Raw genomic sequence first — 111079 nt, forward strand, 5'->3', positions numbered from 1 at the left:
ACGCAGGCATTTAAGGCTCATGACACTTTGGCGCGCGCGATGCCGGCGCGCCCTTTTCTATCGCGAGGTCACACCTGGACCCGCGCGCTCCAGCTGTTCGAGCGTTATCACCCGCCATGCGCACAGGCAGCCCACCACCGCCAGCAAGGCCGCCAGCGCGAACATGGTGCGGTAGCCGAGCTCCTGCGCCACCGCGCCGCCGAGCAGCACGCCCAGCACGCCGCCAAAGCCGTAGCCGATCACCGTGAACAGCGCCTGCCCCCGCCCGCGCAGCCGTCCGGGGAAGCGGCGCGACACCACGGCAATGCAGGTGGTGTGGTGCGCCGCAAAGCTCAGCGCGTGCAGCCACTGTGCAATGACGAGCGCAGCAATCGAGCCGCCCAGCCCGGCAGTAAGGCCCAGCCGCGCCACGGCGGCGATGCCGCACACCAGCATCCAGCGCGGCATGGGCAAGAGGCCGATGAGCCGCCCCTGCAGAAAGAACCAGACGATCTCGGCCACCACCGACAGCGCCCACAGCAGCCCGATGACGCTCTTGCCGTAACCCAGCGAATCGAGGTACAGCGAGAAAAATGCATACACCGAGAAATGCGACATCACCTGGAAGAACAGCGCCGCAAAGAACCACCGCACCGCCGGAATGCGCAGCACCGGGCCGATAGGCTCCTTCACTGCGTCGTGCGCCGCGACGGGTTCGCGAATGTCCGGCAGCTTCATCGTCGCAATCAGTACGACGGCCAGCGTGCCCGCCGCCCAGGCCGGAAAGTGCTTCATGCCGAAGCGCTCGAACCACTCGCCCGCAAAGAACACCGTCACCAAAAAGCCGGCCGAACCGCACAGGCGAATGCGCCCGTAGCGCCCCCAGTCGCCGGCCACGAGCTGTGCCATGGCGGCCTCGGTGAGCGACATCATCGAACTGGTGTGGGTGAACATCACCAGCAGCACCAGCGCCAGCCACCAGGCGCCGCCATGCCACCAGAGCCCGAACGAACTGACCAGCGCCACCGCGGCACTGAAGCGCAGCAGCATCACGCGGTGGCCGGTGTGATCGCTGAGCGCGCCCCATGCGTAGGGGGCGAAAACCCGGGTAATCGACTGCACCGAGGCCAGCAGGCTGATCGTGAAAATCGGAAGCCCCAGGTCCTGGAGCCACAGCGGCAGGTAGGGGTTGAAGAAACCGATGTGCGCGAAATAGCTGGCCGACAGACCAGCAAACGCCAACAGGTGGCCGCGCCCAGCGGCCACTGGTGGCGGGGCGGACACTAGAGGAAAGACGCCTGCGGCGAGGCAGCTTCGGTCTTGTCGGCTTCGGCCTTTTGCTGCTGCACGTCGCCGCACTGCGCACGGTTGCGCAGCACATGCTCCATGACCACCAGCGCGAGCATGGCTTCGGCGATGGGCGTGGCGCGAATGCCGACGCACGGGTCGTGGCGGCCCTTGGTGACCACCTCGACCGGGTTGTTGTGGATGTCGATGGACTGGCGAGGGCTGATGATCGAGCTGGTGGGCTTGATCGCGATGCTCACTTCGAGGTCTTGCCCCGAGCTGATGCCGCCGAGGATGCCGCCCGCGTTGTTGGTGACGAAGCCCGTGGGCGTGATCGAGTCGCCATGCGTGGTGCCGCGCTGGGTGATGCTCTCGAAGCCGGCGCCGATCTCGACGGCCTTCACCGCGTTGATGCCCATCATTGCGTAGGCAATCTCGGCGTCGAGCTTGTCGAACAGCGGCTCGCCAAGGCCGACGGGCACGTTGGTCGCCGTCACGCGGATGCGCGCGCCGCATGAATCGCCGGCCTTGCGCAGGCGGTCCATGTACGACTCGAGCTCGCTCACGTCGGCAATGGGCGCGAAGAAGGGGTTGTTGGGCACGTGGTCCCAGCTCTCGAACGGAATGGCTATTTCGCCGATCTGCGTCATGCAGCCGCGAAACACCATGCCGTATTTTTCGGCCAGCCACTTCTTGGCGACTGCGCCGGCCGCCACCATGGGCGCCGTGAGCCGCGCCGAAGAACGTCCGCCGCCGCGCGGATCGCGGATGCCGTATTTCTTCCAGTAGGTGAAGTCGGCGTGGCCGGGGCGGAACTGCTGGGCGATCTGGCCGTAGTCCTTGCTGCGCTGGTCGGTGTTCTGGATCAGCAGCGCAATGGGGGTGCCGGTGGTCTTGCCTTCGTACACGCCGGAAAGAATCTGCACCGCGTCGGGCTCGTTGCGCTGGGTAACGTGGCGGCTGGTGCCGGGGCGCCGGCGGTCGAGGTCGCCCTGGATATCGGCTTCGCTCAGCGCCATGCCGGGCGGGCAGCCGTCGATCACGCAGCCGATGGCCGGGCCGTGCGACTCGCCGAAATTGGTGACCGCGAAGAGAGTTCCGAATGTGTTGCCGCTCATGGCTGGGATTATCCCTACAAAGCGGCGGCCACTCAGTCAGTCGTGTTTTCCATGCGCTTGGTGAGCGTGCCCAGCTGCAGCTCGATGGAGAAAAGCCGCTCGTTCAGCACGGCGGTCTGCAGCCGTATGGCCTCGATGATGGCCTTGGTCTGCGGGTCCGAGGTGTTTTCGGACAGTTCCGCCAGGTCATGCAGCTTCTTGCGAAGTTCGTTGCTCATGGGAGGCTCCGTTCATCGTCTCGTCGTGGAGCCTGCAGTATGGGTCTTCGTCAGCGCTCCGGCAATGCATCTGGCGGTGCCTTGGGCTGCGCGGCCTCTCCGGCGCTGCGCAGCCGCACGGCCACCAGCGCGCCCACCAGCAGCAGCACCGCCGCGCAAACTCCGGCCGTGAGCCGCATGCCATGCAGCAAGGCGGCCCGGCCTGTGTCGAGCAGTTCGGCGCCAGCGGCGCCTCCGAGTTGGCCGGCCAAGGCCACCGCCCCGCCGAGCGTGCTGCGCGCCGCCTCCACTTCAGCAGCACCCGCCAAACCGGCCGGAACGGCATCGGCCATCGTGCTGCGGTAGATGGCGGCGCCAATGCTGCCCAGAATCGCAATGCCGAGCGCACCGCCGAACTCCGAACTCGTTTCCGAGATGGCCGAGGCCACGCCTGCGCGCTCGGGCGGCGCACTGCCCACCACCAGGTCGGTGGCCAGCGTGAACACCGGCGCCAGGCCCAGGGAGGAAATGACCGCGCTGGCCACCATCCACGCTAGGCCACCTTGCGCGGGGAGCACCACGAGCATCGCGAACCCCAGGGCCGCAACGCCCAAGCCGCCGCCCATCACAAACGCAGGCCGCATGCGGCGCACCAGCGCGGACACCACCATGGAGCCGGCAATGAAGGCGGCCGCGCTCGGCACGCTCCAAAGGCCCGCATGCAGCGGCGAGAGCCCGAGCACCAGTTGCAGGTATTGCGCGTTGTAGAGAAACATGCCGAACATCACGAAGCAGGCCAGCATGTAGGCCGCCAGCGAGATGCTGAACGCCGGCAAGCGGAACAGGCGCAGGTCGATCATCGGGTCGGCCAGCCGCCGCTGCCTGCGCGCAAACGCCCACCCGAGCGCCACGCCGGCCACGATGGCCAGTGCCGACATGGCATCGGGCCCATGCTCCGCCACCTGCTTGATGCCGTAGATGGCCGCCAGCACCGCGCCGAGCGAAAGCGCCACGCTGGCCAGGTCGAGCCGCCCCGCGTTCGGGTCGCGGTATTCGGGCAGCAGGATGGGGCCGAGCACCAGCAGCAGCACCATCACCGGCACGCCGATCAGGAACACCGAGCCCCACGGAAAGAACTGCAGCAGCACGCCGCCCAGCACCGGGCCGATGACCGCTCCGGCCGAGTAGCTGGATATCCAGACGCCGATAGCCACCGTGCGCTGCCCCGGATCGAGAAACATGTTGCGGATGAGCGAGAGCGTCGACGGCGCAAGCGTTGCGCCCGCGACGCCGAGCAGCGCCCGCGTGGCGATGAGCATGTTGGCGCTGGTAGAGAACGCGGCCAGCACGGAAGCGATGCCGAACGCCGCCGCGCCGATCAAAAGCAGCCGCCGCCGGCCGATGCGGTCGCCCAGCGTGCCCATGGTGACCAGCAGCCCGGCGACGAAGAAGCCGTAGATATCGACAATCCACAGCAACTGCGAGGCGGTGGGCTTGAGGTCTTCGCTGATCGACGGAATCGCAAGGTTCAGCACCGTGAGATCCATCGAATACAGCATGCACGGCAGCGCGATGACGGCAAGCCCCGTCCACTCGCGCGCCGTTGCACGGGCCGGCGGCGGCCTGCCGGCAGACGCGTCGCGCCCGCCGGTCATTCAGCCGCTTTCGCCAACCATTGCTCGAGCTTGACCATGGCGCCCGTCCAGCCGTGCTCGTGCCCGTCGCGTGCCACCTCGTCGAAGAACTGCTCGTGCATCAGCACCAGCTCGCAGCCGTTGCCGTCGGGCTCGATCCGCACCGTGACGCGCGACTCGCGCTCCGGCGTGCTGCGCCAGGCCCAGCTGAAAACCAGCTTCCGGTTGGGCACCAGCTCTTGGTAGACACCGCTCACGTCGTGCGTTTCTCCGTCGGCGGCAAGCATGGTCACGCGAAAGCAGCCGCCTACGCGCAGGTCGACTTCGGCCAGCGGAACGGAAACGATTTCTTCCGGGCCGAACCAGGCTTTCAGCGCTTGCGGGTCGGTCCACGCGCGCCAGACTTTTTCGGCGGCGACGGGGTAGTGCCTGCGGAGGGTGAGCGAGGGTCGCTCCGTGGCGGGGGCGGCAGGTTTTGCCATTCGGTCTCCTCTTGGTGGTAGAGATAGCGGGCCAGTGCATCGAGGCGCCCGGTCCAGAATTTCTCGTAACGGGATAGCCACACGGCAGCCTCCTGCATGGGCCGCGGCGAGAGTTCGCATTGCACGACCCGGCCCTCTTTCGTGCGCGAAATCAGGCCGGCGTCTTCGAGCACCCGCAGGTGCTTCATGAAGCCGGTCAGCGACATGCCGTGCGGTTCGGCAAGCTCGGTCACGCTGAGGCTGCGCTCGCCCAGGGTTTCGAGCACGGCGCGGCGCGTCGGGTCTGAAAGGGCGGCAAAGACGGCGTCCAGCGAAACGGGATCTGAGTGAACCATATGGTTTAGTATCCTGTCGCACTCCGGGCACGTCAAGCCATCGCCGGAATCAGCCTTTTGCCGCAGATGTCTTTGGGAACGCTTTATGCGTGCTGCACCCGCGGCACAACCACCACCTGCATCACCTGCAAAGGAGCGCCCCATGCTGGACCGAACCGCTACCCAGTTCTCCCACGTCAAGCCCGGCGATACGGAGTTTGTCTCGGGCGGCCTGCGCGATTTCTTTCTCTACCGAGACCTCGGCATTGCGGAAGCCACCAACGGCAAAGTCATCGCGCACCTCGTCAAAGCCAACATGGCACCGGAAGCGGGCACCGGCTGGCACCGCCACGAGGCGGACTTCCAGATCGTGATCATGGTCAAGGGCTGGGCCCGCTTCATGTACGAAGACAAGGAAACCCTGGTCGAAGCCGGCGACGTGGTGCACCAGCGGCCCGGCATCCGGCACTTTTTGTTCGACTACTCGCCGGACATGGAATACCTGGAGATCGTCTCGCCGGCGGACTTCAAGAGCGTGGACGTCGAGCCGGTTTGCGAGATTCCGCCGCCTACGCCTTGGCCCTGACAGGCAGCCGCGGCTTTTGGTAGCGGCCGTTCAAGGAGCGACCAGCATCCCGCTGACCAGCAGCGCGGCAAACAGTCCGGCTACCGAGCGCCACGACGCCGGACGCACCTCCACCCAGCGGTACAGCACCAGCGCGGCCGCCACCGAAAGACAGAAGGTGACGGCCATGCCGAGCGCGTCGATCCACGCGGCATGCGGCCCCAGTTGCGCAACCATTGCGTTGGTGGCCAGCAGCACCGGAAAGTGAATCAGGAACAGCGAGTACGAGATGCGGCCCAGGCGCTGCAGCGGCATGGCCGCATTCGGCCGGCCTGCGAGCGCGAGCCAGTCTTGCCGCTGCGCAACCGCAATCAACAGCGCGCTTACCAAAGCGATGGCGATGCGGCTGCGCCAATCGATGGCCAGCGCGCCCGCGCCGGTCAGCGCCAGCAGCGCGATGGCGCTCTGCCAGGTGCTGTCGCGCGTGGCGCGTCCGATCCAGAACACCAGCATGCCAAGCCCATAGGCACCGAAGAAATAGAACGCGGTGTCGTCGAGATCGGCATTGCGGTTGAAAACTACCAGCGAGGCGATGGCGACCGCAAGCACGAGCGCCACGGGAATCCAGTGTTCACGCGAGGCTGCCGCCAACGACGTCGCCCTGCCCCGCCGCAACATGGCCGGCATTCCCATGAGCGTCAGCGCCAGGACAAAGAGCTGAAAGTCGATGGCCACATACCAGACGCCGGTGGAGAGCGCGTCGTAGTCCAGCAGGTCCTGCATCAGCAACCCGTGGGCGAGCAGCTGGCCGATGCTGGGCGAAGCCGGCACATCGTCGCCGCTCATCCAGGGGCGCACGAGCGCGGCCACAAGCACGCACACGGTGAGCGCGGCCAGGTAGGGCATCACCAGCCGGCCATAGCGCTGCAGGATGCGCGCCATGGGCCGGTCGACGCGCAGCACGCCGTCGGGCGCCAGGCTGGCGGCCGCCAGAAAGCCTGCGATCACCAGGAACACCTGCACGGCAAGCCGGCCGTCGTCGGCCAGCCAGCCCAGGAAATCGGGTGCCAGGGGAAACGCGCCCGCCGGCATCGCGCCATAACGCGTCAGGTGGTGCCCGACGATCACCGCGCAAGCAATGCCCTTGGCAATGTCGAGCAGCGGCATTCGCCCGCGCTGCGGGGGCTCTGCGGCGGGCGCCGGTTTATCTGCCCCGTTCAAAGCGCGAGCCGCTGCCTTGCTTCCTGGTATTCGCGCTTGAGTTTTTCGATGAACGCGGCGGCGCTGGCCACTTCGGTCACGGCGCCGATGCCCTGGCCCGAGCCCCAGATGTCTTTCCAGGCCTTGGCCTTGCTGCCTTCTCCGGCGGCGAAGTTCATGGTCTTCACGTCGCCTTCGGGCAGGTTGGCCGGGTCCATGCCGGCCTTGACGATGCTGGGTGCCAGGTAGTTGCCGTGCACGCCGGTAAAGAGGTTCGAGTACACGATGTCGTCGGAGGTGCCGTCGACAATGGCCTGCTTGTATTCATCGCTGGCACGCGCTTCTTCGGTGGCGATGAAGGCAGTGCCGATGTACGCGAAGTCGGCGCCCATGGCTTGCGCCGCGAGCACCGCACCGCCGGTCGCAATGGAGCCCGACAGCGCGATGGGGCCGTCGAACCACTGGCGGATTTCCTGTACCAGCGCAAACGGGCTCTTCACGCCCGCATGGCCGCCGGCACCGGCCGCCACGGCAATGATGCCGTCGGCGCCCTTCTCGATGGCCTTTTGCGCGAACTTGTTGTTGATGATGTCGTGCAGCGTGACGCCGCCGTAGCTGTGCACCGCATCGTTCACGTCGGTGCGCGCGCCCAGCGAGGTGATGACGATCGGCACCTTGTACTTCACGACCATTTCCATGTCGTGCTCGAGCCGGTCATTGCTCTTGTGCACGATCTGGTTGATGGCGAACGGCGCGGCGGGCTTGTCCGGGTTGGCCTTGTTGTAGGCCGCGAGCTCTTCGGTGATCTCGGCCAGCCAGTCTTCGAGCTGCGCCGCGGGGCGGGCGTTGAGCGCCGGCATCGAGCCGACCACGCCGGCCTTGCACTGCGCGATCACGAGCTTGGGGTTGCTGATGATGAACAGCGGCGAGCCGATGATGGGCAGCGGCAGGTTCGCGAGCACGGGGGGCAGCTTGGACATGTCTTCTCCGGGATGAGTTTCGGTTTTATATAAGAGGAAGGCCGTGCCGCCCGTCAGGTGGGCGACACATGGCCTTGGGTCAGAAGGCGTCGAGTGCCAGTGCGGTAACGCTTTCCGCGCCGTCGACGATGCTGTCGCGGATGCCCGGTACCTTGTTGAGGATGTGCTCGGCGTAGAAGCGCGCCGTGGCCACCTTGGCTTGCATGAAGCCGACGTCGACGCTGTGCGAGGCAAGGTCCTCGGCAATGATCAGCGAGCGTGCCAGCTGCCAGCCGGCCACCAGGTTGCCCGCCAGCATCAGGTAAGGCACGCTGCCCGCGAACACCGCATTGGGCGATGCCTTGGTCTGGCCCGCGACGAAGTCGACCACCTCGACAAACGCTTGGCGCGCGGCCTTCAGGCGCTTGAGAACCGCCGCGGCCGCCGCGCTCTCGCTCTTGGCGAGCTCGGCCTCGGTCTTCTCGATTTGCGCTGCAATGGCCTTGGCCGTCTGCCCGCCGTCGCGCGCCGTCTTGCGCCCGACGAGGTCGTTCGCCTGGATGGCCGTGGTGCCCTCGTAGATCGTGAGGATCTTGGCATCGCGGTAGTACTGCGCCGCCCCTGTCTCCTCGATGAAACCCATGCCGCCGTGCACCTGCACGCCGAGCGAGGTCACTTCCAGGCTCATCTCGGTGCTGTAGCCCTTGACCAGCGGCACCATGAATTCGTAGAACGCCTGGTTCTGCTTGCGGGCTTCCGCATCGGGGTGGTGGTGCGCCGCGTCGTAGGCGGCGGCGGCCACGCTGGCCATGGCGCGGCAGCCTTCGGTGTAGGCACGCATCGTCATCAGCATGCGCTTGACGTCGGGGTGGTGAATGATCGGCGCGCTGGCGTTCATCGAGCCGTCGACCGGGCGGCTCTGTACGCGGTCCTTCGCGTAGGCCACGGCGTGCTGGTAGGCGCGCTCGGCAATGGCAATGCCCTGCATGCCCACGGCATAGCGGGCCGAGTTCATCATGATGAACATGTACTCGAGGCCGCGGTTCTCCTGGCCGACGATGTAGCCCACGGCACCGCCGTTGTCGCCGTACTGCAGCACGGCGGTAGGACTGGCCTTGATGCCCATCTTGTGCTCGATGCTCACGCAGTGCACGTCGTTGCGCTCGCCCAGCGAACCATCCTTGCCGACGATGAACTTGGGCACCACGAACAGGCTGATGCCCTTCACGCCCTCGGGCGCGCCGGTGACGCGTGCAAGCACGAGGTGCACGATGTTCTCGGCCATGTCGTGCTCGCCATAGGTAATGAAGATCTTGGTGCCGAAGATCTTGTAGGTGCCGTCAGGCTGCGGTTCGGCGCGGCTGCGCACCAGCGCAAGGTCGCTGCCGGCCTGCGGCTCGGTGAGGTTCATGGTGCCGGTCCATTGGCCGCTCACCAGCTTTTCCAGGTACACCGCCTTGAGCTCGTCGGAGCCGGCCGTGAGCAGCGCCTCGATGGCGCCGTCGCTCAGCAGCGGGCACAGAGCAAAGCTCATGTTGGCCGAGTTGAGCATTTCGCCGCAGGCTGCGCCAATGGTCTTGGGCAGGCCCTGGCCGCCGAAGTCCGCCGGATGCTGCAGGCCCTGCCAGCCGCCCGACACGTACTGCGCAAAGGCTTCCTTGAAGCCCGGGGTGGTGGCTACCTCTCCGCCCTTGAATGACGAAGGATTGCGGTCGCCCTCCACATTCAGCGGCGCGACCACGTCCTGGTTGAAGCGCGCGCATTCCTCGAGCACCGCTTGCGCGGTTTCGAGGCCCGCGTCTTCAAAGCCGGGCAGCTTGGCGATCTCGCCGATGTTGGCCAGGTGCTCGATGTCGAACAGCATGTCCTTGAGGGGGGCGGTGTAGCTCATCTCTTGTCTCCAGATACAGCGGATACGAAAAGGGCATCGCGAACGATGCCCTCCGGCTCAGTGCGGCAATCGCGTCAGAGCGCCTTGACCAGTTCCGGCACAGCCGTGAACAGGTCGGCCACAAGCCCGTAGTCGGCCACCGAGAAGATCGGTGCTTCTTCGTCCTTGTTGATCGCGACGATCACCTTGGAGTCCTTCATGCCGGCCAAGTGCTGGATGGCGCCCGAAATGCCGGCCGCGATGTACAGCTGCGGCGCGACGATCTTGCCGGTCTGGCCCACTTGCCAGTCGTTCGGTGCGTAGCCTGCGTCCACTGCGGCGCGGCTGGCGCCGAGGCCGGCGTTGAGCTTGTCCGCCAGGGGCGTCATCACTTCGGTGAACTTCTCGGCGCTGCCGAGGGCCCGGCCGCCCGAGACGATGATCTTGGCGGCGGTGAGTTCGGGGCGGTCGCTCTTGGTGACTTCGCGGCCCACAAAGCTCGACTTGCCGCTGTCGGCCACGCCTTCAGCGGTTTCGACGGCTGCGCTGCCACCCGTGGCGGCTGCGGCGTCGAAGCCGGTGGTACGAACCGTGATCACCTTGGTGGCGTCGCTGCTCTGCACGGTGGCAATGGCGTTGCCGGCGTAGATCGGGCGCTCGAAGGTGTCGGGGCTCACGACCAAAGTGATGTCGGAGATCTGCGCCACGTCGAGCTTGGCAGCCACGCGCGGGGCGACGTTCTTGCCGTTGGCGGTCGAGGGGAACAGGATGTGGCTGTAGTTGCCGGCAATGGCCAGCACCTGGGCAGCGACGTTCTCGGCCAGGTTCTCGGCCAGCGAGGGGCTGTCGGCCACGATGACCTTGGCCACGCCGGCGATCTGCGCGGCGGCCTTGCCGGCTTCGGCGGCATTGGCTCCGGCCACGAGCACGTGCACGTCGCCGCCGCAGGCAAGCGCCGCGGTCACGGTGTTGAGGGTCGCGGGCTTGACGGTCGCGTGGTCGTGTTCGGCAATAACAAGTGCGGTCATGTTCAGATCACCTTCGCTTCGTTCTTCAGTTTGTCCACCAGCGTTGCAACATCAGGCACCTTGATGCCGGCGCCGCGCTTGGGCGGCTCGCTGACCTTGAGGGTCTTCAGGCGCGGCTTCACGTCCACGCCCAGGTCTTCGGGCTTGAAGGTGTCGAGCTGCTTCTTCTTGGCCTTCATGATGTTGGGCAAGGTGACGTAGCGCGGCTCGTTCAGGCGCAGGTCGGTCGTGATGACGGCCGGCAGGCTGAGCTGGATGGTTTCCAGGCCGCCGTCGACTTCGCGCGTCACGGTGGCCTTGCCGTCGGCGACTTCGACCTTGGAGGCGAAGGTGGCTTGCGGCAGGTCGGTCAGGGCGGCGAGCATCTGGCCGGTTTGATTGGCGTCGTCGTCGATGGCCTGCTTGCCCAGGATGATGAGCTGGGGCTGTTCCTTCTCGACCAGCGCCTTGAGCAGCTTGGCAACGGCCAGGGGTTGGAGTTCTTCGGTGGTCTCGACCAGGATGCCGCGGTCGGCGCCGATGGCCATGGCGGTGCGCAGGGTTTCCTGGCACTTGGCATCGCCGCACGAGACGGCGATGACTTCGGTCACAACGCCCTTCTCTTTCAGGCGAACGGCTTCTTCAACGGCGATTTCGTCGAAGGGGTTCATGCTCATCTTGACGTTGGCAATGTCCACCCCGGTGCCGTCGCTCTTCACGCGCACCTTGACGTTGTAATCGACGACCCGTTTGACAGGCACTAGAACCTTCATTGACTTGACTCCATTGGATTGCAAAAAGGGGGCTTCGAGGGCAACCGGTCATTCTAGAGTCCGACCTTTGCCGCCTCTGCTTTCATGGCGATTGCACTGCGGGGTAACAAAAAAGAACGATCGTGCTTTTTCGTGATTATACGGCAGCGTCGGGGGTGCCCGAAACGCCCGGCGGCAGCGACTCGACGCGCACCACGCGCTGGGGGTACGGAATGTCGATGCCCGCGCCGCGCAGGCCTTCCAGAATGGCAATGTTGATGGCCGAGCGAACGTTGTCCTTGCCCTTGTCCGGGTCCGCCACCCAGAAGTTCAGGATGAACTCGAGCCCGTCGGGCGCAAAGCTGGAGAGATAGGTCACCGGCTCGGGATCGGTCATGACGCGCTCTTGCGATTTGGCGGCCCCGCAAAGAATCGACTGGACCTGCGCCACGTCGCTGTCGTAGCCCACCACGATGCTCGTCGTGATGTTGAACTTGCGGTCCGCCATCGAAAGGTTCTCGACCCGGCTGGTGATGAGCGACTCGTTCGGCACGATGGCTTCGCGCCCGTTGCCGGCACGGATGAGCGTGTAGCGGGTCTTGATGTCGGTGATACGGCCTTCGAAGGTGTCGACCTTGACGTTGTCGCCGATGCGGATGGAGCGCTCCAGCAGGATGACGAAGCCGCTCACGTAGTTGGCAGCCAGCTTCTGCAGGCCGAAACCCAGGCCCACGCCCAGCGCGCCCCCAAGAACCGAGAGCGCAGTAAGGTCGACCCCCACCGCGGAAAGCGCAAACAGCAGGCCCACCAGCAGCAGAATGGCGCGGATCGCATTCGACGCCACCTTGCGCATCGAGAGGTCGGTCACCGCCTCCAGCAGGATGCGCTTCTCGATGGTGGCGGCAATCCACAGCGCAATCACCAGCACCAACCCGGCCGAGAGCGCGCCCTGCACGATGGTCTGCAGGCTGACGCGGGTCTTGCCGAACGCCAGCGTGATGTTGTCGAGCTCGGCCAGCACGGGCGGCAAGAGCCCGACGATCCAGAGAATGGCGGCAATCCAGGCTAGCCAGGAGATCGTGCGCTCCAGCAGCCGCACCAGGTTGGAGGCGGGAAAAACCGCCCTCATCACCCGGGCGAACAGGCGAATGACCAGGAGCGACAGGAATACCGAAACCGCGATGCGCAGCACCAGCACCGGCTGGAAGCCGGTCACCAGGCGGCGGGCGAGTTCGGTGAAAACCAGCGCAAGCAGAGGGAACAGCACGCCGTCGAAGGTGCGCTCGCCAAACCAGATCGAATCCTTGGGCTGGTCGCGCCCGAACCAGCGGCTTGCCATCCAGGCCAGGGCCACGCAAGCCACCAGTGCTGCCAGTTCAATGCCCAGGCCGCGCGCGTCGACCTGCGCCAATCGTTGTGTGAAATCGTTGAAATTCATCTCTTCGGAAAACATGGCGCCGTCTTCGCGCCCGCGGCGTTACAGATCGGCCAGGACGCGGATGTGCGCTTCCACGCTGCGCGCCAGCGCATCGAGGTTGTAGCCGCCCTCGAGCATCGAGACGATGCGCCCGCGCGAATGGCGCTTGGCCACGTCCCGAATGCGGCTCGTGATCCAGGCAAAGTCGTTTTCGGTGAGCCCCAGCTGGCCCAGGTCGTCCTCGCGGTGGGCGTCGAAGCCCGCGCTGACAAAGATCATTTCGGGCCCGAACTCTTCGAGCCGGGGCATCCAGGCGGCCTCGATCAGCTCGCGCACGTCCATGCCCTTGGTATAGGCCGGAATCGGCAGGTTCAGCATGTTCGAGGCTGGATCGTCGGTGCCGCTGTACGGATAAAACGGATGCTGGAAGAAGCCCACCATCAGCACGCGCGGATCGTTCGAAAGGATGTTCTCGGTGCCGTTGCCGTGATGCACGTCGAAATCGACCACCGCCACGCGCTCCAGGCCATGCACCTCGAGCGCATGCCGCGCCGCAATGGCCACGTTGTTCAGAAAGCAGAAGCCCATGGCCTGCTCGCGGCAGGCATGGTGCCCGGGCGGACGCACCGAGCAGAAGGCGTTGTCGACCTCGCCGGCCATCACCGCGTCGGTGGCGGCAATGGCGGCTCCTGCGGCCCGGCGCGCGGCCAGCAGCGTGTAGCGGTTCAGGATGGTGTCCGGGTCGAGCATCGCATGGGCGGGCCCGCCGGCCGGCTCGTCGGCCACCAGGCGCTGATGAAGCTCTTCAAGGTATTCGAGGTGCGCCTCGCTGTGCGCCCGGGTGATCTGGGCAAGGGTGGCCAGGGGCACGTCCCGGTGTTCGAGGGCGTCGCCCACGCCGGTCAGCAGCAGCCTGTCTTCGATGGCATCCAGCCGCTCGGGACATTCGGGGTGGCCCCGTCCCATGTCGTGCTTCCAGCAATCGCGATGTGTGAAGTAGCCGGTCTTGCCCATCTCTTTGCCGTGTCTCTGTCGTATCTAGACCTCACACAGCATGGGGCTGCGCGGTCTTACGGTATCGTTTGCATATGGATACAAATATGGACGTTGCTGCGAAGCTTGCCACTTTGCTGAATCAGCTTAACACGGTGATCGTCGGCAAAGAGGCGCAAGTGCGCGACTGCGTGGCCTGCCTGCTGGCGGGCGGGCACCTGCTCATCGAGGATGTGCCGGGGGTCGGCAAGACCACCCTCGCCCATGCGCTCTCGCACACCTTCGGCCTGCAGTTCTCGCGCGTGCAGTTCACGGCCGACCTCATGCCGGGCGACCTGTCGGGCGTGGCCATCTACGACCGCGGGCAGCAGGCCTTCGTGTTCCACCCCGGCCCGATCTTCGCGCAGGTGCTGCTGGCGGACGAAATCAACCGCGCCAGCCCCAAGACTCAGAGCGCCCTGCTCGAGGCCATGGAAGAAAAGCAGGTCACCATCGAAGGCGAGACGCGGCCACTGCCCACGCCGTTTTTCGTGATTGCCACGCAGAACCCGCAGGACCAGCTCGGCACCTTCGCGTTGCCTGAATCGCAGCTCGACCGCTTCCTGATGCGCATTTCGCTGGGCTACCCGGACCGCGCGGCCGAACGCGAACTGCTCGCGGGGGCGGACCGCCGCGAAATGCTGGCCACCCTGCCCGCACTGCTGACCGCCGGCGAACTCACGGCGCTGCAGCAGCGCGTTCAGCAGGTGCATGCCGCCGAGCCGCTGCTGAACTACGTGCAAGACCTGATTGCCGCCACGCGCTCCGGCCGGTGGTTTTTGCAGGGCCTCTCGCCGCGTGCCGGCATTGCCGTGCTGCGTGCCGCCAAGGCGCAGGCGCTGCTGGCCAACCGAAGCTACGTTGCGCCGGACGATGTGCAATCGATACTGCCGCAGACGATTGCGCACCGCCTCACGCCCGTGGGCGACGCCGGCCGCGGGGCCGTGGAACAGGTGCGCGCGATGATCGCGGACGTGCCGCTCCCGTAAAAATGAACCGTTTCGTCTGCCACCGATGATGGCATCGCTACGCTCGCGCATCGACGGCTGGTTCCTGTCGCGCCGGCCGCCGTCGGACACGCTGGAACTCACGCAGCGCAACGTCTACATCGTGCCCACGCGTGCGGGCTGGACACTGGCCGCCACGCTGCTGGTGCTGCTGATTGCGTCAATCAACTACCAGCTCAACCTGGGCTACCTGTTGACCTTCCTGCTCGCGGGCAGCGTGGCCGTGGGAATGCACGTTTGCCATGCCACGCTGCGCGGGCTGGCCATGCACCTGACGCCTCCCGATGCGCACTATGCGGGCGCCGCCGCCGTCTTCCGGGTGGTGCTGCACAACACGCGGCGCAGCGTGCGCTACGGCATCGGCATGGCCGTGCGCGGCAGCGGCCAGTGGGCCTGGACGGACGTGCCGGCCGAAGGCACCTCCACCGTCGAGATCGCGTTCAAGCCCGAAAGGCGCGGGCTCCACCCCGTGCCACCGCTCACCGCCGAAACCCGTTTTCCGCTCGGAACATTCCGCGTCTGGACGGTATGGCGGCCGGCCGCGCAGATGCTGGTCTACCCGACACCCGAAGCGCATCCGCCGCCGTTGCCGCCGGGCGAACCCCTCTCCGGACCGGCCGCGACATCCGCCGCCCTGCGCTCCCACTCGGCCGGTGAATATGACGGCCTGCGGTCGTACCGGCGCGGCGACCCGCTCAAGCTGGTGGTCTGGAAAAAAGCGGCCCGGGCGCAAGCCACGGGTTCTGAAGAACTCGTGAGCCGGGACACGCAGCAAACCCAGCGCGAGGAGCTGTGGCTCGATGCGCAAGCCACCAATCTCGCCGACACCGAGGCCCGCGCATCGCGGCTTTGCGCATGGGTGTTGATGGCGGACCGGCTGGGCGTGGACTATGGCATCCGCATCGCCGGTCGGGTGGTGCAGCCCTCGCAGGGCGAAGCCCACCGCAGAGCCTGCCTGGAGGCCTTGGCACTATGTTGAACGCCGCCCTTTCCTCCCGCAAGGAGCACCGCGCATGAACAAGTTCAGGCGCGAGATCGCGGCGCTGCCGAGGGACGCCCGGGACACGCTGTTCCTGCTCTCGGTCATTGCGCTGATCGTGTTGCCGCAGGCCGAGAACCTGCCGTGGTGGTGCACCGCCATCACCGCGATGGTCCTGGTGTGGCGCGGCACGCTGGCAGTCGACGCCCGCCCGCTTCCAAGCAAATGGTGGCGCGCCGGCCTGCTGGTGCTGGCGGTAGCCGCCACCTTCGCCACCCACCGCACCCTGCTCGGCCGCGACCCGGGCGTGACGCTCGTCGTTATCTTGCTGGCGCTCAAGACGCTGGAACTGCGCGCACGAAGAGACGCCTTCGTGCTGTTCTTCCTCGGCTTCTTCGCGATGCTGACGAACTTCTTCTACTCGCAGTCGCTGATGACGGCGTTCACCATGCTGCTCGCGCTGCTGGGCCTGCTGACCGCACTGGTCAACGCGCACATGCCGGTGGGCAAGCCGCCGCTGATGCAGGCCGCCCGCACCGCCAGCTGGATGGCCCTGCTGGGCGCGCCGATCATGCTTGCGCTGTTCCTCCTGTTCCCGCGCTTCGCGCCGCTGTGGGGTACGCCCAGCGACGCCATGGCAGGCCGCACGGGGCTGTCGAACACCATGCGCGTGGGCACCATCGCCGAACTGGCGCTCGACGACAGTATTGCGGCGCGCATCAAGTTCGACAACGACCGTGCACCGCCCCAAAGCCAGATGTACTTTCGCGGCCCGGTGCTGACGCAGTTCGACGGGCGCGAGTGGACCGCACTGCCCCCGTGGGCGCGTGGCGCGCAATCGTCGGCCAACCTGCGCACCAGCGGTGCTCCGGTGCGCTACGAGATCACGCTTGAGCCCAACCATAGGCCCTGGCTGCTCACGCTCGATGCCGCGCAAAGCGCCCCCGAGGCGCCGGGTTTCGAAGTGACGGGCACGCCCGACCTGCAATGGATCGCGAACCGGCCGGTTTCCGACCTCGTGCGCTATCGCGCCGAAAGCTACACCCAGTTCCTGAGCGGCCCGACTCGGCAAACCGGCGCGCTGCGGCCTTACCTGGCCCTGCCGCCCGGCCTGAACCCGCGCACCGCAGCGCTCGCTGCGGAAATGCGCGCCCAGCCCGAGCTCGCCAATGCCGATACCGCCGCCTTCGTGCGCGCCGCGATGCAACGGCTGCGCACCGGCGGCTACACCTACACACTGGAACCCGGCGTGTATGGCGCCAACACGGCCGACGAGTTCTGGTTCGATCGCAAGGAAGGTTTCTGCGAACACATCGCCTCGGCCTTCGTGGTGCTGATGCGCGGGCTGGGAATTCCGGCGCGCATCGTGACCGGCTACCAGGGCGGCGAACTCAACAGCGTCGACGATTATTGGGTGCTGCGCCAGAGCGATGCGCACGCATGGACCGAGGTCTGGCAGGAAGGCATGGGTTGGGTGCGCGTGGACCCGACCGCGGCCGTATCGCCTGGCCGGGTTGGCCAGTTCCAGCGGCTTGCACCGCAGCCGGGCCTCTTTGCCGGCGCCATCGGCGCGATGAGCCCCACGCTCGCACAGAACGTGCGCGCCGCCTGGGAAGCGGTGAACAACAGCTGGAACCAGTGGGTGCTCAACTACACCCAGAGCCGCCAGCTCAACCTGCTGAAAAGCATCGGCTTCGAAGCCCCAAGCCTCGAAGACCTGGCCTATGTGCTGCTCTATCTGCTGGTGGGCGCGAGCCTTGCCGGCGCGGCCTGGACGCTGTGGGAACGCAGCCAGCACGACCCGTGGCTGCGCCTGCTGGGCCAGGCACGCACGCGGCTCGCGAAAGCCGGGCTCAAGGTGCCCGAAACGGCGCCACCACGCCAGATCGCTGCACAGGCCGAGGCGCGCTTCGGCCCGGCAGCCGGCGCGGTGCGCGACTGGCTGCTGAAGCTGGAAGCCCAGCGCTATGCCAAGGCCTCCCCTGCTTCGCTGGCGGCCCTGCGCGGCGAGTTCCGCCGGCTGAACTGGTCGGCGTTGACTCCCCCGCGCTGAACACCGGCGCCGGAGTCCACTGAGTCCACCTTGGGCGGGCGGCACAATCGCCCCATGCGATCTTTTTTTCCTGCGCCCTTCCGCGCCGCCTCCATTGTCCTCCTGGCCGCCTGCTGCGCCTGGTCCACGGGGGCACAAGCCCAGAAAGCGTCCGGCGCCCGCAGCGCGAAGACGGTGACCGGCAGCACGCCCTATGCCACGCGCGAGGACGCCATGCGCTTTGCCGACGAGGTGGCCGAGCGCCGCGGCCTGGACCGCGAATGGGTGCGCGCCACCATCGGCAGCGCACGCTTCCTGCCGAACGTGCCGCGCCTGATGCTGCCCGGCCCCGTGGGCTCGGTAAAGAACTGGCAGGTCTATCGCAGCCGCTTCATCGATGCCACCCGCATCGCGGCGGGCGTGCGCTTCTGGCGCAACAACGCCGACACGCTCGCGCGGGCCGAGCAGGTGTACGGCGTGCCGCCCGAAATCATCGTGGGCATTGTGGGCGTCGAGACCATCTACGGCCGCAACATGGGCAACTTCCGTGTGATCGATGCGCTGGCGACGCTATCGTTCGATTTTCCGCAGGCGCACCCGCGCGCGGCTGAACGCGAAGCCTTCTTCCGCGGTGAACTCGAGAGCTTCTTGAGCACCGAAAGCCGCACCTCCGAAAACCCGCTGGTGCCCGTGGGCAGCTATGCCGGTGCCATGGGCATGCCGCAGTTCATGCCGAGCAGCATCGCCAAGTACGCGGTCGACTTCGACGGCGACAACCGCATCGACCTGGTGGATAACACCGCCGACGTGATCGGCTCTGTCGCCAGCTACTTCAAGGCCTTCGGCTGGACGCCGGGCATGCCAGCCATCTACCCGGTGCATTTTGAAGAAGAGCGCCTCAAGAAGCCGCTGCTCCTCGCGCCGGACATCCTGCCCACCTTCAGCATCGACAGCTTCGTGGCCGCCGGCGCGGTGCCCGAAGGCGATGGCCTGCGGCACAAGGGGCTGCTGGCGCTGATCGAGCTGCAGAACGGCGCCGACGCATCGCCGACCTATGTGGCCGGCACTCGCAACTTCTACGTGATCACGCGCTACAACTGGAGCAGCTACTACGCAATGTCGGTGCTCGACCTTGGCCAGGAGGTCAAGGCCGCCATGGAGCAATGACCCCGTGACGCCCGAGGCGCTGCTGGACAACTGGAGCGCCGCGTGGCGGGCACTTGGCATGGCCAACGCCGACGAAGCGCTGTGCATCGAACTGCAGCGCCGCTACAGCGAGCCGCAGCGCCACTATCACACCATGCAGCACCTGTGCGAATGCCTCGCGTGGTTCGAGCAAGAGAAAGAACTGGCCGAGCGCCCCGGCGAAGTGGCGCTCGCGCTGTGGTTCCACGACGCCATCTACGACGTGCATGCGCACGACAACGAGGCTCGCAGCGCCGATTGGGCGCGCAGTGCGATGCTCGAGCGTGGAGCGGCTAAAGAAGCGGCTGAGCGCGTGCATGCACTGGTCATGGCCACCCGGCACGACGCAGTACCCGAAGGCCGCGACGCCGAACTGCTGATCGATATCGACCTGTCGATTCTCGGTGCCGAGCGCGCGCGGTTCGACGAGTACGAACGGCAGGTACATGCCGAATACGCCTTTGTGCCCGACGAAATTCGCCGGCCGCGCCGCCGCGCGATCCTGCAGCGCTTCCTCGAGCGAGAGGCGATCTACACCACGCCGCGGATGCATGGGCTGCTCGAGGCACGGGCGCGTGCCAACCTCGTCCGGTCGATCGCAGCAGTGGATTGACCTGCCCGGCTGCGGCCAGACCGCGGTGCTTCAGGCCGGCACCAGCCGCCACCATTCGGAGCGCGGCTTTTCGCTGTTGCGCTCTTCTTCCACGATGCCGACCAGCAAGCCGGCACTTCCCGCGCCTGCTCGCGAAAGCCGCAGCAGCTGCTCCGGATCGCGGCACAGTGCAAAGCTCGCGTCGCCTTGCCATTCAAGGCAACGGCCCACCTCCGCCAGCATCAGCGCGGACTGGCTCTGCATGAAGGTGAACGGCATCAGCATGCCCGCATCGAGCTGGGCCAGCGCCGCATGCGTCGCTCCCCAGGCGCCGCGCATGCTCGACACGCGCAGCCGCGCACCGGCGGGCAGGGCCGCCTCGCCCGCCTCGTCGAGGCAGCGGCGTGCACCGTACATTGCAAGCTCGGTCCACAGGCCCACACGCCGCGGCCGGCGGCCGAGCCGGTGCGCCAGCTGGTCACGCCAATCCGCCGGCAGCGGATCGGCGGTGAAGTGCGCGGCGATGCGCCATGCCTGTTCGAGATGGGTGCTCATGCCGCGCAGTCCTGCAGCACCAGCGACGTATGCCCGCCGCCGAATCCGACCACGTTGAGCAGCAAGTTGCGCAGCCTGGCCGGAGCCTGTGTGCTCAATGCAATGCCGAGTTCGCTGTCGATGGCATAGCCGACAGAAGGCCAGGCGCCGGCTTCGATGCAGCCAAGCAGCAAGGCGAGTTCGGCCGCGCCGGAGGCGCCCAATGTGTGCCCGATCAGCGACTTGAGCGACACCAGCGGCGGCAGCGCGTCGAAGACCTGCTTCAGCGCCTCGGCCTCGATCGCGTCGTTGACCGGGCTTCCCGCAGCCTGCACTTTTATCAAGTCGATGTCCTGCGCTCCAAGGCCGCTGCGCGCCAGGGCTTCCTGGCACATGGCGATCACCGCGCTGGTTTCGGTGCCCGAAGGGTTGCGCCCGTCGACCACGTTGGAACCCCCCGCAATCCGCCAGCGCCCAGGGCGCGAGCTAAGGCGCAGCGCGGCCACCGCCTCACCGAGCACCAGCCCGTTGCGCTCGGCACCGAAAGGCTGCGCCCTATCGGGTGAGAGCAGTTGCATCGCGCCGAAGCCAGCCACGGTGAAGCGGTTGCCAAGCTCGGCGCCGATCACCAGTGCCTCTTCGGCTTCGCCGCTTCGAATAAGGTCGCAGCCTGCGAGCACGGCATTGATCGCGGAGGTGCAAGCTGTCGAGACGGTGAACACCGGCCCCTGCCAATCGAGCGCACCGGCCACGAGCCCGGCAAAGTCCTGGAGATCGCCGCCCAGGCGCAGGTCTTGCACCTCGTGCTCCATGAGGCCGATGTCCAGGGATGACGATGCAACCAAGAGCGGACATGAACGCCCTGCTCCCTCGTCCACTTGCGCCGCCTGCGCCGCCTGCGCCGCCACGCTTCGCACGATGCGCTGCAGCCGCTCGATCCAGCTGCCATCCTGCGGCGGCAGCGTGTAGACGGGCCACTGCACGCTTTCCGAGACCGCCACCATCGTGGGCGGCACGCCCCCGCGCGCAACTGCGGCCACGGAGGACGAGAGATCGCTGCCGAGCGCGCAGGCCAAGCCCATGCCGGCGAGATACACGCTCTCAGCGGTCATCAGACAGCCTTCGCGCTTCGCACTGCGGCGCGAGCTTGCTTGGGGCGACCCGGCGCGGCGCTCATAGGTGCACCCTTGGCGCTGCGCGCCTTCCCGCCAAGCGGGAGCCAGCTTGCTTGGGGCGGCCCTGCGCAGCGCTCATGCCTTGCCCGCTTGCACCAGGTGGTTCGCCAGATGCGCGATGGAAGTGAGTGCGCGGCGCGTTTCCTTGCTGTCGGGCATGCGCACGCCAAAACGCTGCTGGATCGTCATCGACACCTGCAGCGCGTCGAGCGAGTCGAGGTCGAGCCGGGCTTCGGGGCCGAACAGCGGTTCGTCATCGCCAAGGCCGCCCGGAGGCGCCTCTTTTTCAACGGCCTCGAGCACCATGGTCTTCAGGCTGGCAATGAATTCGGCGGAAACGGAATCGGTCACGATGCGGGCCTGCGAAACAAGAAGACGGCGAGCAAGAACATGGCGGCCGCAAACAGCACGAGCCGGCCGACCTGCGGCAGGGTGTCGGCCACGCCGCCACCGCGCAACAGTACGGTAAGCAGCGCCTCCAGCCCCCAGTTCATCGGGGAAATTTCGACCAGCCGCTGCATGAAGCCCGGCATGACGAACTTCGGCACCATGATGCCGCCGGCCGCCGCCATGAGCACGTTGACCATGGGCCCAATGGTCGCAGCCTGCGCATGGCTGCGAACCGCGCAGGCCAGTGCGAGCGACAGGCTCACCGCGGCCAGGCTCACGGCCGCGAGCGCAACCACCAGGGCGCCCCAATCGATACCGGCAAGCGAAAGCGCATCGCCGCCGATCAAGGGCATCAGCCAGATGCCGGCAGCAAGCATCAACACGGCCTGCAGCGCATTGACTCCAAGATAGGGCAAAGCTTTGGACATCAGCAGCATGAAGCGCGACACACCCAGGCTGCGCAGCCGGCCCAGCGCGCCCGAACTGCGCTCCTGCACGAACAGGCTGGAGAGCGATGCCACCACGAAGAACATGCCGAACACCAGCCATGCCGGCACGTTCTGCTGCACCGATGTGGGCCGCGGCCCGGCGGTGGAATAGCGCTCGGCATTCACCAGCGCCTGGATCGAGGCGCCCGGCGGCGGACCCGAGGTGCCCGGCACTGCAAGCGCCAACCGAGCCTTCAGTTCGCCGGACGCGCCGACGAGTTCGGCGCGCAAGGCATTGAACAGGTTGGCGTCGATGCCCGGCTCGGTCAGCAAACGGACGTGCGCCTTGGTCGAGAGCGCGGCCGATTCGAGCTCCGCCGAAAGGCCCGGCTCCAGCACGATGACGTACTTGAGCGCGCCGCTGCGCAATCGCGCCTCCCAGTCGGCACCGAGCGCCTGCGGCGCACCGTGGCTGCGCTGCCATATCTGCTGCAGCCATTGCGCCGGCGTTTCGGTGTCGCGCATGTCCACGGCGTAGCTGAGCTCGGCCAGAGGCGGGCGGTAGATGTCCTTGAGCGTGAGCGACATCAGCACGATGAAGACCATCGGCATCAGAAACAGCGCGGCCAGCCCGTGCATGTCGCGCACGAGTGCCAGCAGTTCCTTCTTGATGAGCGCGAGGAGCATGGTGTGTTCAGTCGCGCAAGGAACGGTGGGTGAGCGCCATGAAGAGCTGCTCCAGATCGTGGCGCCCGAACTCCGCGTGGCGCACCTCGATGCCTTCGGCCTCGAGCGTCGCCAGCACCGGACCGGGCCCGGTGCCTTCGTGCAGGTGCACGCGCCAATGCACGCCCCCAGGCTCCACCGTTCCAAAGCGCGAGAGCATGGCCTCGTCGAGCCCGTCGGCCGCGAGCGTCAGAAGCATTGCGCTCTTCGACAGCAGCTCTTCGAGCGAGCCTTCGCGCAGCACTCGGCCATGGTCAAGAATGGCAACCCGGTCGGCGATGGCCTCGATCTCTTCCATGTAGTGCGAGGCATAGATCACTGCGGCGCCCTGCTGCGCCAGGCTCTTGATGGCATCGAGAATGAAAGCGCGCGATTGCGGATCGACGCCCACGGTGGGCTCGTCGAACAGCATCAACTCAGGCTCCGGCAACAGCGCAATCGCAAGGTTCAATCGGCGTTTCAGGCCACCCGAGAGCCGCTCGGCCCGCACACCCGCGAACTGCTCAAGCTGCGAAAAGCGCGTGCAGGCTTCGATGCGCGTCTTCTTGCGCTCGCCAGAAAGTCCACCTGCCGCGGCAAAGCATGCGAGGTTCTCGGCCACGGTGAGCATGGGGTAGAAGGCCTGGTCCTGCGGGGCGACGGCGATGCGGGTTGGCGTCTTTGCCCTGACCTGTTGAAGCGGCTGGCCGTCGATGTGGATTTCGCCCGACTGCACTGCCAGCGCACCCGACAAGTGCGAGATCAACGTGGTCTTGCCTGCGCCGTTGGGGCCGAGCAAGCCCATCACCGAACCCCTGGGAACCGCGAGCGAGACTTCGGCCAACGCGGATGCGTCTGCATGCGGGTAGCGGTAGCTGAGGTTCTTCAGTTCGAGCATGTGGTTGTTGCTCGTTGGGGGCGCTGTTGTTTGGGGCGCTGCTGTTCCAGGGCTTGTGCAAAGGCCACCGGGTACTCCCCTCCGCGAATGTCCCCCGGGCTTCGCCCTCCTCCTTTATTTCGGTGCGTGGAGCACCCGATGCCCTGTGCACTTGGGCACGCCCGTGGTGCAACGCTGATCGACGACTGCTCTGCCCAACGCACCCGCTGGCGGGGTGCCTTGCGCAGCGAAATAAAGGAGGAGGCCGCAGGCCGGGGGACATTCGCGGAGAAAGGTACCCCGTCGGCGGGTGCGCGCCCTGAACGCCCCAGATCAAACTCAACACGGCAAGCAGAAAGCCAGTGCGTCATCTCAAGCAACAGCAGTCTTCAAATCTCGAAAGAAGGCCTCTTCCTGCTGCGCCTGCTCCCGCAGCTTGCCAGCCAGCGCGGCAGGATCGACCGGCTCGCGCCCCTTCACCATGCGCGCCGCCTTGAGTGCGAAAGCGCGCCAGCCGTCGCCGATGGCGATGAGCCGTTCGGACATCTGCTGCAGCTGCGGCTTGTCGAGCAGTACCGCGGCCTCTTGCAGAAAGCCGGCGTAGATAAAGCGGAAGCCTGCCCCGCCGGTACCGATTTCTTCCTGCATGCGCACCACGTGGCCGATGAAGTCGACGCTGCGCGGATCGGCCGGGGAAAGCTTCTGCATGCGGTTGGCCAGCGTGCGCATGCCGCGCACGCCGACGATGGGAATGGGCGCCAGCATGTTGCGCACGGTCTTGCGGATGGCCTTTGTGACCGAGGCCGCATCGACCGTCTTGCGCTCGATGGCCTGCGGGTAGTACATGAGGCCCTTGGGCGCGAGCACGCCCTTGGCGAAGCGCGCGCGCGAAAGGTCGGCGCTGGCGCAACGTACCGGCTCTTCGAACACTGGGTCGCTGATCAGGTAGTCGTCGCCTTCCTTGCCGTACACCAGCAGGTTGTGCGCGTTGAAGTGAAAGCGCATGTTGGGCGGAAAGTACGGCAGCCAGTAGACCGAGGTCTGCAAGCCCACGAGCTGCCCGTCGGCCAGGAGTGCGTCCAGGCGCTGTGCGCCGGCTTCCGGGCTGCTAAAGGTCTCGAAGCGGAAGCGCGCGGCCATCGGCGACAGCAAGCCCTTGATGATGGCCTTGGGCGGCATGCGGTACGAGATGAGCGGCAACCCCGACAACTTGATGAACGGCAGGTAGGCGAACGACAAGGCCGACGACAGGCCGAGCGCCATGCTCTCGGTCATGGGCACGCCGTGGTGGCGCATCAGGTTCGAGATGACGCCGCTTTCGCAATGCGCCGCTTGCTGGTGTTTGAATTTCACGGCAGGCCTTGCAAGGTGGAAACGGGCAGGCCCAGCGCCTCGGAGTAGCGCGCCAGGTGCTTCGCGGGCAGCGCCGCGAAATGCTTGGGCTTCAGGTGGCGCCGCACGCGCCATTGCCAGAAGCCGCTGGTCTGCGAGAGCAGTGCCACGTCCATGCGGCGCTCGTACATCCAGTATTCGAGCGGAGACGCGAGCCCCTGGGTCACTCGCTCCTTCGCGGCCTGCGCCTGTTCGACGAGCACGTCAACTGCGTGGCTGGTGACGATTTCTTCCGCCTCCCAGCCGCGCGAGCGCGTGGTGACCACGCGGCCCTGCGCATCGCGCGCGTACATGAGCTTGGCGTGGCCATCGAGGGTGGCGTTGCCTTCTTGCGGAACGGCGTCGAGGTCCATGGCTAGATGGCTTCCAGGTAGATGAAGCCGCTGGAGAAGCGGCCGCTTTCGGGCACGAACATCAGCAGCTTGTGGCCGGGCTTGATGCGGCCCGAACGGAACAGCTCGTCGAGCATGATGTAGGGCGATGCCGAGCCGGTGTTGCCCTTGGTCGCGAGATTGCTGAACCAGCGCTCGCGCGGAATGGCAAAACCCATCGCCTCCAGGCATTGGCTCACAGGCTCGATGAAGTAGCCGGACGAGAGATGCGGCAGGAACCAGTCGACATCTGAAGCCTTCAGGCCGCGCTTCTCGATGATGGCCGCCAGCGGCTCGCCCAGCGTGGCGCGAACAATGTTCTCGTTGAGCAGGCGCACGTCCTGCTTCACGGCAAAGGTCGACTCGCGCTGCCAGTCTTCGGGCGCGGTGCGCGCCCAGCCGTCCAGGCCGCCTTCGGGGTTCTTGTCGGCGCCTGCATACATGCACACTGGCAGCTCGTGCGCGGCGGAAGACAGGTCGATCCACTCCACGCGCAGCGACAGCGGGCCGCGCGGCTCGCGCTCGAGCAGCACGGCGCCGGCACCATCGGAAAGCATCCAGCGCAGAAAGTCTTTTTCAAAAGCGATTTCGGGCCGTTCCTCGAGCGCCTGCAGCTTGTGCTCCAGCTCGGCCTCGAAGCGGGAGCCGCGCATCACGGCCGAGGCCAATTCCGAGCCCGTGGCAACCGCACGGCGGGCGTCGCCTGAACGCACCGAAAGCCAGGCGTGCTTGAGCGCCGTGGTGCCCGCCAGGCAGATGCCCGCGCAAGCCACCACTTCGAGCCGGGGCCAGCCAAGCTCGCCGTGCACCATGACCGCGTGGTTGGGCATCAGCTGGTCGGGAAGCGAAGTGCCGGTCACCAGGCAATCGACCGGCCCGATGTCGTCGCCCAGCGCCCGGATGGCCGAAGCGGTGAGCTGCGCGTTGCTCATGGCGAGCTCGCCGGTGGCCCGGTCGATCGCGTAATGCCGCGACTGGATGCCGTTGCTGCGAAGAATCAGCCGCCGCGCGCGCGAAGCCTTGCCGCCGATGCGACCGAGAACGTCTTCGATGTCTTCATTGCTGACCGGGGAAAAGGGCAGAAAGGCGGCAGTGCGGGTCAGGAAGACATCAGTCGTCATAGCGGGGAGAACGGTCCGTGGCCGAGCCCGACGGGCGCTCGAAATGAGCTGTCATTTTAGTCAGCCACCCCTTGAACAGCGGCCGCAGCAGCGCCTGGAGCGTCAAGCTCACAGGCACGACCGTGACAATGAGCACGAGGAGGAAGGCCACGTACAGCAGCAGCAACGGCTTGCGCTGCCACGCGCCCGGCCGCCCCGCGGCCATGATCAGCTTGCCCCAGAGAAAAAAGCTGCGGGTGCCGGCCTTTTCGCTGATCAGGAGCTTTGCATTCGCCTGAACGGCCCCCAGGCCGTAGAGCAGTGGCTGCGATCCGCGTTCGAGATCGTTGTGCAGCGCCTCGCGCAGCGCGCGGCCAAAACGGCCGGCACCGCGGATCTGCCCTTCGCTGAGGCCGGCGTCGGGCATGCCCCAGAAACCGCGCTTGCGGCCCCAGATCAGCCAGGCCGGCGTGGTGAAGAAGGTGGCCAGCGTCGGGCCGGGGTCGGTCAGCACCACGTTGTCGATCAGGCGGGCGCCGACGGCGTCGAGCAGGCCCTTGAGCTTTTCGTGCGCCAGCAGCCACATGTTGCGGCAGGCGATCACTGTAACGACGGGCTTGCCCTGCAGCAGTTGCGCTGCCAGCGGATGCTTCAGGAAGGCGACGATCGGCTGCGACGGCGCCAGGAACCAGACCTGGTACGGCAGGATGACCAGGTCGAAGTGCTCGTCCCCTGTGAGCGAAAGCGGCGCCAGCGGCGGCGGCTTCAGGTGCGCCGACTCGGGAAAGGCGTCGAAGAAGGTCAGGAAGGGCCAGGGAAACGGAAAATCCGCCAGCGGCCGCAGCGTTTCGACATGCACGGAGATTCCCGGATCGGTTCTGAGCGGCGCAACGATCTGCTCGGCGACGCTGCCGAGCTGGCCGGTCTGCGAATAGTGAATCACCAGGACACGTTTGGGGCGCGCGGCGGGGCTGGAAATGCTTGAAGTCACTTGCTGGGGCGAAACGAGGGCCGTCGAATGTAAGCCAACCGTACGCCAGGCGCATCTGCCATTGGTCATGCCGTCGCGCCGATCCCACGAATAGACGAAAAAAAGCCGCGCCTTTGGGGCGCGGCTCTTGAGAGGGCCAGAAAGAACGCTGAAGGGTCAGCGCACCTTGCCTTCCTTCCAGGCCGTGAGCAGCTTGTTGTACTCGATGGTTTCACCCTTCGGCTTCTCGTTGGCCAGCTTCTTCCAGGGGGCGTGCTGGTCGCTCAGCCACTTGGCGGGGTCGCCCTTCGGGTTGAGCTTGGGCGCGCACTTGTCCATGCCTGCGCGCTCCAGGCGGGCCATCACGTCGTCCATCTCGTCGGCCAGCGTGTCCATTGCCTTCTGCGGCGTCTTCTCGCCGGTGACGGCCTCGGCCACGTTCTTCCACCAGAGCTGGGCCAGCTTCGGATAGTCGGGCACGTTGGTGCCGGTCGGCGACCACGCCACGCGCGCCGGGCTGCGGTAGAACTCGACCAGGCCGCCCAGCTTGGGCGCCATGTCGGTCATCGCCTGCGACTTGATGTCCGATTCGCGGATGGGCGTCAGGCCCACGACGGTCTTCTTGAGCGACACCGTCTTGGAGGTGACGAACTGCGCGTACAGCCAGGCTGCCGCGGTCTTGTTCTCGTCATGGCCCTTGAAGAACGACCACGAACCCACGTCCTGGTAGCCGTTCTGCATGCCCTGCTTCCAGTAGGGGCCGTTCGGTCCCGGGGCCATGCGCCACTTGGGCGTGCCGTCGGCGTTGACCACCGGCAGGCCCGGCTTGACCATGTCCGCCGTGAAGGCCGTGTACCAGAAGATCTGCTGCGCGATCTGGCCCTGGGCGGGCACGGGGCCGGCTTCGCCGAAGGTCATGCCGGTGGCTTCACGCGGCGCGTACTTCTTCATCCAGTCCACGTACTTGGTCAGCGCATACACCGCCGCCGGCGAGTTGGTGGCGCCGCCGCGCGACACGGCCGCGCCCACCGGCGTGCACTTGTCGTCGGCCACGCGAATGCCCCACTCGTCGATCGGCAGGCCGTTCGGAATGCCGACGTCCGCGGTGCCGGCCATCGAGAGCCATGCATCGGTGAAGCGCCAGCCCAGCGACGGGTCCTTCTTGCCGTAGTCCATGTGGCCGTAGATCGGCTTGCCGTCAATGGTCTTCACGTCCACGCTGAAGAACTCGGCGATGTCCTCGTAGGCGCTCCAGTTGAGCGGCACGCCCAGGTCGTAGCCGTACTTGGCCTTGAACTTTTCCTTCAGGTCGGGGCGGTCGAACAGGTCGGCGCGGAACCAGTACAGGTTGGCAAACTGCTGGTCGGGCAGCTGGTAGAGCTTGCCGTCGGGCGCGGTGGTGAACTTGGTGCCGATGAAGTCGGCAACGTCGAGGCCGGGGTTGGTGAACTCCTTGCCCGGACCGGCCATGTAGTCGGTCAGGTTCATCATCTTGCCGTAGCGGTAGTGGGTACCGATCAGGTCCGAGTCCGAAATCCAGCCGTCGTAGATCGACTTGCCCGACTGCATGGAGGTCTGCAGTTTCTCGACCACGTCGCCTTCCTGGATCAGGTCGTGCTTCACCTTGATGCCGGTGATTTCCTCGAAGGCGCGGGCCAGCGTCTTCGACTCGTATTCATGCGTGGTGATGGTTTCGGAGACCACGGAGATCTCGGTCACCCCCTTGGCCTTGAGCTTTGCCGCGGCATCGACGAACCATTTCAGTTCTTCGGCCTGCTGCGTCTTGCTGAGCGTCGACGGCTGGAATTCGCTGTCGATCCACTTGGCCGCCGCATCGGGCGCCGCCGGTGCCGCCGCCGGGGTGGCCGCGGCGGGCGCCGCTGCCGGAGCCGGTGCCGGGGTACTTGCCGGAGCCTGGGCCGCAGGCTCGTCCTTCTTTCCGCAGGCCGACAGTGCCAGCACCATAGCGGCCGCGAGCGCGGTGTAGCGCAACTTCATGGTTTATCTCCTCGTTCCTTCGCTTCCCCGTGTGCGGCTGTATTCACCTCGGCCCCGGGGAAGCACCGGGCCGAATTGCCGGAGTACGCGAGCTAGCCCTTGCGCATGATCAGCGCGAGCACCAGCATCGAAAACACAAAGCCGATCCAGATCGACGGCTCGGCCTGCAGCGTCATTGCAGACTTTGCCCATTCCGCAAGGCCGATGTAGATCAGGTTGATATAGGCCGCCGAGAGCAGCCCGATGAACAGGCGGTCGCCGCGCGTGGTCTCGATCGGCAGCCAGCCGCGCCGCAGCGTGGTGGGCGACTTGATCTCCCACACCGTCATGCCGACCAGCATGAGCGCGATGCAGATGAAGAACACGGCCACCGGAGTGGTCCAGGACATCCAGGCAAACATTTCAGACTCTCCCCATCGCAAAGCCCTTGGCGATGTAGTGCCGCACGAACCAGATCACGATGGCACCCGGCACGATGGTGAGCACGCCGGCCGCCGCAAGCGTAGCCCAGTCCATGCCCGAGGCGCTCACGGTGCGCGTCATGGTTGCAACAATCGGCTTGGCGTTGACGCTGGTCAGCGTGCGCGCCAGCAGCAGCTCCACCCAGCTGAACATGAAGCAGAAGAACGCCGCCACGCCCACGCCGGCCTTGATCAGCGGCAGAAAAATGCGGATGAAGAACTTCGGAAAGCTGTAGCCGTCGATGTAGGCGGTTTCGTCGATCTCGCGCGGAATGCCGCTCATGAAGCCTTCCAGAATCCACACGGCCAGCGGCACGTTGAACAGCAGGTGCGCGAGCGCCACACCCAAGTGCGTGTCCATCAGCCCCACGGTGCTGTAGAGCTGGAAGAACGGCAACAGGAACACCGCGGGCGGCGTCATGCGGTTGGTCAGCAGCCAGAAAAAAACGTGCTTGTCGCCCAGGAACGAATAGCGCGAAAACGCATAGGCCGCCGGCAGCGCCACGGTCAGCGAGATCACCGTGTTGATGCCCACGTAGATCAGGCTGTTGATATAGCCCGAGTACCACGAAGCGTCGGTGAAGATGCGCGTGTAGTTGGCCCAGGTGAACTGCTGCGGAAAGAACGAGAAGCTCGAAAGAATTTCGGCATTCGTCTTGAAGCTCATGTTGACCATCCAGTAGATGGGCAACAGCGCGAAAAGAATGTAGAGCAGCAGGAAGATGCTGCGCTTGCGGAATCTGCGCTCGTTCATTGCTCCACCTCCGCCTTCTGGGTACCGACGCGCTGCATCCAGTTGTAGAGGATGAAGCACAGCAGCAAAATAATCAGGAAATAGATCAGCGAGAAAGCCGCCGCCGGGCCCAGGTCGAACTGGCCGACCGCCTTCTGCGTGAGGTACTGGCTCAGGAACGTCGTCGCATTGCCGGGCCCGCCGCCGGTCAGCACGAACGGCTCGGTGTAGATCATGAAGCTGTCCATGAAGCGCAGCAGCACCGCAATCATCAGCACGCCGCGCATCTTGGGCAGCTGGATGTAGCGGAACACCGCAAACTTGCTGGCGCCGTCGATGCGCGCGGCCTGGTAGTAGGCATCGGGTATCGAGCGCAGGCCCGCAAAGCACAGCAGCGCCACCAATGGGGTCCAGTGCCACACGTCCATCATCAGCACGGTGAGCCACGCGTCGGTGGCGTCGCCGGTGTAGCTGTAGTTGATGCCCATCTTCTGCAGCGCATGGCCCAGGAGCCCGATGTCGGCGCGGCCATAGATCTGCCAGATGGTTCCGACCACGTTCCAGGGAATGAGCAGCGACAGCGCCACCACCACCAGCACCGCCGACGACTTCCATCCCGTGGCCGGCATCGAGAGCGCGAGCGCAATGCCCAGGGGAATCTCGACCGCGAGCACCGACAGCGAGAAGCCGAGCTGGCGCCAGAGCGCAGCATGGAGCTCACCGTCGCGCATGACGGCGGCAAACCATTCGGTGCCGACGAAAACGCGGCGCTCGGGCGAGATGATGTCTTGCACCGAGTAGTTGACGACCGTCATTAGCGGCACGATGGCCGAGAAGGCCACGCAGATCAGTACCGGCAGCACCAGCCACCAGGCCTTCTGGTTGATGGGTTTGTTCACGGCGTCCATGGGGCTTCCATCTTCTGTACGGGGTTGGCGCGGCCTTGTTGCGATGCGTTGTTCTTCATGCAACCAGCTCCTCGTCGCGGTAATAGCAGGTGTGGGTGTCCAGCACGCGCAGCCACACGGTCTCGCCTACGGCGGGCAGCGGCGCATCGGCATGCAGGCGCGCCTTGAGCGCGGTGCCGCCGGCGTCGGCGCTCAGCATCGCGTGGGTGCCCACGTCCTGCACCTGCGTGACGGTGGCAGGCACGGCGCCCTGCGCGCGCGCTTCGACCACCCGCAGGTATTCGGGCCGGATGCCCAGCTTGATCGAGCCTTCGGGCAACTGGCGCGTCGGGACCAGCGGCGTGCCTGCCACTTCGAGCGCGCCGTTCGTGTTGTTTGCCGCCAGGAAATTCATGCCGGGCGAGCCGATGAAGTGGCCGACGAAGGTGTGGGCCGGCCGCTCGAACAGCGCCTCGGCGCTGCCCACCTGCACGGCCTTGCCGCGCGTCATGACCACGACCTCTTCGGCAAAGGTAAGCGCCTCGACCTGGTCGTGCGTCACGTAGATCAGCGTGAGCTTGAGCTCGCGGTGAATCTGCTTGAGCTTGCGGCGCAGCTGCCACTTCAGGTGCGGGTCGATCACCGTGAGCGGCTCGTCGAACAGCACGGCCGACACATCGCTGCGCACCAGCCCGCGGCCGAGCGAGATCTTCTGCTTGGCATCGGCCGCGAGGCCTGCCGCGCGCTGGTTGAGCTGGCCGCTCATGTCGAGCATTTCGGCGATCTCGCCCACGCGCTTCTTGATCTGGTCTTCAGGCACCTTGCGGTTGCGCAGCGGGAACGCGAGGTTCTCGGCCACCGTCATGGTGTCGTAGATCACCGGAAACTGGAACACCTGCGCGATGTTGCGTTCCTGCGGCGTGGCGCGCGTCATGTCGCGGCCGTCGAACTTCACCGTGCCCTGCGAAGGCACCAGCAGGCCCGAAATGATGTTCAGCATGGTCGTCTTGCCGCAGCCCGAGGGGCCGAGCAAGGCATAGGCGCCGCCGTCGCGAAAGCTCATCTGCAGCGGCAGCAGCGCATAGTCGCTGTCCTGCGTGGGGTTGGGGCGGTAGGCGTGGGCCAGGTCCAGGTCGATGCGTGCCATGACTAGTTTCCTTTGCGCCATGCCGGCGCAAGCGCCAGCTTTTCGCCGGCATCGAACACATAGGCTTGCGACGGGCTGAAATACAGCGTGATCGAGGCGCCCAATTCGAAGCGGTGCACACCGGTGAGCTGCGCCACCAGTTCGCCGACCGCGGTATCGACGTGAACGAAGGTGTCGGAGCCCGAAATTTCGGCCAGCTCCACCTTGCCGGGCAGGCCGATGTCGTCCTCCCCCGCGCCCACGTTGAGCGCGCTCGCCCGCAGGCCGACGGTGACAGCGCCCGAAACGTTTTCAGGCACGGCCAGTGCCAGCGCCGGGCCGCCGGCAAGTTGCACGCGGCCGGCCGATGCGGTGCCGGGCAGCAGGTTCATCGGCGGATCGCTGAAGGCGCGCGCCACGCGCAGCGACTGCGGCGCGTGGAACACTTCGGCCGTCGGCCCGTATTGCAACAGCTCGCCCGCGTCCATCACGGCCGTGTAGCCGCCGAGCAGCAGCGCCTCGCCGGGCTCGGTGGTGGCATAGATCACGGTGGAATCGCCGCTTGCGAACAGCTGCGTCAGCTCCTCGCGCAGGCCTTCGCGCAGCTTGTAGTCGAGGTTGACCAGCGGCTCGTCGAGCAGCATGAGCGGCGCATTCTTGGCGAGCGCGCGCGCCAGCGCCACGCGCTGCTGCTGCCCGCCCGAGAGCTCCGCCGGATAGCGGTCGAGGAACATGCCGATGTGCAGCTTGTCGGCCAGCTCGCGCACCCGGGCATCGACGTTCTTCTCACCGCGCAGCTTGAGCGGCGAGGCGATGTTGTCGGCCACCTTGAGCGACGGGTAGTTGATGAACTGCTGGTACACCATGGCGACATTGCGCTCGCGCACCGGCATGCCGGTGACGTCCTTGCCGTCGACCAGCACCTTGCCGGTGGTCGGCGTGTCGAGCCCCGCCATGAGCCGCATCAGGCTGGTCTTGCCGGCCTGGGTGGCGCCCAGCAGCACGGTGACCGCGCCGCTCCTCGGGGCGATGCTCTGCTCGTAGAGCCATGTTTGCGCGCCGACCTTCTTGGTGACGCGCTCCAGAGTCAATTGCATCAGCGCTCCCGGTTGATCGTGTTGCTGTTGTTCTTTGCATGCGCCTGCAGCCAGGCGGCCACCTGCGCGCGTTCTTCGGCCGTGTAGCGCAGGCCGAGCTTCGACCGGCGCCAGAGCACGTCGTCCGCGCTCATGGCCCATTCGCTCTCCTGCAGAAACCGCAGTTCGCCCTCATGAAGCCCCGGCGCCACGGCGTCGCCCATGTCGGCCATGGACTGCGCATCGCCAAGCAGCTCGGCCACGCGCGCACCATAGGCGCGTGCGAGGCGCCGCGCAATCGTGGCGTCGAGCCACGGGTAGCGGGCCTGCACGGCAGTCACGAAGCGTTCGAAGTCGTCGTCCGGGCGCTTCGGCGCGCCGATCCATCCGGACAGGTCGCCGCCCGCAAGAAAGGCGCCGTCGGTCCAGGCGGGGCGTTGCATGTTCGGCTGGCCGAGCATCTTGCCGACCTCGTCGGCCGCGTCTTCGGCGAGCTTGCGAAAGGTGGTGATCTTGCCGCCCCATACCGACAGCAGAGGCGCCGCGGTGGTGTTGGACTCGAGCATGTAGTCGCGCGTCACGGCCGAGGGGTCGCCCGAGGCGTCGTCCAGCAGCGGACGCACTCCCGAGTAGGTCCAGACCACGTCGGCTGGCACGATCGGCTTTTCGAAATAGCGGCTGGCCTGGGTGCAGAGATAGGAGATTTCTTCGTCGGCAATGCGCGCCGCGCCGGGATCGTCGGCGTTCAGTTCGATGTCGGTGGTGCCGATCAGCGTGAACTCGTCCTGGTACGGAATCGCGAAGATGATGCGCTTGTCGGGGTTCTGGAAGATGTAGGCATGGTCGTGCTCGAAGAGGCGCCGCACCACGATGTGGCTGCCCTTGACCAGCCGCAGGTGCCGGGTTGCCAGCGCCTCGCCCTTGGCCGACTGCGCCACGCCGCGCAGGAACGATTCCGCCCACGGTCCCGCGGCATTGACGACCGCGCGGGCACGCACCACGCGAATGCCGCCGTCCGCGGCCTCGAGGGTGGCCGTCCAGCCTTCTGCGTCGCGCTGCGCATGAACGCAGCGAGTGCGCGTGAGCACCTCGGCACCGCGCGCCCGGGCGTCCACGGCATTGAGCACCACCAGCCGCGCGTCGTCGACCCAGCCGTCTGAATAGACAAAGCCGCGCTTGAACTGCGGCTTGAGCGGCGCGCCGGCCGCATGGCTGCGCAGGTCGATGCTGCGCGAGCCCGGCAGCACTTCGCGCTTGGCGAGGTGGTCGTACATGAACAGGCCGATGCGGATCATCCAGCCAGGCCGCATCGACGGATCATGCGGCATGACGAAGCGAAGCGGCCACATGATGTGCGGCGCGCTCTTGAGCAACACTTCGCGCTCCTGCAGTGCCTTGCGCACGAGCGAGAACTCGTAATACTCCAGGTAGCGCAGCCCGCCGTGGATGAGCTTGGTCGATGAGGAAGACGTGTGCGAGGCGAGATCGTCCTTCTCGCACAGCACCACGCGCCAGCCCCGGCCCGCCAGGTCGCGCGCAATACCGCACCCGTTGATGCCGCCGCCGACGATCAGCACATCGCAATCGGTTGCCGACAGAGGCGAATTGGAGGAGAAATCGCTCACAGAAGATGGGCCCGTTGGTTCGTGACTTAGATCACTGAAGGGCGCCATTGTATTTTCGCGTCTTTTCATTTGGATTCCTTTTGACGCGATTTTCCTCCGAGTTTTCCCTTAGTACGGTTCGTTTTCTTTCGTTTTAAAGTGGCGCGGCCTGTACTCTCCAGAGAGTCTTCCCGTTCTCCACGACGCTTTTGTGAATTCCAATCCGCGCCAGATCAACCTTCTCGATACCGTGCGCACGCGCGGCTCCGTCACCGTGGAACAGCTGGCCGAGATGCTCGGCGTCACGCTGCAAACGGTGCGGCGCGACGTGCAGCGGCTGGCCGACGAAGGCCTGCTCACGCGTTTTCATGGCGGCGTGCGGGTGCCGAGTTCCACCACCGAGAACATCGGCTACCAGCAGCGCGAAACACTGCATGCCGAAGGCAAGGCGCGCATTGCGCGACGCGTTGCCGAGCTGGTGCCCAACGACTGTTCGCTGATCCTCAACATCGGCACCACCACCGAAGCCATTGCCAAGGCGCTGCTGCGCCACACGGGCTTGCGCGTGATCACCAACAACCTGAACGTGGCCACCATCCTGAGCGGCAACACCTCGTGCGAGGTGATCGTGGCGGGCGGTTCGGTGCGGCCGCGCGACCGCGCCATCGTGGGCGAGGCGACGATCGATTTCATCCGGCAGTTCAAGGTCGACATCGCGCTGATCGGCGTGTCGAGCATCGAGGCCGACGGCTCCTTGCGCGACTTCGACTTGCGTGAAGTGAAGGTGGCGCAAACCATCATCGCGCAGGGGCGCGAGGTGTGGCTTGCGGCGGACGCGAGCAAGTTCAATCGGCCGGCGATGATCCAGTTGGGTACTCTTTCGCAGATCGACCGATTGTTTACCGACGCGGAGCCGCCTGCGCCTTTTGCGGACCTGCTGCATGCGGCGCAGGTTCGGCTTGAGATTGCGCGCGATTGAGATGAGGGCTTGTGGTTTTGTTTGCCGCGCTGGAAGGCATTCAGGGTGCGCTCCCGCCGACGGGGTACCTTGCTCCGCGAATGTCCCCCGGCCTGCGGCCTCCTCCTTTATTTCGCTGCGCAAGGCACCCCATCAACGTGAGCGTTGCAAAGAGCGGTGGTTGATCGGGCGGAACAAGCGCAGCGCCCGGTGTGCACAGGGCATCGGGAGCTCCCCGCAGCGAAATAAAGGAGGAGGCGAAGCCGGGGGACATTCGCGGAGGGGAGCACCCGGTGGCCTGTGCACAAGCCCTGAAACAGCGGCAACCGAACCACAGCGCCAAGAGCACAAGTCAAGCATGACCAGACTCCAAGGAACACCCAAGCCATGACCTACCTTCTAGCACTCGACCAGGGCACCTCCAGCTCCCGCAGCATCGTGTTCGACCGCGAAGGCCGCATCGTCGCCATCGCGCAGAAGGAACTCACGCAGATCTACCCGCGGCCGGGCTGGGTCGAGCATGACCCGATGGAGATCTGGCAAAGCCAGCTCGCCACCGCACGCGAGGTACTCGCCAAGGCCAAGCTCCAGCCCGCGGACATCCATGCCATCGGCATTACCAACCAGCGCGAGACCACCGTGCTGTGGAACCGCAAGACGGGCCAGCCCGTGCACCACGCCATCGTGTGGCAAGACCGGCGCGCCGAACCGCTGTGCGCAAAGCTGCGCGAAGATGGCATGACCAGCACCATCCAGGAGAAGACCGGACTGGTGATCGACGCGTATTTTTCCGGCACCAAGCTGCGCTGGCTGCTCGACAATGTGCCCGGCGCACGCGCCCAGGCCGAGCGTGGCGATCTTGCCTTCGGCACCGTCGACAGCTGGCTCATGTGGCAGCTTACCGGCGGTAAGGTGCACGTCACCGACGTGAGCAACGCCTCGCGCACGATGCTCTTCAATGTGCACAGCAACGAATGGGATGCCGACCTCCTCAAGGCGCTCGACATTCCCGCCGCGCTCATGCCCAAGGTGCAACCGTCGAGCTCCCACTTTGCAGACACCGACGAGGCACTGCTCGGCCGAGCCCTACCCATCGGCGGCGTGGCCGGCGACCAGCAGAGCGCCCTCTTCGGCCAAGCCTGCTTTGCAGCCGGCATGGCCAAGAACACCTACGGCACCGGTTGCTTCCTGCTCATGCACACGGGCGCGGCATTCCAGCCTTCACACAACGGCCTGCTCGTGACCAGCGCCGCGCAGACAGACGCCACGCCGCAGTACGCCATGGAAGGCAGCGTCTTCGTCGGCGGCGCCGTGGTGCAGTGGCTGCGCGACGGGCTCAAGGCCATCAAGGGCAGCGCCGAAGTGCAGTCGCTTGCCGAAAGCGTGCCCGACGCGGGCGGCGTGATGATGGTGCCGGCCTTCACCGGCCTGGGCGCGCCCTACTGGAACGCCGATGCACGCGGCACCATCACCGGCCTGACGCGCGGAACCACGGTGGCGCACATCGCACGCGCCGCGCTCGAAAGCATCGCCTACCAGAGCGCCGCGCTGCTGCAGGCCATGAGCCGCGATGCGGTCGCCGCCGGCGGCACGCCCGTGGCCGAGCTGCGCGTCGACGGCGGCGCCAGCGTGAACGACCTGCTGATGCAGTTCCAAGCCGACCTGCTGGGTATTCCCGTGGTACGGCCCGAAGTGATCGAGACCACGGCACTGGGCGCCGCCTACCTCGCGGGCCTGTCGACCGGCGTCTACAGCGACGCACGCCAGTTGTCGAAACTGTGGAAAGTGGAGCGGCGCTTCATGCCGACCATGGGCCGGGCGCAGGCCGAGGAATCGATGGCGCGCTGGGAGCGCGCAGTGCGGCAGGCGACGGCGAGTTGAGCGCCGCCTCGCCCATGCTCAGGCGCCGGGGCCGTACATCACGTCGGAGCGCAGCACGTACTTTGTGCCCTCTTCGATCGCCGCACCTTCATGCCAGGTGTCGTGAACGAAAAGCAACGCGGCGCCGGCTTCGGGCTTTACGCGGAACTCGCGAAAGTCGGTGTCGCCGCCCGTGAAGCCGTCGTTCAGGTAGACGAGCAGCGTGAGTTGGCTCGTGAGCCCGTCTTCACGCCACGGCCCGTCCTTGTGCATCTTGAAGCGCTGGCCGGGCGAATACTTGTAGAAGCGCAGGTCCTTCGGCAGCCCCCGCGCCACATGCCCGGCCACTTCGGGCAGCGAGACTGTTCCGAGCCGCGCCCAGAGCAGCGCAACCCAGTTCGCTGAAGGCAGCATCGCGCGTTCGTTGTTGCGGATGGCCGGCATGGCCTTCGGCCCGTCCGCGGTTCGCACACCTGCCGAGGCGAAGCCTTCGCGCTCGGCAAGCGCGATCAGCTCTTCGCACTCCTCTGGCTCGAGAAAGCCATCGATCGAGAAGGCACGCGGCGAATGGGCGACTAGCCGCACGCGTTTGCCATGCTCAGTGCGCCGGAACCAGAAAGTCCTGGCTGATGCGACCGCCCAACTCGTTCACCCGATCCAGAAACTGCGTGAGGTAGGCATGCAGCCCAGTCGCCAGGATTTCGTCGACCCGCGCGTACTGAAGGTCGGCCAGCAGCTTGCCGGCGCGGCGCTGGGTTTCGGCGCTCTGCTCGTTCTGCACCTTGGCAAGGTTGTTCACCACCTCGACCAGGCTCGCGTGCAGCGAACGCGGCATGTCGGCGCGAAGAATGAGCAACTCGGCCACGCGCTCGGGCTTGATCACGTCGCGGTACACCTTGCGGTACACCTCGAAGGCTGAGACGCTGCGCAGAATGGCGCTCCAGTGATAGAAGTCGTACTCTTGGTCTTCCTCGGTAGCGGTGCCGAAGAACTCGCTGTTGAGGGCGTGAAACTTCACGTCCACCAGCCGCGCGGTGTTGTCGGCACGCTCGAGAAAGGTGCCCAGGCGCGAGAAGTAAAAGGCCTCGTCCTGCAGCATGGTGCCGAGCGTGACGCCGCGCGACAGATGCGAGCGGAACTTGACCCATTCGAAGAACTGCGCCGGGTCGCGCTCGAAATCTCCCGCGCGCAGCATGCGATTCACTTCGAGCCAGGTGGTGTTTTGCGTTTCCCAAGCCTCGGTGGTGAGCGCGCCGCGAACCGCGCGTGCGTTTTCGCGCGCCGCCTTGAGGCAGGAAACGATCGACGACGGATTGCTCTCGTCCTTGACCATGAACTCCATCACCTCGTTGGGCGTGATCTGCTCGTATTTCTTGTTGTACGAAGGCAGCAGCTCGCTGATGGATAGCACGCCCTGCCAGCCGTACTTGGCCACTTCGGCCGACTGGGGCAAGAGCGAGGTCTGGTAGTTGACGTCGAGCATGCGCGCGGTGTTTTCCGCGCGCTCTGTGTAGCGCGACATCCAATAGAGGTGATCGGCAGTGCGTGACAGCATTCTTGTTCTCCTGATTCCTTGCTTTGCTTGCTTGCCTGCTGCGTTCAGGCCGACTGCGATTGGCTTTGCGATTGCCCCGCCTTGGGCTTGGCGCCGCGGTCCGCCTCGAGGATCCAGGTGTCCTTGGTGCCGCCGCCCTGCGACGAATTGACCACCAGCGAGCCTTCCTTGAGCGCCACGCGGGTGAGGCCGCCTGGCACCATCTGCACTTCCTTGCCCGAGAGCACGAAGGGACGCAGGTCGATGTGGCGCGGCGCAATGCCGGCATCCACGAAGGTGGGCGATGTGGAAAGGCTCAGCGTGGGCTGAGCGATGTAGCCGTCGGGCTTGGCAATGACGGCCTTCTTGAACTCCTCGATCTCGGCCACCGTGGCGGCCGGGCCGATCAGCATGCCGTAGCCGCCGGCGCCATGCACCTCCTTGACGACCAGGTCCTTCATGTTGTCGAGCGTGTATTGCAGCTCGTCCTTGTTGCGGCACATGTAGGTGGGCACGTTCTTCAGGATCGGCTGCTCGCCGAGGTAGAACTCGACCATCTTGGGCACGTAGGGGTAGATCGACTTGTCGTCGGCCACGCCCGTACCCACCGCATTGCAGATGACGACGTTGCCCTCGCGGTAGGCGCGCATCAGGCCCGCGCAACCGAGCGTGGACGTGGGGCGGAACACCTCGGGGTCGAGAAAATCGTCGTCGACGCGGCGGTAGATCACGTCCACGCGCTTCGGCCCGCGCGTGGTGCGCATGTAGACGAAGTCGTCGCGTACGAAGAGATCTTGCCCCTCGACCAGTTCCACGCCCATTTGCTGGGCCAGGAAGGCGTGCTCGAAGTAGGCGCTGTTGTACATGCCGGGGGTCAGCACGACCACGGTGGGTTCCGCCGTGGCGGGCGGCGCGCTGGCGCGCAGCGTTTCGAGCAGCAGGTCGGGGTAGTGCGCCACGGGCGCAATGCGGTTCTGGTTGAATAGCTCGGGAAAGAGCCGCATCATCATCTTGCGGTTTTCGAGCATGTAGCTCACGCCGCTGGGCACGCGCAGGTTGTCTTCGAGCACGTAGTACTCGCCGTTGCCCTGGGCGTCGGGAGCGCGGACGATGTCAATGCCCGAGATGTTGGAGTAGACGTTGTGCGGCACGTTCACCCCCATCATCTCGGGGCGGAACTGTGCGTTGTTCAGGATCTGCTCAGCCGGAATGATGCCGGCCTTGATGATTTCCTGGTCGTGATACACGTCATGCAAGAAGCGGTTGAGCGCCGTCACGCGCTGCACCAGCCCTTTTTCCATGCTCTCCCACTCATGGGCGGGAATGATGCGCGGCAACAGGTCGAACGGAATGAGCCGCTCGGTACCCGAACCGTCTTCGTCCTTGGCGCCGTACACCGCAAAGGTGATGCCGACCCGGCGGAAGATCATTTCCGCCTCTTCTCGCCGCGCCCGCATGACCTCGCCGGGCTGCTTTGCAAGCCATTGGTCGTAGCGCTTGTAGTGCTGCCTGATTGCAGACCCCGCATAGGGCAACTGCTCATACATCTCATCGAATTTGTGCATGGAACGACCAATCTCCTTGAGCCATAGCTTAGCAAGTTCGAGGCCAGTGAAAGCCCTATGTTGGCGCGGATTCCGCACCGCGCGCCGCTTTTCAAGGCAGGCGATGGTGCCAATACCGGGCATTGCGCTCCCGCTCGCAGCCAACCTCTTCCGGTGCCTGGCTGCGCCATAGCGCTGCGCCGCAAGGCACGTTTTCGACGAGCCGCACGCCATGGGCGGCATAACGCTCGACCACCTCGCGGGCCGGATGGCCGAAGCGGTTGCGATAGCCCGCCTGGACCAGCGCAACGCGCGGACGCACCGCTTCGAGCAGCGCCGCGCTCGACGAGGTCTTGCTGCCGTGATGCGGCGCGAGCAGCACGTCGGCGCGAAGCTCCGGGGTTCGCGCCACCAGGGCGGCCTCCTGCAGGCGTTCGATGTCGCCGGCCAGCAGCACCGTGGCGCGGCCGTTCGCGATGCGCAGCACGCATGAAATCGCGTTGGGCTTGGTGAAGAAAAGATAGTCGGTCGGCGCGGGATGGAGAATTTCGAAATCCACCCCGTCCCAGGTCCAGCGCTGGCCCGCTTCGCAGCGCCGGTTCGGGCGGACGGCCTGCAGCGGATGGGTGGCTTCGATCGAGCTCAGGACTTCGGCCTGGGGCTGCATGGCGAGCACCGCGGCCGCGCCGCCGGTGTGGTCGCTGTCGCGGTGGCTCAGCACAAGCATGTCCAGCCGTCCGCCCAGTGCACGCAGCAAGGGCACCAGCACGCGATGGCCGGCGTCGCTCTCCAGGCTGTAGCGCGGGCCGGCGTCGTACAGCAGGCTGTGGGTTGCGGTGCGCACGAGAACCGCGTTCCCCTGCCCGATGTCGGCCGCAAGCACTTCGAACTGCCCGGCGGGGGGCCGGGGCGCCTGCCACAGCAGCACCGGCAGCAGAAGCGGCAGGCCGACCAAACGCAGCGACCACGGCAGGCGCATGGCCAGCAGCACCCCGCCCGCCACGCCAAAGCCGGCCATCCACACTGGGGGAGCGGCCATCGAGAGCGTGGCATAGGGCAAGGCGGCAAGCCACTTCAGCAGCACGGCCAGCGCCTGCACGGCCCACGCGGCAAGGTCCCAAAGAGGCGGCACAGCGGCCCCCAGCATCGCCAGCGGCGTGATCACGAGCGTCACCCACGGAATAGCGACCGCATTGGCCAGCAGGCCCACTACCGACACCTGCTGAAAAAGCAGCAGGCTCAGCGGGGTAAGAGCCAGCGTGATCACCCATTGCTCGCGAAAAAACGCCAACAGCCGGAGCGATGGCCCGGTTGTCTCGCCGGCAGGCCTCATGAAGCCGGTCGTGAACAGCACGCCGACCGCGACGAAGCTGAGCCAGAAGCCCGCCTGCATCAGCGCCCAAGGGTCGATAGCCACCACCACCGCCGCGATCAGCAGCCACACATGCGGCCATGGCCAGCGCCGCCCGGTAAGCCGCAGCAGCGCCGCTGTGGCCAGCATCCAGACTGTGCGCTGCGAGGGAACGCCCCAGCCGCTGAAGAGCGCATACAGCCCGGCCAACAGCACGCCGCCGACGAGTGCGGCCTGCGGCGCGGGAAAGCGCAGCATGAGCCATACGCTGCGCCGCCACGCCGCCCCCACCGCGTGCGCGGCGAGCCAAGCGAACATGGTGATGTGCAGGCCCGAGATCGACATCAGGTGCGCAACCCCGGTGGCGCGAAAAATGTCCCAGTCGCTGCGGTCGATGGCGCCCTGGTCGCCAGTGACAAGGGCGGCAATCACGCCTGCCTGCCGTGCGTCGGCCACGCGTTCGAACACCGCATCGCGCACTGCTTCGCGCGCACGTTCGAGCGGGTGCAGCCATGTGGCTTGAAGGCGCATCGGTGCGGCATCGCGAGCGCCCGTTCGCACATAGCCGCTGGCGCGCACACCCTGCTCCCACATCCACAGCTCGTTGTCGAAACCATGCGGATTGAGGTTGCCGTGCGGCGCCTTCAGCCGCACCGTGAGGCGCCAGCGTTCACCCGCATGCAGCGGGGCCGCCGCGTCGGCCGTTGCGCCGGCACGCCCTTCCGGCGCGCGCCCCCACAAGCTGGTGTCGTCGCGATACCAGCCGAGCGAAATGCGCGCCGGCACACGAACCGAAGTTTCAACGCGCTCATCGGCCCAGCGAGCCGATTCGACATCGAGCCGGAAACGCGTGCCGCCTTCGTTGTGCTGGGGCATTTGCGCCACCACGCCGGTCACCTGGAGATCGCGCCCTTCGAGGGCCGGGTCCAATGCGCCATTCGCGTAGGCCGCCGCCCGCCATCCCGCAAGGCCACCCCCGGCGGATGCGCCGCAGGCCAGGGCAACGAGCATCGGCAAATAAGACGTTCGCCGCCTGGAGAGCACCGCCAGTCCCGCAAGGCCAGCGAAGAACAAAGCCGCATAGAACGCCGCGCTCCATAGCCGCGCCTGATGCAGCTGCAACGCCGCACCGACCAAGGTCCCACCCAGCGCAGCAAAGGCCCACGATCCGGCCGCGGCGCCGCCCGACGCCCGTGCGCGCGTCAACGGCAAACTCCAGAACACACGATGCAAGCCCTCCCCGGACCCACGCTCAATGGCGCGTTAATTGCTTGGTATCTGGGCTAGTATGCGTCTCACAAGAGACATCTTTTCGATGCAATCTCGCAGTACTGCACACAAAACGCATGTCCATTCACGCCGCACTCCACCACGTCACCCACTACAAATACGACCGCCTGGTGCAGTTGGGCCCGCAGGTCGTGCGCTTGCGTCCCGCGCCGCATTGCCGCAGCAACGTCATCTCGTATTCGCTCAAGGTCGAGCCGGCCGAGCACTTCGTCAACTGGATGCAGGACCCGTTCGCCAACTACCAGGCGCGGCTCGTGTTTCCCGAGAAGACGCGCGAGTTCAAGGTCACGGTCGACCTGGTGGTCGAGATGGCGGTCTACAACCCGTTCGACTTCTTCCTCGAGCCGCAGGCCGAGAACTTTCCGTTCAAGTACACCGCTTCGCAGGCCGAGGAACTCGCGCCCTACCTGGTCACCGAAGAAGCCACGCCGCTCGTTTCGGCCTACTTGGACAAGATCGACCGCAAGGAACAGCGCACCATCGACTTCCTGGTCGGCCTCAACCAGCAGGTACAGAAAGACGTCAACTACCTGATCCGCATGGAGCCCGGCGTGCAGACGCCGGAAGAAACGCTGACCAACGGCAGCGGCTCGTGCCGCGACTCAGGCTGGTTGCTGGTGCAGCTGCTGCGCCATTGCGGCCTGGCGGCGCGTTTCGTCTCGGGCTACCTGATCCAGCTGACCCCCGACGTGAAGGCGCTCGACGGCCCGAGCGGCACCACGGTCGACTTCACCGACCTGCACGCCTGGTGCGAAGTGTTCCTGCCCGGCGCGGGCTGGGTCGGCTTGGATGCCACCTCGGGCCTCATGGCCGGCGAAGGCCACATTCCGCTCGCCTGCACGCCCACGCCTTCGAGCGCGGCGCCCATCGAAGGCGGCGTCGACGAGTCGGAGGTCGAGTTCGGCCACGAGATGAAGGTCACGCGCATCTACGAATCGCCGCGCGTCACCAAGCCCTACACCGAAGAGCAATGGGCCGAAGTGCTCGCGCTCGGCGATGCGGTCGATGCGCGCCTGAAAGCCGGCGACGTGCGGCTCACCATGGGCGGCGAGCCCACTTATGTGGCCACCAGCGACCGCGACGCGCCCGAATGGAACACCGATGCGCTCGGCCCCACCAAGCGCGGCTATGCCACCGAGCTGGTTCACAGGCTGCGCGCCGAATACGGCCAGGGCGGCTTTCTCCACTTCGGCCAGGGCAAGTGGTACCCGGGCGAGCAGTTGCCGCGCTGGGCGCTTTCGATCTTCTGGCGTGCCGACGGCCAGACGCTCTGGCACAACCCCGAGCTCTTTGCCGACGAGCGCGTGCCCACGCACTACACGAGCGAAGACGCCCGCCGCTTCACCACCGTGCTGGCGCACAAGCTCGGCATTACCGAGCGCTATGTGCAGCCCGGTTATGAAGACGTCTACTACTACCTGTGGCGCGAACGCCGGTTGCCGGTGAACGTCGACCCGTTCGAATCGAAACTCGACGACGAGCTCGAGCGGGTTCGCCTGCGCCGCGTGTTCACGCAAAAGCTCGACGCGGTCATCGGCTACATGCTGCCGCTCGAACCCGGCAACGCCGATGCCGATGCGCCCGCACTCGCAGGCCCGGGCTGGAAAACCGGCCCCTGGTTCCTGCGCGACGACCGGCTTTACCTGATTCCGGGCGATTCGCCCATGGGCTACCGGCTGCCGCTCGACTCGCAGCCCTGGGCCAGCAAGGGCGACTATCCCTACCTGGTCGAGCGCGACCCGACCGCACCGCGCGCCGCGTTGCCTACTTCAGCCGACTACCGCGCGCGTTACGCGGTACCTGCGGGCGGTGCAACGGGCGCCGACCTTGGCGCCGTGCCCTACGACTTCGGTGCCCCGCCCGCGGTGCCCGCCGCCTTGCGCATGCAGTCGCCCGGCGGCAGCGCAGCCACCACCGGCGATGCAGCGAAGGGCGATGCGGCGGCCGAAACCGCAGACCGCTCCGCGAACCCGGCCACCCGCCAGCCCTTGCGCGGCGAATCGGCCCACTGGGTCACGCGCACCGCGCTGTGCGTCGAAGTGCGCGACCCGCGCCGCGCCAACGGCCCGGCGGCCGAGAAAAAGGGCAGCGCCTCGGGCGTGCTGTACGTCTTCATGCCGCCGCTCGCGCGCCTGGAGGACTACCTCGACCTGGTCGCAGCCGTCGAAGCCACGGCCGAGCAGCTCGGCATGCGCATCGTGATGGAAGGCTATCCGCCGCCGCGCGATCCGCGCCTGAAAATGCTGGCCGTCACCCCGGACCCGGGCGTGATCGAAGTCAACATCCATCCGGCGCACAGCTGGAAGGAACTGGTCGACCACACCGAGTTTCTCTACAACGCCGCCTTCGAAACCCGCCTGTCGGCCGAGAAGTTCATGACCGACGGCCGCCACACCGGCACCGGCGGCGGCAACCACTTTGTGATGGGCGGCGCCACGCCGGCCGACAGCCCCTTCCTGCGGCGCCCCGAGCTGCTGGCCAGCCTGCTGCTCTACTGGCACAACCATCCGTCGCTGAGCTATCTGTTCTCGGGCATGTTCATCGGCCCGACCAGCCAGGCGCCGCGCGTGGACGAAGCACGCAACGACCAGGTCTACGAGCTCGAAATCGCCCTGAAGGAAATCGCGCGGAACCGCGAGATCCATGGCCAGAACATGCCGGCGTGGCTGGTCGACCGCACACTTCGCAACATCCTGATCGACGTGTCGGGCAACACGCACCGCAGCGAGTTCTGCATCGACAAGCTCTACTCGCCCGATTCGAGCACCGGCCGCCTCGGCCTGCTCGAACTGCGCGCGTTTGAAATGCCGCCGCATGCGCGCATGAGCATTGCGCAGCAGCTGCTGATCCGCGCCCTGGTCGCGCGCTTCTGGGACGAGCCCTACAAGGCGCCCGTCACGCGCTGGGGCACCGAGCTGCACGACCGCTTCCTGCTGCCGACTTTCGTCAAGATGGACTTCGACGACGTGATCAGCGAAATGCGCCAAGCCGGTTTTGCGTTCGACATCGACTGGTTCGCGCCGCATTTCGAGTTCCGCTTCCCGCTGGTGGGCCAAGTGCAGGCCATGGGCGTGGAGCTTTCGCTGCGCAACGCGCTGGAGCCCTGGCACGTGATGGGCGAAGAAGGCTCGGCCGGCGGCACGGTGCGCTATGTCGATTCGTCGCTCGAACGCATCGAGGTGCGCGTGACCGGCCTGAACGAAAGCCGCCACGTGATCACCGTCAACGGCAAGGTACTGCCGCTGCAGCCCACCGGCACCGTGGGCGAGTTCGTGGCGGGCGTGCGCTACAAGGCCTGGAACCCGCCTTCGGCGCTGCATCCGAGCATTGGCGCGCATGCGCCGCTCACCTTCGACATTGTCGACACCTGGATGAAGCGCTCGCTGGGCGGCTGCCAGTACTACGTGGCCCACCCGGGCGGACGCAACTACGACACCCTGCCTGTGAACGCCTATGAGGCGGAAAGCCGGCGCATGTCGCGCTTTGCGCGCATGGGCCATACGCCCGGCCTGATGCGCACGCCGCCGGCCACCATCGAGCTCGCGGGCAGCCGCGAATTCCCGTTCACCCTCGATTTGCGGCGGTGAAAGGCCTTAAAGGGACGCAAGGGGACATTTAGCACATCGCCCGCCACCTCACCCGGTGACGGCAATGTGACAATCCATCCCCTGTGGAACCTTTGAACGAATCCCTGTTCGACGCCCAGGCGCTGGAATTTCCAGCCGCCCTGGCGTCGGCGCTCGCCCCGGCCGCCCTGCCCGGCCACTTCGACGAACTGCGCGGAGAAGCCACGCCCGCAGTGCCGCCGCGCCAGGTCACCGGCGCAGCGCCGGCCGTGGCCGCGCCGCCGGCGCTCTACGACGCGGCGGCCGAGCGCTCCGCGCCTCTGCAGAACCCGTCGCAGGCCCAATCCCAGACGCAGACACAGACCCAGGTTCTCCAGCAGCCGCAGCCCTCCAACGAGAAGCCGCCCCTCACGCCGGCGTGGAACGCATTCTTCGAGCAGCTCGGCCCGGGCGGGTTCGGCGACCTACCGCGGCGGGCGGTCAACCTGGAGCGGCAGATCCGCGACAACGGCGTTACCTACAACGTCTACGCCGACGCCAACGGGCCGCAGCGCCCGTGGTCGCTCGACCTCTTCCCGCTGATCGTCTCGCCCGAAAGTTGGAACCAGATCGAAACCGGCGTGCTGCAACGCGTGCGCGTGCTCGACCGCGTCATGGCCGATGTCTACGGCCCGCAGCAACTGCTGAGCGAAGGCCTTCTGCCGCCGGCGCTGGTGCGCGGGCACCCCGGTTACCTGCGCGCGCTGCACGGCGTGAAGCCGCCGGGCGACACCTGGCTGCACATTGCGGCCTTCGACCTTGCCCGTGGACCCGATGGCAACTGGTGGGTGGTGTCGCAGCGCACGCAGGCGCCTTCGGGCCTGGGCTATCTGCTCGAGAACCGCCTCGCCATCACGCGCCAGTTTCCGCAGGCCTTCGAGGCGCTGCATGTGCAGCGCCTGGCCGCCACCTACAGCGCCATGATGGACGGGCTGCAGCGCATGTGCCCGGCCGGCGTGCCGCCGCACATTGCGCTGCTCACGCCCGGCCCCTACAACGAGACCTACTTCGAGCACGCATACCTTGCGCGCTATCTCGGTGTGACACTGGTCGAGGGCAGCGACCTCACGGTGCGCGACCAGCGGCTCTACCTCAAGACACTGCAGGGCCTGCGACCGGTGCATGGGCTCATCAAGCGGCTGGACGACCAGTTCCTCGATCCGCTCGAACTGCGGCCGGATTCCACGCTCGGCGTACCGGGCTTGCTGCAGGCCATTCGGGCCGGCAACGTGCTGGTGGCCAACATGCCGGGTTCGGCGTTTCTCGAATCCCCCGCGCTGCTGGGCTTCTTGCCAGGCCTCGCGCGTCGCCTCATCGGCGAAAAGCTCAAGCTGCCGGCGCTGCCGACCTGGTGGTGCGGCGAGCGTGCCGCGCTCGAGGCGGTGCTGCCGCAGCTGGGCGAATGCGCCATCAAGCCGACCTACCCCGGGTTCGACGGACAGACCAGCTTCGACGCGGTGCTTGGCAGCGAACTGAGCCGGCGCCAGCTCGACGAATGGGCCGGCCGCATCGTGCGCGACGGCGAAGCCCACACCATCCAGAGCTACCTGCCGCTGTCGCAGATGCCCACCTGGGCCAATGACCTGGGGCCGGGCCACATTGCGCCGCGCGCGGTGCTGCTGCGCGTCTTCGCGGTGAGCGACGGTGCGCAGTCGTGGCGCGTGCTGCCCGGCGGGCTGGCGCGGCTTGCCGGCCGCGATGCGCAGATCGCCTCCATGCAGCGCGGCGGCAGCAGTGCCGACGTATGGGTGCAAACGCACGGCGAAGTCGACCGCACCACGCTGCTGCAGCCGCATGCCACGCCGGCTTCGCTCGCGCGGCACCGGGCGCCGGTTACCAGCCGCGCGGCCGAGAACATGTTCTGGCTCGGCCGCTACACCGAGCGGGCGGAAAACGCGGTGCGGCTCGCGCGCCTCACGCTCAACCTGCTGGGCAGCGAAGACCAGTCGTCGCGCCCGCTGCTCGAGTGGCTGCATCGAATGGCCTTGCGCAATGCGCTGGTGCCGGCGGGCGTGCCCAGCGCACCGCAATCGCGCCGGGTGTTCGAGCGCGCACTGATTGCCGAGCTCGGCGACGTGGAGCGCGGCGGCAGCGTCGGCTTCAGCCTTCGCTGCATCCGACAGGCCGCCGCCGCCGTGCGCGAACGGCTCTCGCAGGACAACTGGAACCAGATCGTGCGCACCGAAGCCGAGTTTCTGCGGCGTGCCGCCGAGCAGGCCGGCGAAGGCAGCTTTGCCACCGGCGCAGCGCTGCGCGCGCTCGAATCCGCCAGCACCGCGCTCGCCGCCATGACCGGCGCACAGACCGACCGCATGACGCGCGACGACGCCTGGCGCCTGCTGTCGATCGGCCGTCACATCGAGCGGCTGGGCTTTTTGTCGAACGCACTGGAAGCCGGCTTCGAGAACGGTGCCGTGCACGAGGTGAGCGGCTTCGAAGCCATGGTGGCGCTGTTCGACAGCACCATCACCTTCCACGCGCGCTACCAGCAGCGGCGCGACGTAGCCACGCTGGTCGATTTGCTGGTGCTCGATGCCGAGAACCCGCGCTCGCTGGCGTGGGTCACGCAAACGCTGCGCGGGCGCATTGCGCGCCTTGCGGGCAGTGCGCCCGGCAAGCTCACCGCGCTGTCTTACGAACTGCCCGACCCCGCAACCTGGACGCTCGAGCATCTGTGCGCGGCCGGCGCCGATGCCGACTACCCCGCACTGGTCCAGCTTCTCGCCAGCTGCGAGACGGCGGCCTACCATGTGTCCGACGCCATCGGCACGCGCTATTTCACGCTCACGTCGGAATCGCTGCGTTCGGTCGGCGCCTGAACACGCTCTTTTTTGAAGGAGGCCGCAACATGCTTGCCAACCGCCGCATCGCGTTCACTGCCGCCCTTGCCGCCTTTGCGGCGCTTGCGCTGGCCGGCTGCGGCAAGCAGGAGCCCACCACCGCCACTACGGCCACGCCTGCGCCCGCGGCGGCCCGGGTGCTGGTGGTCGGCACCGATGCCGCCTACACCCCCTTCGAGTCGCAGAACGAAAAGGGCGAGATCGTGGGTTTCGACATCGAGGTGGTCAAGGCGATCGCGGGCAAGGCCGGCTTCGAAGTGAAGTTCGTCAACACGCCTTGGGAAGGCATCTTCAACGCGCTCGACCAAGGCGACCGCGACCTGCTGGTGTCGGCCATCACCATCACCGGCGAGCGCCGCCAGGCCATGGACTTTTCGAAGCCCTATTTCGAAGCCAGGCAACTCATCGCGGTCAGGCGCGATGCACAGGTGGCCAGTTTCGAAGACATCAAGGCCATGAAGGTCGGCGTGCAGAACGGCACCACGGGCGACGAAGTGGTGGGCAAGCTGCAGGGCAAGTCGAGCGGCAACATCAAGCGCTTCGAGTCCACGCCGCTCGCGCTCAAGGAGCTCGAAGCCGGCGGCGTGCAGGCCGTGGTGGCCGACAACGGCGTGGTGGAGCACTACCTTGCCAACAACCCCGGCGGCGGCTTCAAGACGGTGAGCGATGCGGCCTTTCCGGTCGAGCAATACGGCATTGCGGTCAAGAAAGGCAATGCGGAACTCCTGGCCAGGATCAACAAGGGCCTCGACGACATCAAGGCCGACGGCAGCTACGACAAGATCTACGCGGCGCATTTCGGCGGCACGCCGAAGTAGCTCCCCAGCAGGAACCCCATGCTTCTTCACGTCACGCACGAAACCCGCTACGAGTATTCGCCCCCGGTCGAAACGGCGCAGCACCTGGCCCACCTGAAGCCGCTGGCCACCGGGTCGCAGCGGCTGGTGAGCCACAAGCTCGCCATAGAACCCCAGCCCGCGCAGCGCAACGAACTGCCCGACGTGTACGGCAACACCCGCGCCTTCTTTGCACTCGAGGCCACGCACGACAGCCTCGTGGTCACCGCCGAAAGCGTGGTCGAGACCTCCGAGCCTGTGCTTTCGCCGGCCGTGGCGCGCGAGCTGCCCTGGGAGGCCGTTCGCGAGCGCTTCCGGTACCGAAAGGACGCCACCTTCGATCCGGCCTCGGAGTTCGTTTTTCCGTCGCCCTACGTACCCCGCCACGACGACTTCGCGGCCTACGCGCGCGCAAGCTTCGCGCCCGAGCGGCCGACCTTCGACGTGGCGATGGACCTCACCGAGCGCATGTACCGCGACTTTGCCTACGAGGCCGACAGCACCGAGATCAGCACGCCCGCGGTCGAAGCGCTCGCGCAGCGCAAGGGCGTGTGCCAGGACTTCGCCCACATCATGATTGCCTGCTTTCGCATGATGGGCCTGCCCGCGCGATACGTGAGCGGCTACCTGCTCACGCAGCCGCCGCCCGGCCAGCCGCGGCTGGTGGGTGCCGATGCCTCGCACGCCTGGGTGTCGGTGTACCTGCCCGGCGAAGGCGACGGCCCCGAAAGCGCCGGCGGCTGGGCCGAGTTCGATCCCACCAACGGCCGCCAACCGGGCGAAGACTACGTCGCGCTGGCCATCGGCCGCGACTATTCCGATGTGTCCCCCATGCGCGGCGTGCTGCACGGCGGCGCGCGCCACACGCTCAAGGTGGGCGTGACTGTGCAACCCATCGAAGAGCTGCGCACGCAGGCTGCGCAAGCGGCGCAGTCACAATCGCAGACACAATCACAGACGCAATCCCAAACTCAATCGCAACCCTCGGACAAGGATCTCCAATGAGCGTTTACGACAAGCTTTCCAGCCTCGGCATCACCCTGCCCCCGGTCGCCGCCCCCGCCGCGGCCTATGTGCCCTTCGTGCGCACCGGCAACCTGGTTTTTCTCTCGGGCCATATCGCCAAGAAAGACGGCAAGGTCTGGACCGGCCAGCTCGGCGCCAGCATCAGCACCGAGGAAGGCAAGCAGGCCGCGCGCGCCATTGCCATCGACCTGCTGGGCACGCTGCATGCCGCCGTGGGCGACCTGAACAAGATCACGCGCATCGTCAAGGTCATGAGCCTGGTCAACTCCGTCGGCACCTTCACCGAGCAGCACCTGGTGACCAATGGCGCCAGCGAGCTGTTTGCCGAAGTGTTCGGCGCCGAAAAGGGGTCGCATGCGCGCAGCGCGTTCGGCGTTGCACAGGTGCCGATGGGTGCCTGCGTCGAGATCGACCTGGTTGCCGAAGTCGGCTGACCGGTTCCAGCGCGGGCAGCCACAGCCATGAGCGTGCAGGCCCTGCGCTCTTCCTTCGGCAACAACTGCCACTGGTGCGGCTTGCCGATGGATTTTGCCGAGCCTCGCAGCACGCCTGATTCGGCCACCATCGAGCACCTGAACGACTCTACGCTGGGCGGCGTTCGCAAGCAGAAGCACCGGCGCCTTGCCCACGCCATCTGCAACCGCACGCGCAACGAGTTCAAGCTGCAGGCCGAACGGAATTTCCAGCGCTGGCTTGCCGAGCGGGTCGAACTCAGCCGCCTCGTTCGTGTTGCGGACCTGGCCGCTGCTGAGCCGGCTGCTATGCCGGCTGAGATGAGCCCCGCACCACCAGCTGCCCCGGCAGCAGCAGCTGGCGAGCCGCTACATCCAGCCCCTGCAGCCGTTCGATCAGGCACGTAGCGGCGCAGCGGCCGATGGAGTCGGTGGGCTGCGCCACGGTGCTCAGGCCGGGGCCGATGAGCGAAGCCCACTCCGGGTCGTCGAAGCCGACAAAGCCCAGCTCCTGCCCGAACTGCCACCCCAGGCGCGCCATGGCCTGTGCGACGCGCAGCGTGACCACCGCATTGCCCGCGACCACTGCCGCACGGCGCCCGCGCTTTGCGCGCCGATGCAAGGCGCGCAAGGCTTCGTCCAGCGCATCGCTCTCTCCCTCGACGCTTTCGAACACCTCGCCCGCCACGCGCGGTTCGTGCGCAGCCACGCAGGCACCGAAAGCCGCAGTGCGTTCGCGCCGCGAGCTCACGCCCTTCTGCGGCTCGGTCACGTAGAGCAGTTCGCGGTAGCCGCCTTCGACCAGATGGCCACAGGTGTCCCGCATGGCCGAATGGTTGTCGAGCGAGACGAAATCGGTGTGCATGCCGGCATGCCGCCGGTCGACCAGCACCGCGGGCTTGCCGTGCAGCGTGACCGCATCGACCACGTTGCTGCCGCGCCCCAGCGTGTTGAGAATGAACCCGTCGACCTGATAGCCCGCAAGCGCATCGATGGCCTCGCGTTCGCGTTCGCTCTCGTTGCCCAGGTTGAACAGCATCACCAGGTAGCCCGCGTCCTGGCAGGCCTTCTCGGCACCGCGCAGCACGGCTACCGAATACGGGTTGGTGATGTCCGCCACGATCAGGCCGATGAGGCGCGAGCGACCGTGGCTCAGCGCCTGTGCCATGGGGCTGGGCGTGTAGGCCAGCTTGGCGATGGCTGCCTCAACCCGCGCCGCGATGTCGCGGCTCAAGAGGCGCTCGCGGTGGTTGAGAAAGCGCGAGACGGTGGCTTTGGAGACGCCTGCGGCTTCGGCGACGTCGGCAATGGTGGCGCGCCCGCTCGGATTCATGGATTTGCTCCTTCCCCCGCTGGGGGAAGGTTGGGATGGGGGCAGGCAGAGCGCGAAATGGATTCGCCGCTTGCCCCCACCCCTACCCTCCCCCAGCGGGGGAGGGAGAAAATCCTCGAGGGCTTCATGCGCCCGCCGTGTCGTACGGCGCGGTCGGTTTCTCGCCGGCCAAGACCTGTAGAAGATTGGTCGTTGCCAGCTCAGCCATCGCATGCCGCGTCTCATGCGTCGCCGAACCGATGTGCGGCAGCGGCGTCACGCGCGAATGCGTGCGCAGCGGCGAATCGGCCGGCAGCGGCTCTTTCGCGAACACGTCCAGGCCCGCGGCGCGCAACGTGCCGTGGTCGAGCGCGTGCAGCAATGCGGTTTCGTTCACCGTAGCGCCACGGCCGCCATTGATGAAAGACGCCCCCGGCTTCATGCGCGCGAAGAAGCCGGCATCGATCATGCCGCGCGTCGCGTCGGTGAGCGGCAGCATCGCCAGCACGATGTCCGACCGCGAGAGCAGGTCGTCAAGCGGTGTATGGGTTGCGCGGCCCTGCAGCTCGGGCGCCTGCGCGGCCAGGTCGACGGGCCGGCGCGAGTGGTAGAGCACCGGCATGCCGAAACCCAATGCCGCGCGCCGGGCCACGGCCTGGCCGATGCGGCCAAAGCCGAGAATGCCGAGCGTCTTGCCGTGCACATCGGTGCCGAAGAACTCTTCGCCGATGTTCTTCGTCCAGCGCCCTTCGCGCACGAGATTCGAGAGCTCGACGACGCGGCGCTGCGTGGCCATCAGGATGGCGAACACCGTGTCGGCCACCGTCTCGGTCAGCACGTCGGGTGTGTGGCACAGCACGATGCCGCGCTTGTGCAGCTCGGCCAATGGATAGTTGTCGACGCCGACCGACACGCTCGAGATCACCTTGAGCTGGGGCGCCGCATCGAGCAGCGCGGCGTCGACGTTGTAGCTCGAACCGATCAGCCCGTTCGCGGTGCCGAGCGCGGCGCCAAAGGCCTCCGGCTTCTTCCGCGGATCGGCAACGGTCACATGGTGTGCGGCCTGCAGGCGCGCGAGTTGGTCTTCGGGCAGCGCCCTGAAGACAAGCACGTTCTTCTTGTCGGTCATTATCAGAGTCCTGCTTCTTCGAGTTCGGCGCGCGTTGGCAAGCCTTCGGTATCGCCCAGCACCTGCACCGCGCGTGCGCCAATCCAGGCGCCGCGGCGCACGGCCTCGGGCACGCTCTTGCCTTCGAGCAATGCACTCACCACGCCGGCCGCAAAGCCGTCGCCCGCGCCCACGGTGTCGATCACTTCCTTCACCGGAAAGCCTTCGATGCGTCCGGTGCCCGCCACGTCGCTGTCGTAGTACGCGCCTTCGGAACCGAGCTTGACCACCACCAGCTTCGCACCGCGCTCACGATAGAAGCTGGCCACGTCTTCAGGCTGGGTGTGGCCGGTGAGCAGCAGGCCCTCTTCGATGCCCGGCAGCACCCAGTCGGCACGCGAGGCCAGCTCGTTGATCCAGTGGCGCATAGTGTCGGTCGACGGCCACAGCGTAGGCCGCAGGTTGGTGTCGAACGAGATGGTGCGGCCGGCCGCGCGCATCACGCCCATCGTCTTGAGGGCGGCCTGCAGGCTGGTGTCGGAGATGGCCGGGAACACGCCCGTGGCGTGCAGGTGGCGCGCCGAACGCAGCCAGGCTTCATCGACATCGGCAGGGCCCATGTGGCTCGCGGCCGAGCCCTTGCGGTGGTACTCGACGGGCGGATCGCTGCCGTCCGTGACACGTCCCTTGAACTGGAAGCCGGTGCGCTGCGCGGGGTCGCAGATCACGTGCGAGCAGTCGATGCCCTCGGCCTTCATCGTTGCAATCAGATAGCGCCCCATCGAGTCCGTGCCCAACCGGCTGGCCCAGCCCACCTTGAGGCCGAGACGCGAAAGGCCGATGGCCACGTTGGTTTCGGCGCCGGCGGTGCGCTTGTGAAACGCCTCTGCGTTTTCCAGTGGGCCGGGCCGGTCGGCCACGAGCAGCAGCATGGCTTCGCCGAACAGGGCAACGTCGAAAGCGGTCGGTTCAGTCATGTATTTCTAGGCTCGCGCGGAGCGGATGAAATCGATTTGCGTGCGTGCGACGGCCATCAGGTCGTCCCCCACCAGAGGGTATTCGATGGCATGCGGCACGTCGGCCGGCAGCGCGCGCAGCACCGCGCGCCATGGCGCGGCCGAGTCGCCCAGCGGCACCGCCACCCACTTGTGCGCGAGGCGCTGCGCGCCCTTGCAATGCACGTAGCGAACGCGATGCGCCAGCGCCTGGGCGGCCTGCAGCGGGCATTCGCCCAGCCAGTGCCAGTTGCCCATGTCGAAGGTCATACCAAGCTCGACGCCGGCGCGGTCGGCCACGTCGAAGAAGGTCTGCAGCGCGGGCAGCGTGCCGGCGCGCACCGTCTGGTCGTTTTCGATCAGCAGCTCGACACGCGTTTCGGCAAGCTGCACCTTCAGGCCCCACAGCGATCCGTGCGACGACGCACGAAAGTCGCCGATCGACATCTTGAGCCGCTTGGCGCCCAGCCTGGTTGCGGCCGCAATGCCGCGCGCCAAGGCTGCGCTGTCGAGCCAGCCGCCTTCGGCCCACAGCCCTTCGGGGCTGGAATACACGGAGGCAAGCCCCGCGAGCGAAGGCAGCTCGGCATCGGGGTTGCGCAGCATTTCGCCGCGCACCTCGACCGAATCGGCCCCGGCCTCGAACGCCAGTTGCGAGCACCAGAGCTGGCCATGCCGGCCCACCTCGGCCGCACCGAAGGACGACAGAGAAACGAGTACCTGAAAAGACATCAGTGGGCCTGGTGCGAACTCAGGATCTGGCCGAGGAACTGGCGCGTTTTCTCGTTCTGCGGATTGCTGAAAAATTCTTGCGGCGGCGCCTGCTCGACGATCTTGCCCTCGGCCATGAAGATCACCCGGTCGGCCACGCTGCGGGCAAAGCCCATTTCGTGGGTCACGCACAGCATGGTCATGCCGTCTTCGGCCAGGCCGATCATGGTGTCGAGCACTTCCTTGACCATCTCGGGGTCGAGCGCCGAGGTGGGCTCGTCGAACAGCATGATCTTGGGCGTCATGCACAGCGCGCGCGCAATGGCCACGCGCTGCTGCTGTCCGCCGGAAAGCTGGCTCGGGTACTTGTTGGCCTGCTCCGGAATGCGCACGCGCGTGAGGTACTTCATGGCCACCTCTTCCGCCTGCGCCTTCGTCATGCCGCGCGATCGCATCGGCGCGAGCGTGCAGTTTTCCAGTATGGTGAGGTGCGGAAACAGGTTGAACTGCTGAAACACCATGCCCACTTCGGCACGCACCGCGTCCACATTCTTGCCGCCGGCCGTAAGGTCGATGCCGTCGACCACGATGCGGCCCTTCTGCACCGTCTCGAGCCGGTTGATGCAGCGGATGAGCGTGGACTTGCCCGAGCCTGAAGGCCCGCAGATCACGATGCGCTCGCCCTGGCGCACCGACAGGTCGATGCCGGTCAACACCTGGAATTCACCGTACCACTTGTTGACCGCTTCCATGCGGATGATCGATTCCGTCGTCATGCCAGGATTCCTTTTTCTTCTTCAGCCCTTGCGGTTCACTGCATCTTCGGCAGGTCGGCCTGCAGCCACTTCTGGTAGAGCTTGTTGAGCTCGCCATTGGCGGTGTTCTTGGCAACGAATTCGTTGACCGCCTTGTGCAGCTCTTCCTGGCCCGGACGCATCGCAATGCCCATCGATTGCTGCACCAGCGTGAACTTGTTTTCGTAGCTCCCGGCGGGCACGCGCTTGGCAATTTGCGCGGCCACGGTCACCGAGCAGCCGATGGCATCGACCTGGCCCGAGATCAGCGCCTGCATGGCCGAGGCATCGTCGTCGAAGCGGCGGATTTCGGTGCCTTCGGGCGCGGCCTTGGTCACGGCCACGTCTTGCGTCGAGGCGCGGGCCACGCCCACGCGCAGGCCCTTCAGGTCGGCTGCAGCCTTGATGGGCGTCTTGGTGGCGCCGTACAGCACAATGGTGGCGGCTGCATAGGGCTGCGAGAACTGCACCTGCTTGGCACGCTCGGGCGTGATGGCCAGCGAGGCGACCAGCACGTCGACCTTGTTGGTCAGCAGGAAGGGAATGCGGTTCGGGCCGGTCACCGGCACGATGTTGGCCTTGACGCCCCACTCCTTCGCGAGCAGCTTGGCCACGTCGGCGTCGTAGCCGTCGGGCTGGTTCTGTGCATTGGTGGTGCCATAGGGAGGAAAGTCGACCAGCATGCCGATGGTGATCTCACCCTTCTTCTTGATGTCGGCCACGGATTGGGCCGATGCGAAGGGTGCGAACACGGTGAGCGCGGCGCCAAGGCCAAGGGCTGCCAGTGCAACGCGGCGGGTGGTGGTACGGGTCATTGGATGTGTCTCCTGAAAATAAGAAGGAAGCGACGAGAAGAGAGAAAACGAAAAACGATCAGCGTGCGAGCGCCTGTGCGCGCTTGCGCTCCATGCGCCCGGCCAGCAATGAGAGCGGCCAGCAGATCGCAAAGTAGATGGCCGCCACCACCGAGAACACGATGAGCGGCTGGAAGGTGGCGTTGTTGACGATTTGCCCGGCGCGCGTCACCTCCACGAAGCCGATGATGGCTGCAAGCGAGGTGCCCTTGATGATCTGCACCAGGTAACCCACGGTGGGCGCCAATGCAATCTTGAAAGCCTGCGGCAACACCACGTCGCGCATGCGCGCGCTGTACTTGAGGCTCAGGGCCTCGGCGGCTTCCCACTGGCCGCGCGGAACCGCCTCGATGCAGCCGCGCCAGATTTCACCGAGGAAGGCCGCGCTGTTGAGGATGAGCGCCACGCCCGCGGCAACCCACGGGTTGATGTCCAGCCCCAGCACCGGCGCGCCGAAGAACACCAGGAACAGCTGCAGCAGCAGCGGCGTGCCCTGGAAGATCTGGATGAAGGTGGTCGATACGCCGCGTGCCCACGCCGATTCGGACGTGCGCATGAGCGCGATGATCAGCCCCAGGATTGCGCCGCCGACGAAGGCAATGGCCGAGAGCGCCAGCGTCCACTTGGCCGCTTCGAGAATGAACAGGAATTCGGGAAAACCGAAGGTACGCATGATGAGTCTGGCTCCGTCCGCAGCGAATTACCGGCGGTCCGGATAGTTGAGCGTGCGCTTGTAGATCAGCTTGAACATGGCCGAGAAAGCCAGTGCCAGCGCGAGGTAGATGGCGGCCACCACGATGTAGATCTCGAAGCTGCGGAAGGTTTGCGACTGCAGGTTGGCGGCCACCGAGGTCAGGTCGTCGGCCGAAATGACCGACACCACGGCCGAGCTCAGCATCAGCAGGATGAACTGGCTCGTGAGCGCCGGGTAGATGGCCTTGAGCGCGGGCTTGATGATGACGAAGCGGAAGATCTCCCAGGGCTTGAGGTTGAGCGCCCTGCCCGCCTCGATCTGCCCCTTGGGAATCGACTCGATTCCCGCGCGGATGATTTCGGTCGCATATGCGCCGAGGTTCACCACCATGGCCACCAGCGCGGCCGTTTGCGGCGACCAGCGCAGGCCGATGGCCGGCAGCGCGAAGAAGAAAAAGAAGAGCTGCACCAGGAAAGGCGTGTTGCGGATGACCTCGATGTACGCGTTGATGACAAAGCGCAGCCAGCCCGGTCCCGAGGTCTTGCCCCAGGCGCAGAAGATGGCGACCACCAGGCCGATCAGCGTGGCGGAAAGCGAAAGCTGAATCGTGATCCAGGTGCCCTTGAGCAGCAGCGGCCAGGCAGCGAAGACGGCGTCGAATTGAAACTGGTAGTTCATGTGGGGCGAGCACGGGCGTTGCCGTGCGCATGCCTCGAAAGCAATGCTTGCAGCTTATATGAAACCGGTTTCAGAACGGCTTAGGGATTCCCCTAGTTAGGCACCTCGTGCCTACACTGGAGCGATGCCCAATACATCCACAGCGCCCGCCGTGCAGCATTTCAGGCAAGCCCTGCTCTGGCCCTTGCGGCTGATGCCGGCGCCCGATGCCAAGCCCGCGCACCACGGCCCCTGGCACGTGCTGCGCGAGATGGGCGATGCATCGCCCTGGCGCGAGGAGATCGACGAATACACCGGCGACAGCAGCCGCTTTCACGAGCGCCACTACAACGAGTTCGTGAGCTTCCTGCCGTACGTGCAGCGCTTCCTGTACGGCGAGGGCCGCTCCAAGGGCAAGAGCGGCGAAGAAGGCGGCAACGACGGCGATTCGCCGATGCGCATCTTTAGGCGGCACGACGTTGCGGCCGTGCGCATGGTGCCGCAGGCCGGCGACGCGCCCATCACGCTCGACGTGGTGCATTGCGACCTGTATTTCTTCTTCGACATCGACGTGGTGCTGCTCAACCTGGAAGTCGGCGCGGACAACCTGAGCCTTGCGCAGGCGCAAGACCTGCTCTACCGCTTCGGCCGCGCCTACCCTGCCGGCTGGAGCGCCGACGGCGGCGCGCTGCATTGCATGTCCAGCGTCGAGTGGCTGGCCGCCGACGGCAGCGTGCTCGCACGATCGGATGCGCAGCAGCGCGACGCATTTCTCTCGCACGTGGCCGAGCACCGCGCGCCGCGTATTTCGGCCCACTGGGCCTACCTGATGCAGCCGCTGGTGAGCGACCATTCCGACGACCCCGGCGTGCTGCGCTACCGGCAGATCGAGTACTACCGCATGCCCGTGATGGCATACCTTTCGCTCGATGACCCGAAGCGCCTCTCGCGCAACGACTTCATCCGGCTTGGCCTGGTCACCGGCGCCGCCGAGGCCGATGCGGCGCGCGATGCCCACCTGCCCTATGCGGAGCAGCACCTTGCAGACTTCGAACACAAGTACTGCTACGACCGCTTCTGGGTCGACGCCGGCGCTGCGCCGAACACGCGCTACCTGTGCAACGGCCACGCGCTGATCGTGGTCGGCGATGCGCGCTCCGAATTCTTCTGCTGCCGCGACCGCGGCGTGCTCGCGCAGTTCAGGCACCAGCACTTCCTGCTGTTTCTCATCGCGCATTTCCAGAAGGCATCGCTGCTGATGTTCTCGGACCAGCTGGTGGAGGCGCTCAAGCGGCTCGACATTCGCAGCACCCCGAGCGTGAAGCAGTTCAAGCGCGCCATCCGTTCGAGCTTCGAGCGTTTTCTGCGTTTCACGCATCGCTACTGGTTCCATGAAATTTCGGAGCAGGCGCAGGTGCGCGCGCTCTCACACATGTGCACCACGCACCTCGGGCTCGATCCGCTCTACGACGAGGTCAAGTCGCGCATCGCCGACATGAACACGTATCTCGATGCCGACAGCCTGCGCCGGCAGGCGAGCACCGTAGTGCGGCTCACGGTGGTCACGCTGTTCGGCCTGATCGGCACCGTCACCACGGGCTTTCTCGGCATGAACCTGCTGGCTGAGGCCGACGCACCGCTGTGGCGCAAGGCGATCTGGTTCGGCGTGGTGTTCGTCTTCACGACCTGGCTCACGATCTACACAATGGTGAAGTCTCAGCGCCTGTCTGACTTCATCGATGCGCTGTCCAACGATCGGCTGGGGTTTCGCGGGAAACTCAGTGCGCTGGCGCGGGTTTGGCGGTCTGGGGCTGATTGATCAGCCGTACACCAGCGCAGCAGCGTGCCCCAGTGCACAGGGCATCGGGTGCTCCGCGCAGCGAAATAAAGGAGGAGGGGCGCAGCCCCGGGGGACATTCGCGGAGGGGAGTACCCGGTGGCCTTTGCACACGCCCTGAAAAAAGCCCAACCGCGCCCCAGGACTAAGATCTCCCCGCCCCGAAAAAAGTCCTATCAAATGCGCATAGCCCTAGTCTCCGACATCCACGGAAACCTCCCCGCACTCGAAGCCGTGGTCGAAGACATTGCCCGCCGCGGCGCAGACATCATCGTCAACCTGGGCGACAGCCTCTCCGGCCCGCTGATGCCGCTGGAAACCGCGCAGTTCCTGATGGCGCAGGACTGGGTTCAACTCGCGGGCAACCATGAACGCCAGTTGCTAACGATGCCTGCGGAAAAGCGCGGTCCCTCCGATGCGTTCGCGCATGCGCGGCTCGGCGCGAAGGAGTTCGAATGGATCGCGTCGCTCGGGCACAGCCTGCGCTTCAGGCCGGAAGTCCTGCTCTGCCACGGCACGCCTTCCAGCGATCTCGAATACTTTCTGGAGACCGTGGAGCCCACGGTGTTCCGCGCTGCAACGCAGGCGGAAATCGATGCGCGCCTCGGCCAGGTCGATGCGCAGTTGATCGCATGCGGTCATACGCATGTACCGCGCGTGGCGCATGCATCCGGCGGGCAGCTGATCGTCAATCCGGGAAGCGTGGGCCTGCCGGCCTACGACGACATTCATCCGTATCCGCACGCCGTGGAAACCGGCTCGCCGAACGCGCGCTATGCCATCGTGGAACGGCACGAAAGCGGCTGGGCCTCCCGGCTGATTGCGGTGCCCTACGACCACACGGCCATGGCGGCGCTGGCGCTGAAGAACGGGCGGCCGGACTGGGCGCACGCCCTCGCCACCGGGCGAATGCCCTAGGCCTTCAGTTCAATCGCCGAACGCGATCTGCGCGCTGTCCACCGCGCTGATGCGCACGCCGAAGCTGGTGATGTCCGACAGCGTGGCGTTGTGGTGTGCGCGAATGAAGGCGCCCGTGGCATGCGGCTTGTCGTGCGACGTGTGCGCATCGGCCGCGAGCATGACCTCGTAGCCCAGCGCGGCGGCGCGCCGCACGGCGGTGTCCACGCAGAATTCCGACGAATAGCCGCAGATCACGACCCGCTGCACCGCATGCCCCGTCAGCCACGCTTCAAGCGGCGTGCGCAGGAACGAGTCGGCCGTGTTCTTGCGGATCTTCGTGTCGCTTGCATCCACGTACAGCGCATCGGCAAGTTGCCAGCGTTCGGAGTCGAACTCCAGGTCGATCTCGTTCTCGTGCTGGATGAAAGCCACCGGCACACCGGCCGCGCGTGCGCGCTCGGTCAGCGCATTGATGCGCTGGATCACCTGTTCGGCTTCGTAGGGGCGCGGCGGGTCGTCGCACAGGCCGCGTTGCATGTCGATGACGAGAACGGCAGTTTTCATGGGAGTGGAAAGCAGGCAAGGACTCGGGGCCGCCCCGAGTATGCCCCCCCCCGCCACCCGCCCAGCCGCCTCAGTTCCAGGCGCTGACTTCGAGCCGCACCTTGCCGCTGATGCCCGGTGCCGCCGCTGCCGCGCCCAGGCTCGAAAGCGGCACGATGCACTGCTGCTTGCCGTTGGCCAGCTGCGTCGAACTCATCGGCAGCGAGGCCTTGCCCGCCGTGTCGGTCTGCCAGCCGTATTTGATGTTCCAGTTCTGCGCGGGGTCGTCCGCCTGGGGCGGGGAAAGCTCGATGACCAGCGTGTCGCGGAACAGCGAACTGCCCTCGTAGTGGCCGTCGAGCCAGAACTTCTTGTTGACCTGGTAGTCGGGCACGCGCACGCCGAGCGTCATGGCATAGGCCAGCGTCGGCCGGTCCTGCTTCACGCGCGCCTTGTTGGCCAGGAACACGGTCGACAGATAGATCGACCGGCGCTCGGGCTTGGCCGGGTCGGTGAGTTCCTTGTGCGTGCGGCAGGCGGGCGAATCTTCTTCGGCCACGCGCCGGCTCAGGTACCAGCGCTTGCCGCGCGGGGCGGCGAGCAGCTCGACTTGGTAGAGCGCATCGACATCGGCGTCCTTGGGCAGGTCGGGCGGGAGAGTCACGCCTTCCACGTCGAACCAGAGATCGACGCGCACGTCGCCGAACAGAAAGCGCACCAGGTTCTGGTACGCCTCCTCGGAATTGACGATGCCGAAGTACCCCGAGTGCGACCGAAAGGCGTAGGCGGTGGCCACGGGCTTGCCGCGCTTTGCCTCGTCGATGGACCAGAGCGAGGCGTTCTCGATGCGTACCAGGCCGTCGCTGCCGTGGCCTGCGAACATGCGCGACAGGCCCTTGGCCGCTTCGTAGTCGCCGCGGTTGGAGCCCACCATGCAGAAGAATCGCTCGGCCGGAAAGGCCGCCGCGGGCAGAAAGTCCATGCGGCCGTCGACCGGCGCCGTGTCGAGAAACTCCGACATCTTCTCGCGGTTGAAGGTGTTCATCTCGTTTGCCGTGAGCCAGCCCGGCACGTTGACGCCGCCCAGGTCGATGCCGTTGTGCGGCGTGGCATAGGTGAAGACCTTGTCGACACAGGCGCGCGCCGCTGCGTCGCCGAGCGTGGGGTTTTGCAGAAAGGCCCGCACGACCAGCCCGCCCATCGAATGCGCCACCAGGTAGCAGCGAAAGTCCGCCGGCGAAAAAGCGGCGCCCTCGCGCAGCGCGACCAGGTCGCGCACGCGCAGGATCAGCTTGCTCAGGCCCTGCGCATAGATCTTCACGTCGCGCGACTTGCCGTCGCCGAGCAGTTCGGAGCCGCTGTCGTAGTAGCGATAGATCACGACGGACGCGGCCGGAATGCCGTCCACGTCCTTGCCGGTTTCGTCGGGCGAAGGCTTCCAGTCGTTGTCCAGGATGTCCAGGCCGTTCTGGTAGACGCTCTGGTATTGAAAGTCCGCCAGGAGCCGCACCACCGGAGATTCGAAGACGAACTTCTGCGCCGGTGCGTCCTTCTTGACGGTGGCGCGGTACACGGTCGAGCCCACATTGAAGCCGCAGAACGGGTCGGCCGCCGTGTCGTCGCGTTCGTCCTCCGTCATGGCGTAGCCGCGCACGTAGATGATGGGATAGCGGTTGCTGCTCATGGTGTGTGTCGCCTTTTCAACGGCCGCGAGGTCCGGCGCTTTCAGTGTGCCGCGCGCCGCCGCTACCGGCCATAGAACGCACGGCATACGACAACTGGCGCGGCAATGCCCCTTTGCGCCGAATGTTTCTGCCGTTGAAACCATTGGCAACGAGGCCCCGGCTAAGCTCGCGCCGCAAACACCCCGAACATCCGCATCCATGAATGACGCCGCCCGCCCCGTGTTCTCTCCGAAGCACCTCTTGAGCCGCTTTCGCAGCTACGGCACCTCGCTCTTTGCTGCAAGCTGCGCACTGGTCGCCGGCTGCGTGAGCAGCAGCGGGTGCGAGGCACGCTACGACGCATCGCCTCAGTTCAAGGGCTGCGGTTTCCAGAACCTGCCGAACCCGGAAGTCCTGCCTTCCGCCAGCGCCTGGCGAATCTGGTCCCGCTTCATCGTCGGCAGCAAGGTCGACACCGTGCCGGTCGATCCCATTCCCGTGCAGATGCTGAGCACCGCCGACCTGGATGCGCTCGACCCCAAGGCCAACCATGTGGTGCGGCTCGGACACTCGTCGCACCTGCTCAAGCTGCAGGGCAAATATTGGTTGATCGACCCCGTGTTCAGCGAACGGGCATCGCCGTTCAGCTTCGCCGGGCCCAAGCGCTTCCACAAGCCGCCTCTCACGCTCGAGCAGTTGCCGCCCATCGAAGGGCTGATTCTTTCGCACGACCACTACGACCATCTCGACGTGGCGACCATTGAATATCTTGCGCAGCGTGTGCAGCGCTACTTCGTGCCGCTGGGCGTGCGCGCGCGCCTGCTGGCCATGGGCGTGCCGGCCGACCGTGTGACGGAGCTCGATTGGTGGCAAGGCGGCGAACACAACGGCGTGAAGCTCACCGCCACGCCCGCGCAGCACTTCTCGGGCCGCACGCTGACCGACAGGGACCGCACGCTGTGGGCCTCATGGGTAGTGCAAAGCGGCGACCAGCGCATCTTCTACAGCGGCGACTCCGGCTACTTTCCGGGCTTCAAGCAGATCGGCGAGCGCTTCGGCGGCTTCGACCTGGCACTGATGGAAAACGGCGCCTACGACGCCTACTGGCCCGCAGTGCACATGACGCCCGAGCAGAGCGTGCAAGCCTTCGAAGACCTGCGCGGCAAGGTGCTCTATTCGGTGCACAACACCACGTTCGATCTTGCCTTTCACACCTGGCACGATCCGCTGGACCGCATCGCCAACCTGTCGCAGGCCAGGAAGATCGAGCTCGCGACGCCAGTGATCGGCGAAGTGCTCACGGTGGGCAAGGCCCGCACCAACGTGCGTTGGTGGGAAGGTCTGAAGTAAGGCGCTGCGGCAGGCCTAGCCGCGTTCCTTGCGTTCGCGCGCCCGGCGCTGCTGCCGGGTTTCATTGGCCTGCGCCGCAATGCGCTCTTTCTCGCGCTTCTTGGCCCCGCGCTTCAGGCGCATGTGGCGGCCGAACCAGAAGCTGCCAAGCCCCGTGACCACTGCGATCACAAGGCCGATGACGCTGATGTCGATGCCGCCCATCACAAAACCCGCACGATGCTCGTCGGCTTGAAGCCGAGGTCGGCCGCCTTGCCCTTGCGCGCGCGGCTGCCGCGCGCGTTGTTGAGCGTGCGGATCTCCAGGGTTTCGTCGCGCTCCTTGCCGCCGCGGCCAATGCCTTCGATCTTCACGCTGCGCGTGTAGGCCGCGGCGCCAGCGAGCGTGTCCTTGGCGTCGAGGTCGATCAACGTCAAACCGCGGCCGCCCTTCGGCAGGCTCTTCAGCTCGGCGATGTCGAAGGTCAGGATGCGGCCGCCGGTGGAGGCGCAGGCCACATGCGTGGCGGCGGGCATCGGCTCGGCGCCGCTCGCGCCGCCCACCAGCGAGGGACGGCAGAGCTGCTCGCCCTCGCCCACATCGATGAAGGCCTTGCCGCCGCGCTGGCGCGACATCATGTTTTCAACCGTGGCAATGAAGCCGTAGCCGCCGGTGTTGGCCAGCAGCACACTGGCGCCCACCGGGCCTGCGAAGAAATGCGTGACGTGAGTGCCGGCATCCAACTCGATGAGCGTGGTCACGGGCTGGCCGTCACCGCGAGCGCCGGGCAGCGAGGCCACGGGCACGGTGTACACGCGCACGGTCTTGTCCTTGGCGCTGCCGAACACCAGCAGCGTGTCGACACTGCGGCATTCGAAGGCGCCGTAGAGCGCATCGCCGGACTTGAAGCTGTATTCTGGCGTGGCCGAACCGTTGCCCGCGGCCTTCTCGCTGGCCCAGCCCTTCTGCGCGCGGACCCAGCCCTTTTGCGAAACGATGACCGTGACGGGTTCGTCGACCACCTTGACTTCGGCCACGGCGCGTTTCTCGGCCTGGATCAGCGTACGGCGCGGGTCCTCGAAGGTCTTGGCGTCGGCTTCGATTTCCTTCACCAGCAGGCGGCGCAGGGCCGCGGGGCTGCCCAGGATGTCTTCGAGCTTTTTCTGCTCGTCGCGCAGGCCCTTGAGCTCCTGCTCGATCTTGATGGCTTCGAGCCGTGCGAGTTGGCGCAGGCGAATTTCAAGAATGTCTTCGGCCTGGCGCTCGCTGAGGTTGAAGCGCGCAATGAGTGCGGCCTTCGGATCTTCCGCCGCGCGGATGATGGCGATCACCTCGTCGATGTTCAGCAGCACCAGCTGCCGGCCCTCGAGAATGTGAATGCGCTCGAGCACCTTGTTCAGGCGGTGGCGCGAGCGCTTCTCGACGGTGATTTCGCGGAACGCGATCCACTCGTTGAGCATCTGGCGCAGCGACTTCTGCGTCGGCTTGCCGTCGATGCCCACCATCGTGAGATTGATCGGCGACGAGGTTTCGAGCGAGGTTTGCGCGAGCAGCGTGGTAATGAACTCTTCCTGGCTGATGCGCGAAGTCTTGGGCTCGAACACCAGGCGCACGGCGGCGTCCTTGCTCGACTCGTCGCGCACCACGTCGAGCACCGACAGCATCGCGGCCTTGAGCTGCGTCTGCTCGGCACTCAAGGCCTTCTTGCCGGCCTTCACCTTCGGGTTGGTGATTTCCTCGATTTCCTCGAGCACCTTCTGCGTGCTGACGCCCGGGGGCAGCTCGTTGACCACCAACTGCCACTGGCCGCGTGCGAGGTCTTCGATCTTCCAGCGCGCGCGCACCTTCAGCGAGCCGCGGCCGGTGCGGTAGGCATCGGCAATGTCGCCGGGGCCGCTGATGATCTGCGCGCCGCCCGGGTAGTCGGGGCCAGGCACGATCTGCAGCAGCTCTTCTTCGCTGAGCTTGCCGTTCGACTTGATCAGCGCCACGCAGGCGTCTGCAATCTCGCGCAGGTTGTGGCTCGGGATTTCGGTGGCCAGTCCCACCGCGATGCCGCTCGCGCCGTTGAGCAAGGTGAAGGGCAAGCGCGCGGGCAACAGGCGCGGCTCTTCGGTGCTGCCGTCGTAGTTGGGAATGAAGTCGACCGTGCCTTCGTCGATCTCGTCGAGCAGCAGGCTGGTGATGCGGGCCAGGCGCGCTTCGGTGTAGCGCATGGCCGCGGCGCCGTCGCCGTCGCGGCTGCCGAAGTTGCCCTGCCCGTCAACCAGCGGATAGCGCTGCGAAAAGTCTTGCGCCATGCGCACCAGCGCGTCGTACGCCGCCTGGTCGCTGTGCGGGTGGAAGCGGCCCAGCACGTCGCCAACCACGCGCGCACTCTTGACGGGCTTGGCACCCACGGTGCCGTTGGTGCCGCCAAAGCCCAGACCCATGCGCGACATCGAATAGAGAATGCGCCGCTGTACTGGCTTCTGGCCGTCGGACACATCGGGCAGCGCGCGGCCCTTGACCACGCTGAGCGCGTATTCGAGATAGGCGGTTTGCGCGTAGTCGGCAAGGGTAAGAGTGGTGTCGCCGTCGGTGGGACCCTGGAGATCGAGCGGAGGTTGGGTGTCGTCCATGGAGAAGAGAGAAAGAGAAACAGTTGCTGGCTGTGCGCTTGCGCGCTCAGCCTAGTGTGAAAGCCTCATGCACCGCGGACTGCACGGAGCCGCCGAGCACCGCGCCGCCGCCGGCCACATAGATCCAGTCGCCAATCACCGCGGCGCCGACGGCGTGGCGCGGGGTGGTCATCGGCGCATGGCGCTGCCAGGTGTCGGCCGCGGGGTCGTAGCTTTCCATCTGGCCGAACACCTTGGCTTGGCGCGGCACCCCGCCCACGAGGAACCCGCCCTCTCCGCCCATGGCGAAAAGGCGGCCCCGGTAGACCACGAGGCCGTGTCCAGAGCGCGCGGTGGGCAGCGGTGCGCGCGGCTCCCACGTGTCGCGCGCGGGCAGGTAGACGTGGTGCAGGTCGGTGTTGTATTCGAAGGTGTTGAAGCGCCCGCCAATCACGTGGATCTGGCCGCCATGCGCCACGCAGCCGACATGGTCGCGTGCACCGGGCAGCGGCTTGCGGGCGCTCCAGCGGTCGGCTTTCGGGTCGTACACCTCGTGCCAGCCGACGCTCGCGCGCTCGGCTGCGGGCTCGGAGGCGCCGCCAATCAGGTGCAGCTGCCCCTCCAGCATCACGGCGGCGGCTGCCCCGCGCGGGCGCGGCAGCGGCGCGATGGTGGTCCAGCGGTTGGCCGCTATGTCGTAGACGTAGGCGTTGGTGTCGGAGCGGCGGTTCTGCTCGACGAAGCCGCCGAGTGCATAGACGCGGCCCTCATCGGCGGCCACCGCCACATGGTTGGCGCCGCGCGGCAGCGGCGCACCATCGAGCCAGCGGTCGGCCTTGGGGTCGTAGATGTGGTGGTAGTCGCGGTTCACCGCGCCTTCGCCATAGCCGCCGACCACGTGCATGCGGCCCTGCGCCGCGGTGGCCCAGGCCATCTCGCTGCGCGGAATCGGCAAGGCGGCGCGCGTCACCCACCGTCCGGCGGGTCCGGCCGGTGCGGGGCTGTCCGTCACGCGTTGCGCCTCCTGCTCGGGCGTCATGTGATGCGGCACGCCGCCTTGCAGCCGCGCATACGGCTCTTTCGACGAAGGCACCACCGGCAGCGTGTCGTGCGAGGCCGCATGCTGCGCGCGCGCAGCGCCGCTCACCGCGCAAGCGGCGGTCGCAAGAACGAAGCGTCGGCGTTGCATGACGGACTCCTCCATCGACGAATAAAGGCGGGAACTCGGCATCAGGACACCGGCATTTCCGCTGCGCCGTCCGGCACCGCCGGCTGCTCGGAAGCCTCGGGCATGGCCGGCATGCTGCTTGGCGAGTCGGACGGCATGTTGCCACGGCCCATCGCCCCGCCCTTTGGAACCACCAGTTCCATGCGGATGCGGCCCGGCGCCTTGCCGCCGCGCACGCCGCTCGCGCTGCCGCCGCCATCCGCCGCCAACGCTGCCGATGGCTTCAGGTACGCATAGAGCCGCAGCACCGTCTGCACGTAGTTCTGCGTTTCCTTGTAGTTCGGGATCTTGTTGCCCGCGCGCTGCACGGCGCCCTCTCCGGCGTTGTAGGCGGCAAGCGCCAGCTCGATCTGGCCCGGGAACATCGCGATCAGGTCGCGCAGGTAGCGGGAGCCGGCGGCAATGTTGATGCGCGGATCGAACAGCTTCTTCTCGATGGTGCCGCGCTTGTCCGCCGCAACACCGTAGCGCTGCGCGGTAGCCGGCATGAGCTGCATGAGTCCCATCGCGCCCTTGGGCGAAACGGCCTGCGCGTCGAAGCCCGATTCGGTGGCGATGAGCGCCTGCAGCAGTTCGTAGTCGATCGAATGCTTGTTCGACGCATCGCGCAACGCTGCCTTCGCGGTCTTGTAGCTCGGCGAGGCTTCGAAGAGCGCAAGCAAGGTCTGTGATGCCGGCGGCACCTTGCCGTCGAGCTTGCGCCCACCGCGGCCGAGCGGCGAAATTCCCTTGGCCGTGTCGAAGCTCTGCCCGCCGCGAAAGAAGAGCTGGTAGCGCTCGTCGATCTTCTCGGAAGCGAAGTGCGCAACGCCCTTGCTGTCGATGTAGCCGTAGATGTCAGCGGCGTGCGCAAGCCCCTGCTGCGTGCACAGCAGCAAGGCCAGGAGCAACGGACGCATGAAATCTGAAATTTTCACGAGGGTGGTCAAACATCGATATCGACATCGTCGGCGCGCAGTTCCATGAGTTCGCGCCGCGCGGCTGCCTCGCCCTTGCCCATGAGCTTGGTGATCTCCCCTTGGGTGGACGTGAAGTCGAAGCGCCCCAGCTGTACCTTCATGAGGCGCCGGGTATCCGGATTGAGCGTGGTTTCCCACAATTGTTCCGCGCTCATTTCGCCCAGGCCCTTGAAGCGGCTGATGCTCCAGGCGCCTTCGCGCACGCCGTCCTTGCGCAATTTGTCGAGTGTGGCGGTCAGTTCGCCTTCGTCAAGCGCATAGACCTTGGAAGCCGGCTTCTTGCCGCGCGCCGGGGCATCGACACGGAAAAGTGGCGGCTTTGCGACATACACGTGGCCGGCTTCGATGAGTTTCGGAAAGTGCCGGAAAAACAGCGTGAGCAGCAGCACCTGGATGTGCGAGCCGTCCACGTCGGCATCGGAAAGGATGCAGATCTTTCCGTAGCGCAGGCCGCTCATGTCGGGCGTGTCGTTGGGGCCGTGCGGATCGACCCCCACGGCCACCGAGATGTCGTGGATTTCGGTGTTGGCGAAGAGCCGGTCGCGCTCCACTTCCCAGGTGTTGAGCACCTTGCCGCGCAAGGGCAGGATGGCCTGGCTTTCCTTGTCGCGGCCCATCTTGGCGCTGCCGCCGGCGGAGTCGCCCTCGACCAGGAAGACTTCGTTGTGGCTGATGTCCTTGCTCTCGCAATCGGTCAGCTTGCCGGGCAGCACGGCCACGCCGGAGCCCTTGCGCTTTTCGACCTTCTGGCCGGCGCGCTGGCGCGTTTGCGCGGCCTTGATGGCGAGCTCGGCGAGCTTCTTGCCGTAGTCGACGTGCTGGTTCAGCCACAGCTCGAGCGCGGGGCGCACGAAGCTCGACACCAGCCGCACCGCATCGCGCGAGTTGAGGCGTTCCTTGATCTGGCCCTGGAACTGCGGATCGAGCACCTTGGCGCTCAGCACATACGAAGCGCGCGCGAACACGTCTTCGGGCAAGAGCTTCACGCCCTTGGGCAGCAGCGAGTGCAGTTCGATGAAGCCCTTCACCGCGGTGAACAGGCCGTCGCGCAGGCCGCTTTCGTGCGTGCCGCCGGCGCTGGTGGGAATGAGGTTGACGTAGCTCTCGCGCACGGGCTGGCCGTCTTCGGTGAAGGCGACGCACCAGTCGGCGCCCTCGCCTTCGGCGAAGTTGTCGGCGTTCTTGTCGGCATGGCCGCTGCCTTCGAACAGCGGAATCACCGGGTCGCCGTTGAGCGTCTGCATCAGGTAGTCGCTCAGGCCGCCCTTGTAGAGCCACTGCTGGGTTTCCTTTGTCTTCTCGATCGTGAGCGTGACGCTCACGCCGGGCATGAGCACGGCCTTGCTGCGCAGCAGGTGGGTGAGCTCGCCCATGGGCAGCGCCGCGGTTTCGAAGTACTTGGCGTCGGGCCAGGCGCGCACGGTGGTGCCCTGCTTGCGTTCGCCGGCTTCGAGCTTGCGGATTTCGAGCGCCTCGATCACATCGCCGGCGCTGAAGGCCAGCCTGGCCACGGAGCCTTCGCGGTGCGAAGTGACTTCGAGCCGCTTCGACAGCGCATTGGTGACCGACACACCCACGCCGTGCAGGCCGCCCGAGAAGCTGTAGGCGCCGCCGGAGCCTTTGTCGAACTTGCCGCCCGCATGCAGCCGGGTGTAGACCAGCTCGATCACGGGCGCCTTTTCTTCGGGGTGCAAGCCAAAGGGAATGCCGCGGCCGTCGTCCTCGACGCTGACCGAGTTGTCGGCGTGCAGGGTGACCTTGATCTTCTTGCCGTGGCCGGCCAACGCCTCGTCGGCAGCGTTGTCCAGCACCTCCTGGATGATGTGCAGCGGGTTGTCGGTCCGGGTGTACATGCCCGGGCGCTGCTTCACGGGCTCGAGGCCCTTGAGCACGCGGATGGAACCTTCCGAGTACCCGGAGGACGCGGACGATGAACTGGGGGGAGTCTTGGGGGGAGTCGCCATGGGGGCGGATTGTAGTCAGTCGATGCGAAATGACTGGATACCCATACAGGAACACCGCCCCAGCCCGGTCGGCGGCCCACCCGCCCGGACTTACTTGTCGACGATGACCTGACCCGCGTAGGCGAGCCAGCCCATTTCGGATCGGGCCTTCTCGGGCGCTTCGAGATTGAGAACGATGCTCCCGACCGCCAGCCCGAACGAGGGCGACATGCGCACGTACTTCGTCTCTCCGTCTGCCAGCGGCACTTCGAGCGTCTTGCGCAGGTCGCTGGTCGTGGCGGCCTGGTAGGTGCCCGCGGGACGGTCCACGAAGAAGAAGCTGCCGGGCTTCGAGGAGCCGACGCCGAATTTGTCGATGCGGACGCCAGGCTGCAGCGCTGCGCCGAAAGGACCCGCGGCACGGAAGAAATAGATGCGGCCGTTGCCCGGCTTGAGCTTGGGGATGACGTTGCCCATCTCCTGGAACTTGGGGCCGCTCGGGGTGCTGGCGCAGCCGGCAACCGCAAGCGCGAGCACCGAGAGGGCGGCGAACTTCAGGACGGTTCTTCTCATGAGTCGGGATCCTTGCAGGCGGTGGCGTGGAGGAAGCGCAAATGTAACCAATTACAAGCAAAATCCGGCAAGAGACGCGTCGCTGCTTTGATGCGTACGGCGCATCGATCTGGCCCCAACAAATCATCAATGGCCTTTGCCCCCGCGCCACCCTGCCCAAGTAGCAAATCGGTACATTCAAAGGCATGCAAGCCTCTTCCCCCACTCTCTCGGTCAAGCAGGTGCTGATCTGCGGCGCCATGATCGTCACGCTCTCGATGGGCATCCGCCACGGCTTCGGGCTCTGGCTGCAGCCCATTACTCAGGCGCAGGACTGGAGCCGCCAGACCTTCTCGTTCGCGCTTGCGGTGCAGAACCTCTCGTGGGGCATCTTCGGCGTGTTCGCGGGCATGGTGGCCGACCGCTTCGGGGCATTCCGGGTCCTTGTGGCGGGCACGGTGTTCTATGCGCTGGGCCTTTTGGGCATGGCGTATTCGCCCACCCCCCTGCTGTTCACCTTGAGCGCCGGCGTGCTGATCGGCGCGGCGCAGGCGGGCACGACCTATGCCGTCGTCTATGGCGTGATCGGGCGCCAGATTCCGGCCGAGCGGCGCTCGTGGGCCATGGGCGTGGCCGCGGCCGCGGGCTCGTTCGGGCAGTTCCTGATGGCGCCGATCGAAGGCCGCTTGATCGGCCACCTGGGCTGGCAAACCGCGCTGGCGGTGGTGGCTGTGCTGGTGCTGGTGATCGTGCCGCTGGCCTTCGGCCTGCGTGAGCCGCGGCAAGGGGCTTTGGCCGGACACCGCGAGCAATCGGTGCTGCAGGCGGTCGGCGAGGCGTTCCGCTACCCGAGCTTCGGCCTGCTGATGGCGGGGTATTTCGTATGCGGCTTCCAGCTGGCATTCATCGGCATCCACATGCCGACCTACCTGCGCGACCAGAAGCTGCCGGTGGAAGTGGCGGGCTACGCGCTGGCGCTGATCGGGCTCTTCAATGTGTTCGGCACCTATACCGTGGGACTGCTGGGCCAGAAGCTGGCCAAGCGCAAGATCCTGGCGGCCATCTACTTTGCGCGGGCGGTCTCGATCGTGCTGTTTCTGCTGGTGCCGATCTCGCCGCTCAGCGTGTATGTTTTTTCTGCGGCCATGGGCTTTCTGTGGCTTTCGACGGTGCCCGCCACCAACGCGATCATTGCCGGCATCTTCGGCGTGGCGCACCTGTCGATGCTCAGCGGCTTCGTGTTCCTGAGCCACCAGGTCGGCTCGTTCATCGGCGTGTGGCTTGGCGGCTACCTGTACGACACCACGGGCAGCTACGACATCGTCTGGTACATCGCAATTGCCCTCGGCGTGTTTGCTGCGCTGATCAACCTGCCGGTCAAGGAAGGCGCCATTGCGCGGGCGGCGCGCCCGGCCGTTGTGCCGGGCTGATCCAACGGCGGACAATCGCGCCATGACTCCGCAAATGCGCCATCACCTTTCGCGCGCCGGCTGGCTCGCTGCTGCAGTGACGGTGCTGGGCGGCGTTTTCGCGCTTTACGTCCATCCGGACTTCCTGGTGACGCTGGTCGACCAGGTCTGGTCGTGCTTCTGACTGCTATGAAAGACATAGCAGCCCTGCACGGCGGACTTGCTCCGTCGGAATGGATCGTGCGGTGGTCGCACCTGCTCGCGCCGGGCAGTACCGTGCTCGACGTGGCCTGCGGCCAGGGGCGCCACATGCAGTGGTTTGCCGGGCGCGGGCATGCAGTGATGGGCGTCGATCGCTCCATCGAAGCGACTGAAGCCGCAAGCGCCTTCGGCCGCACCCTTACCGCTGACATCGAATCCGGCCCCTGGCCTTTTGCGGGCCAGTCTTTCGGTGCGGTGGTCGTCACCAACTACCTGTGGCGGCCGCGCATGGCCGACATCGTGGCCGCGGTCGCGCCGGGTGGCGTGCTGCTCTACGAAACCTTTGCCGCGGGGAACGAGACGGTGGGCAAGCCCTCGCGCCCGGACTTCCTGCTGGAGCCGGGCGAACTGCTGGCCGCCTGCCAAGAGCTGCGCGTGGTGGCCTACGAAGACGGTTTTCTAGCGGAGCCGGATCGCTTCGTGCAGCGCATTGCCGCGGTTCGTGCCGGCAGCGCCGCCTCGGGTGCGCCCGAACGCCGCCTGCTGCGGGCAAACTGACCCCGCCGGCGCGGCTGTTTCCGGGGGCGCCGGAGTAAGTAGAATCGGCGCTTTCGTCCACCGACAGAGAGATTCCCCCTTGGAGCAACTGACAGGCAGCATCGTCGCTCTCGTCACGCCGATGCACGACGACGGCAGTGTCGACTATCCCGCCCTGCGCCGGCTGATCGACTGGCACATCGACGAAGGCACCGACTGCCTTGGCGTGGTCGGCACCACCGGCGAATCGCCCACGGTCGACGTGGAAGAGCACTGCGAAATCATCCGCGTGTCGGTCGAGCAGGCCAAGGGCCGCGTGCCCGTGATGGCCGGCTGCGGCGCCAATTCGACCAAGGAAGCCATCGAGCTTGCCAAGTTCGCCAAGGGCGTGGGCGCCGATTGCCAGCTGCAGGTGGTGCCCTACTACAACAAGCCGACGCAAGAAGGCCAGTACCAGCATTTCAAGGCCATTGCCGAAGCCGTGGGCGACCTGCCTACCGTGCTTTACAACGTGCCCGGCCGCACCGTGGCCGATATGGCGCACGACACCGTTCTGCGCCTGGCCCAGGTGCCCGGCATCATCGGCATCAAGGAAGCCACCGGCAACATCGAGCGTGCCCAGTGGCTCATTCGCGACCTGCCCAAGCACTTTGCCGTGTATTCCGGCGACGACCCGACGGCGGTGGCGCTCATGCTCTGCGGCGGGCAAGGCAACATCAGCGTCACGGCCAACATTGCGCCGCGCAAGATGCACGAGCTGTGTGTTGCGGCCATTGCGGGCGACGTGCGCAAGGCCATGCAGATCCAGTTCGAGCTGATGCCGCTGCACCGCAACCTGTTCGTCGAACCGAACCCGATTCCTCTCAAGTGGGCCATGTCCAGGCTCGGCCTTTGCGGCGGCACCCTGCGCCTGCCGCTCACCGAACTGGCTGAAACGAACCAACCCGTGGTCGAGGCCGCCCTGCGCGCCTGCGGCCTGCTCAAGGGCTGAGCCCGCTTCCTCCTCCCCAATACTCCCATCTCTTTTCTCCCTGCCGCATCGAGGTTACGCAACCTTTTGCCTGAACCGTGCTCAGAGAGTGCGGGCAATGCGGCCCCATAGATTGATCGAACCCATTCCAACAAGGAAGACGACGTTGAAGAACCTTTCGCACATCTCGCGATTCGCACTGCTGGCCCTCGTTGTCAGCCTCGCCGCCTGCTCCGTTCTCGAGGGCGACAAGATCGACTACAAGAGCGCCGGCAAGGCCCCCACGCTCGAAGTCCCGCCCGACCTGTCTCAGCTTTCGCGCGAGAACCGCTATGCGGTTCCGGGCGGCGCGGTCACCGCCAACGCCTACCAGGCCGGCGCAACCAATGCACCGGGCATTCCGACGGCGGTGGCCAACATCGGCGACGTGCGCATGGAACGTTCGGGCACGCAGCGCTGGATCGTCATCAACCGTACGCCCGACCAGCTCTGGGATCCGGTGAAGGACTTCTGGCAAGAGAGCGGCTTCCTGCTGACCACCGAGCAGCGCAACCTCGGCATCATGGAAACCGACTGGGCCGAAAACCGCGCCAAGCTGCCGCAGGACATCATCCGCGGCACGCTGGGCAAGTTGGTCGACTCGGTCTATTCGACCGGCGAGCTCGACCGCTTCCGCACCCGCCTGGAGCGCACGCCCAATGGCACCGAGATCTTCGTGAGCCACCGCGGCATGCAAGAGGTCTACAACAACAGCCGCCAGGACCAGACCGTGTGGCAACCCCGCCCAAGCGACCCTGAACTCGAAACCGAGTTCCTGCGCCGCCTGATGGTCAAGCTCGGCGTTTCGCAAGAACAGTCGAAGATCCTGGCCGCCACCAGCGCACCGACCAAGACCGCCACGGTTTCCAACGCCGGCGGCCAGCCAGTGGTGCAGATCAGCGAGGGCTTCGACCGCGCATGGCGCCGCGTGGGCCTGGCGCTCGACCGCACCGGCTTCACCGTGGAAGACCGCGATCGCAGCGCCGGCATCTACTACGTGCGCTACGTGACGCCCAACGCGGACAAGAAGGAACCCGGCTTCTTCGGCAAGCTGTTCGGCAGCAGCTCCAGCAAGAACGAAGCACCCATCAAATTCCGCATCCTCGTGAAGGGCCAGGGCGAATCGACCACCGTGTCGGTGCTGAACGAATCCGGCGCACCCGAAACCTCGGCCAATGCGCAGCGCATCGTCCAGGTCATTGCAGACGACCTGAAGTAATCCGCATGCTCCGCTTCCGAAGCCTCGGCAGCGGCAGCACGGGCAACGCCGCGCTGGTCGAAGCGACCAGCGGCGGCCGCACCTCCCGGCTCCTGATCGACTGCGGCTTCGGCCTGCGGCAACTCGATCTGCGGCTTGCCAAGGCAGGCCTCGCAGCCACCGATATCGACGCGATCTTCGTCACGCACGAGCACGGCGACCACATCGGCTGTGCCCATTCGCTGTCGCGGCGCAACCGCATTCCCGTGTGGATGAGCGAAGGCACCTGGCTTGCCACCGGCGGGCGCGACTTCGAAGGCCGGCTCAACCTGGCACGCGACGACGCCGAGTTTGCGGTCGGCGACATTGCGGTGCAGCCCTTTACCGTGCCGCACGACGCGCGCGAGCCGCTGCAGCTGCGCTGCTCCGACGGCGCGCGAACGCTGGGCGTGCTCACCGACCTCGGCCATGCCACAGCCCATGTGCTCTCAAGGCTCAGCGGCGTGCACGCGCTGCTGCTCGAGTTCAACCACGACAGCGAACTGCTCGCCAATTCGGCCTATCCGGCTTTCCTGAAACTGCGTGTCGGCGGCAAGCATGGCCACCTGTCGAATGAAGCCGCCGCGGACATTGCGCGCGCGGTTCGGCACGAGGGCCTGCGCCACGTGGTTGCGGCGCACCTGAGCGAGCAGAACAACCGGCCCGACATCGTGCGGCGCCTCATGGCCGATGCGCTCGGGGGCCACGAGGCCGAGATGCTCACGGCCAGTGCATCGGAAGGTTCGCCCTGGCTGGACGTCTGATCGTTCGCCTCTTGCCCGCTGTGGGGCACCATGCAAAAAGCCGCCGTGAGGCGGCTTTTTTGCTGGGTGAATGAAAGCCCGCTGGGCGTTCGTCCTTACTGCTTCGGCGCTTCGTTCTTCTTGGCAGCCTCGGTGGCGGCATTGGCCGCATCGAGGGCAGAGGAAGCACCCGGCGAAGGCGTTGTTGCAGCCGACGGATCGGTGGTCGTCGAGGGTGCCGGAGCAGCCGCGGGCGGTGCGGGAGCCGGTTCGGTCACCGGTGCGGGCGGCGGGGTCACAACCGCCGGCGCAGCATCCTCCTTCTTTCCGCAAGCCACGAGTGCGGCAGCGGCGATCAACGAGGCCAGCAGGACGGATGACGGCTTCTTCATGGAAACTCCTTTGCAATGAATGTCTGGACGAAAAAATTCTAGACCCGCATCACTGCCCGTTTGTGTCTCGCGCCCTCATTCGCGGCATTGGCTTACAAGCCCAGTGTCGATGCCGGAAAGGCGGGCCGCCCCGCTCGCCATGACTCATCGATGGCTTCCCGCAACTCGCGCCGCGCACGCGGGTCGAAGCCGCTCACGCCGCGGCTGCGCTCGGGGTCGGTGCGGTGGGCGCACCACTCGGGCGTCCATATGGCACTGGGCACCGCATTGCTGCCTTCCGCGCGCACCGCGCGGCACTCGACGATGTGATCCCACATGCGGCGCCAGGGAACGAAGCGCGCATGAATACGTTCGACTACATCGAAGCGCTGTGCCAGCAGAACGAAGCGGCGGCCGGAGGCCGACCAGGCCTGAAGCGCCTCGATGCTCGCGCGCTCGCCCAAGGGCCAATCGGCAAAGTCGGGGTCGCTCAGGACCAGTTCCCTCCAGCCTTGCCGGGCCGCGGCGGAAAGCGCAGTCCGCACAAGCCCTTCGAAGGCTTCGCGGCCATCGAACCGGCCTTCGGGCAAGAGCGGCTCCGCCGTCGTACGTTCAATCGGCATGCAGCCACCCTGCCTCGCACCACTCGGCCAACAGCGCGAGCGCGCCGCTGCTTGCGCGCGCCAGTTCGCGCGGGCCGAGCGCGCGCTGGTCCGCCAACCTGCGCATCAGCGTTGCATCGGCGCCGCCGGCGCGAAAGCTCTCGCCGTTGATGTAGAGATGCCGCGCGTCGTAAAGCATGCGCGTGCGGCGGTCGAGCGCCACGCTGCGCAGCACGTTTGGCGCTTCAGTGCCCTCATCGAACCAGACATTGGCCTTGGGCTCGGTGAGCGATTCACCCAGCGCACGGTCGATGGCGTCGGGGTCGCGCAGCGCGGCATCGACGGCCTTGCGCGCAAAGGCCCGCAATGCGGCGGGCATGGCGGCCGGCGCATCGACGGCGGGCTGCGACGGATCGCGGTAGCGCGCCAGTTCGGCGGGGCCGGCGTCTTCCAGGGCTTCCGAATAGGCCTGCGCCATGCGCGCCAGCAGGTCGGCGCCAAGCTCGCCCGCGGCGGACGACCGCAAGCCGATGGAGCAGGTCATGCAGTCGTCGCCGACGGCCACGCCGTCATGCGCATAGCGCGGCGGCAGATAGAGCATGTCGCCCGGCTCGAGCACAAAGCTCTGCTCGGGCTCGAATTGCTCGAGGATCTTGAGCGGCACGCCCTGCTGCAGGCGCAAGTCGCTCTGCTTGCCGATCGACCAGCGCCGCGTGCCCTGCGCCTGCAGCAGAAACACGTCGTAGCTGTCGAAATGCGCGCCCACGCCGCCCTTGTCGCTGGCGTAGCTGATCATCAGGTCGTCCAGGCGCGCATCGGGCAGAAAGCGAAACTGCTGCAGCAGCGCGTGCACGCCGTCGTGATGCAGGTCAACGCCTTGCACCAGCAGCGTCCATTCGGGCTGCTTGAGCGGCGGCAGCGCGCGGCGCGCGAGCGGCCCGTGCTTGAGTGTCCAGCCGGTCTTGCCGTGTCGGATGAGGCGCGATTCCACGTCCTCGCGCTCGGCCAGGGCAAAGAGCGCGCTGCGCTCGATCGGTGGCACCATGCCGGGTATGGCCTGGCGCACGAGCAAGGGCTTTTTCTGCCAATACCGCCGCATGAACTGCGCGGCGCTCAGGCCGCCGAGCAACGGCAGCGGTTGTGTAATCTCCATGGGAGAATTCTGCAATGGAAATCTCTGAACAATGCGTGGTCGGCCTGACCTGGACGATGAAAGACACTTTGGGCGAAGTGCTCGACGTGCTCGATGAGCCCGTGGAATTCATGGTGGGGGGCGATGACCTCTTCGACGTGATCGAAGCCGCCCTGCAGGGCCATGAGCCCGGCGCCCGAGTGCAACTGCAGCTGGAGCCCGAGCAGGGCTTTGGCGACTTCAACGACCAGTTGCTCTTTCTCGAGCCCCGTTCGCTGTTTCCTGAAGGTACGGAAGAAGGCATGACCTTCGACGGCGCCGCTCTGCCCAAGGGCGTGAGCGAAGACATGCCCAAGGACGTGATCTACACCGTGGCCGAGATCTACCCCGACCACCTGGTGCTCGACGGCAACCATCCGCTCGCGGGCATTGCGATCCGCCTCGACATCACGGTGCGTTCGGTGCGCGAAGCCACCGAAGAAGAAGTCGGCAGCGGAACGGCAGGCACGGCCTTCTTCAAGGTGCCGCCGACCGCCCCCGGCAACGATCTGCTGCACTGAAACCGGCGAACGGGAAAGCCGCTGCAGCCAACAAAAAGCCGGGCACTGCCCGGCTTTTTGCTGCTCGTGAAAGCGCCCTGGAAAAACGGCCTACATGCGCGAGAGCTGGCCGTTGTCGATGCGAACGCGGTCGCCGATGCGCAGGTCGCCCGGATGCTGCACGTCGAACGCACGATAGCCGCCGCGGTCGGTTTGCACGGAGATGCGATAGCTCTCGTAGGCGCGGGGCCCGTTGTTCTGGGCTTCGATGGTGTTGCCCAGGAGCGCACCGCCCACAATGCCCAGCGCGGTGGCTGCGGCGCGGCCACTGCCATGGCCAAACTGATTGCCCACCACACCGCCGACGACACCGCCTGCCACCGCGCCACCGCCGGTGGTGCCGGTGCCCCGGGTTTCGCTGCGCAGCACTTCGATGTTGGCCACATGGCCGTATTCGACGTACGCCGCCTCCTGGTACGGAACGGCCTGCGGCGGTGCCTGGTAGGGATAGCGCGTCGTGTGATAGACCGGCGCGGGAGCGACGCAGGCCGTGAGCGTGGCAAGTGCCAGCACGGAAGCGCCGATGGAAACGAAGCGCGTTGAGATTTTCATGTTGATGGCTCCTCGGAAATAGCCGGTGCATCCGAATGCACCAAGCCTAAGCTTGTGTTTAACGCCTTTCCCGCAAGCGGGATGACGCCCGACACACACCGGCATGTAGGAGCGCACCGCGAGCTGGTGGGTTCCAATCTTTACTGGCCCGATACGATCCGGGCTACGAGGGGGTGGCCGGCAAGGCTGTCAGTGCTTGCCGGTCGACCCATAGCCGCCTTCGCCGCGTTGCGAGGCTGCAAATTCTGTGACCACGCGAAACTGCGCCTGCACCACCGGCACGATCACGAGCTGCGCGAGCCGCTCCATCGGCTGCAGCACAAAAGGCGTGTCGCTGCGGTTCCAGGCGCTGATCTTCAGCTCGCCCTGGTAGTCGCTGTCGATCAGGCCCACGAGGTTGCCCAGCACGATGCCGTGCTTGTGGCCGAGGCCCGAGCGCGGAAGGATCAGCGCGGCATAGGCTGGGTCGGCCAGGTGGATCGCGATGCCCGTGCCCACGAGCTGCCAGGCGTTGGGCTCCAGCGTGATCGGCGCATCGAGGCAGGCCCTGAGATCGAGCCCTGCGCTGCCGGGCGTGGCATAGGCGGGCAATTGATCCACCATGCGTGGATCGAGGATACGAACGTCTACTTTCACTTCTACTTGCCTTGCTTTTGTTGCTGTTCTCTTTGCTTGCGGGCGGCTTCCTCGAGCACCTGCTGCCACTTGGCGACGCCGGGCGTGAGCTTCAGGCCCTTGAACTTGCTGAAGAGCCAGAACGCAGCCCCTGCCAGCAAGACCAGCGCGAAAAACGGCACGCCGGCCGACCACAGCACCAAGAGCACCAGTCCGCCCACCGCGGCCATCACCTTGAGCGCCCCGGGCGTGAACGCGCCGGCCGGCGCGGCGGTGTCTTCGTTCGAAGCCGACCGCCGTTGCGCCGCCGCGGTGCCCTGCGCGCCCGGCGCGGGCGTGATGCCGACGTCCAGCCCATGGTCGCCGTCGTGCGCGGCCCGCTTGGGCAATGCGGCCTGGGCCGACAGCCGTTCCACGTAGCTGGCGAAATCGCCGTTCGGCGGCGTGTTCCATTGGGGATTCATCAGACGCTCCAGTCGGGCAGGCGTGCGGCAATCTCGGTCATGAGTTCGCGCGCCAGGGTGAGCTTGGGTGCGCGCGGCAACTCGCGGGTGCCGTTGGCATCCACCAGCAGCAGCGCATTGTCGTCCTGGCCGAAGGTCAGCGGGCCGATGTTGCCGACCAGGAGCGGAATCCCCTTGCGCTGGCGCTTGGCCTTGGCGTGCTCGGCCAGGTTTTCGCTTTCGGCCGCGAATCCCACGCAGAACAACTTGCGCGACTGGGCCCGCTCGCTCTTGGCCACCGCAAGCAGGATGTCGGCGTTCTCGACGAAATTCAGCACCGGCGTCTTGCCGCTGCCGTCCTTCTTGATCTTGTGTTCGCTGTGCGTGGCCGGGCGCCAGTCGGCCACAGCGGCTGTCGCTACAAAAATGCTAGCAGACTGCGCCGCGCGCAGGGTCGCCTCGAGCATGTCCTGCGCCGAGAGCACGTCGATGCGGCTCACGCCGCGGGGCGTCGGCAAATGCACCGGGCCGGCCACCAGCGTGACCTGGGCGCCGGCCTCGTGCGCGGCGCGCGCAATGGCAAAACCCATCTTGCCGGACGAATGGTTGGTAATGCCGCGTATCGGATCGAGCGGCTCGAAAGTAGGCCCGGCGGTCACAAGCAACTTGTGCCCCGCAAGAAGCTTGGGCGCGAAGAAAGCGGTGATGTCTTCGAGCAGCTGCGCCGGCTCCAGCATGCGGCCGTCGCCCGTCTCGCCGCAGGCCTGCCAGCCGCTGCCCACGCCGAGCACCGTGGCGCCGTCGGCCGACACCTGCATCAGGTTGCGCTGGGTGGCGGGGTGCGCCCACATTTCGCGGTTCATGGCCGGCGCAATCAGGAGCGGCACACGGTCCATCGGGCGGGCCAGGCACATCAGGCTCAGCAGGTCGTCGGCCCTGCCCTGCACCAGCCGCGCGATGAAGTCGGCGCTGCAGGGCGCGAGCACGATGGCATCGGCCTCGCGGCTCAGGTTGATGTGCGGCATGTTGTTGGGCTCGCGCGCGTCCCACTGCGAGGTGTAGACCGTGCGCCCCGAAAGCGCCTGCATCGTGACCGGCGTGATGAACTGCTCGGCCGCCTCGGTCATCACGACCTGGACGGTGGCGCCCGCCTTCACGAACAGGCGGCACAGCTCCGCCGACTTGTAGCAGGCGATACCACCGGTAAGGCCCAGGACGATGTGTTTGCCGGCGAGATCTTGCATGAGTCATATTGTTGCTCACATACCGACAAGATCAGGAATGGGATGGCCCTGCTCTGAAGGGACGCAAAGGGGACACCTATAATCGGAATTTCCCACTGCCCGGATCTATGGTCCGGAACTGGCATGACCAAATTTGTCTTCGTCACCGGTGGTGTCGTATCTTCCCTTGGCAAGGGAATCGCCTCCGCCTCCCTCGCCGCGATCCTCGAATCGCGCGGCCTCAAGGTCACCCTCATCAAGCTCGATCCGTACATCAATGTCGACCCCGGCACGATGTCACCGTTCCAGCATGGCGAAGTGTTCGTTACCGACGACGGCGCCGAAACCGACCTCGACCTCGGCCACTACGAGCGCTTCATCACCACGCGGATGCGCAAGGCCAACAACTTCACGACCGGCCAGATCTACAAGACCGTGCTCGAGAAAGAGCGCCGCGGCGACTACCTCGGCAAGACAGTGCAGGTGATCCCGCACATCACCAACGAAATCCAGGAATACATCAAGCGCGGCGCCGGCCTCGGCACCCCGCATGAGGTCGACGTGGCCATCGTCGAAATCGGCGGCACCGTGGGCGACATCGAATCGCTGCCCTTCCTGGAGGCTGTGCGCCAGATGAGCCTGCGCATGGGCCCGAACAACTCGGCCTTCGTGCACCTGAGCTACGTGCCCTGGATTGCCGCCGCCGGCGAGCTCAAGACCAAGCCCACGCAGCACACCGCCAAGGAACTGCGCGCCATCGGCATCCAGGCCGACGCGCTGCTGTGCCGCGCCGACCGCCCGATTCCCGACGACGAGCGCGCCAAGATCTCGCTGTTCTCGAACGTGCCCGAATGGGGCGTCATCTCGATGTGGGACGTGGACACCATCTACAAGGTGCCGCGCATGCTGCACGAGCAGGGCCTCGATGGCCTCATCTGCGACAAGCTGCGCATCAACACGCCGCCGGCCAAGCTCAACCGCTGGGACGAACTGGTCTACGAGGTCGAGCATCCGCAGCAGGAAGTGAGCATTGCCATGGTCGGCAAGTACGTCGACCTGTCGGACAGCTACAAGTCGCTGAACGAAGCACTGCGCCACGCCGGCATGAAGAACCATGCGCGCGTGAAGATCGACTACATCGACTCCGAAACCATTTCGCCGCAAGACGTATCGCGCCTTGCCAAGTACGACGCTATCCTGGTGCCCGGCGGTTTCGGCCAGCGCGGTGTCGAGGGCAAGATCTCGGCCGCCCGCTTTGCGCGCGAAGGCAAGGTGCCCTACCTCGGCATCTGCCTGGGCATGCAGGTGGCCACTATCGAGTACGCGCGCCACGTGGCAGGCCTGAAGAACGCCAACAGCACCGAGTTCGACCCCGAGACGCCCTGCCCCGTGATCGCGCTGATCACCGAGTGGAAGGACGCCGACGGCACCGTGAAGACGCGCAACGAAAAGTCCGACCTCGGCGGCACCATGCGCCTGGGCGCGCAAAGCTCCGACGTCTCGGCCGGCACGCTGGCCCACAGCATCTACGGCGACGTGGTGACCGAGCGCCACCGCCACCGCTACGAAGCCAACGTCAACTACCTGGACGAACTGCGCGCCGCAGGCCTGGTGATTTCCGCGCTCACGCAGCGCGAGCACCTGACCGAAATCGTCGAACTGCCGCAGGACGTCCACCCCTGGTACATGGGCGTGCAGTTCCACCCCGAATTCAAGTCGACCCCGTGGAGCGGCCACCCGCTCTTCAACGCCTTCATCAAGGCGGCGCTCGACCACAAGGCCCGCAGCGCGGGCGGCACAAAAAACCTGAAGGCAGTGGCATGAAACTCTGCGGATTCGACATCGGGCTGGACCAGCCCTTCTTCCTGATTGCGGGCCCCTGCGTGGTCGAATCCGAGCAACTGCAGATGGACACGGCCGGCACGCTGAAGGAAATCACTTCCTCGCTCGGCATTCCGTTCATCTTCAAGAGCAGCTTCGACAAGGCCAATCGATCTTCGGGCACCAGCTTTCGCGGCCCAGGCCGCGAAAAGGGCCTCGAAATCCTGGCCAAGGTGAAGCGCGAACTCGGCCTGCCGGTGCTGACCGACGTACACACCGAAGACGACATCACCGAGGCCGCCAAGGTGGTCGACGTGCTGCAGACGCCCGCCTTCCTGTGCCGCCAGACCGACTTCATTCGCGCGGTGGCGCAGTCGGGCAAGCCGGTGAACATCAAGAAGGGCCAGTTCCTTGCGCCGCACGACATGAAGAACGTGATCGACAAGGCGCGCGCGGCCGCCAAGGAAGCGGGCCTGCCCGAAGACAGCTTCATGGCCTGCGAGCGCGGCGCGAGCTTTGGTTACAACAACCTGGTGTCGGATATGCGTTCCCTCGCCATCATGCGCGAGACTGGCGCCCCCGTGGTGTTCGACGCCACGCACTCGGTGCAATTGCCGGGCGGCCAGGGCACGAGCTCGGGCGGCCAGCGCGAAATGGTGCCGGTGCTGTCGCGCGCGGCGGTGGCCGTGGGCGTGGCCGGCCTCTTCATGGAGACGCACCCCGATCCGGCCAAGGCACTGAGCGACGGCCCCAACGCAGTGCCGCTCAAGCACATGAAGGCCCTGCTCGAAACCCTGCTGGCGCTCGACCGGGTCACCAAGAAAAACGCATTTCTAGAGGATGTCTTTCAATCATGAGCAGTGGTTATGTCATCGCCCACGTCGAGGTCACCAACCCGGCGCAGTACGAGGAATACAAGAAATGGTCGAGTGCCGCCATGCAGGCGCACGGTGCCGAAGTGTGCGTGCGCGGCGGCCAGGTCGAAGTGCTCGAGGGCGACTGGTCGCCTTCGCGCATCGTCATCCTCAAGTTCCCCAGCTTCGAGAAGGCCAAGGCTTTCTATGAAACGCCCGAATACCTGAAGGCCCGCGAAGCGCGCGCCGGTGCCGCCGTCATGCGCATGGTCGCGGTCGAAGGCGTTTGATCATCTGAATTCGAGACTGCAAAGAAAGAGAAACGCATGAGTGCAATCGTAGACATCGTCGGCCGCGAAATCCTCGACAGCCGAGGCAACCCCACAGTCGAGTGCGACGTGCTGCTCGAATCCGGCACCATGGGCCGCGCGGCCGTGCCCTCGGGCGCATCGACCGGTTCGCGCGAAGCCATCGAGCTGCGCGACGGCGACAAGAAGCGCTATCTCGGCAAGGGCGTGCTCAAGGCGGTGGAGAACATCAACACCGAGATCTCGGAATCCGTGCTCGGCCTCGACGCGAGCGAACAGGCATTCCTCGACCGCACGATGATCGACCTGGACGGCACCGACAACAAGGGCCGCCTGGGCGCCAATGCGACGCTCGCCGTTTCGATGGCCGTGGCACGCGCCGCGGCCGAAGAGTCGGGCCTGCCGCTGTACCGCTATTTCGGCGGCATGGGCGGCATGCAGCTGCCGGTGCCGATGATGAACGTCATCAACGGCGGCGCGCACGCCAACAACAGCCTCGACCTGCAAGAGTTCATGATCATCCCCGTGGGCGCCCCGAGCTTCCGCGAAGCCGTGCGCTACGGCGCCGAGGTGTTCCATGCGCTCAAGAAGATCCTGGGCGATCGCGGCATCAGCACGGCGGTCGGCGACGAAGGCGGTTTCGCGCCCAGCGTCGAAAGCCATGAAGCGGCCATCCAGCTGATTCTCGAAGCCATCGACAAGGCCGGCTTCGTGGCGGGCGAGCAGATTGCGCTCGGCCTCGACTGCGCCGCCAGCGAGTTCTACAAGGACGGCAACTACGTGCTCTCCGGCGAGAACCTCACGCTGTCGGCCGGCAACTGGGCTGACATGCTGGCCACCTGGGTCGACAAGTACCCGATCATCAGCATCGAAGACGGCATGCATGAAGGCGACTGGGACGGCTGGAAGCTACTCACCGAGCGCCTGGGCAAGCGCGTGCAGCTGGTGGGCGACGACCTGTTCGTCACCAACACCAAGATCCTGCAGGAAGGCATCGACAAGGGCATTGCCAACTCGATCCTGATCAAGATCAACCAGATCGGCACGCTGACCGAAACCTTCGCCGCGATCGAGATGGCCAAGCGCGCCGGCTACACGGCCGTCATTTCGCACCGCTCGGGCGAAACCGAAGACAGCACCATCGCCGACATCGCGGTGGGCACCAACGCGGGCCAGATCAAGACCGGTTCGCTCTCGCGCTCCGACCGCATCGCCAAGTACAACCAGCTGCTGCGCATCGAGGAAGATCTCGGCGACATCGCCAGCTACCCTGGCCGCGGCGCGTTCTACAACCTGAAGTAGCGCTCGGCACCGCGGCATGCGCTCGCGCCTCGTTCCACCCATCGTGCTGTTGCTGCTGCTGGTCATCCTGCAGTGGCAGCTGTGGAACGGGCGCGGCAGCGTGCGCGATGTGTCGCAGCTCCAGACCAAGCTGGCCGCGCAGAAAGAGGCCAACGCCAAGGCCGCCGTCACCAACGAGCGGCTGGCTTCGGAGGTCAACGACCTCAAGGTCGGGCTCGAAATGGTCGAGGAGCGTGCCCGGCAGGAACTGGGCATGGTCAAGCCCAACGAAGTGTTCGTTCAAGTGACCCACTGAATATGGCCCCCACGCTCGGCACTGCGTGTCCTCGCTGCCCCCCGAGGGGGCCGCTCGCGCCTTGGGGCGGCCCGGCGGCGCTCGACGCCTGACTCCGCTGATGCCCGAGTTCTTCTCGGCCCCCGCCTTCGCGCTCTGGGGCTCTCCGGTCAGCTGGCTCGAACTCGTCGCAGCCGTCCTGGCGCTGGCCATGGTCGGCTGCAACATGCGCGAAATCCATTGGGGCTGGCCGCTCGCCATCGTCAGCTCGCTGCTTTACGTGGCGGTGTTTGCAGAGGCGCGAATCTATGGCGACGCCTCGCTCCAGGTGTTCTTCGCGGTCGTCGCGTTCTGGGGCTGGTTTCAATGGCTGCGGGGCCATCGCGCCGACGGCAGCGCATTGCGCGTCAGCCGGCTGTCGCCGCGCGGCATTGCTTTTGCGCTGATGGCCTGCGCGGTGGCGTGGCCGGCGGTCGCCCTCTTCCTGCACCGTTTCACCGACAGCGACGTGCCCTGGTGGGACGGCTTCGCCACCGGGCTCAGCCTGGTCGGCCAGTTCCTGCTCGGGCGCAAGTTCATCGAGAACTGGCTGGTGTGGCTGGCGGTGAACATCGTGAGCGTGGGCCTGTTCGTCCACAAGGGCCTGTGGCTCACCGTCGGGCTCTACGCGGTGTTCGCGGTGCTCAGCGTGGCGGGTTTTCTTGCATGGCGCTCGCGCATGCACGATGAGGCCGCGCGCGCATGACGCCCATGCTGCCGGCCGGATGCGTCATTGCACTGCTGGGCGCCGAGAGCACGGGCAAGACCGAGCTCGCCCGCGCGCTCGTGCAGCGCCTGCAGGAGCGCGGCATTGCAGCCACGCTGGTGGCGGAATACCTGCGCGAGTGGTGCGAACGCGAAGGCCGCACGCCTCGCCCCGATGAGCAACGCGCCATCGCCAACGAGCAAACGCGCCGCATCGACGCCGCGGCCGCCTCGGGCGTGGTGGTGGCCGACACCACGGCGCTCATGACCGCGGTGTACAGCGAGCAACTGTTCGGCGACACATCCCTTTACGCCGATGCGCTCGCTGCCCAGCGGCGCTATGCCATCACGCTGCTCACCGCGCTCGACATCCCCTGGGTTGCCGATGCGATGCGCGACGGCGACCACGCGCGCGAGCCGACGGACACGCTGGTGCGCGCGGCGTTGTCGGGCGCCGGGCTTTCATTCGCCGTGGTGCATGGCAGCGGCGGTGAAAGGCTCTCCAATGCCTGGAACGCCATCAACTCCATCGCCGGCAACGAAGGCCAGGACCGGGCACGAGGAAGCCGCGGCGACGCGAAACCCACCTCCTGGTCATGGCCTTGCGAGAAATGCTCCGACCCGGAATGCGAACATCGTCTGTTCAGCGACCTCCTTGGCCGCCGCGATAACCCGTCAAAACCCAACTCGGAGATCTGATGTTCCCGCTTGGTTTCTCTCGTCTTGCCCGTCTTCTTTGTCTCGCCGGCCCGGCCCTGCTGGCAGCCGGAACCGCTACGGCGGCGCCGGTTGCCGCCACCGTGGAAAACGCCACCACGACCACCGCCTGCGCCGAGGAAGACAACGTCTCGCTGGTGCTGCAGGGCGAAGGCATCCGGCGCATGCGCATCGAGGCGCTGCAGCCGGCATACCTGGACAGCATCGGCAAGGACATCACCGCGCCCGACTTTTCGGGCTGCAACTTCGACGGCGGTGCGCACCCCACCGATCCCGCGCACAAGTTCAAGCCGCGCCGCGTGGTACTGCTCGACGACGCGCAGTGGCGCATCGTCGGCATGACGCTGCCCAGCTTCTGGCGCCCGCAGCAGGTGCCGGTGCGCGTGGGCGCGCGCACCGACCGCGGCTTTCACCTGCTGCAGATCTTCCGCAAGGAAGAAGGCAAGGTGCTCGAGGCGCTGGTGCTCTACCCGGCAGACGGCTACTGGCGCATCAAGCCGCTGCCGGAAGAACGCTTCGGCGACGGCGTTTATGGCTCGTCGTTCCTGCTCGGCCCGGTCGAGCAAGACAGCCGGCCCGTGGTCGACATTGCATCGATCCGCATCGTGCCCAAGCCGCTGGCCATTCACCTGCGCTTTGCCAGGGGCGGCAGCGCCGTGGCCAAGGTGTCCGAAATCAGCCGCACGCGCACCGCGCTCGATGTCAGGCTTTCTTCGCCGACCGCCGATACACGGCCCTTTGCGGTGCTGCGCTCGATGTACGTTGCGGCCGACAATGCCGACGTGAGCGAGGTGCGGTGGCGGGAATCCCCCGATGCCGCAGAGCAGGTGCTGCCCCTGCCTGAAGTGAGGACGCTGAGCGGCACGCAGATGCGCTTCGGGCGCAGCCTGCCTTCGCGCCACAACACGAGTGCACCCGATATCTCGTTCAGCGATTTCGACGACGCGGTTCCGCGCTGATCGACGCGCCCGCTGGGCGCCTATGACTGGCAGCGCGGCCTAGCCGGCGCGCCGAACCTCGCTGGGCGTGGCACCAAGCACGCGGCGCATGCAGCGCGCCATGTGGCTCTGGTGCGCAAAGCCGCTTTCCAGCGCCACCTGGCTCGCAGCCATGCCGCTGCGCACCAGCAGGCCGCGCGCACGGTCGACGCGCCGGTGAACCACGTATTCATGCACCGGCAAGCCCGTGGAGCGCTTGAACTGCGTCTTCAGGTGCGATGCGCTCAGGCCCGCCACCTCGGCCAGCCTGGCCAGCGAAAGATCGCCCTCCAGGTGGGTTTCGATGTAGTCGGTCACGCGGCGCAGCTGCGGACGGGTGAGCCCCTGCACCGGTGCGGTTTCGTGCAGGCGGTGTCCGCCGAGCAGGTGCGCCGCCAACGCGGTGCCCAGGCTGTCCGCGTAGAGGGTGCCGTTGGGAAAGCCGGCGCGCCGTTCGGCGTCGAGCGCCCATGCAATGTGCTCGATGTGCGCATCGCGCAGCTGATGGCGCTCCGCCAGGCTCGCGCGGTCGGCCGGCAGGCCCATTTCCTCGGCGGTGCGCTGCAGCAGCGAGGGCGGCATGTGCACCACCAGCGACGTGCTGGCAGCGTCCTCGTGCCAGACGTCGGAGCTGCCGGCGGGCAGGATGTCGATGTCACCGCGCGTGTAGCGGAACTTGTGCAGCTTGCAAGCACCGTTGACGGGCGCGCCCGCATGCACCTTGATGCGGTGGTCGGGCACGGCCTCGAAGCCGACCACGCCGCCGGGCGTGTGGCGCACGTGCACGTTCAGATGGGTGTCGGAGGGGGCGCGATCGCTCATCGGGCAATTATCCGGCGTGCCGGCAAAGAATGCTCGCGCGCCTTCGTCCGTTCGTGCTGCACCGCGGCCGAATGTGCGCGACCGGGTCGGCCGCTTTCCGGATCATCCGCAGCCATGAATACAACCACTCAAGACTAGCGATCCATGGACTCCCCTGCGAACAACAAATACGCCGGCAAGAAGGCCGTCATTACCGGCGGCACCATCGGCATGGGCCTGGCCACCGCCCAGGCGCTGCTCGAAGGCGGCGCCGAAGTGCTCGTGACAGGCCTGAACCCGAAGAACCTCGAAGCCGCGCGCCGCGCCTTGGGGCCTCGTGCCCATGTCGTAGCCTCGGACACGGGCTCGCTGGCCGACATCGACGCACTCGCGGCGCTCGCCCGCGAAAAGCTCGGCCACATCGACCTGCTGCACATCAACGCGGGCATCTCGACGCTGGAGCCCTTCGAGCAGGTGACCGAAGCCGGCTACGACCGCGCTTTCGCGATCAACACCAAGGGCCCGTTCTTCACCGTGCAGCGCCTCGTGCCGCTGATGCGCGCGGGCGGCGCGATCGTCGTCACCTCGTCCATCGCGGACAAGGGCGGCATGCATGGCCTGAGCGTCTACAGCGCGACCAAGGCCGCACTGCGTTCCTTCGCCTCGGTCTTTGCGGCAGAGCTCGTGGGACGCGGCATTCGGGTCAACGTGGTGAGCCCCGGCTTCATCGACACGCCCACGCTCGGCATCGCCGATGCGACGGCAGAGGAGCGCGCCGAGTTCATCCGCCTGGGCGACCAGATCACGCCGATGCGGCGCCACGGCACGGCCGAAGAGGTGGCCCGCGCGGTGCTCTTCTTCGCCTTCGAGGCGACCTTCACGACCGGTGCGCGGCTCACGGTCGATGGCGGGCTGGGCCAGAACCTCACGCCGGCCGCGGCCTGAACTTGAATTGCAATCAAAAAGAAAGAACGAACGAACACATGACCGACGTTTCTCTCATCGGCCTCGGCCCCATGGGCATTGCGCTCGCGCGAGCGCTTCAACCCGGGCACACGCTCACGGTGTGGAACCGCACCGCCGAGCGCGCCAACCCCATCCTCAACCAAGGCACCGTGCTCGCGCCCAGCGCCCTTGCGGCTGTCCAGGCCAGCCCCGTGGTGCTGGTCTGCGTGGCCGACTATGCGGCGTCCCGGTCGATCCTGGCCACGCCCGGCGTCGCCGATGCGCTGCGCGGCAAGGTGCTGGTGCAGTTGAGCACCGGCACGCCGCAGGATGCACGCGACGACTGGGCCGCCCTGAGCGGCGTGGCCTACCTCGACGGAGCCCTGCTCGCCACGCCCGGCCAGATCGGCCGGCCCGACACGCCGCTTTTCATCTCCGGCGAAGAGCGCGCGCTGGCGAGCTGCCGGCCGGTGCTCGAAGCCATTGCAGGAAACATCCTGTACATGGGCGAGCCCATCGGCAACGCGGCGGCCTGGGACCTGGCCACGCTCTCGTGCATGTTCGGCGCCATGAGCGGGTTTTTCCACGGCGTGCGCATCTGCGAATCCGAAGGACTGAAGGTGAACGAGTTCTCGCAGATGATCGGCGCGATTTCTCCGGTGCTCGGCGAAATGATCGATGCCGAGGGACAAGCCGTCCACGCCGGCCGCTACGGCGAGCCCGAAAGCTCGATGGCCACCTGCGCGGGCTCCGGCCGGCTCTTCGTGAAGCAGGCGCGCGAGGCAAAGCTCGACGCGAGCTTTCCGGATTTCATGATGGGCTTGTTCGACCGCGCGCTGGGCGCAGGCTTTGCAAACGAGCGCCTGGCCGCGATGATCAAGGTGCTGCGGCAGCCCGCCTGAGCGAGCGCGACGAGCGCGAGGAAGGCCCCGCGACCTATTGCACCACGGGGCTCGCGGGCACCTGGTCGCCCGGCGGCGTGAATATCTGCGCCGTGTCGACCGCATCGAAGCGGTACTGCTTGCCGCAGAAGTCGCAGCCCACCTCGATGTCGCCGCGCTCGGCCAGAATTTCCTCGGCCTCCTGCACGCCCAAACCGCGGATCATCTGCGCCACGCGGTCGCGTCCGCAGGTGCAGGCAAAGTGCGGGCCGAGCAAGCCCATCTGCGGTTCGAAGCGCAGCAGTTTTTCTTCCCAGAACAGGCGGCGAAGAATGGTCTCGACGTCGAGCGTCAGCAGCTCGTCGCGCGTCAGGGTCGACGCCAGAATCGAGATGCGGTTGTAGTCCTCGTTGCGGCCGAGCTGGTCTTCGTTGGCCTGATCGTGGTCCTTGTCGGAAGTACCATCTGACGAACCTTCGAGATTGCCCTCGCCTTTGACCGGCAGGCGCTGGATCAACAGGCCCGCGGCCACCTTGTCGTCGGCCGCGAGCACCAGCGTGGTGTCGAGTTGCTCGCTCTGCAGCATGTAGTGCTGCAGCACGTCGCTCAGCTTGCCGAGCTTCTCGCCGTCGTCGTCGAAGAGCGGCACCACGCCCTGGTAGGGCGTCGTGCCCGGCAGCTTGTCCTTCGGGTCGAGCGTGATCGCGCAGCGGCCCTTGTTGTTCTCGTTGACCATGTCGGGCAGGCGCGCATCGGCCGGCAGCTCGCCGATGACCTTGGCGGTGGCACGCAGGCTCAGGTCGGGCTTGGCCTCGGCCACGGCCACCTTGACCGGGCCGTCGCCGAAGATCTGCAGGATCAACGAGCCGTTGAACTTGATGTTGGCCTGCATCAGCGTGGCCGCGGCGGTCATTTCGCCGAGCAGCTCGGCCACGGGCGGCGGATAGGCGCCGGTGGTGGTGTTGGAGGCGCGCCGCGCCAGGATTTCCTGCCACGCATCTGTCAGGCGCACGATCACGCCGCGCACCGGCAGGCCATCGAACAGGAATTTGTGCAGCTCGCTCAAAACGGATTTCTTTCGGTTGTGCCTGAATGGGGTCAGGCGATTTTTTTCAAGCCCTTCGCATAACGAACGGCGTTTGCTACGTAATGGTCGGAGCCGTGGCGCAAGCGGGCGGCATCTTCGTCGCTGATCGTGCGCATGACCTTGGCAGGCGAACCGAAGATCAGCGAGTTGTCGGGAAACTCCTTGCCTTCGGTCACGACGCTGCCGGCGCCGACAATCGAGTTGCGGCCGATCTTCGCGTTATTCAAGACCACGGCCTGGATGCCGATCAGCGAGTTGTCGCCGATGGTGCAGCCGTGCAGCATGACCTGGTGGCCGATGGTGACGTTCTCGCCGATGGTCAGGGGGCTGCCCGGGTCGGAATGCAGCATCGACATGTCCTGCACATTGCTGTTGCGGCCGATGGTCATGGTCTCGTTGTCCCCGCGCAGCACCGCGCCAAACCAGATGCTCGCGTTTTCACCCAACTTCACATTGCCGATCACTTCCGCGCTGTCGGCCACCCATGCGCCGGTGCCGAGTTGCGGCGCAACGCCGTCGAGTTCATAAAGGGCCATCGTGAAGGTCTCCGAGCGGGGCAAAAACTAGAATTGTAGGGATGCACCCCCGATTGAGCGCGTTGGCCGCGCTGCGACTGACCGACCCTGAAGCCAAGGTGGCTGCGACGCGCGCCACGGCTGCACTGGCAGCTACCGAATCCATAGCACTTGAACCCCTGCGGACCGAAGGGGACGATGTTGGCGTGCCGGGCCGCCCCGAACGGCCGGTGCGCGTGGCCGCCACCGCCGTGCAAAAGCGCTCGCCCTTCACGCCCGAAGGCCGCGCCGCGCTGATCCATTCGATCTGCCACATCGAGTTCAACGCCATCAACCTCGCGCTCGACGCGGTGTGGCGCTACGACGGCATGCCCGAGGCCTACTACCGCGACTGGCTCCGCGTGGCCGACGAGGAGGCCCAGCACTTCACGCTGCTGCATGCGCACCTGCAGGGCATTGGATACCGCTACGGCGACTTCCCCGGCCACGACGGGCTCTGGAGCATGTGCGAGAAGACCAAGGACGACGTGCTCGCGCGCATGGCGCTGGTGCCGCGCACGCTCGAGGCCCGCGGGCTCGACGCCACGCCGCTCATCCAGGCGAAGCTCAAGCGCGTCAACACGCCCGATGCGCTGCGCGCGGTAGAGATCCTCGACATCATCCTGCGCGATGAAGTTGGCCACGTGGCCATCGGCAACCGCTGGTACCGCTGGCTTTGCGAGCGCGCCGGCCGTGACCCGGAGCAGACCTACCCCGAGCTCGTGGCGCACTACGAAGCGCCTCGCCTGAAGCCGCCTTTCAACTTCGAGGCACGCGAACGCGCCGGCTTCAGCGCCGAAGAGATGCGCGCGCTGTCGGCCGGCGGCAAAACCGAATAGAAGAAGAGACAGGCCTACGCAGGCCTGGCGTGCACCACCAGCTTGGGCGCGAAGTTCTGCAGCACATCGCCGTTCTGGTTCAGGGTGCGGCAGCGCATCGTCACCATCGCGCGGCCGGGCTTGGAACGCGACGGGACGATTTCGACCACCTCGCCCTCCACATGCAGCACGTCGCCTGGCCGCGTGGGCTTGGGCCATTGCAGTTCGCCGCCTGAACCGATGATGCCGTCGGCCAATGGAATGCCGCTCTCCACCAGCAGCTTCATGGTAAGCGCCGCCGTGTGCCAGCCGCTCGCCGCGAGCCCACCGAAGAAGGTGTTCTTCGCGGCCTCTTCGTCGGTGTGGAAAGGCTGCGGATCGAACTGGAGCGCAAAGGCCTTGATCTGCGCCGCGTCCAGCGTGTGTTCGCCGCTGCGGAAACGATCGCCGACCGACAGGTCTTCGAGGTACAGCGCGCGCTTGGCGCCGGGGTCGTCAGGGGATGCCGCCATGAGGGTTCCTTGTAGTGCCTGCGCGCATTCTCCAACCTTCAGACGCGTTCGAGGATGGTGGCAATGCCCTGCCCGCCGCCAATGCATTGCGTGGCCAGCGCGTAGCGGCCCTTCTCGCGTGCCAGCAGGGCCGCGGCCTTGCCGGTGATGCGTGCACCCGTCGCGCCCAGTGGATGGCCGATGGCAAGCCCGCCGCCGTCGAGATTGACCTTGGCCGGATCGAGCCCCAGGTCGCGAATGCAGGCCAGCGCCTGCGACGAGAAGGCTTCATTGAGTTCGATCACATCAAGATCGGCGGCGCTCAGGCCCGCGCGTGCCAGCGCCTTGCGCGTCGCGGGAATCGGGCCGATGCCCATGATTGCGGGGTCTACGCCCACCGTTGCGAAGGACCTGATGCGGGCCAACGGCTGCAAGTTGTGCTTTGCGGCAAAGGCATCGCTGGTCACGAGAACGACCGCAGCGCCGTCGGTGAGCGGCGACGAGGTGCCGGCGGTTACCACGCCATCGGGGCGGAACGCCGGCTTCAGGCTCGCCAGCGCCTCGGCGGAGGTGCTCGGCCGAATGCAGCCGTCCGCATTGATCACGTCGCCGGATGCCAGCCGCACCGGCACGATCTCTCCTGTCAGGCGGCCCTCAGCGCGCGCGGCCGCGGCCTTGCGGTGCGACTCGACCGCAAAGGCCTCCTGGTCGGCGCGGCTCACGTTCCAGCGCTGCGCAACGTTCTCGGCCGTCTCGCCCATCGAGATGTAGGCGTCGGTGCTTTCCTTCAGCTCGGGGTTGGGAGAGAAGTTGAAGCCGCCCTGCGGCACCATCGTCATCGACTCCACCCCCACGCACAAAAAGGCCTCGCCCATGCCCGCTTCAATCTGCGCCGCGGCAATGTGCACGGCCTGCATCGACGAGCCGCAGAAGCGGTTCACCGTCATGCCGCCCACCTCGTGCGGCAGCCCCGCCAGCAACCCGACGATGCGCGCAAGGTTGTTGCCCTGCGAGGCTTCAGGGTAGGCGCAGCCGAGGACGATGTCTTCGAGCACCGCCGGGTCGAGGTCGGTGCGCTGCAGCAGTCCGCGCACCACACCCGCGGCCAGCGTGTCGGGGCGAACCTCAGCAAGTGCGCCCTTCTTGGCGAAGTGGAACGGCGAGCGGGCATAGGCGGAAATGACGGCTTTCATGAAAATGCTCCTTGTGTCAAACCTACCATCCAATCGGTAGGCAACAGGGTCAAAAAATAAGCACGTCGATGCGTGCCTGCGATCCACCCGGCGTCAACCGGGCAATGAACTCTTGAGCTGCGCGATGGCTTCGTCGAAGTCTTCGGCGCGGCCCGTCATGCGCGACGCGAGCAGCGCGCCCTGGCACACCGAGAACACATAGGCCGCCAGCGATGCCGCCGATGCGCCCTTCTTGTGCCCGGCCGGAGCCAGCGCGCCGAGCACGCCGGTGAGCCACAGCACCTGCGTGTTGCGCAACTCCTGCACGGCCTGGCGCAGTTCGTCGTTGATGCAGTCCCAGCCGGGCGTCAATGCCCCTGCCGGGCACATGCCCGAGCCCGCCTTGAGCGTGTTGCGGTACATGCGGAAATAGGATTCGAGCGCGTCCTTCGGCGCTCGCACTCTTGCGGCTTCCCAGTTCTTGAAAAGCTGCGTGGCTTCGCGGATCACCGCAATGCCCAGCGCTTCCTTGGTGGGAAAGTGGTGGTACAGGCTCGCCTTGCGAATGCCGACCGCATCGGCCACGTCCTGGAAGCTGAAGCCCAGGTAGGAGCGCGTTTCGATCAATGAGCGCGCCACCGCGAGGATCTGCTCGCGGGTGCTGCCGGTGGCAAGGGCTGTGGCGCTGGACATCTACCTACTATAAGGTAGGGAACAACGGTCCTGCAAGCGACAGGGTCAATCGGCCTTAATGTTCGCCGCCTTGATGATCCGCCCGTTGCTCTCGAATTCCGAGGCAATTTCCTTCGCAAAGGCGGCCGGCGTGCCGCCGGTGGGCACGTTGTCGGTGGCCGTGAGCTTGGCGCGCAGTTCGGGGCTGGCCAGTGCCTTGTTGATCTCGGCGTTGTACTTCGCAATCAAAGCAGGCGGCGTTGCCGCGGGCGCGAACACGCCGAACAGCGAGTTGATGTTTGCGGCGTTGTAGCCAAGCTCGCCCAGCGTGGGCACCTGCGGCAGGCTCTCGAGCCGCGCGGGTGCGCCCACCGCCAGCGGACGCAGCTTGCCCGACTGGATGTGCGACGAAAGCGTGGGGCTCGCGTTGGTCGAAAGAATTTCGAACTGCCCGCCCAGCGCATCGTTGAGCTGCTGGCCGCCGCCCTTATAGGGCACGTGCGTGATGTCCACGCCCGCGGCCGCCCCTACCTGCTCCAGCACGATGTGGCCGAGCGACGCCGGGCCCGAAGTGGCCCAGCGCACGGCGCCCGGCTGTGCCTTGGCATCGGCGATGAGCGCACGGAAATCCTTCGACTTGCTGGCGGGCGTGGCAATCAGCAGCACCGGCGAATACATCACGCTCGAAACGGGCGCGATGTCTTTCAGCGGATCGAACGGCAGCTTGCCCAGATGCGGGCTCAGCACCAGCGGGCTGATGGCCGAGAAGCCGAGCGTGGCGCCGTCGGGCGCGGCCTTGGCCACGGCGTCCATGCCGATGGCACCGCTGGCGCCGGCGCGGTTTTCCACCACCACCGTGGTGCCCAGTTGGGCAGCAAGCTTGTCGCCGAGCGCGCGCGCCACCACGTCGCTGACGCCGCCCGCGGGGTACGCCACGATGAGTCGGATGGTCTTGGGAACGGTTTGCGCCTGTGCGCCCGCGGCGGCGGCGCAACAAAGCGCCAAGGTGGCAAATAGCCGCGACGGCTTGAACGAAAAATGCATATCGGGTCCGGAAAAAATCATGGCTGTCGGTCTGAAGAGACCGCCGATTCTGAATCAATGCGCAGCAGCGTGAGCGCGTTGCCCACGGCCTCGCCGCCTGCCGTGTTGTCGAAAATGCACCAGCACGCTGCGCCGTCTTCACGCGCCTGCCGCAGCCGCTTTGCAAGCCGCACAAGGAGCGCGTTGTCGTAAGCCGACCAATACCGCCGTGGCGAGCCGTGCAGGCGCAGGTACGCCAGCGCCGGCCATCCGCCCGGCGCCGCCGCCTCGTCGAACAGGACCGGATCGGCCAGCACGCGGCCCACCTGGAACTGCGACAGCAACGCGTCCACCTGCGGCGTGAACCAGCTGCGATGCCGCGGCTCGAGCACAACCGCGCCCCGGTGCCGCCGCCGCAGCGCCGAAAGAAAACGCTTCACCGCGCCGGCATCGAAAGGCAGGCTGGGCGGAAGCTGCACGACGAGGCAGCCGAGCTTGGCGCCCAATCCACCGGCCTGTTCGAGAAAAGCATCGAACTCCGGCATGGCATCGAGCAGCCGTCTCTCGTGCGTGATGGATTGCGGCAGCTTGACCGCAAAGCGAAAGCCCTCTGGCGTGCTCGCGGCCCAGCGCTCGTAGGTTTCGCGCCGGTGCGGCCGGTAGAACGAGGTGTCGATTTCCACCGCATCGAAGCGTTGGGCATAGCGCTCCAGGTGCGAGCCGGCGGCTGGAAACTCCGGCCACAACGCACGCGGCAGGCTCCAGCCGGCGCAACCGATGTGCAGTGGCGGTAGCAGCATCGCGCGGTCCATTCGCCCGGCCCTCAGCCCCGCGGATGATGCTGGGAATGCAGCTGCTTGAGCCGCTCGCGCGCCACGTGCGTGTAGATGGTCGTCGTCGAAATATCGGCATGGCCCAGCAGCAGCTGCACCGCGCGCAGGTCGGCGCCATGGTTCAGCAGGTGGGTGGCAAACGCATGGCGCAAGGTGTGCGGCGACAGCGGCACGTGAATGCCCGCGGCCGCGGCCTGCTTCTTCACGATGACCCAGAACATCACGCGCGTCATGCCCGCGCCGCGCGAGGTCACGAACAGGTCGGGCGTCTGCTGCCCATCGAGGATGACGGGCCGCGACTCCTCCAGGTAGCGCTCGATCCAGTGTCGCGCCTCGCCGCCGAACGGCACCAGGCGTTCCTTGTTGCCCTTGCCCAACACGCGCAGCACGCCGTCGTTCAGGCTCATGTCGATGGCCTTGAGCGCAACGAGTTCGCTCACGCGCAGCCCGCTCGCATACATCAGCTCGAGCATGGCGCGGTCGCGCAACCCGAGGGGCGTTTCCACATCGGGCGCGGCCAGCAGGTCGTCCACCTGCTTTTCCGACAGGGTCTTGATGGCACGCGGCATCTGCCGTGCCGGCGCGAGCCGCAGGCTGGGGTCGGCCGAAATGCGCCGCTCGCGCAATGCCCAGCGGTAATAGCGCTTGAACACGGTCAGCCGCCGGTTGGCCGACGTGGCCTTGCCCTTGGTGGAAAGGCGCACGCCCATGTAGGCCTGCAGGTCGTTTTCCTTCGCGGTGTCGAGCGCCGCGCCGCTGCGTTCCTTGCGAAGCCACTGCGCGAACAATGCCAAGTCGCGGCGGTAGGCGGCGAGCGTGTTCTTCGACAGCCCGTCCTCCAGCCAGAGGGCATCGATGAAGTCGTCGATTTCAGGGGTTTGTACGGCGGCCGCCTCGGTCATGCTCGCAAGATATCAAAAAGAAGATCTGCCAAAGAAAAAGGCCGCCCGTGGCGCGGGCGGCCTGTTCGCAAGAAGCAGGATCAGTCGAGCTTCAGCTTCTGCTTGGCGACCACCTGCTTGTAGACGTCGTATTCGGCCTTGATCTGCGCGGCAAACTGCTCGGGCGTGTTGGCCACGATCAGCGAGCCGGTGTCTTCGATGCGCTTCTTCACGGCCGGGTCTTCCACCGACTTCTTCACGCCGGCGTTGATCTTGTCGACCACTTCCTTCGGCAGGCCCTTGGGGCCGAGGATGCCGTAGTAGGCCATGCGATTGACCGGCTCGAGCCCCACTTCCTTGAAGGTCGGTACATTGGGCAGCGCGGCCAGGCGTTGCGGCGCCGACACCACGATGGGGATCAGGCGGCCGCTCTGGATGAAAGGCATGGCCGACGGAATGTTGTCGAACATGATCGGCACCTGGCCGGCCACCACGTCGTTGAGAGCCGGGCCCGCGCCGCGATACGGGATGTGCGTGACGAAGGTGTTGGTCAGGCTCTTGTAGAGCTCCATCAGCAGGTGGCCGATGCCGCCCGTGCCCGACGAGGCGTACGAATACTTGCCGGGGTTCTTCTTGAGCTCGGCCACGAACTCGGCGTAGTTCTTGGCCGGGAAGCTCGGGTTCACCGCAATGATGTTCGGCGTGGCCGCAATGTTGATGATCGGCGTGAAATCGTTGACCGGGTCGTACGGCACCTTGGGGTTGATGGCCGGGTTGGCCGCCGTGCTCGAGACCGTGGCAACGCCGAGCTTGTAGCCGTCGGGCGTAGCGCGCGCCGTTTCGGCCGCGCCCACAATGCCGCCGCCACCGGCGCGGTTGATCACCACCACCGGCTGGCCCAGCACCTTGCCCAGGGGGTCGGAAATCACGCGCGCCACGATGTCGGTGGTGCCGCCCGGTGCAAAGGGCACGCTCAGTTCGACCGGCTTGTTCGGATAGCCCTGCGCGAAGCTCTGGCCCGCGGCCGCGACCAGCGCGGCGGCACCCACCATGGCGCCCCATTGACGACGTTGCATCTATAACTCCTTGATTGACTGATGTCGAAAAAGCAAAGCCCCGGATGCTAGCCGCTTCGCACATTGGCGGTGCTGTGGATTACCCATGGTCCGCCACGGTTTATGCTCGAAGCGGTGAACTTCGCCCAGCTGCTCTTTCCGGATTTTTCGCTCATTGCCATCGGTTGGCTGCTCTGCCGCTACACCGCGCTCGACCGCCGCGTGTGGGACCAGGTCGAGAGCCTTGTGTACTACTTTCTTTTCCCCGTGCTGCTGTTCCATTCGATCGTGCGCAGCCCGCTCGATTTTGGCGCCACCTCGAGCCTGCTTACGGCGGGCGTCGGCGTGGGGCTCAGCGGCATTGCGCTGGCCTATGCCCTGCCCTACGTGCCGGGCCTGCGCTCGCACATCGACCGCCGCGACCATGCGGCCAGCGCGCAGATCGGGTTTCGCTTCAACTCCTTCATCTGCCTTGCGCTTGCCGAACGGCTGGCCGGGCCGCAGGGTCTGTTGCTGATTGCGGTGCTGATCGGCGTGTGCGTGCCGATGTTCAACATTGCGGCCGTGTGGCCCATGGCGCGGCATGCGCAGAGCGGCTTTGCGCGGCAGCTGGTGCGCAACCCGCTGATCGTCGCGACGCTGGCGGGACTGCTGGCCAACCTGCTGGGCTTCACCGTTCCGAACTGGGCCACGCCAACGCTCACGCGCATCGGCGCCGCATCGCTCGCGCTCGGCCTGCTGGCGGCGGGGGCGGGCATGCAGTTCGCCACGCTGGGGCGCGGCAAGGTGCTGGCGGTTTCGGTGTTGTCGATCCGGCACCTATTGCTGCCGCTGGTTGCCTGGGGCCTGTCTCGTGCGCTGCGGCTGGATGCAACCCAGGCTTCCGTGCTGATGGCGTTCTCCGCGGTGCCTACGGCCTCGAGCGCCTATGTGCTCGCGGCGCGCATGGGCTACAACGGACCGTACGTGGCTGGACTCGTGACCCTGTCCACGCTGCTCGGCGTGGTCAGCCTGCCGTTCGCGCTGGCCTTGCCGCGCTAGGGCTGCTCGGCGTTCGGGCGCTGCGCCAGCGCCCACGCCACGTGCTCCCGCACCAGTTCGCTCGCATCCGATACCCGCGTGGCCAGGGCTTCCGCGGCGCCGCTCTCCCCCGCGCGCAGTGCATTGCCCAGCGCCACGGCGATGTTGCGCAGCCAGCGCTCATGCCCGATGCGCCGGATGGGGCTGCCTTCGGTGAAGCGCAAGAAATCTTCCTCCGTCCAGGCAAAGAGCGAAGCCAGCGCCTGGCCCGTGAGCCCTTCGCGCGCGTCGAAATCGGGCAGCGCGCTCTTCTTCGCAAACTTGTTCCACGGGCAGATCAACTGGCAGTCGTCGCAGCCATAGATGCGGTTGGCCATCAACGGCCGAAGCTCCAGCGGAATCGGCCCGCCGTGCTCGATGGTGAGATACGAAATGCAGCGCCGTGCGTCGAGCCGGTGCGGCGCGATGATGGCCTGGGTAGGGCACACGTCGATGCAGGCGCTGCAGCTGCCGCAATGCGCGGTGACCGGCTCGCTCTCGGGCAGCGCCATGTCGACATAGATCTCGCCGAGGAAGAACATCGAGCCCGCGCTGCGGTCCAGCACCAGCGTGTGCTTGCCGCGCCAGCCTTGGCCGCTGCGCGATGCCAGCTCGGCTTCGAGCACGGGCGCCGAATCGGTGAAGGCACGGTGGCCGAAGGGGCCTACCTCCTCGGCGATGCGTTCAGCCAACTTTGCCAGCCGCGCACGCAGCACCTTGTGATAGTCGCGGCCGCGCGCATAAACAGAGACGATGGCTTCGCCGGGACGCGTGAGACGATCGAATTCAACGGTCTGCCAATCGTCCAGGCGCGTGTCCCGCGGCAGGTAGTCCATGCGCGCGGTGATCACGCTCACCGTGCCCGGCACCAGTTCGGCGGGCCGCGCGCGGCGCGTGCCGTGCGTTGCCATGTATTTCATCTCGCCATGGAACCCATGGGCCAGCCATTGCATCAGACCTTCCTCGGCGCTCGATAAATCGACGCCCGCGATTCCGATTTGGGAGAATCCGAGTTCCCGGGCCAATGCCTGAATACGAGCAACGAGTGGATGGCTGACGATCACTTGCCGATTGTAGAAACGCCGAAGAACGCCGGCCGCACACTGCGCTGGCGCAGCGAGGAGGACACCGACGCCTTCGCTCGCGCGCTCGCGGCCGCACCCGCGTTGCGCGATGCCTTCATTGCGCTGCACGGCGACCTCGGCGCCGGCAAGACCACCTTCGTGCGCCACCTGCTGCGCGCGCTCGGCATCCAGGGCCGCATCAAGAGCCCGACCTATGCCGTGGTGGAGCCGCACGAGGCACCCGACGGCCTAGCCATCTTCCATTTCGACTTCTATCGATTCAACGATCCGCGCGAGTGGGACGACGCCGGCTTCCGTGACATTTTTGCCGGACCGGGGCTCAAGCTCGCAGAATGGCCAGAAAACGCTGCGGGCCGCACACCAATTGCGGACCTCGCTATTAAAATAGAAGCAATGACAGACGACACACGCAGCGTGACCCTTCTTGCGAACACTCCCCGCGGCAGCGACCTGCTGACGCACATCGCCGCATGAAGGCGGGCGGCCTCAAGCGACGTGTGCTGCTGCAGGGCGGCAGCATTGCGCTGATGCTCGGCGTGCACCAGATTGCGCGCGGCGCCACCATCCTTGCCGTGCGCGTGTGGCCCGCGGCCGACTACACGCGCGTCACCATCGAGTCCGATGCGCGGCTGCATTCGCAGCAGCTGGTGGTCGGCAGTCCGCCGCGGCTGGCGGTGGACATCGAAGGCATCGACCTCAACCCCGAGCTGCGCGAACTGGTCGGCAAGATCAAGCCCGGCGACCCGTACATCAACGGCCTGCGCGTGGGCCAGAACGCGCCGAAGGTCGTGCGCATCGTGTTCGACCTGAAGCAGGCCGTGGTGCCGCAGGTCTTCTCCCTTGCGCCCATTGCGGCGTACAAGCACCGGCTGGTGCTCGACCTCTACCCGGAAAAAGCCATCGACCCGATGGAAGCGCTGATTACCGAGCGGCTGCGCGAGGCACCGCGCAGCAACGGGAGCAGCAGCAACGACACCGCCGTGGCCACCGCGCCCTCGGTGCCGCCGCCCGCGGCACCTTCTTCGCGCCTGGCACCCGACGGCGGCCCGCCGATCCTCGTGCGGCCCTCGCCCAACGTGCCCGCGCCGCGCCCCACGCCCGGCAGCATCGCACCTCCCGCACCACCCGCCCGGCCGCCCGCCGTGGCCATGCCCCCGTCCGCGCCGGCGCCCGATCCGCTGGGCGAGCTGATGGCGCAACAGGCCACGCGGCCCGGCCCCGCCGCGCCGCCGGCGCCTGTTGCACCTCCCGCAGCACCGCCCGTGGCACCTTCCGTGGCGGCGGCGCCGCCTCCCGCGCCCGCCCCGACCTCGCGCGGCGGCGCCACCGCAAGCCGCACCGACCGCATCATCATCGTGGCGCTCGACCCCGGCCACGGCGGCGAAGACCCCGGCGCCATCGGCCCGAACGGCACGCGCGAGAAAGACATCGTGCTGCAAATCGCGCATCGCCTGCGCGACCGCATCAATTCCAGCAGCGTCGGCGGCAATCCGATGCGCGCGTTTCTCACGCGCGACGCCGACTTCTTCGTGCCGCTTGGCGTGCGCGTGCAAAAGGCGCGGCGCGTGCAGGCCGATCTTTTCGTGAGCATCCACGCCGATGCGTTCACCACACCGGCCGCGCGCGGCGCGAGCGTTTTCGCGCTGAGCCAGAGCGGCGCCTCGAGCAGCGCCGCGCGCTGGCTCGCCAACAAGGAAAACGAAGCCGACAAGGTCGGCGGCGTGAACGTGGGCAACCACGAGGCGCAGGTGCAGCGTGCGCTGCTCGACATGAGCACCACGGCGCAGATCAACGACAGCCTCAAGCTCGGCGGTGCCATGCTCGGCGAGATTCGCGGCATTGGCGCGCGGCTGCACAAGCCGCAGGTGGAGCAGGCAGGCTTCGCCGTGCTCAAGGCACCCGATATCCCGAGCGTGCTGGTCGAGACCGCGTTCATCAGCAATCCCGAGGAAGAAGCCAACCTGCGCAGCGTGAGCTACCAGGAAAGCCTTGCCGATGCGCTGATGCGCGGCATCCAGCGCTACTTTGCGCAGAACCCGCCGCTCGCGCGCAGCCGTCAGCTTTAAACCCTTGCACGCCGCCCTGCTGTCCCACGCGGGGCGGCCCGTGGCACCGCACAGTCAGGCGCGGCAGGCTCCTACACGGGAGTCGGGCCGCTTTTGCCCATCATGAGCCATCACTTTAGAAAGGTGGACATCATGAAAGCACGCATCTGGATTACCGCTGCAGCAGCGACTTCGGTCATGGCGCTCGCAGGTTGCGCTTCCGGTCCCAACCAGAACCTGGGCACGGGCGTTGGCGCACTCGGCGGCGCAGCGGTCGGCCACGCCATCGGCGGCAACACGGCCAGTACCCTGGGCGGTGCAGCCGTGGGCGGCGTGATCGGCAACCAAGTGGGCCGCAGTGTCGACGAACGCAACCAGCGCAACTACTACGAGAGCCAGCGCGCCTACCCGCCGGGCACCTACTACCCGCGCAACGGCCCGACCTACTGATCCTCTGGCAACCCATATTGAAGCGCGCCATCACTGGCGCGCTTTTTTCATGGGCGCGGTGTTCAGGCCTTCGAAGGCAATTGCTCACGCGCCTTCTCTGCGCGCGACGCGCGCCATGCGCCGAAGATTGCAAGCAACCCGGGCACGATGATCAGCGCCCAGATGATCTTGTCGAGATGCTCGCGAACGAAAGGCAGGTTGCCGAAGAAGTAACCCGCCGTTGCGATGCCGAGCACCCAGAGCAGTGCACCGCCCACGTTGAACATCGTGAACTTGGCCCGGTTCATTTCAGCCACGCCGGCCACGAAGGGCGCGAAGGTGCGAATGAACGGCATGAAGCGCGCAAGCACGATCGTGATGCCGCCGTAGCGCTCGTAGAAGGCATGCGCCTGGTCGAAGGCCTTGCGGTTGAAGAAGCGCGAGCTCTCCCACTTGAACACCTTGGGCCCGAAGTAGCGGCCGATGCTGTAGTTGCACTGGTCGCCCAGAATGGCCGCGACGATGAGCACCGCGCACGCGATCGGATAGCTCATGAGCCCCACGCCGCACAGCGCCCCCACGATGAAGAGCAGCGAGTCCCCGGGCAGGAACGGCATCACCACCGCGCCGGTCTCCACGAACACGATCAGGAAGAGCAGCGCATAGACCCAGGGGCCATAAGCGACGACGAAGGCCTCGAGGTGTTTGTCGACGTGCAGGATGAAGTCGACGAGAAAGCTGATGATTTCCATGGTGGCGGATTATCCGTGCTGCACGCCGACCGATGTCCCGTGACGGATTCGGACACGCCCAATGACAGGTCGATACATCCCGGCAGGCCTTCTAGAATGCTCGCGTGAGCGCCCTTCCCTCCTCCATTCCCGCCCTCGAACGCCGGCCGATCCGCGAGCTCCCCGACGAGCTGATCAGCCAGATTGCCGCCGGAGAAGTGGTCGAGCGGCCCGCTTCGGTGGTGCGCGAGCTGCTCGACAACGCACTCGATGCGGGCGCAAGCCAGGTCACGGTGCGGCTGGCTTCGGGCGGCGTGCGGCTGATCTCGGTCGAAGACGACGGCCTGGGCATTCCGCGCGAAGAGCTCACGGTGGCTTTGCGCCGCCACGCCACCAGCAAGATCGCGAGCCTGAACGACCTGGAAACGGTCGGCACCATGGGCTTTCGCGGCGAGGCGCTCGCGGCCATCAATGCGATTGCAGAGCTCAGCATTCTTTCGCGCTTTACCGGCGCCGACAGCGCCTTTGCGCTCGACGGGCGCACCGGTGAACTGCGCCCCGTGGCACGCTCCGTCGGCACCACGGTCGAGGTGCGCGAGCTGTTTTTCGCAACGCCCGCACGCCGCAAGTTCCTGAAGACCGACGCCACCGAGCTGGCCCACTGCATCGAGGCCGTGCGCCGGCATGCACTGGCGCGGCCCGAGGTCGGCTTTTCGGTCTGGCACGACGGCAAGCTGATGGAGCAATGGCGTGCCGCCGACAAGCGCGAGCAGCGGTTGGCCGATGCGCTGAGCGACGACTTCGTGGCGCAGAGCGTGGCGGTCGATCACATCGGCGGCGCGGTGCGCGTGGTCGGCCGGGCGGGCATTCCCGATGCGGCGCGGTCGCGCGGCGACCAGCAGTTCTTCTACGTCAACGGCCGCTTCGTGCGCGACAAGGTGCTTTCGCACGCGGTGCGCAGCGCCTACGAAGACGTGCTGCATGGCCAGCGCCAGCCCGTGTATGCGCTTTACCTCGAAATCGATCCGTCACGGGTCGATGTGAACGTGCACCCGACCAAGATCGAGGTGCGTTTTCGCGACGGACGCGAGGTGCACCAGGCGGTGCGTCACGCCATCGAGAACGCCTTGGCCGCGCCGCGTGCGGGCGATGCAGTCGTGCCGGCAGCGGCGCAGCAGCCCTTCTTCAAGCCCAATGTGCCTGCCTCGGGAGCCACCTGGGCGCAGCCGGCCATCAACTTTGTGACGGCAGAACGCGGCGTGGGCGATTTCGACGCCATGTGGCCGCGGCGGGCCGATGAATCGGTAATGGAGCGCTCCGGCGCCGAAACCTCCCACTGGCCCGTGATCGGCACCCCGCCCATGTCGTTCCGGGCGCCTGTCGGCCTGGCGGCGAGCCCCGCCCCCGCCGAGCCGCTGGCCACCAACGAAGAGGCGTGGCCGCTCGGCCGCGCCGTGGCCCAGCTGCACGGCATCTACATCCTGGCCGAGAACAGCCAGGGCCTGATCGTGGTCGACATGCACGCGGCGCACGAGCGCATCGTGTACGAGCGGCTCAAGACACAGCTCGATGGCGCCGCCATCACCAGCCAGCCGCTGCTGATTCCAGCCACTTTTGCGGCCACCCCGCAAGAAGTGGCCACGGCCGAGGCCTGCGCCGCGGTGCTGCCCACGCTGGGCCTCGAAATCACGCCGTTTTCGCCGCGCACCCTTGCGGTGCGCGCAGTGCCGGGCACGCTGGCGGACGGCGACCCGGTGGAGCTCGCCCGCAGCGTGCTGGCCGAACTGGCGCAGCACGACGCCAGCACTGTGGTGCAGCGGGCACAGAACGAGCTGCTTTCAACCATGGCCTGCCACGGCGCCGTGCGGGCCAACCGCAAGCTCACCATCGACGAAATGAACGCTTTATTACGCCAGATGGAGGCAACCGAGCGTTCCGACCAATGCAACCATGGCCGCCCGACGTGGCGGCAGCTGTCGATTCGCGAGCTGGACGCGCTTTTTATGCGCGGCAGGTAGCAAATCCGGGCGTTTTGAGGGTTTTTACGGAGTTTTTGGAAGTCATCCGTGAGGCGGGCACGGGCGTTGCATGTGTAGAACAAAGTGCCACCTGAGGCACTACGGGGGAGGTTCTGGAACGCAGTGTCGGCGCGTTTCAGTCGAAAGCGTATGAACTTTCTGCCGGCTTCGCTGTCCCTCTAGCCCATGAAACGCTGGTCTCTGCTTGCCTCCGTTATTTCGCTGTGCGCCCTTCTGGCCGCCGGCTGCTCCACATTCGACGAACAGCAGCGCGAATGGATTTTTCAACCCAGCGACCGCAGCTGGGGCAACACCGCCACCATGACCGAGGGCATGCAGGACGTCTGGATCGACTTCCAGTCGTCCATCACCGGCGAATCCGCGCGCCTGCACGGCCTGTGGCTCGGCGGCGAACCCGAGACCACCGACCGGCCCGTGATGCTGTACCTCCACGGCGCCCGCTACAACGTGGCCGGTTCGGCCCCGCGCATCCAGCGCATGCACGAACTGGGCTTTTCGGTGTTGGCCATCGACTACCGGGGTTTCGGCAAGAGCTCCAAGGGCCTGCCCTCGGAAGAATCCGCGCGTGAAGACGCCCGCGCCGCCTGGATGTGGCTGGCCGCGCGCCACCCGCGCCAGCACCGCTACATCTTCGGCCACTCGCTGGGCGGTGCCATCGGCATCGACCTGGCGGCCAACGTCAAGGACGAGAGCGGCACCATCGTCGAAAGCACCTTCACCTCCATTGCGGACGTGGTGAGCGGCTTCAAGTGGGGCTGGCTGCCGTTCGGTCCGCTCATCACGCAGCGTTTCGAGGCCATCAACCGGGTCAAGGACATCGGCGCGCCGCTCCTGGTGGTGCATGGCACCGCCGACAGCCTGATCAACCCCACGCTGGGCCGCAAGCTCTACGACGCGGCCACGGTGCCCAAGCTCTTCGTGCTGGTCGAGGGCGGGTCGCACCACAACACCAATTCGGTCGGCGAAGCGCAGTACCGTTCGGCGCTCTCGCAGCTGTTCCGCATGAAGCCCGAGACCACCCTTGCTTCCCGGCAAGCGGAGGGCGCGCCCGTCGTGCGCGGCGCGCAGCCGGTGCCTGTGCTGCCGGCGGCGCCTCGCCCGGATTCGGCCGTGCTGCCGCAAGAAGCGCGCGGCAAGGCCACGGCAAGCGCGCAGGCCATCTGAGCGAAAGTCCCGGCTTCGGTTTTGTTGTTACCCTCGGGCGCTTATGCCGCCCTCCGTTGCCGCTTCCGGCCTTCCTGAAAAACTGAAATACATCGCGCTCGCGGGACCGACGGCCTCCGGCAAGACTGCCGTGGCGCTCGCGGTGGCGCAACTGCGGCCTGTCGAAATCGTCAGCGTCGATTCCGCGCTGATCTACCGCGGCATGGACATCGGCACGGCCAAGCCGAGCAAGG

General features: G+C 66.3%; 110 protein-coding genes (1 of these 110 running past the window's edge). 42 read left to right on the plus strand and 68 right to left on the minus strand.

Annotated features, from left to right (window positions below):
* Window positions 1-57: 57 nt before the first annotated feature.
* The 6 genes from V9K97_RS12000 to V9K97_RS12025 are packed head-to-tail and all read right to left on the minus strand — an operon-like array spanning window position 58 to window position 5032.
* On the minus strand, window positions 58-1245 hold the full coding sequence (locus V9K97_RS12000; RefSeq protein ID WP_337318261.1) for an MFS transporter: 1188 nt from the start codon (window positions 1243-1245) through the stop codon (window positions 58-60).
* Between the two features lie 17 nt (window positions 1246-1262).
* Window positions 1263-2384 carry a chorismate synthase gene (gene aroC, locus V9K97_RS12005; RefSeq protein WP_337318263.1) on the minus strand — a complete coding sequence of 374 codons (1122 nt, stop codon included), beginning with the start codon at window positions 2382-2384 and terminating at the stop codon, window positions 1263-1265.
* 32 nt (window positions 2385-2416) lie between these two features.
* Window positions 2417-2602, minus strand: a complete 186-nt coding sequence (locus V9K97_RS12010; protein WP_126749054.1) for a hypothetical protein — start codon at window positions 2600-2602, stop codon at window positions 2417-2419.
* Between the two features lie 50 nt (window positions 2603-2652).
* Window positions 2653-4236 carry an MFS transporter gene (locus V9K97_RS12015; protein ID WP_337318265.1) on the minus strand — a complete coding sequence of 528 codons (1584 nt, stop codon included), beginning with the start codon at window positions 4234-4236 and terminating at the stop codon, window positions 2653-2655.
* The gene (locus V9K97_RS12020) at window positions 4233-4697 is read right to left on the minus strand and encodes an SRPBCC family protein (protein WP_337318267.1); all 465 of its coding nucleotides are present in this window, start codon (window positions 4695-4697) and stop codon (window positions 4233-4235) included. Before V9K97_RS12020 ends, V9K97_RS12015 begins: the two co-directional genes overlap by 4 nt.
* Complete coding sequence (locus tag V9K97_RS12025) at window positions 4586-5032, minus strand: ArsR/SmtB family transcription factor (protein WP_337296424.1); 447 nt, start codon at window positions 5030-5032, stop codon at window positions 4586-4588. Before V9K97_RS12025 ends, V9K97_RS12020 begins: the two co-directional genes overlap by 112 nt.
* A 142-nt stretch (window positions 5033-5174) precedes the next feature.
* On the opposite strand from V9K97_RS12025, the gene V9K97_RS12030 reads away from it, so the two are divergent.
* Complete coding sequence (locus V9K97_RS12030; RefSeq protein ID WP_126749050.1) at window positions 5175-5597, plus strand: cupin domain-containing protein; 423 nt, start codon at window positions 5175-5177, stop codon at window positions 5595-5597.
* Window positions 5598-5627: 30 nt separating this feature from the next.
* Here the strand turns inward: V9K97_RS12030 and V9K97_RS12035 are convergent, their stop codons facing one another.
* The 7 genes from V9K97_RS12035 to V9K97_RS12065 form a co-directional block, all read right to left on the minus strand.
* Complete coding sequence (locus V9K97_RS12035) at window positions 5628-6743, minus strand: acyltransferase family protein (RefSeq protein WP_337318269.1); 1116 nt, start codon at window positions 6741-6743, stop codon at window positions 5628-5630.
* A gap of 50 nt (window positions 6744-6793) precedes the next feature.
* Window positions 6794-7756: an NAD(P)H-dependent flavin oxidoreductase gene (locus V9K97_RS12040; protein ID WP_337318271.1), complete on the minus strand. Its 963-nt coding sequence runs from the start codon at window positions 7754-7756 to the stop codon at window positions 6794-6796.
* Between the two features lie 79 nt (window positions 7757-7835).
* Window positions 7836-9626, minus strand: a complete 1791-nt coding sequence (locus tag V9K97_RS12045) for an acyl-CoA dehydrogenase (RefSeq protein WP_337318273.1) — start codon at window positions 9624-9626, stop codon at window positions 7836-7838.
* 74 nt (window positions 9627-9700) lie between these two features.
* Window positions 9701-10633: an electron transfer flavoprotein subunit alpha/FixB family protein gene (locus V9K97_RS12050; protein WP_258507710.1), complete on the minus strand. Its 933-nt coding sequence runs from the start codon at window positions 10631-10633 to the stop codon at window positions 9701-9703.
* Window positions 10634-10635: 2 nt separating this feature from the next.
* Window positions 10636-11385, minus strand: coding sequence for an electron transfer flavoprotein subunit beta/FixA family protein (locus tag V9K97_RS12055; protein ID WP_126749040.1), 750 nt, complete (start codon window positions 11383-11385; stop codon window positions 10636-10638).
* Window positions 11386-11521: 136 nt separating this feature from the next.
* Entirely contained in the window at window positions 11522-12802 is a 1281-nt protein-coding gene (locus V9K97_RS12060; RefSeq protein WP_337318276.1) for a mechanosensitive ion channel family protein, read from the minus strand.
* Window positions 12803-12841: 39 nt separating this feature from the next.
* Window positions 12842-13795: a histone deacetylase family protein gene (locus V9K97_RS12065; RefSeq protein WP_337318278.1), complete on the minus strand. Its 954-nt coding sequence runs from the start codon at window positions 13793-13795 to the stop codon at window positions 12842-12844.
* A gap of 86 nt (window positions 13796-13881) precedes the next feature.
* On the opposite strand from V9K97_RS12065, the gene V9K97_RS12070 reads away from it, so the two are divergent.
* The 5 genes from V9K97_RS12070 to V9K97_RS12090 are packed head-to-tail and all read left to right on the plus strand — an operon-like array spanning window position 13882 to window position 19629.
* Window positions 13882-14802 (plus strand): AAA family ATPase, encoded by a 921-nt coding sequence (locus tag V9K97_RS12070; RefSeq protein ID WP_157614631.1) that lies wholly within the window; start codon window positions 13882-13884, stop codon window positions 14800-14802.
* Window positions 14803-14827: 25 nt separating this feature from the next.
* Window positions 14828-15799, plus strand: a complete 972-nt coding sequence (locus V9K97_RS12075) for a DUF58 domain-containing protein (RefSeq protein ID WP_337318280.1) — start codon at window positions 14828-14830, stop codon at window positions 15797-15799.
* 34 nt (window positions 15800-15833) lie between these two features.
* On the plus strand, window positions 15834-17852 hold the full coding sequence (locus tag V9K97_RS12080; protein ID WP_337318282.1) for a transglutaminase family protein: 2019 nt from the start codon (window positions 15834-15836) through the stop codon (window positions 17850-17852).
* Window positions 17853-17906: 54 nt separating this feature from the next.
* Window positions 17907-18998: a lytic murein transglycosylase B gene (mltB, locus tag V9K97_RS12085; protein ID WP_337318284.1), complete on the plus strand. Its 1092-nt coding sequence runs from the start codon at window positions 17907-17909 to the stop codon at window positions 18996-18998.
* Between the two features lie 4 nt (window positions 18999-19002).
* Window positions 19003-19629, plus strand: coding sequence for an HD domain-containing protein (locus V9K97_RS12090; protein WP_337318286.1), 627 nt, complete (start codon window positions 19003-19005; stop codon window positions 19627-19629).
* 30 nt (window positions 19630-19659) lie between these two features.
* Here the strand turns inward: V9K97_RS12090 and V9K97_RS12095 are convergent, their stop codons facing one another.
* The 16 genes from V9K97_RS12095 to glpD all read right to left on the minus strand — a co-directional run bounded on the left by V9K97_RS12095 (window position 19660) and on the right by glpD (window position 35525).
* Entirely contained in the window at window positions 19660-20163 is a 504-nt protein-coding gene (locus V9K97_RS12095) for a hypothetical protein (RefSeq protein WP_337318288.1), read from the minus strand.
* A complete protein-coding gene (locus V9K97_RS12100) occupies window positions 20160-21254 on the minus strand; it encodes a beta-ketoacyl synthase N-terminal-like domain-containing protein (RefSeq protein ID WP_337318290.1) in 1095 nt (364 codons plus the stop codon). The genes V9K97_RS12095 and V9K97_RS12100 overlap by 4 nt, the downstream gene beginning before the upstream one ends.
* 138 nt (window positions 21255-21392) lie before the next feature.
* On the minus strand, window positions 21393-21623 hold the full coding sequence (locus V9K97_RS12105) for an acyl carrier protein (protein WP_443303249.1): 231 nt from the start codon (window positions 21621-21623) through the stop codon (window positions 21393-21395).
* A 41-nt stretch (window positions 21624-21664) separates the two neighbouring features.
* Window positions 21665-22822: an ABC transporter permease gene (locus tag V9K97_RS12110; RefSeq protein WP_258507734.1), complete on the minus strand. Its 1158-nt coding sequence runs from the start codon at window positions 22820-22822 to the stop codon at window positions 21665-21667.
* A 7-nt stretch (window positions 22823-22829) separates the two neighbouring features.
* On the minus strand, window positions 22830-23738 hold the full coding sequence (locus V9K97_RS12115) for an ABC transporter ATP-binding protein (RefSeq protein WP_337318294.1): 909 nt from the start codon (window positions 23736-23738) through the stop codon (window positions 22830-22832).
* Between the two features lie 351 nt (window positions 23739-24089).
* Window positions 24090-25070, minus strand: coding sequence for a BtrH N-terminal domain-containing protein (locus V9K97_RS12120; protein ID WP_337318296.1), 981 nt, complete (start codon window positions 25068-25070; stop codon window positions 24090-24092).
* Window positions 25067-25462: a hypothetical protein gene (locus V9K97_RS12125; protein ID WP_337296230.1), complete on the minus strand. Its 396-nt coding sequence runs from the start codon at window positions 25460-25462 to the stop codon at window positions 25067-25069. Before V9K97_RS12125 ends, V9K97_RS12120 begins: the two co-directional genes overlap by 4 nt.
* Window positions 25463-25464: 2 nt before the next feature.
* Window positions 25465-26601: a beta-ketoacyl-ACP synthase III gene (locus V9K97_RS12130; protein WP_337318298.1), complete on the minus strand. Its 1137-nt coding sequence runs from the start codon at window positions 26599-26601 to the stop codon at window positions 25465-25467.
* Window positions 26591-27571 carry a dialkylrecorsinol condensing enzyme gene (locus V9K97_RS12135; RefSeq protein ID WP_337318300.1) on the minus strand — a complete coding sequence of 327 codons (981 nt, stop codon included), beginning with the start codon at window positions 27569-27571 and terminating at the stop codon, window positions 26591-26593. Before V9K97_RS12135 ends, V9K97_RS12130 begins: the two co-directional genes overlap by 11 nt.
* A gap of 156 nt (window positions 27572-27727) precedes the next feature.
* A complete protein-coding gene (locus V9K97_RS12140; protein ID WP_337296227.1) occupies window positions 27728-29548 on the minus strand; it encodes an ABC transporter substrate-binding protein in 1821 nt (606 codons plus the stop codon).
* Between the two features lie 92 nt (window positions 29549-29640).
* Window positions 29641-29949, minus strand: coding sequence for a DUF2160 domain-containing protein (locus tag V9K97_RS12145; protein ID WP_126749024.1), 309 nt, complete (start codon window positions 29947-29949; stop codon window positions 29641-29643).
* 1 nt (window position 29950) lies between these two features.
* Window positions 29951-30763 carry a carbohydrate ABC transporter permease gene (locus V9K97_RS12150; RefSeq protein ID WP_337314586.1) on the minus strand — a complete coding sequence of 271 codons (813 nt, stop codon included), beginning with the start codon at window positions 30761-30763 and terminating at the stop codon, window positions 29951-29953.
* Window positions 30760-31650 (minus strand): carbohydrate ABC transporter permease, encoded by an 891-nt coding sequence (locus tag V9K97_RS12155; protein WP_157614645.1) that lies wholly within the window; start codon window positions 31648-31650, stop codon window positions 30760-30762. The genes V9K97_RS12150 and V9K97_RS12155 overlap by 4 nt, the downstream gene beginning before the upstream one ends.
* Window positions 31651-31705: 55 nt before the next feature.
* Complete coding sequence (locus tag V9K97_RS12160) at window positions 31706-32776, minus strand: ABC transporter ATP-binding protein (RefSeq protein WP_281148660.1); 1071 nt, start codon at window positions 32774-32776, stop codon at window positions 31706-31708.
* Between the two features lie 2 nt (window positions 32777-32778).
* A complete protein-coding gene (locus V9K97_RS12165) occupies window positions 32779-33852 on the minus strand; it encodes an ABC transporter ATP-binding protein (protein WP_337318302.1) in 1074 nt (357 codons plus the stop codon).
* Complete coding sequence (gene glpD, locus V9K97_RS12170) at window positions 33852-35525, minus strand: glycerol-3-phosphate dehydrogenase (RefSeq protein WP_337318304.1); 1674 nt, start codon at window positions 35523-35525, stop codon at window positions 33852-33854. Before glpD ends, V9K97_RS12165 begins: the two co-directional genes overlap by 1 nt.
* 121 nt (window positions 35526-35646) lie before the next feature.
* Between glpD and V9K97_RS12175 the strand changes: the two genes are divergently transcribed.
* Both V9K97_RS12175 and glpK read left to right on the plus strand, forming a co-directional pair.
* Window positions 35647-36414, plus strand: a complete 768-nt coding sequence (locus tag V9K97_RS12175) for a DeoR/GlpR family DNA-binding transcription regulator (protein WP_337318306.1) — start codon at window positions 35647-35649, stop codon at window positions 36412-36414.
* A 366-nt stretch (window positions 36415-36780) separates the two neighbouring features.
* Window positions 36781-38274, plus strand: coding sequence for a glycerol kinase GlpK (glpK, locus tag V9K97_RS12180; RefSeq protein WP_337318308.1), 1494 nt, complete (start codon window positions 36781-36783; stop codon window positions 38272-38274).
* Window positions 38275-38292: 18 nt separating this feature from the next.
* Here glpK and V9K97_RS12185 read toward each other — a convergent pair whose 3' ends face one another.
* The 4 genes from V9K97_RS12185 to V9K97_RS12200 form a co-directional block, all read right to left on the minus strand.
* Complete coding sequence (locus V9K97_RS12185; RefSeq protein WP_258507755.1) at window positions 38293-38838, minus strand: prolyl hydroxylase family protein; 546 nt, start codon at window positions 38836-38838, stop codon at window positions 38293-38295.
* A 13-nt stretch (window positions 38839-38851) separates the two neighbouring features.
* Complete coding sequence (locus tag V9K97_RS12190; RefSeq protein ID WP_157614652.1) at window positions 38852-39808, minus strand: alpha-E domain-containing protein; 957 nt, start codon at window positions 39806-39808, stop codon at window positions 38852-38854.
* 44 nt (window positions 39809-39852) lie between these two features.
* A complete protein-coding gene (locus V9K97_RS12195) occupies window positions 39853-41352 on the minus strand; it encodes a circularly permuted type 2 ATP-grasp protein (protein ID WP_258508487.1) in 1500 nt (499 codons plus the stop codon).
* Between the two features lie 91 nt (window positions 41353-41443).
* Window positions 41444-43888 carry a DNA internalization-related competence protein ComEC/Rec2 gene (locus tag V9K97_RS12200; RefSeq protein ID WP_337318311.1) on the minus strand — a complete coding sequence of 815 codons (2445 nt, stop codon included), beginning with the start codon at window positions 43886-43888 and terminating at the stop codon, window positions 41444-41446.
* A gap of 140 nt (window positions 43889-44028) precedes the next feature.
* On the opposite strand from V9K97_RS12200, the gene V9K97_RS12205 reads away from it, so the two are divergent.
* From V9K97_RS12205 to V9K97_RS12230, 6 genes are all read left to right on the plus strand, one after another.
* Entirely contained in the window at window positions 44029-47559 is a 3531-nt protein-coding gene (locus tag V9K97_RS12205) for a transglutaminase family protein (RefSeq protein WP_337318312.1), read from the plus strand.
* Between the two features lie 83 nt (window positions 47560-47642).
* Entirely contained in the window at window positions 47643-50396 is a 2754-nt protein-coding gene (locus V9K97_RS12210; protein ID WP_337318314.1) for a circularly permuted type 2 ATP-grasp protein, read from the plus strand.
* Window positions 50397-50425: 29 nt separating this feature from the next.
* Window positions 50426-51235 carry a basic amino acid ABC transporter substrate-binding protein gene (locus tag V9K97_RS12215; protein WP_337318316.1) on the plus strand — a complete coding sequence of 270 codons (810 nt, stop codon included), beginning with the start codon at window positions 50426-50428 and terminating at the stop codon, window positions 51233-51235.
* 18 nt (window positions 51236-51253) lie between these two features.
* Window positions 51254-52258 (plus strand): transglutaminase family protein, encoded by a 1005-nt coding sequence (locus tag V9K97_RS12220; protein ID WP_337318318.1) that lies wholly within the window; start codon window positions 51254-51256, stop codon window positions 52256-52258.
* Window positions 52255-52713: a RidA family protein gene (locus tag V9K97_RS12225; protein WP_309951973.1), complete on the plus strand. Its 459-nt coding sequence runs from the start codon at window positions 52255-52257 to the stop codon at window positions 52711-52713. The genes V9K97_RS12220 and V9K97_RS12225 overlap by 4 nt, the downstream gene beginning before the upstream one ends.
* Window positions 52714-52740: 27 nt before the next feature.
* On the plus strand, window positions 52741-53139 hold the full coding sequence (locus V9K97_RS12230) for a hypothetical protein (protein ID WP_337318321.1): 399 nt from the start codon (window positions 52741-52743) through the stop codon (window positions 53137-53139).
* Here V9K97_RS12230 and V9K97_RS12235 read toward each other — a convergent pair.
* The 8 genes from V9K97_RS12235 to V9K97_RS12270 all read right to left on the minus strand — a co-directional run bounded on the left by V9K97_RS12235 (window position 53039) and on the right by V9K97_RS12270 (window position 59877).
* Window positions 53039-54064, minus strand: coding sequence for a LacI family DNA-binding transcriptional regulator (locus V9K97_RS12235; protein WP_337318323.1), 1026 nt, complete (start codon window positions 54062-54064; stop codon window positions 53039-53041). The two genes, V9K97_RS12230 and V9K97_RS12235, sit on opposite strands and share 101 nt — an antisense overlap.
* A gap of 124 nt (window positions 54065-54188) precedes the next feature.
* Window positions 54189-55172, minus strand: coding sequence for a 2-hydroxyacid dehydrogenase (locus V9K97_RS12240; protein ID WP_337318325.1), 984 nt, complete (start codon window positions 55170-55172; stop codon window positions 54189-54191).
* 2 nt (window positions 55173-55174) lie between these two features.
* Entirely contained in the window at window positions 55175-56128 is a 954-nt protein-coding gene (locus V9K97_RS12245; protein WP_337318326.1) for a sugar kinase, read from the minus strand.
* A gap of 6 nt (window positions 56129-56134) precedes the next feature.
* Window positions 56135-56878, minus strand: coding sequence for a sugar phosphate isomerase/epimerase family protein (locus tag V9K97_RS12250; protein WP_337318328.1), 744 nt, complete (start codon window positions 56876-56878; stop codon window positions 56135-56137).
* Window positions 56878-57633, minus strand: a complete 756-nt coding sequence (locus tag V9K97_RS12255) for an amino acid ABC transporter ATP-binding protein (protein ID WP_274708825.1) — start codon at window positions 57631-57633, stop codon at window positions 56878-56880. The genes V9K97_RS12250 and V9K97_RS12255 overlap by 1 nt, the downstream gene beginning before the upstream one ends.
* A 35-nt stretch (window positions 57634-57668) precedes the next feature.
* Window positions 57669-58466 (minus strand): transporter substrate-binding domain-containing protein, encoded by a 798-nt coding sequence (locus tag V9K97_RS12260; RefSeq protein ID WP_337318331.1) that lies wholly within the window; start codon window positions 58464-58466, stop codon window positions 57669-57671.
* A gap of 58 nt (window positions 58467-58524) precedes the next feature.
* Window positions 58525-59178, minus strand: a complete 654-nt coding sequence (locus V9K97_RS12265; RefSeq protein ID WP_258507770.1) for an amino acid ABC transporter permease — start codon at window positions 59176-59178, stop codon at window positions 58525-58527.
* 27 nt (window positions 59179-59205) lie between these two features.
* Window positions 59206-59877, minus strand: coding sequence for an amino acid ABC transporter permease (locus V9K97_RS12270; protein ID WP_126749056.1), 672 nt, complete (start codon window positions 59875-59877; stop codon window positions 59206-59208).
* A 124-nt stretch (window positions 59878-60001) separates the two neighbouring features.
* On the opposite strand from V9K97_RS12270, the gene V9K97_RS12275 reads away from it, so the two are divergent.
* The gene (locus V9K97_RS12275) at window positions 60002-61675 is read left to right on the plus strand and encodes a hypothetical protein (protein ID WP_337318333.1); all 1674 of its coding nucleotides are present in this window, start codon (window positions 60002-60004) and stop codon (window positions 61673-61675) included.
* 198 nt (window positions 61676-61873) lie between these two features.
* Window positions 61874-62611: a metallophosphoesterase family protein gene (locus tag V9K97_RS12280; protein ID WP_337318335.1), complete on the plus strand. Its 738-nt coding sequence runs from the start codon at window positions 61874-61876 to the stop codon at window positions 62609-62611.
* 9 nt (window positions 62612-62620) lie between these two features.
* On the opposite strand, the gene V9K97_RS12285 is transcribed toward V9K97_RS12280, so the two are convergent.
* Complete coding sequence (locus V9K97_RS12285) at window positions 62621-63157, minus strand: cysteine hydrolase family protein (protein ID WP_337318337.1); 537 nt, start codon at window positions 63155-63157, stop codon at window positions 62621-62623.
* A gap of 70 nt (window positions 63158-63227) precedes the next feature.
* A complete protein-coding gene (locus V9K97_RS12290; RefSeq protein ID WP_337318339.1) occupies window positions 63228-64820 on the minus strand; it encodes an esterase/lipase family protein in 1593 nt (530 codons plus the stop codon).
* Window positions 64821-65019: 199 nt separating this feature from the next.
* Between V9K97_RS12290 and V9K97_RS12295 the strand changes: the two genes are divergently transcribed.
* On the plus strand, window positions 65020-66150 hold the full coding sequence (locus tag V9K97_RS12295) for an MBL fold metallo-hydrolase (protein ID WP_337296205.1): 1131 nt from the start codon (window positions 65020-65022) through the stop codon (window positions 66148-66150).
* Window positions 66151-66165: 15 nt separating this feature from the next.
* Here V9K97_RS12295 and V9K97_RS12300 read toward each other — a convergent pair whose 3' ends face one another.
* The 6 genes from V9K97_RS12300 to V9K97_RS12325 form a co-directional block, all read right to left on the minus strand.
* Window positions 66166-66354, minus strand: a complete 189-nt coding sequence (locus V9K97_RS12300) for a hypothetical protein (protein WP_337296204.1) — start codon at window positions 66352-66354, stop codon at window positions 66166-66168.
* Window positions 66354-68750 carry a DNA topoisomerase IV subunit A gene (gene parC, locus V9K97_RS12305; protein ID WP_258507780.1) on the minus strand — a complete coding sequence of 799 codons (2397 nt, stop codon included), beginning with the start codon at window positions 68748-68750 and terminating at the stop codon, window positions 66354-66356. The genes V9K97_RS12300 and parC overlap by 1 nt, the downstream gene beginning before the upstream one ends.
* Window positions 68751-68796: 46 nt before the next feature.
* Complete coding sequence (locus V9K97_RS12310) at window positions 68797-69918, minus strand: Kelch repeat-containing protein (RefSeq protein ID WP_337318342.1); 1122 nt, start codon at window positions 69916-69918, stop codon at window positions 68797-68799.
* Between the two features lie 41 nt (window positions 69919-69959).
* Window positions 69960-70856: a lytic transglycosylase domain-containing protein gene (locus V9K97_RS12315; RefSeq protein ID WP_337296201.1), complete on the minus strand. Its 897-nt coding sequence runs from the start codon at window positions 70854-70856 to the stop codon at window positions 69960-69962.
* 26 nt (window positions 70857-70882) lie between these two features.
* Window positions 70883-72880, minus strand: coding sequence for a DNA topoisomerase IV subunit B (locus V9K97_RS12320; protein WP_337318344.1), 1998 nt, complete (start codon window positions 72878-72880; stop codon window positions 70883-70885).
* Window positions 72881-72970: 90 nt separating this feature from the next.
* Window positions 72971-73432, minus strand: coding sequence for a DUF2846 domain-containing protein (locus V9K97_RS12325; RefSeq protein ID WP_258507785.1), 462 nt, complete (start codon window positions 73430-73432; stop codon window positions 72971-72973).
* A gap of 185 nt (window positions 73433-73617) precedes the next feature.
* On the opposite strand from V9K97_RS12325, the gene V9K97_RS12330 reads away from it, so the two are divergent.
* From V9K97_RS12330 to V9K97_RS12355, 6 genes are all read left to right on the plus strand, one after another.
* Window positions 73618-74841, plus strand: coding sequence for an MFS transporter (locus V9K97_RS12330; RefSeq protein ID WP_337296198.1), 1224 nt, complete (start codon window positions 73618-73620; stop codon window positions 74839-74841).
* A gap of 22 nt (window positions 74842-74863) precedes the next feature.
* Complete coding sequence (locus tag V9K97_RS12335; protein ID WP_337318346.1) at window positions 74864-75004, plus strand: hypothetical protein; 141 nt, start codon at window positions 74864-74866, stop codon at window positions 75002-75004.
* A 5-nt stretch (window positions 75005-75009) separates the two neighbouring features.
* Window positions 75010-75579 (plus strand): class I SAM-dependent methyltransferase, encoded by a 570-nt coding sequence (locus V9K97_RS12340; RefSeq protein WP_337318348.1) that lies wholly within the window; start codon window positions 75010-75012, stop codon window positions 75577-75579.
* A gap of 43 nt (window positions 75580-75622) precedes the next feature.
* Window positions 75623-76549, plus strand: a complete 927-nt coding sequence (dapA, locus tag V9K97_RS12345; RefSeq protein WP_443098559.1) for a 4-hydroxy-tetrahydrodipicolinate synthase — start codon at window positions 75623-75625, stop codon at window positions 76547-76549.
* 145 nt (window positions 76550-76694) lie between these two features.
* Window positions 76695-77786, plus strand: a complete 1092-nt coding sequence (gene bamC / locus V9K97_RS12350) for an outer membrane protein assembly factor BamC (protein ID WP_258507788.1) — start codon at window positions 76695-76697, stop codon at window positions 77784-77786.
* 5 nt (window positions 77787-77791) lie between these two features.
* Window positions 77792-78568, plus strand: coding sequence for an MBL fold metallo-hydrolase (locus V9K97_RS12355; protein ID WP_337314997.1), 777 nt, complete (start codon window positions 77792-77794; stop codon window positions 78566-78568).
* Window positions 78569-78663: 95 nt separating this feature from the next.
* On the opposite strand, the gene V9K97_RS12360 is transcribed toward V9K97_RS12355, so the two are convergent.
* The 3 genes from V9K97_RS12360 to V9K97_RS12370 all read right to left on the minus strand — a co-directional run bounded on the left by V9K97_RS12360 (window position 78664) and on the right by V9K97_RS12370 (window position 80673).
* On the minus strand, window positions 78664-78939 hold the full coding sequence (locus V9K97_RS12360) for a hypothetical protein (RefSeq protein WP_157614681.1): 276 nt from the start codon (window positions 78937-78939) through the stop codon (window positions 78664-78666).
* Between the two features lie 92 nt (window positions 78940-79031).
* Window positions 79032-79541, minus strand: a complete 510-nt coding sequence (locus V9K97_RS12365) for a hypothetical protein (RefSeq protein ID WP_337318350.1) — start codon at window positions 79539-79541, stop codon at window positions 79032-79034.
* Window positions 79531-80673, minus strand: a complete 1143-nt coding sequence (locus V9K97_RS12370) for a JmjC domain-containing protein (RefSeq protein WP_337318352.1) — start codon at window positions 80671-80673, stop codon at window positions 79531-79533. Before V9K97_RS12370 ends, V9K97_RS12365 begins: the two co-directional genes overlap by 11 nt.
* A 14-nt stretch (window positions 80674-80687) precedes the next feature.
* Here V9K97_RS12370 and V9K97_RS12375 point away from each other — a divergent pair, with 14 nt between their 5' ends.
* Window positions 80688-81212: an FKBP-type peptidyl-prolyl cis-trans isomerase gene (locus V9K97_RS12375; protein ID WP_258507792.1), complete on the plus strand. Its 525-nt coding sequence runs from the start codon at window positions 80688-80690 to the stop codon at window positions 81210-81212.
* A gap of 90 nt (window positions 81213-81302) precedes the next feature.
* Here the strand turns inward: V9K97_RS12375 and V9K97_RS12380 are convergent, their stop codons facing one another.
* The 4 genes from V9K97_RS12380 to coaBC all read right to left on the minus strand — a co-directional run bounded on the left by V9K97_RS12380 (window position 81303) and on the right by coaBC (window position 84105).
* Window positions 81303-81803, minus strand: a complete 501-nt coding sequence (locus tag V9K97_RS12380) for a glycine zipper 2TM domain-containing protein (RefSeq protein ID WP_126748983.1) — start codon at window positions 81801-81803, stop codon at window positions 81303-81305.
* A 189-nt stretch (window positions 81804-81992) separates the two neighbouring features.
* Window positions 81993-82439, minus strand: a complete 447-nt coding sequence (gene dut / locus V9K97_RS12385; RefSeq protein ID WP_021008098.1) for a dUTP diphosphatase — start codon at window positions 82437-82439, stop codon at window positions 81993-81995.
* A gap of 2 nt (window positions 82440-82441) precedes the next feature.
* Window positions 82442-82882 (minus strand): hypothetical protein, encoded by a 441-nt coding sequence (locus V9K97_RS12390; protein ID WP_258507795.1) that lies wholly within the window; start codon window positions 82880-82882, stop codon window positions 82442-82444.
* Window positions 82882-84105: a bifunctional phosphopantothenoylcysteine decarboxylase/phosphopantothenate--cysteine ligase CoaBC gene (coaBC, locus tag V9K97_RS12395; RefSeq protein ID WP_337318354.1), complete on the minus strand. Its 1224-nt coding sequence runs from the start codon at window positions 84103-84105 to the stop codon at window positions 82882-82884. Before coaBC ends, V9K97_RS12390 begins: the two co-directional genes overlap by 1 nt.
* 123 nt (window positions 84106-84228) lie before the next feature.
* Between coaBC and V9K97_RS12400 the strand changes: the two genes are divergently transcribed.
* The 8 genes from V9K97_RS12400 to V9K97_RS12435 all read left to right on the plus strand — a co-directional run bounded on the left by V9K97_RS12400 (window position 84229) and on the right by V9K97_RS12435 (window position 91063).
* Window positions 84229-85908: a CTP synthase gene (locus V9K97_RS12400; RefSeq protein WP_157614687.1), complete on the plus strand. Its 1680-nt coding sequence runs from the start codon at window positions 84229-84231 to the stop codon at window positions 85906-85908.
* On the plus strand, window positions 85905-86762 hold the full coding sequence (gene kdsA, locus V9K97_RS12405; RefSeq protein WP_258507805.1) for a 3-deoxy-8-phosphooctulonate synthase: 858 nt from the start codon (window positions 85905-85907) through the stop codon (window positions 86760-86762). Before V9K97_RS12400 ends, kdsA begins: the two co-directional genes overlap by 4 nt.
* On the plus strand, window positions 86759-87049 hold the full coding sequence (locus V9K97_RS12410; protein ID WP_258507807.1) for a DUF1330 domain-containing protein: 291 nt from the start codon (window positions 86759-86761) through the stop codon (window positions 87047-87049). Before kdsA ends, V9K97_RS12410 begins: the two co-directional genes overlap by 4 nt.
* Window positions 87050-87085: 36 nt before the next feature.
* Window positions 87086-88369, plus strand: coding sequence for a phosphopyruvate hydratase (gene eno, locus V9K97_RS12415; protein WP_012748543.1), 1284 nt, complete (start codon window positions 87086-87088; stop codon window positions 88367-88369).
* Window positions 88370-88385: 16 nt separating this feature from the next.
* A complete protein-coding gene (ftsB, locus tag V9K97_RS12420) occupies window positions 88386-88664 on the plus strand; it encodes a cell division protein FtsB (RefSeq protein ID WP_126748976.1) in 279 nt (92 codons plus the stop codon).
* A gap of 100 nt (window positions 88665-88764) precedes the next feature.
* Window positions 88765-89388: a nicotinamide riboside transporter PnuC gene (gene pnuC / locus V9K97_RS12425; RefSeq protein WP_337296192.1), complete on the plus strand. Its 624-nt coding sequence runs from the start codon at window positions 88765-88767 to the stop codon at window positions 89386-89388.
* A complete protein-coding gene (locus tag V9K97_RS12430) occupies window positions 89385-90086 on the plus strand; it encodes an ATP-binding protein (protein ID WP_337318355.1) in 702 nt (233 codons plus the stop codon). Before pnuC ends, V9K97_RS12430 begins: the two co-directional genes overlap by 4 nt.
* Window positions 90086-91063: a hypothetical protein gene (locus V9K97_RS12435; RefSeq protein ID WP_337318357.1), complete on the plus strand. Its 978-nt coding sequence runs from the start codon at window positions 90086-90088 to the stop codon at window positions 91061-91063. The genes V9K97_RS12430 and V9K97_RS12435 overlap by 1 nt, the downstream gene beginning before the upstream one ends.
* 39 nt (window positions 91064-91102) lie before the next feature.
* Here the strand turns inward: V9K97_RS12435 and V9K97_RS12440 are convergent, their stop codons facing one another.
* Window positions 91103-91903 (minus strand): AraC family transcriptional regulator, encoded by an 801-nt coding sequence (locus tag V9K97_RS12440; RefSeq protein ID WP_258507824.1) that lies wholly within the window; start codon window positions 91901-91903, stop codon window positions 91103-91105.
* 144 nt (window positions 91904-92047) lie between these two features.
* Between V9K97_RS12440 and V9K97_RS12445 the strand changes: the two genes are divergently transcribed.
* Together V9K97_RS12445 and V9K97_RS12450 are read left to right on the plus strand one after the other, a co-directional pair.
* A complete protein-coding gene (locus V9K97_RS12445) occupies window positions 92048-92827 on the plus strand; it encodes an SDR family oxidoreductase (protein ID WP_337318359.1) in 780 nt (259 codons plus the stop codon).
* Window positions 92828-92865: 38 nt separating this feature from the next.
* A complete protein-coding gene (locus tag V9K97_RS12450) occupies window positions 92866-93729 on the plus strand; it encodes an NAD(P)-dependent oxidoreductase (RefSeq protein WP_337318361.1) in 864 nt (287 codons plus the stop codon).
* Window positions 93730-93763: 34 nt separating this feature from the next.
* Here the strand turns inward: V9K97_RS12450 and hslO are convergent, their stop codons facing one another.
* On the minus strand, window positions 93764-94774 hold the full coding sequence (hslO, locus tag V9K97_RS12455) for an Hsp33 family molecular chaperone HslO (protein ID WP_337318362.1): 1011 nt from the start codon (window positions 94772-94774) through the stop codon (window positions 93764-93766).
* 32 nt (window positions 94775-94806) lie between these two features.
* Complete coding sequence (locus tag V9K97_RS12460) at window positions 94807-95331, minus strand: gamma carbonic anhydrase family protein (RefSeq protein ID WP_337296186.1); 525 nt, start codon at window positions 95329-95331, stop codon at window positions 94807-94809.
* Window positions 95332-95372: 41 nt separating this feature from the next.
* Between V9K97_RS12460 and V9K97_RS12465 the strand changes: the two genes are divergently transcribed.
* Window positions 95373-96188 carry a ferritin-like domain-containing protein gene (locus V9K97_RS12465; RefSeq protein WP_337318364.1) on the plus strand — a complete coding sequence of 272 codons (816 nt, stop codon included), beginning with the start codon at window positions 95373-95375 and terminating at the stop codon, window positions 96186-96188.
* A gap of 14 nt (window positions 96189-96202) precedes the next feature.
* Here V9K97_RS12465 and V9K97_RS12470 read toward each other — a convergent pair whose 3' ends face one another.
* The 7 genes from V9K97_RS12470 to V9K97_RS12500 all read right to left on the minus strand — a co-directional run bounded on the left by V9K97_RS12470 (window position 96203) and on the right by V9K97_RS12500 (window position 102315).
* Window positions 96203-96679 carry a MaoC family dehydratase gene (locus V9K97_RS12470; protein WP_337318366.1) on the minus strand — a complete coding sequence of 159 codons (477 nt, stop codon included), beginning with the start codon at window positions 96677-96679 and terminating at the stop codon, window positions 96203-96205.
* A gap of 38 nt (window positions 96680-96717) precedes the next feature.
* Window positions 96718-97851 carry a thiolase family protein gene (locus V9K97_RS12475; RefSeq protein ID WP_337318368.1) on the minus strand — a complete coding sequence of 378 codons (1134 nt, stop codon included), beginning with the start codon at window positions 97849-97851 and terminating at the stop codon, window positions 96718-96720.
* A gap of 93 nt (window positions 97852-97944) precedes the next feature.
* Complete coding sequence (locus tag V9K97_RS12480) at window positions 97945-98523, minus strand: TetR/AcrR family transcriptional regulator (protein WP_337318370.1); 579 nt, start codon at window positions 98521-98523, stop codon at window positions 97945-97947.
* Window positions 98524-98568: 45 nt separating this feature from the next.
* Window positions 98569-99546: a Bug family tripartite tricarboxylate transporter substrate binding protein gene (locus V9K97_RS12485; protein ID WP_337318372.1), complete on the minus strand. Its 978-nt coding sequence runs from the start codon at window positions 99544-99546 to the stop codon at window positions 98569-98571.
* 17 nt (window positions 99547-99563) lie between these two features.
* The gene (locus V9K97_RS12490; RefSeq protein ID WP_337318374.1) at window positions 99564-100325 is read right to left on the minus strand and encodes a DUF72 domain-containing protein; all 762 of its coding nucleotides are present in this window, start codon (window positions 100323-100325) and stop codon (window positions 99564-99566) included.
* Between the two features lie 23 nt (window positions 100326-100348).
* Window positions 100349-101260: a site-specific tyrosine recombinase XerD gene (gene xerD / locus V9K97_RS12495; protein ID WP_337318376.1), complete on the minus strand. Its 912-nt coding sequence runs from the start codon at window positions 101258-101260 to the stop codon at window positions 100349-100351.
* An 80-nt stretch (window positions 101261-101340) separates the two neighbouring features.
* A complete protein-coding gene (locus tag V9K97_RS12500; RefSeq protein ID WP_258507853.1) occupies window positions 101341-102315 on the minus strand; it encodes a tripartite tricarboxylate transporter substrate binding protein BugE in 975 nt (324 codons plus the stop codon).
* Window positions 102316-102417: 102 nt separating this feature from the next.
* Here V9K97_RS12500 and V9K97_RS12505 point away from each other — a divergent pair, with 102 nt between their 5' ends.
* Window positions 102418-103335, plus strand: a complete 918-nt coding sequence (locus tag V9K97_RS12505; RefSeq protein WP_337318378.1) for an AEC family transporter — start codon at window positions 102418-102420, stop codon at window positions 103333-103335.
* Here the strand turns inward: V9K97_RS12505 and queG are convergent.
* A complete protein-coding gene (queG, locus tag V9K97_RS12510) occupies window positions 103332-104417 on the minus strand; it encodes a tRNA epoxyqueuosine(34) reductase QueG (RefSeq protein WP_337318380.1) in 1086 nt (361 codons plus the stop codon). The two genes, V9K97_RS12505 and queG, sit on opposite strands and share 4 nt — an antisense overlap.
* On the opposite strand from queG, the gene tsaE reads away from it, so the two are divergent.
* The 3 genes from tsaE (at window position 104403) to V9K97_RS12525 (ending at window position 106933) form a co-directional block, all read left to right on the plus strand.
* Window positions 104403-104912: a tRNA (adenosine(37)-N6)-threonylcarbamoyltransferase complex ATPase subunit type 1 TsaE gene (tsaE, locus tag V9K97_RS12515; RefSeq protein WP_337296179.1), complete on the plus strand. Its 510-nt coding sequence runs from the start codon at window positions 104403-104405 to the stop codon at window positions 104910-104912. The two genes, queG and tsaE, sit on opposite strands and share 15 nt — an antisense overlap.
* Window positions 104909-106504 carry an N-acetylmuramoyl-L-alanine amidase gene (locus V9K97_RS12520; protein ID WP_337318382.1) on the plus strand — a complete coding sequence of 532 codons (1596 nt, stop codon included), beginning with the start codon at window positions 104909-104911 and terminating at the stop codon, window positions 106502-106504. Before tsaE ends, V9K97_RS12520 begins: the two co-directional genes overlap by 4 nt.
* A 132-nt stretch (window positions 106505-106636) precedes the next feature.
* Window positions 106637-106933, plus strand: coding sequence for a glycine zipper domain-containing protein (locus tag V9K97_RS12525; RefSeq protein WP_126748955.1), 297 nt, complete (start codon window positions 106637-106639; stop codon window positions 106931-106933).
* A gap of 62 nt (window positions 106934-106995) precedes the next feature.
* Here V9K97_RS12525 and V9K97_RS12530 read toward each other — a convergent pair whose 3' ends face one another.
* Entirely contained in the window at window positions 106996-107664 is a 669-nt protein-coding gene (locus tag V9K97_RS12530; RefSeq protein WP_337318384.1) for a DedA family protein, read from the minus strand.
* Window positions 107665-107768: 104 nt separating this feature from the next.
* On the opposite strand from V9K97_RS12530, the gene mutL reads away from it, so the two are divergent.
* The 3 genes from mutL to miaA form a co-directional block, all read left to right on the plus strand.
* Complete coding sequence (gene mutL, locus V9K97_RS12535; protein ID WP_337318386.1) at window positions 107769-109661, plus strand: DNA mismatch repair endonuclease MutL; 1893 nt, start codon at window positions 107769-107771, stop codon at window positions 109659-109661.
* Between the two features lie 186 nt (window positions 109662-109847).
* Window positions 109848-110846 carry an alpha/beta hydrolase gene (locus V9K97_RS12540; protein ID WP_258507877.1) on the plus strand — a complete coding sequence of 333 codons (999 nt, stop codon included), beginning with the start codon at window positions 109848-109850 and terminating at the stop codon, window positions 110844-110846.
* Window positions 110847-110889: 43 nt separating this feature from the next.
* Window positions 110890-111079 carry the start of a tRNA (adenosine(37)-N6)-dimethylallyltransferase MiaA gene (gene miaA / locus V9K97_RS12545; RefSeq protein ID WP_337318388.1) on the plus strand. The gene runs 794 nt beyond the window's last position, so the window shows 190 of its 984 coding nt (coding positions 1-190); it begins with the start codon at window positions 110890-110892; its stop codon lies off the right edge, out of view.

Source organism: Variovorax sp. CCNWLW186, from assembly GCF_037203865.1.
Lineage (GTDB): Bacteria > Pseudomonadota > Gammaproteobacteria > Burkholderiales > Burkholderiaceae_C > Variovorax.

What these genes read in the sequence shown, in the direction of transcription:
- V9K97_RS12225 (WP_309951973.1), top strand. Translation starts at nt 52,255, where the DNA reads ATGAGCGTTTACGACAAGCTTTCCAGCCTCGGCATCACCCTGCCCCCG.
- V9K97_RS12050 (WP_258507710.1), bottom strand. Translation starts at nt 10,633, where the DNA reads ATGACCGCACTTGTTATTGCCGAACACGACCACGCGACCGTCAAGCCC.
- V9K97_RS12095 (WP_337318288.1), bottom strand. Translation starts at nt 20,163, where the DNA reads ATGAGCACCCATCTCGAACAGGCATGGCGCATCGCCGCGCACTTCACC.
- V9K97_RS12435 (WP_337318357.1), top strand. Translation starts at nt 90,086, where the DNA reads ATGTTCCCGCTTGGTTTCTCTCGTCTTGCCCGTCTTCTTTGTCTCGCC.
- V9K97_RS12300 (WP_337296204.1), bottom strand. Translation starts at nt 66,354, where the DNA reads ATGGGCGGCATCGACATCAGCGTCATCGGCCTTGTGATCGCAGTGGTC.
- V9K97_RS12235 (WP_337318323.1), bottom strand. Translation starts at nt 54,064, where the DNA reads ATGAATCCGAGCGGGCGCGCCACCATTGCCGACGTCGCCGAAGCCGCA.
- V9K97_RS12055 (WP_126749040.1), bottom strand. Translation starts at nt 11,385, where the DNA reads ATGAAGGTTCTAGTGCCTGTCAAACGGGTCGTCGATTACAACGTCAAG.
- parC (WP_258507780.1), bottom strand. Translation starts at nt 68,750, where the DNA reads ATGGACGACACCCAACCTCCGCTCGATCTCCAGGGTCCCACCGACGGC.
- V9K97_RS12320 (WP_337318344.1), bottom strand. Translation starts at nt 72,880, where the DNA reads ATGGCGACTCCCCCCAAGACTCCCCCCAGTTCATCGTCCGCGTCCTCC.
- glpD (WP_337318304.1), bottom strand. Translation starts at nt 35,525, where the DNA reads ATGAAAAGACGCGAAAATACAATGGCGCCCTTCAGTGATCTAAGTCAC.
- V9K97_RS12205 (WP_337318312.1), top strand. Translation starts at nt 44,029, where the DNA reads ATGTCCATTCACGCCGCACTCCACCACGTCACCCACTACAAATACGAC.
- V9K97_RS12160 (WP_281148660.1), bottom strand. Translation starts at nt 32,776, where the DNA reads ATGGCACGCATCGACCTGGACCTGGCCCACGCCTACCGCCCCAACCCC.
- V9K97_RS12465 (WP_337318364.1), top strand. Translation starts at nt 95,373, where the DNA reads ATGCACCCCCGATTGAGCGCGTTGGCCGCGCTGCGACTGACCGACCCT.
- V9K97_RS12265 (WP_258507770.1), bottom strand. Translation starts at nt 59,178, where the DNA reads ATGCGTACCTTCGGTTTTCCCGAATTCCTGTTCATTCTCGAAGCGGCC.
- V9K97_RS12295 (WP_337296205.1), top strand. Translation starts at nt 65,020, where the DNA reads ATGAATGACGCCGCCCGCCCCGTGTTCTCTCCGAAGCACCTCTTGAGC.
- V9K97_RS12530 (WP_337318384.1), bottom strand. Translation starts at nt 107,664, where the DNA reads ATGGAAATCATCAGCTTTCTCGTCGACTTCATCCTGCACGTCGACAAA.
- ftsB (WP_126748976.1), top strand. Translation starts at nt 88,386, where the DNA reads ATGCGCTCGCGCCTCGTTCCACCCATCGTGCTGTTGCTGCTGCTGGTC.
- V9K97_RS12355 (WP_337314997.1), top strand. Translation starts at nt 77,792, where the DNA reads ATGCTCCGCTTCCGAAGCCTCGGCAGCGGCAGCACGGGCAACGCCGCG.
- V9K97_RS12280 (WP_337318335.1), top strand. Translation starts at nt 61,874, where the DNA reads ATGCGCATAGCCCTAGTCTCCGACATCCACGGAAACCTCCCCGCACTC.
- V9K97_RS12030 (WP_126749050.1), top strand. Translation starts at nt 5,175, where the DNA reads ATGCTGGACCGAACCGCTACCCAGTTCTCCCACGTCAAGCCCGGCGAT.
- V9K97_RS12440 (WP_258507824.1), bottom strand. Translation starts at nt 91,903, where the DNA reads ATGAGCGATCGCGCCCCCTCCGACACCCATCTGAACGTGCACGTGCGC.
- V9K97_RS12115 (WP_337318294.1), bottom strand. Translation starts at nt 23,738, where the DNA reads ATGCTCGAACTGAAGAACCTCAGCTACCGCTACCCGCATGCAGACGCA.
- V9K97_RS12045 (WP_337318273.1), bottom strand. Translation starts at nt 9,626, where the DNA reads ATGAGCTACACCGCCCCCCTCAAGGACATGCTGTTCGACATCGAGCAC.
- eno (WP_012748543.1), top strand. Translation starts at nt 87,086, where the DNA reads ATGAGTGCAATCGTAGACATCGTCGGCCGCGAAATCCTCGACAGCCGA.
- V9K97_RS12015 (WP_337318265.1), bottom strand. Translation starts at nt 4,236, where the DNA reads ATGACCGGCGGGCGCGACGCGTCTGCCGGCAGGCCGCCGCCGGCCCGT.
- V9K97_RS12285 (WP_337318337.1), bottom strand. Translation starts at nt 63,157, where the DNA reads ATGAAAACTGCCGTTCTCGTCATCGACATGCAACGCGGCCTGTGCGAC.
- V9K97_RS12010 (WP_126749054.1), bottom strand. Translation starts at nt 2,602, where the DNA reads ATGAGCAACGAACTTCGCAAGAAGCTGCATGACCTGGCGGAACTGTCC.
- V9K97_RS12150 (WP_337314586.1), bottom strand. Translation starts at nt 30,763, where the DNA reads ATGAACGAGCGCAGATTCCGCAAGCGCAGCATCTTCCTGCTGCTCTAC.
- xerD (WP_337318376.1), bottom strand. Translation starts at nt 101,260, where the DNA reads ATGACCGAGGCGGCCGCCGTACAAACCCCTGAAATCGACGACTTCATC.
- mltB (WP_337318284.1), top strand. Translation starts at nt 17,907, where the DNA reads ATGCGATCTTTTTTTCCTGCGCCCTTCCGCGCCGCCTCCATTGTCCTC.
- pnuC (WP_337296192.1), top strand. Translation starts at nt 88,765, where the DNA reads ATGCCCGAGTTCTTCTCGGCCCCCGCCTTCGCGCTCTGGGGCTCTCCG.
- V9K97_RS12025 (WP_337296424.1), bottom strand. Translation starts at nt 5,032, where the DNA reads ATGGTTCACTCAGATCCCGTTTCGCTGGACGCCGTCTTTGCCGCCCTT.
- V9K97_RS12370 (WP_337318352.1), bottom strand. Translation starts at nt 80,673, where the DNA reads ATGGAGATTACACAACCGCTGCCGTTGCTCGGCGGCCTGAGCGCCGCG.
- V9K97_RS12505 (WP_337318378.1), top strand. Translation starts at nt 102,418, where the DNA reads ATGCTCGAAGCGGTGAACTTCGCCCAGCTGCTCTTTCCGGATTTTTCG.
- V9K97_RS12275 (WP_337318333.1), top strand. Translation starts at nt 60,002, where the DNA reads ATGCCCAATACATCCACAGCGCCCGCCGTGCAGCATTTCAGGCAAGCC.
- V9K97_RS12460 (WP_337296186.1), bottom strand. Translation starts at nt 95,331, where the DNA reads ATGGCCCTTTATGAACTCGACGGCGTTGCGCCGCAACTCGGCACCGGC.
- V9K97_RS12410 (WP_258507807.1), top strand. Translation starts at nt 86,759, where the DNA reads ATGAGCAGTGGTTATGTCATCGCCCACGTCGAGGTCACCAACCCGGCG.
- V9K97_RS12260 (WP_337318331.1), bottom strand. Translation starts at nt 58,466, where the DNA reads ATGACCCGTACCACCACCCGCCGCGTTGCACTGGCAGCCCTTGGCCTT.
- coaBC (WP_337318354.1), bottom strand. Translation starts at nt 84,105, where the DNA reads ATGCAAGATCTCGCCGGCAAACACATCGTCCTGGGCCTTACCGGTGGT.
- V9K97_RS12485 (WP_337318372.1), bottom strand. Translation starts at nt 99,546, where the DNA reads ATGCATTTTTCGTTCAAGCCGTCGCGGCTATTTGCCACCTTGGCGCTT.
- V9K97_RS12375 (WP_258507792.1), top strand. Translation starts at nt 80,688, where the DNA reads ATGGAAATCTCTGAACAATGCGTGGTCGGCCTGACCTGGACGATGAAA.
- V9K97_RS12195 (WP_258508487.1), bottom strand. Translation starts at nt 41,352, where the DNA reads ATGCACAAATTCGATGAGATGTATGAGCAGTTGCCCTATGCGGGGTCT.
- V9K97_RS12450 (WP_337318361.1), top strand. Translation starts at nt 92,866, where the DNA reads ATGACCGACGTTTCTCTCATCGGCCTCGGCCCCATGGGCATTGCGCTC.
- V9K97_RS12130 (WP_337318298.1), bottom strand. Translation starts at nt 26,601, where the DNA reads ATGACGACTGATGTCTTCCTGACCCGCACTGCCGCCTTTCTGCCCTTT.
- V9K97_RS12325 (WP_258507785.1), bottom strand. Translation starts at nt 73,432, where the DNA reads ATGAGAAGAACCGTCCTGAAGTTCGCCGCCCTCTCGGTGCTCGCGCTT.
- V9K97_RS12490 (WP_337318374.1), bottom strand. Translation starts at nt 100,325, where the DNA reads ATGCTGCTACCGCCACTGCACATCGGTTGCGCCGGCTGGAGCCTGCCG.
- tsaE (WP_337296179.1), top strand. Translation starts at nt 104,403, where the DNA reads ATGGCTGACGATCACTTGCCGATTGTAGAAACGCCGAAGAACGCCGGC.
- V9K97_RS12525 (WP_126748955.1), top strand. Translation starts at nt 106,637, where the DNA reads ATGAAAGCACGCATCTGGATTACCGCTGCAGCAGCGACTTCGGTCATG.
- V9K97_RS12070 (WP_157614631.1), top strand. Translation starts at nt 13,882, where the DNA reads ATGGACGTTGCTGCGAAGCTTGCCACTTTGCTGAATCAGCTTAACACG.
- V9K97_RS12330 (WP_337296198.1), top strand. Translation starts at nt 73,618, where the DNA reads ATGCAAGCCTCTTCCCCCACTCTCTCGGTCAAGCAGGTGCTGATCTGC.
- V9K97_RS12445 (WP_337318359.1), top strand. Translation starts at nt 92,048, where the DNA reads ATGGACTCCCCTGCGAACAACAAATACGCCGGCAAGAAGGCCGTCATT.
- aroC (WP_337318263.1), bottom strand. Translation starts at nt 2,384, where the DNA reads ATGAGCGGCAACACATTCGGAACTCTCTTCGCGGTCACCAATTTCGGC.
- V9K97_RS12100 (WP_337318290.1), bottom strand. Translation starts at nt 21,254, where the DNA reads ATGACCGCTGAGAGCGTGTATCTCGCCGGCATGGGCTTGGCCTGCGCG.
- V9K97_RS12470 (WP_337318366.1), bottom strand. Translation starts at nt 96,679, where the DNA reads ATGGCGGCATCCCCTGACGACCCCGGCGCCAAGCGCGCGCTGTACCTC.
- V9K97_RS12065 (WP_337318278.1), bottom strand. Translation starts at nt 13,795, where the DNA reads ATGGGCAAGACCGGCTACTTCACACATCGCGATTGCTGGAAGCACGAC.
- V9K97_RS12400 (WP_157614687.1), top strand. Translation starts at nt 84,229, where the DNA reads ATGACCAAATTTGTCTTCGTCACCGGTGGTGTCGTATCTTCCCTTGGC.
- V9K97_RS12190 (WP_157614652.1), bottom strand. Translation starts at nt 39,808, where the DNA reads ATGCTGTCACGCACTGCCGATCACCTCTATTGGATGTCGCGCTACACA.
- V9K97_RS12145 (WP_126749024.1), bottom strand. Translation starts at nt 29,949, where the DNA reads ATGTTTGCCTGGATGTCCTGGACCACTCCGGTGGCCGTGTTCTTCATC.
- V9K97_RS12475 (WP_337318368.1), bottom strand. Translation starts at nt 97,851, where the DNA reads ATGAAAGCCGTCATTTCCGCCTATGCCCGCTCGCCGTTCCACTTCGCC.
- V9K97_RS12165 (WP_337318302.1), bottom strand. Translation starts at nt 33,852, where the DNA reads ATGCAATTGACTCTGGAGCGCGTCACCAAGAAGGTCGGCGCGCAAACA.
- V9K97_RS12430 (WP_337318355.1), top strand. Translation starts at nt 89,385, where the DNA reads ATGACGCCCATGCTGCCGGCCGGATGCGTCATTGCACTGCTGGGCGCC.
- V9K97_RS12215 (WP_337318316.1), top strand. Translation starts at nt 50,426, where the DNA reads ATGCTTGCCAACCGCCGCATCGCGTTCACTGCCGCCCTTGCCGCCTTT.
- V9K97_RS12290 (WP_337318339.1), bottom strand. Translation starts at nt 64,820, where the DNA reads ATGAGCAGCAACCGCTATCCCATCATCTACGTGCGCGGCTACGCCATG.
- glpK (WP_337318308.1), top strand. Translation starts at nt 36,781, where the DNA reads ATGACCTACCTTCTAGCACTCGACCAGGGCACCTCCAGCTCCCGCAGC.
- V9K97_RS12360 (WP_157614681.1), bottom strand. Translation starts at nt 78,939, where the DNA reads ATGAAGAAGCCGTCATCCGTCCTGCTGGCCTCGTTGATCGCCGCTGCC.
- V9K97_RS12390 (WP_258507795.1), bottom strand. Translation starts at nt 82,882, where the DNA reads ATGAATCCCCAATGGAACACGCCGCCGAACGGCGATTTCGCCAGCTAC.
- V9K97_RS12520 (WP_337318382.1), top strand. Translation starts at nt 104,909, where the DNA reads ATGAAGGCGGGCGGCCTCAAGCGACGTGTGCTGCTGCAGGGCGGCAGC.
- V9K97_RS12220 (WP_337318318.1), top strand. Translation starts at nt 51,254, where the DNA reads ATGCTTCTTCACGTCACGCACGAAACCCGCTACGAGTATTCGCCCCCG.
- V9K97_RS12315 (WP_337296201.1), bottom strand. Translation starts at nt 70,856, where the DNA reads ATGCGTCCGTTGCTCCTGGCCTTGCTGCTGTGCACGCAGCAGGGGCTT.
- V9K97_RS12020 (WP_337318267.1), bottom strand. Translation starts at nt 4,697, where the DNA reads ATGGCAAAACCTGCCGCCCCCGCCACGGAGCGACCCTCGCTCACCCTC.
- V9K97_RS12105 (WP_443303249.1), bottom strand. Translation starts at nt 21,623, where the DNA reads ATGGTGCTCGAGGCCGTTGAAAAAGAGGCGCCTCCGGGCGGCCTTGGC.
- V9K97_RS12310 (WP_337318342.1), bottom strand. Translation starts at nt 69,918, where the DNA reads ATGCAACGCCGACGCTTCGTTCTTGCGACCGCCGCTTGCGCGGTGAGC.
- V9K97_RS12335 (WP_337318346.1), top strand. Translation starts at nt 74,864, where the DNA reads ATGACTCCGCAAATGCGCCATCACCTTTCGCGCGCCGGCTGGCTCGCT.
- V9K97_RS12270 (WP_126749056.1), bottom strand. Translation starts at nt 59,877, where the DNA reads ATGAACTACCAGTTTCAATTCGACGCCGTCTTCGCTGCCTGGCCGCTG.
- V9K97_RS12245 (WP_337318326.1), bottom strand. Translation starts at nt 56,128, where the DNA reads ATGACTGAACCGACCGCTTTCGACGTTGCCCTGTTCGGCGAAGCCATG.
- V9K97_RS12125 (WP_337296230.1), bottom strand. Translation starts at nt 25,462, where the DNA reads ATGGACCTCGACGCCGTTCCGCAAGAAGGCAACGCCACCCTCGATGGC.
- V9K97_RS12040 (WP_337318271.1), bottom strand. Translation starts at nt 7,756, where the DNA reads ATGTCCAAGCTGCCCCCCGTGCTCGCGAACCTGCCGCTGCCCATCATC.
- V9K97_RS12500 (WP_258507853.1), bottom strand. Translation starts at nt 102,315, where the DNA reads ATGCAACGTCGTCAATGGGGCGCCATGGTGGGTGCCGCCGCGCTGGTC.
- V9K97_RS12340 (WP_337318348.1), top strand. Translation starts at nt 75,010, where the DNA reads ATGAAAGACATAGCAGCCCTGCACGGCGGACTTGCTCCGTCGGAATGG.
- V9K97_RS12075 (WP_337318280.1), top strand. Translation starts at nt 14,828, where the DNA reads ATGATGGCATCGCTACGCTCGCGCATCGACGGCTGGTTCCTGTCGCGC.
- V9K97_RS12540 (WP_258507877.1), top strand. Translation starts at nt 109,848, where the DNA reads ATGAAACGCTGGTCTCTGCTTGCCTCCGTTATTTCGCTGTGCGCCCTT.
- V9K97_RS12365 (WP_337318350.1), bottom strand. Translation starts at nt 79,541, where the DNA reads ATGCCGATTGAACGTACGACGGCGGAGCCGCTCTTGCCCGAAGGCCGG.
- V9K97_RS12255 (WP_274708825.1), bottom strand. Translation starts at nt 57,633, where the DNA reads ATGACGACGGAATCGATCATCCGCATGGAAGCGGTCAACAAGTGGTAC.
- kdsA (WP_258507805.1), top strand. Translation starts at nt 85,905, where the DNA reads ATGAAACTCTGCGGATTCGACATCGGGCTGGACCAGCCCTTCTTCCTG.
- V9K97_RS12035 (WP_337318269.1), bottom strand. Translation starts at nt 6,743, where the DNA reads ATGCCGCTGCTCGACATTGCCAAGGGCATTGCTTGCGCGGTGATCGTC.
- V9K97_RS12480 (WP_337318370.1), bottom strand. Translation starts at nt 98,523, where the DNA reads ATGTCCAGCGCCACAGCCCTTGCCACCGGCAGCACCCGCGAGCAGATC.
- V9K97_RS12240 (WP_337318325.1), bottom strand. Translation starts at nt 55,172, where the DNA reads ATGACCGACAAGAAGAACGTGCTTGTCTTCAGGGCGCTGCCCGAAGAC.
- V9K97_RS12110 (WP_258507734.1), bottom strand. Translation starts at nt 22,822, where the DNA reads ATGCTCCTCGCGCTCATCAAGAAGGAACTGCTGGCACTCGTGCGCGAC.
- V9K97_RS12230 (WP_337318321.1), top strand. Translation starts at nt 52,741, where the DNA reads ATGAGCGTGCAGGCCCTGCGCTCTTCCTTCGGCAACAACTGCCACTGG.
- V9K97_RS12380 (WP_126748983.1), bottom strand. Translation starts at nt 81,803, where the DNA reads ATGAAAATCTCAACGCGCTTCGTTTCCATCGGCGCTTCCGTGCTGGCA.
- V9K97_RS12155 (WP_157614645.1), bottom strand. Translation starts at nt 31,650, where the DNA reads ATGGACGCCGTGAACAAACCCATCAACCAGAAGGCCTGGTGGCTGGTG.
- V9K97_RS12060 (WP_337318276.1), bottom strand. Translation starts at nt 12,802, where the DNA reads ATGAATTTCAACGATTTCACACAACGATTGGCGCAGGTCGACGCGCGC.
- V9K97_RS12080 (WP_337318282.1), top strand. Translation starts at nt 15,834, where the DNA reads ATGAACAAGTTCAGGCGCGAGATCGCGGCGCTGCCGAGGGACGCCCGG.
- V9K97_RS12250 (WP_337318328.1), bottom strand. Translation starts at nt 56,878, where the DNA reads ATGTCTTTTCAGGTACTCGTTTCTCTGTCGTCCTTCGGTGCGGCCGAG.
- V9K97_RS12140 (WP_337296227.1), bottom strand. Translation starts at nt 29,548, where the DNA reads ATGAAGTTGCGCTACACCGCGCTCGCGGCCGCTATGGTGCTGGCACTG.